Annotated in this window: 98 protein-coding genes and 1 pseudogene (1 of these 99 running past the window's edge); 68 read left to right on the top strand and 31 right to left on the bottom strand. The window is 61.6% G+C overall.

What is annotated here, in order from left to right:
* On the bottom strand, positions 1-1,132 hold the 5' portion of the coding sequence (locus ACFOEV_RS00495; protein WP_386770494.1) for an FAD-dependent monooxygenase. The gene continues 35 nt to the left of window position 1, outside the view; the window shows 1,132 of its 1,167 coding nt (coding positions 1-1,132); it begins with the start codon at positions 1,130-1,132; its stop codon lies beyond the left edge, outside the window.
* A 342-nt stretch (positions 1,133-1,474) separates the two neighbouring features.
* On the opposite strand from ACFOEV_RS00495, the gene ACFOEV_RS00490 reads away from it, so the two are divergent.
* From ACFOEV_RS00490 to ACFOEV_RS00470, 5 genes are all read left to right on the top strand, one after another.
* Positions 1,475-2,533 (top strand): 2,5-dihydroxypyridine 5,6-dioxygenase, encoded by a 1,059-nt coding sequence (locus ACFOEV_RS00490; protein WP_386770492.1) that lies wholly within the window; start codon positions 1,475-1,477, stop codon positions 2,531-2,533.
* A gap of 47 nt (positions 2,534-2,580) precedes the next feature.
* Entirely contained in the window at positions 2,581-3,063 is a 483-nt protein-coding gene (locus tag ACFOEV_RS00485; RefSeq protein ID WP_386770490.1) for a (2Fe-2S)-binding protein, read from the top strand.
* On the top strand, positions 3,060-6,083 hold the full coding sequence (locus ACFOEV_RS00480; protein ID WP_386770488.1) for a c-type cytochrome: 3,024 nt from the start codon (positions 3,060-3,062) through the stop codon (positions 6,081-6,083). Before ACFOEV_RS00485 ends, ACFOEV_RS00480 begins: the two co-directional genes overlap by 4 nt.
* Before the next feature lie 77 nt (positions 6,084-6,160).
* Positions 6,161-6,340: a hypothetical protein gene (locus ACFOEV_RS00475; protein ID WP_016417263.1), complete on the top strand. Its 180-nt coding sequence runs from the start codon at positions 6,161-6,163 to the stop codon at positions 6,338-6,340.
* A gap of 2 nt (positions 6,341-6,342) precedes the next feature.
* A complete protein-coding gene (locus tag ACFOEV_RS00470; RefSeq protein WP_386770486.1) occupies positions 6,343-7,863 on the top strand; it encodes a sodium:solute symporter family protein in 1,521 nt (506 codons plus the stop codon).
* Between the two features lie 1,693 nt (positions 7,864-9,556).
* Here ACFOEV_RS00470 and ACFOEV_RS00465 read toward each other — a convergent pair.
* Together ACFOEV_RS00465 and ACFOEV_RS00460 are read right to left on the bottom strand one after the other, a co-directional pair.
* Complete coding sequence (locus tag ACFOEV_RS00465) at positions 9,557-9,727, bottom strand: hypothetical protein (RefSeq protein WP_386770484.1); 171 nt, start codon at positions 9,725-9,727, stop codon at positions 9,557-9,559.
* A 606-nt stretch (positions 9,728-10,333) separates the two neighbouring features.
* Positions 10,334-10,606, bottom strand: coding sequence for an HU family DNA-binding protein (locus ACFOEV_RS00460; RefSeq protein ID WP_386770482.1), 273 nt, complete (start codon positions 10,604-10,606; stop codon positions 10,334-10,336).
* 357 nt (positions 10,607-10,963) lie between these two features.
* Between ACFOEV_RS00460 and ACFOEV_RS00455 the strand changes: the two genes are divergently transcribed.
* The 3 genes from ACFOEV_RS00455 (at position 10,964) to ACFOEV_RS00445 (ending at position 13,716) form a co-directional block, all read left to right on the top strand.
* Positions 10,964-12,232: a PQQ-dependent sugar dehydrogenase gene (locus ACFOEV_RS00455; protein WP_386770480.1), complete on the top strand. Its 1,269-nt coding sequence runs from the start codon at positions 10,964-10,966 to the stop codon at positions 12,230-12,232.
* A 260-nt stretch (positions 12,233-12,492) separates the two neighbouring features.
* Positions 12,493-13,374, top strand: coding sequence for a hypothetical protein (locus ACFOEV_RS00450; RefSeq protein ID WP_386770478.1), 882 nt, complete (start codon positions 12,493-12,495; stop codon positions 13,372-13,374).
* Between the two features lie 6 nt (positions 13,375-13,380).
* Positions 13,381-13,716 carry a hypothetical protein gene (locus ACFOEV_RS00445; protein WP_386770476.1) on the top strand — a complete coding sequence of 112 codons (336 nt, stop codon included), beginning with the start codon at positions 13,381-13,383 and terminating at the stop codon, positions 13,714-13,716.
* Here the strand turns inward: ACFOEV_RS00445 and ACFOEV_RS00440 are convergent.
* Complete coding sequence (locus ACFOEV_RS00440) at positions 13,702-14,733, bottom strand: zinc-dependent alcohol dehydrogenase family protein (protein ID WP_386770474.1); 1,032 nt, start codon at positions 14,731-14,733, stop codon at positions 13,702-13,704. The two genes, ACFOEV_RS00445 and ACFOEV_RS00440, sit on opposite strands and share 15 nt — an antisense overlap.
* A gap of 446 nt (positions 14,734-15,179) precedes the next feature.
* On the opposite strand from ACFOEV_RS00440, the gene ACFOEV_RS00435 reads away from it, so the two are divergent.
* Complete coding sequence (locus ACFOEV_RS00435) at positions 15,180-17,903, top strand: cation-transporting P-type ATPase (protein WP_386770472.1); 2,724 nt, start codon at positions 15,180-15,182, stop codon at positions 17,901-17,903.
* A 104-nt stretch (positions 17,904-18,007) separates the two neighbouring features.
* Here ACFOEV_RS00435 and ACFOEV_RS00430 read toward each other — a convergent pair whose 3' ends face one another.
* The 3 genes from ACFOEV_RS00430 to ytfE form a co-directional block, all read right to left on the bottom strand.
* Entirely contained in the window at positions 18,008-18,448 is a 441-nt protein-coding gene (locus ACFOEV_RS00430) for an RrF2 family transcriptional regulator (RefSeq protein ID WP_386770470.1), read from the bottom strand.
* 198 nt (positions 18,449-18,646) lie between these two features.
* Positions 18,647-20,938, bottom strand: a complete 2,292-nt coding sequence (locus ACFOEV_RS00425) for a nitric-oxide reductase large subunit (RefSeq protein ID WP_386770468.1) — start codon at positions 20,936-20,938, stop codon at positions 18,647-18,649.
* Complete coding sequence (ytfE, locus tag ACFOEV_RS00420) at positions 20,931-21,632, bottom strand: iron-sulfur cluster repair protein YtfE (RefSeq protein WP_386770466.1); 702 nt, start codon at positions 21,630-21,632, stop codon at positions 20,931-20,933. Before ytfE ends, ACFOEV_RS00425 begins: the two co-directional genes overlap by 8 nt.
* Before the next feature lie 151 nt (positions 21,633-21,783).
* Here ytfE and norR point away from each other — a divergent pair, with 151 nt between their 5' ends.
* Complete coding sequence (norR, locus tag ACFOEV_RS00415; protein ID WP_386770464.1) at positions 21,784-23,319, top strand: nitric oxide reductase transcriptional regulator NorR; 1,536 nt, start codon at positions 21,784-21,786, stop codon at positions 23,317-23,319.
* Positions 23,320-23,324: 5 nt separating this feature from the next.
* Here the strand turns inward: norR and ACFOEV_RS00410 are convergent, their stop codons facing one another.
* The 3 genes from ACFOEV_RS00410 to ACFOEV_RS00400 are packed head-to-tail and all read right to left on the bottom strand — an operon-like array spanning position 23,325 to position 26,049.
* Positions 23,325-24,047 carry an anaerobic ribonucleoside-triphosphate reductase activating protein gene (locus tag ACFOEV_RS00410; protein ID WP_386770462.1) on the bottom strand — a complete coding sequence of 241 codons (723 nt, stop codon included), beginning with the start codon at positions 24,045-24,047 and terminating at the stop codon, positions 23,325-23,327.
* Positions 24,048-24,103: 56 nt separating this feature from the next.
* Positions 24,104-24,274, bottom strand: coding sequence for an anaerobic ribonucleoside-triphosphate reductase (nrdD, locus tag ACFOEV_RS00405; protein WP_386770460.1), 171 nt, complete (start codon positions 24,272-24,274; stop codon positions 24,104-24,106).
* Positions 24,275-24,306: 32 nt separating this feature from the next.
* Positions 24,307-26,049 (bottom strand): ribonucleoside triphosphate reductase, encoded by a 1,743-nt coding sequence (locus tag ACFOEV_RS00400; protein ID WP_386770458.1) that lies wholly within the window; start codon positions 26,047-26,049, stop codon positions 24,307-24,309.
* A gap of 186 nt (positions 26,050-26,235) precedes the next feature.
* On the opposite strand from ACFOEV_RS00400, the gene ACFOEV_RS00395 reads away from it, so the two are divergent.
* From ACFOEV_RS00395 to ACFOEV_RS00345, 11 genes and pseudogenes are all read left to right on the top strand, one after another.
* Positions 26,236-26,667 (top strand): globin, encoded by a 432-nt coding sequence (locus tag ACFOEV_RS00395; protein WP_386770456.1) that lies wholly within the window; start codon positions 26,236-26,238, stop codon positions 26,665-26,667.
* 99 nt (positions 26,668-26,766) lie between these two features.
* On the top strand, positions 26,767-27,948 hold the full coding sequence (gene hmpA / locus ACFOEV_RS00390; protein ID WP_386770454.1) for an NO-inducible flavohemoprotein: 1,182 nt from the start codon (positions 26,767-26,769) through the stop codon (positions 27,946-27,948).
* 10 nt (positions 27,949-27,958) lie between these two features.
* Positions 27,959-29,170: an NnrS family protein gene (locus tag ACFOEV_RS00385; RefSeq protein WP_386770452.1), complete on the top strand. Its 1,212-nt coding sequence runs from the start codon at positions 27,959-27,961 to the stop codon at positions 29,168-29,170.
* A 29-nt stretch (positions 29,171-29,199) separates the two neighbouring features.
* Positions 29,200-29,595 (top strand): annotated as a pseudogene (locus tag ACFOEV_RS00380) (L-2-hydroxyglutarate oxidase); the annotation flags it as partial.
* A gap of 119 nt (positions 29,596-29,714) precedes the next feature.
* Entirely contained in the window at positions 29,715-29,930 is a 216-nt protein-coding gene (locus ACFOEV_RS00375) for a hypothetical protein (RefSeq protein ID WP_386770552.1), read from the top strand.
* A gap of 291 nt (positions 29,931-30,221) precedes the next feature.
* Positions 30,222-31,571: a purine-cytosine permease family protein gene (locus ACFOEV_RS00370; protein ID WP_386770450.1), complete on the top strand. Its 1,350-nt coding sequence runs from the start codon at positions 30,222-30,224 to the stop codon at positions 31,569-31,571.
* A gap of 243 nt (positions 31,572-31,814) precedes the next feature.
* A complete protein-coding gene (locus tag ACFOEV_RS00365) occupies positions 31,815-33,860 on the top strand; it encodes a hydantoinase/oxoprolinase family protein (protein WP_386770448.1) in 2,046 nt (681 codons plus the stop codon).
* The gene (locus tag ACFOEV_RS00360; protein WP_386770446.1) at positions 33,857-35,830 is read left to right on the top strand and encodes a hydantoinase B/oxoprolinase family protein; all 1,974 of its coding nucleotides are present in this window, start codon (positions 33,857-33,859) and stop codon (positions 35,828-35,830) included. The genes ACFOEV_RS00365 and ACFOEV_RS00360 overlap by 4 nt, the downstream gene beginning before the upstream one ends.
* Positions 35,831-35,925: 95 nt before the next feature.
* Positions 35,926-36,873 (top strand): AraC family transcriptional regulator, encoded by a 948-nt coding sequence (locus tag ACFOEV_RS00355; protein ID WP_386770444.1) that lies wholly within the window; start codon positions 35,926-35,928, stop codon positions 36,871-36,873.
* A 75-nt stretch (positions 36,874-36,948) separates the two neighbouring features.
* Positions 36,949-37,224, top strand: a complete 276-nt coding sequence (locus ACFOEV_RS00350) for a cupin (protein ID WP_386770442.1) — start codon at positions 36,949-36,951, stop codon at positions 37,222-37,224.
* A gap of 355 nt (positions 37,225-37,579) precedes the next feature.
* Complete coding sequence (locus ACFOEV_RS00345) at positions 37,580-38,953, top strand: aspartate aminotransferase family protein (RefSeq protein ID WP_386770440.1); 1,374 nt, start codon at positions 37,580-37,582, stop codon at positions 38,951-38,953.
* A 180-nt stretch (positions 38,954-39,133) separates the two neighbouring features.
* Here the strand turns inward: ACFOEV_RS00345 and csiR are convergent, their stop codons facing one another.
* Positions 39,134-39,820, bottom strand: a complete 687-nt coding sequence (gene csiR / locus ACFOEV_RS00340) for a DNA-binding transcriptional regulator CsiR (RefSeq protein ID WP_386770438.1) — start codon at positions 39,818-39,820, stop codon at positions 39,134-39,136.
* A gap of 175 nt (positions 39,821-39,995) precedes the next feature.
* On the opposite strand from csiR, the gene glaH reads away from it, so the two are divergent.
* The 6 genes from glaH to ACFOEV_RS00310 all read left to right on the top strand — a co-directional run bounded on the left by glaH (position 39,996) and on the right by ACFOEV_RS00310 (position 44,945).
* A complete protein-coding gene (gene glaH, locus ACFOEV_RS00335; RefSeq protein WP_386770436.1) occupies positions 39,996-40,976 on the top strand; it encodes a glutarate dioxygenase GlaH in 981 nt (326 codons plus the stop codon).
* Positions 40,977-41,077: 101 nt separating this feature from the next.
* On the top strand, positions 41,078-42,271 hold the full coding sequence (gene lhgO, locus ACFOEV_RS00330; protein WP_386770435.1) for an L-2-hydroxyglutarate oxidase: 1,194 nt from the start codon (positions 41,078-41,080) through the stop codon (positions 42,269-42,271).
* 259 nt (positions 42,272-42,530) lie between these two features.
* Positions 42,531-43,916, top strand: a complete 1,386-nt coding sequence (gene hemN, locus ACFOEV_RS00325; RefSeq protein ID WP_386770433.1) for an oxygen-independent coproporphyrinogen III oxidase — start codon at positions 42,531-42,533, stop codon at positions 43,914-43,916.
* Positions 43,917-43,962: 46 nt separating this feature from the next.
* Positions 43,963-44,196, top strand: a complete 234-nt coding sequence (locus ACFOEV_RS00320) for a hypothetical protein (RefSeq protein WP_386770431.1) — start codon at positions 43,963-43,965, stop codon at positions 44,194-44,196.
* Entirely contained in the window at positions 44,178-44,576 is a 399-nt protein-coding gene (locus ACFOEV_RS00315; protein WP_386770429.1) for a SirB2 family protein, read from the top strand. The genes ACFOEV_RS00320 and ACFOEV_RS00315 overlap by 19 nt, the downstream gene beginning before the upstream one ends.
* A gap of 48 nt (positions 44,577-44,624) precedes the next feature.
* Positions 44,625-44,945 carry a carboxymuconolactone decarboxylase family protein gene (locus tag ACFOEV_RS00310; RefSeq protein ID WP_386770427.1) on the top strand — a complete coding sequence of 107 codons (321 nt, stop codon included), beginning with the start codon at positions 44,625-44,627 and terminating at the stop codon, positions 44,943-44,945.
* Between the two features lie 73 nt (positions 44,946-45,018).
* Here ACFOEV_RS00310 and ACFOEV_RS00305 read toward each other — a convergent pair whose 3' ends face one another.
* The 4 genes from ACFOEV_RS00305 to ACFOEV_RS00290 all read right to left on the bottom strand — a co-directional run bounded on the left by ACFOEV_RS00305 (position 45,019) and on the right by ACFOEV_RS00290 (position 50,934).
* A complete protein-coding gene (locus ACFOEV_RS00305) occupies positions 45,019-46,302 on the bottom strand; it encodes an MFS transporter (protein ID WP_386770425.1) in 1,284 nt (427 codons plus the stop codon).
* A gap of 22 nt (positions 46,303-46,324) precedes the next feature.
* Positions 46,325-47,974 carry an MFS transporter gene (locus ACFOEV_RS00300; RefSeq protein WP_386770422.1) on the bottom strand — a complete coding sequence of 550 codons (1,650 nt, stop codon included), beginning with the start codon at positions 47,972-47,974 and terminating at the stop codon, positions 46,325-46,327.
* Positions 47,975-48,357: 383 nt separating this feature from the next.
* Entirely contained in the window at positions 48,358-49,023 is a 666-nt protein-coding gene (narL, locus tag ACFOEV_RS00295; RefSeq protein WP_386770420.1) for a two-component system response regulator NarL, read from the bottom strand.
* A gap of 3 nt (positions 49,024-49,026) precedes the next feature.
* Positions 49,027-50,934 carry a histidine kinase gene (locus tag ACFOEV_RS00290; RefSeq protein ID WP_386770418.1) on the bottom strand — a complete coding sequence of 636 codons (1,908 nt, stop codon included), beginning with the start codon at positions 50,932-50,934 and terminating at the stop codon, positions 49,027-49,029.
* A gap of 164 nt (positions 50,935-51,098) precedes the next feature.
* Between ACFOEV_RS00290 and ACFOEV_RS00285 the strand changes: the two genes are divergently transcribed.
* From ACFOEV_RS00285 to fnr, 11 genes are all read left to right on the top strand, one after another.
* Complete coding sequence (locus tag ACFOEV_RS00285; RefSeq protein ID WP_386770416.1) at positions 51,099-52,358, top strand: MFS transporter; 1,260 nt, start codon at positions 51,099-51,101, stop codon at positions 52,356-52,358.
* A 161-nt stretch (positions 52,359-52,519) separates the two neighbouring features.
* Entirely contained in the window at positions 52,520-56,296 is a 3,777-nt protein-coding gene (locus ACFOEV_RS00280) for a nitrate reductase subunit alpha (protein WP_386770414.1), read from the top strand.
* Positions 56,293-57,870, top strand: a complete 1,578-nt coding sequence (narH, locus tag ACFOEV_RS00275; RefSeq protein WP_386770412.1) for a nitrate reductase subunit beta — start codon at positions 56,293-56,295, stop codon at positions 57,868-57,870. The genes ACFOEV_RS00280 and narH overlap by 4 nt, the downstream gene beginning before the upstream one ends.
* A complete protein-coding gene (narJ, locus tag ACFOEV_RS00270) occupies positions 57,863-58,630 on the top strand; it encodes a nitrate reductase molybdenum cofactor assembly chaperone (RefSeq protein WP_386770410.1) in 768 nt (255 codons plus the stop codon). The genes narH and narJ overlap by 8 nt, the downstream gene beginning before the upstream one ends.
* A 13-nt stretch (positions 58,631-58,643) precedes the next feature.
* On the top strand, positions 58,644-59,321 hold the full coding sequence (gene narI, locus ACFOEV_RS00265) for a respiratory nitrate reductase subunit gamma (protein WP_386770408.1): 678 nt from the start codon (positions 58,644-58,646) through the stop codon (positions 59,319-59,321).
* A 155-nt stretch (positions 59,322-59,476) separates the two neighbouring features.
* Positions 59,477-60,289, top strand: a complete 813-nt coding sequence (locus ACFOEV_RS00260) for a peptidylprolyl isomerase (protein WP_386770406.1) — start codon at positions 59,477-59,479, stop codon at positions 60,287-60,289.
* Between the two features lie 9 nt (positions 60,290-60,298).
* Positions 60,299-60,877: a molybdenum cofactor biosynthesis protein B gene (gene moaB / locus ACFOEV_RS00255; RefSeq protein WP_386770404.1), complete on the top strand. Its 579-nt coding sequence runs from the start codon at positions 60,299-60,301 to the stop codon at positions 60,875-60,877.
* Positions 60,874-61,128 (top strand): hypothetical protein, encoded by a 255-nt coding sequence (locus ACFOEV_RS00250; RefSeq protein ID WP_386770400.1) that lies wholly within the window; start codon positions 60,874-60,876, stop codon positions 61,126-61,128. Before moaB ends, ACFOEV_RS00250 begins: the two co-directional genes overlap by 4 nt.
* A complete protein-coding gene (locus ACFOEV_RS00245; RefSeq protein WP_386770398.1) occupies positions 61,094-61,831 on the top strand; it encodes a Crp/Fnr family transcriptional regulator in 738 nt (245 codons plus the stop codon). The genes ACFOEV_RS00250 and ACFOEV_RS00245 overlap by 35 nt, the downstream gene beginning before the upstream one ends.
* The gene (locus ACFOEV_RS00240) at positions 61,761-62,087 is read left to right on the top strand and encodes a putative zinc-binding protein (RefSeq protein WP_386770396.1); all 327 of its coding nucleotides are present in this window, start codon (positions 61,761-61,763) and stop codon (positions 62,085-62,087) included. The genes ACFOEV_RS00245 and ACFOEV_RS00240 overlap by 71 nt, the downstream gene beginning before the upstream one ends.
* A 48-nt stretch (positions 62,088-62,135) precedes the next feature.
* Positions 62,136-62,927 (top strand): fumarate/nitrate reduction transcriptional regulator Fnr, encoded by a 792-nt coding sequence (gene fnr, locus ACFOEV_RS00235; RefSeq protein ID WP_386770394.1) that lies wholly within the window; start codon positions 62,136-62,138, stop codon positions 62,925-62,927.
* A gap of 278 nt (positions 62,928-63,205) precedes the next feature.
* On the opposite strand, the gene ACFOEV_RS00230 is transcribed toward fnr, so the two are convergent.
* A complete protein-coding gene (locus ACFOEV_RS00230; protein ID WP_386770392.1) occupies positions 63,206-65,098 on the bottom strand; it encodes a DUF3413 domain-containing protein in 1,893 nt (630 codons plus the stop codon).
* Between the two features lie 296 nt (positions 65,099-65,394).
* Here ACFOEV_RS00230 and ACFOEV_RS00225 point away from each other — a divergent pair, with 296 nt between their 5' ends.
* Positions 65,395-66,342 (top strand): TerC family protein, encoded by a 948-nt coding sequence (locus ACFOEV_RS00225; RefSeq protein WP_386770390.1) that lies wholly within the window; start codon positions 65,395-65,397, stop codon positions 66,340-66,342.
* Positions 66,343-66,389: 47 nt separating this feature from the next.
* Here the strand turns inward: ACFOEV_RS00225 and ACFOEV_RS00220 are convergent, their stop codons facing one another.
* Positions 66,390-67,292 (bottom strand): LysR family transcriptional regulator, encoded by a 903-nt coding sequence (locus ACFOEV_RS00220; protein ID WP_386770388.1) that lies wholly within the window; start codon positions 67,290-67,292, stop codon positions 66,390-66,392.
* Positions 67,293-67,397: 105 nt separating this feature from the next.
* Between ACFOEV_RS00220 and ACFOEV_RS00215 the strand changes: the two genes are divergently transcribed.
* The 17 genes from ACFOEV_RS00215 (at position 67,398) to ACFOEV_RS00135 (ending at position 83,157) form a co-directional block, all read left to right on the top strand.
* The gene (locus ACFOEV_RS00215) at positions 67,398-68,519 is read left to right on the top strand and encodes a muconate/chloromuconate family cycloisomerase (RefSeq protein ID WP_386770386.1); all 1,122 of its coding nucleotides are present in this window, start codon (positions 67,398-67,400) and stop codon (positions 68,517-68,519) included.
* A gap of 61 nt (positions 68,520-68,580) precedes the next feature.
* Positions 68,581-68,871 (top strand): muconolactone Delta-isomerase, encoded by a 291-nt coding sequence (gene catC, locus ACFOEV_RS00210; RefSeq protein WP_386770384.1) that lies wholly within the window; start codon positions 68,581-68,583, stop codon positions 68,869-68,871.
* 60 nt (positions 68,872-68,931) lie between these two features.
* Positions 68,932-69,891 (top strand): catechol 1,2-dioxygenase, encoded by a 960-nt coding sequence (catA, locus tag ACFOEV_RS00205; protein ID WP_386770382.1) that lies wholly within the window; start codon positions 68,932-68,934, stop codon positions 69,889-69,891.
* An 82-nt stretch (positions 69,892-69,973) separates the two neighbouring features.
* Positions 69,974-71,341 carry a Rieske 2Fe-2S domain-containing protein gene (locus ACFOEV_RS00200; RefSeq protein ID WP_386770380.1) on the top strand — a complete coding sequence of 456 codons (1,368 nt, stop codon included), beginning with the start codon at positions 69,974-69,976 and terminating at the stop codon, positions 71,339-71,341.
* Positions 71,342-71,377: 36 nt separating this feature from the next.
* Positions 71,378-71,869 (top strand): benzoate 1,2-dioxygenase small subunit, encoded by a 492-nt coding sequence (gene benB, locus ACFOEV_RS00195; protein ID WP_386770378.1) that lies wholly within the window; start codon positions 71,378-71,380, stop codon positions 71,867-71,869.
* 21 nt (positions 71,870-71,890) lie between these two features.
* Positions 71,891-72,931: a benzoate 1,2-dioxygenase electron transfer component BenC gene (gene benC / locus ACFOEV_RS00190; protein WP_386770376.1), complete on the top strand. Its 1,041-nt coding sequence runs from the start codon at positions 71,891-71,893 to the stop codon at positions 72,929-72,931.
* Entirely contained in the window at positions 72,928-73,701 is a 774-nt protein-coding gene (benD, locus tag ACFOEV_RS00185) for a benzoate diol dehydrogenase BenD (RefSeq protein WP_386770374.1), read from the top strand. The genes benC and benD overlap by 4 nt, the downstream gene beginning before the upstream one ends.
* A gap of 56 nt (positions 73,702-73,757) precedes the next feature.
* Complete coding sequence (locus ACFOEV_RS00180) at positions 73,758-75,005, top strand: benzoate/H(+) symporter BenE family transporter (protein ID WP_386770372.1); 1,248 nt, start codon at positions 73,758-73,760, stop codon at positions 75,003-75,005.
* A 168-nt stretch (positions 75,006-75,173) separates the two neighbouring features.
* On the top strand, positions 75,174-75,629 hold the full coding sequence (locus tag ACFOEV_RS00175; protein ID WP_386770370.1) for an aminoacyl-tRNA deacylase: 456 nt from the start codon (positions 75,174-75,176) through the stop codon (positions 75,627-75,629).
* A gap of 641 nt (positions 75,630-76,270) precedes the next feature.
* Positions 76,271-77,443 carry an ABC transporter substrate-binding protein gene (locus ACFOEV_RS00170; RefSeq protein ID WP_386770369.1) on the top strand — a complete coding sequence of 391 codons (1,173 nt, stop codon included), beginning with the start codon at positions 76,271-76,273 and terminating at the stop codon, positions 77,441-77,443.
* A 63-nt stretch (positions 77,444-77,506) separates the two neighbouring features.
* Positions 77,507-78,367: a branched-chain amino acid ABC transporter permease gene (locus tag ACFOEV_RS00165; protein WP_386770367.1), complete on the top strand. Its 861-nt coding sequence runs from the start codon at positions 77,507-77,509 to the stop codon at positions 78,365-78,367.
* A 10-nt stretch (positions 78,368-78,377) separates the two neighbouring features.
* The gene (locus ACFOEV_RS00160; protein WP_386770366.1) at positions 78,378-79,463 is read left to right on the top strand and encodes a branched-chain amino acid ABC transporter permease; all 1,086 of its coding nucleotides are present in this window, start codon (positions 78,378-78,380) and stop codon (positions 79,461-79,463) included.
* Positions 79,460-80,227 (top strand): ABC transporter ATP-binding protein, encoded by a 768-nt coding sequence (locus ACFOEV_RS00155; protein WP_386770364.1) that lies wholly within the window; start codon positions 79,460-79,462, stop codon positions 80,225-80,227. The genes ACFOEV_RS00160 and ACFOEV_RS00155 overlap by 4 nt, the downstream gene beginning before the upstream one ends.
* Positions 80,224-80,955 carry an ABC transporter ATP-binding protein gene (locus ACFOEV_RS00150; protein ID WP_386770362.1) on the top strand — a complete coding sequence of 244 codons (732 nt, stop codon included), beginning with the start codon at positions 80,224-80,226 and terminating at the stop codon, positions 80,953-80,955. The genes ACFOEV_RS00155 and ACFOEV_RS00150 overlap by 4 nt, the downstream gene beginning before the upstream one ends.
* A 65-nt stretch (positions 80,956-81,020) precedes the next feature.
* The gene (locus ACFOEV_RS00145; protein WP_386770360.1) at positions 81,021-82,226 is read left to right on the top strand and encodes a benzoate/H(+) symporter BenE family transporter; all 1,206 of its coding nucleotides are present in this window, start codon (positions 81,021-81,023) and stop codon (positions 82,224-82,226) included.
* Positions 82,227-82,234: 8 nt separating this feature from the next.
* The gene (locus tag ACFOEV_RS00140; protein WP_386770358.1) at positions 82,235-82,453 is read left to right on the top strand and encodes a hypothetical protein; all 219 of its coding nucleotides are present in this window, start codon (positions 82,235-82,237) and stop codon (positions 82,451-82,453) included.
* A 254-nt stretch (positions 82,454-82,707) separates the two neighbouring features.
* Complete coding sequence (locus tag ACFOEV_RS00135) at positions 82,708-83,157, top strand: GNAT family N-acetyltransferase (protein WP_386770356.1); 450 nt, start codon at positions 82,708-82,710, stop codon at positions 83,155-83,157.
* A gap of 71 nt (positions 83,158-83,228) precedes the next feature.
* Here ACFOEV_RS00135 and ACFOEV_RS00130 read toward each other — a convergent pair whose 3' ends face one another.
* The 5 genes from ACFOEV_RS00130 to ACFOEV_RS00110 all read right to left on the bottom strand — a co-directional run bounded on the left by ACFOEV_RS00130 (position 83,229) and on the right by ACFOEV_RS00110 (position 87,770).
* Positions 83,229-83,501, bottom strand: coding sequence for an HU family DNA-binding protein (locus tag ACFOEV_RS00130; RefSeq protein ID WP_386770355.1), 273 nt, complete (start codon positions 83,499-83,501; stop codon positions 83,229-83,231).
* A gap of 187 nt (positions 83,502-83,688) precedes the next feature.
* Complete coding sequence (locus ACFOEV_RS00125) at positions 83,689-84,882, bottom strand: glycosyltransferase (RefSeq protein ID WP_386770353.1); 1,194 nt, start codon at positions 84,880-84,882, stop codon at positions 83,689-83,691.
* 388 nt (positions 84,883-85,270) lie between these two features.
* Positions 85,271-86,512, bottom strand: a complete 1,242-nt coding sequence (locus ACFOEV_RS00120) for a threonine ammonia-lyase (RefSeq protein ID WP_386770351.1) — start codon at positions 86,510-86,512, stop codon at positions 85,271-85,273.
* 140 nt (positions 86,513-86,652) lie between these two features.
* Complete coding sequence (locus ACFOEV_RS00115; protein WP_386770349.1) at positions 86,653-87,195, bottom strand: chromate transporter; 543 nt, start codon at positions 87,193-87,195, stop codon at positions 86,653-86,655.
* Complete coding sequence (locus tag ACFOEV_RS00110) at positions 87,192-87,770, bottom strand: chromate transporter (protein ID WP_386770347.1); 579 nt, start codon at positions 87,768-87,770, stop codon at positions 87,192-87,194. The genes ACFOEV_RS00115 and ACFOEV_RS00110 overlap by 4 nt, the downstream gene beginning before the upstream one ends.
* A 168-nt stretch (positions 87,771-87,938) precedes the next feature.
* Between ACFOEV_RS00110 and ACFOEV_RS00105 the strand changes: the two genes are divergently transcribed.
* Together ACFOEV_RS00105 and ACFOEV_RS00100 are read left to right on the top strand one after the other, a co-directional pair.
* Complete coding sequence (locus tag ACFOEV_RS00105; RefSeq protein ID WP_386770345.1) at positions 87,939-89,525, top strand: gamma-glutamyltransferase family protein; 1,587 nt, start codon at positions 87,939-87,941, stop codon at positions 89,523-89,525.
* Between the two features lie 78 nt (positions 89,526-89,603).
* The gene (locus ACFOEV_RS00100; protein ID WP_386770343.1) at positions 89,604-90,560 is read left to right on the top strand and encodes a 5'-nucleotidase; all 957 of its coding nucleotides are present in this window, start codon (positions 89,604-89,606) and stop codon (positions 90,558-90,560) included.
* Positions 90,561-90,562: 2 nt separating this feature from the next.
* On the opposite strand, the gene ACFOEV_RS00095 is transcribed toward ACFOEV_RS00100, so the two are convergent.
* The gene (locus ACFOEV_RS00095; protein ID WP_386770341.1) at positions 90,563-91,291 is read right to left on the bottom strand and encodes a murein L,D-transpeptidase catalytic domain family protein; all 729 of its coding nucleotides are present in this window, start codon (positions 91,289-91,291) and stop codon (positions 90,563-90,565) included.
* Between the two features lie 160 nt (positions 91,292-91,451).
* On the opposite strand from ACFOEV_RS00095, the gene ACFOEV_RS00090 reads away from it, so the two are divergent.
* The 6 genes from ACFOEV_RS00090 (at position 91,452) to ACFOEV_RS00065 (ending at position 97,244) form a co-directional block, all read left to right on the top strand.
* Positions 91,452-93,128, top strand: a complete 1,677-nt coding sequence (locus ACFOEV_RS00090) for a L,D-transpeptidase family protein (RefSeq protein ID WP_386770339.1) — start codon at positions 91,452-91,454, stop codon at positions 93,126-93,128.
* A 172-nt stretch (positions 93,129-93,300) separates the two neighbouring features.
* Positions 93,301-93,507 (top strand): cold-shock protein, encoded by a 207-nt coding sequence (locus ACFOEV_RS00085; protein ID WP_386770337.1) that lies wholly within the window; start codon positions 93,301-93,303, stop codon positions 93,505-93,507.
* A 257-nt stretch (positions 93,508-93,764) separates the two neighbouring features.
* Positions 93,765-95,534 carry an SLC13 family permease gene (locus ACFOEV_RS00080; RefSeq protein WP_386770336.1) on the top strand — a complete coding sequence of 590 codons (1,770 nt, stop codon included), beginning with the start codon at positions 93,765-93,767 and terminating at the stop codon, positions 95,532-95,534.
* Positions 95,535-95,625: 91 nt separating this feature from the next.
* Positions 95,626-96,297, top strand: a complete 672-nt coding sequence (locus tag ACFOEV_RS00075) for an alpha/beta hydrolase (RefSeq protein ID WP_386770334.1) — start codon at positions 95,626-95,628, stop codon at positions 96,295-96,297.
* A 3-nt stretch (positions 96,298-96,300) separates the two neighbouring features.
* Positions 96,301-96,930 carry a DUF938 domain-containing protein gene (locus tag ACFOEV_RS00070; RefSeq protein ID WP_386770332.1) on the top strand — a complete coding sequence of 210 codons (630 nt, stop codon included), beginning with the start codon at positions 96,301-96,303 and terminating at the stop codon, positions 96,928-96,930.
* Positions 96,931-97,022: 92 nt separating this feature from the next.
* Positions 97,023-97,244 (top strand): hypothetical protein, encoded by a 222-nt coding sequence (locus tag ACFOEV_RS00065; protein WP_386770330.1) that lies wholly within the window; start codon positions 97,023-97,025, stop codon positions 97,242-97,244.
* A gap of 48 nt (positions 97,245-97,292) precedes the next feature.
* Here ACFOEV_RS00065 and ACFOEV_RS00060 read toward each other — a convergent pair whose 3' ends face one another.
* The gene (locus ACFOEV_RS00060; protein ID WP_386770328.1) at positions 97,293-98,705 is read right to left on the bottom strand and encodes a PhoH family protein; all 1,413 of its coding nucleotides are present in this window, start codon (positions 98,703-98,705) and stop codon (positions 97,293-97,295) included.
* A 452-nt stretch (positions 98,706-99,157) separates the two neighbouring features.
* Between ACFOEV_RS00060 and ACFOEV_RS00055 the strand changes: the two genes are divergently transcribed.
* Entirely contained in the window at positions 99,158-100,165 is a 1,008-nt protein-coding gene (locus ACFOEV_RS00055; RefSeq protein ID WP_386770326.1) for a TAXI family TRAP transporter solute-binding subunit, read from the top strand.
* An 84-nt stretch (positions 100,166-100,249) separates the two neighbouring features.
* On the top strand, positions 100,250-102,331 hold the full coding sequence (locus tag ACFOEV_RS00050; RefSeq protein ID WP_386770324.1) for a TRAP transporter permease: 2,082 nt from the start codon (positions 100,250-100,252) through the stop codon (positions 102,329-102,331).
* Between the two features lie 15 nt (positions 102,332-102,346).
* On the opposite strand, the gene nirD is transcribed toward ACFOEV_RS00050, so the two are convergent.
* The 5 genes from nirD to ACFOEV_RS00025 all read right to left on the bottom strand — a co-directional run bounded on the left by nirD (position 102,347) and on the right by ACFOEV_RS00025 (position 108,677).
* Positions 102,347-102,730, bottom strand: coding sequence for a nitrite reductase small subunit NirD (nirD, locus tag ACFOEV_RS00045; protein ID WP_386770322.1), 384 nt, complete (start codon positions 102,728-102,730; stop codon positions 102,347-102,349).
* A 252-nt stretch (positions 102,731-102,982) separates the two neighbouring features.
* Complete coding sequence (gene nirB / locus ACFOEV_RS00040; protein WP_386770320.1) at positions 102,983-105,502, bottom strand: nitrite reductase large subunit NirB; 2,520 nt, start codon at positions 105,500-105,502, stop codon at positions 102,983-102,985.
* Positions 105,499-106,806: an NAD(P)/FAD-dependent oxidoreductase gene (locus tag ACFOEV_RS00035; protein ID WP_386770318.1), complete on the bottom strand. Its 1,308-nt coding sequence runs from the start codon at positions 106,804-106,806 to the stop codon at positions 105,499-105,501. Before ACFOEV_RS00035 ends, nirB begins: the two co-directional genes overlap by 4 nt.
* A gap of 252 nt (positions 106,807-107,058) precedes the next feature.
* Positions 107,059-108,087: a CmpA/NrtA family ABC transporter substrate-binding protein gene (locus ACFOEV_RS00030; protein ID WP_386770316.1), complete on the bottom strand. Its 1,029-nt coding sequence runs from the start codon at positions 108,085-108,087 to the stop codon at positions 107,059-107,061.
* On the bottom strand, positions 108,084-108,677 hold the full coding sequence (locus tag ACFOEV_RS00025; RefSeq protein WP_386770314.1) for an ANTAR domain-containing response regulator: 594 nt from the start codon (positions 108,675-108,677) through the stop codon (positions 108,084-108,086). The genes ACFOEV_RS00030 and ACFOEV_RS00025 overlap by 4 nt, the downstream gene beginning before the upstream one ends.
* Positions 108,678-109,156: 479 nt before the next feature.
* On the opposite strand from ACFOEV_RS00025, the gene ACFOEV_RS00020 reads away from it, so the two are divergent.
* Entirely contained in the window at positions 109,157-111,901 is a 2,745-nt protein-coding gene (locus ACFOEV_RS00020) for a nitrate reductase (RefSeq protein WP_386770312.1), read from the top strand.
* Complete coding sequence (cobA, locus tag ACFOEV_RS00015) at positions 111,861-112,784, top strand: uroporphyrinogen-III C-methyltransferase (RefSeq protein ID WP_386770310.1); 924 nt, start codon at positions 111,861-111,863, stop codon at positions 112,782-112,784. The genes ACFOEV_RS00020 and cobA overlap by 41 nt, the downstream gene beginning before the upstream one ends.
* Positions 112,785-112,891: 107 nt before the next feature.
* Here cobA and ACFOEV_RS00010 read toward each other — a convergent pair whose 3' ends face one another.
* Positions 112,892-113,722 (bottom strand): alpha/beta fold hydrolase, encoded by an 831-nt coding sequence (locus ACFOEV_RS00010; protein ID WP_386770308.1) that lies wholly within the window; start codon positions 113,720-113,722, stop codon positions 112,892-112,894.
* A 165-nt stretch (positions 113,723-113,887) separates the two neighbouring features.
* Entirely contained in the window at positions 113,888-114,943 is a 1,056-nt protein-coding gene (locus ACFOEV_RS00005; protein ID WP_386770306.1) for an alpha/beta fold hydrolase, read from the bottom strand.
* Between the last annotated feature and the right edge of the window lie 400 nt (positions 114,944-115,343).

Here is a 115,343-nt window from a genome sequence, read left to right as displayed (position 1 = left end):
GCTTGAGAGGTTCCTCGAACACGTCGTAGCCGAATACCCATGACGGGTCTTCGTCATGGCGCAGCCAGGTGTTGTCATGGGAGACCTTCTGTACTCGCGAGGCGCGCTCGAAACGATTGGCCTTGTACAGTTCGAAGGCCTGCCGATAGCGGTCGGCACCGACTTCCTCCAGGCAACGCACCAGCATGGCGGCATCCTCGATGGCCATGGCCGCTCCCTGTGCCATGTGCGGCTTCATCGGATGACAGGCATCGCCCAACAGCACCAGGCGGTTGTCATGCCACAGTGGAAGGGGACTGCGCTCGAGCAGGGGCCACTTGGTCACCTTCTCGGTGCAATCGATCAAGGCCTGGACCACCGGGTGATAGCCCTTGAAGGCTTCGCGCATCTCCTCGCGCGAGCTGTCGATGAAGGAGGTGCCGTGGTTCCACTCCGGCTCGGGAACGCCAGTGACGTAATAGTACTCCTTCTCATCGCCGGTCACGAAGTAGACCATCATGTGCCGGTCTTCCGACCACCACTTCACGCAGGCTTCGAAATCCAGGTCGTAGGCGGCCAGTTTGTCGGCAGAGATGATTGCGCGGTGTGCCACCCAGCCGCTGTAGATGGGCGCCTCGGGGCCGAGCAGCTTTTCACGGATGCGGGAATTCACGCCATCGGCACCGATCACCAGGTCGGCTTTCTCGCTGGTACCGTCGGCGAAGCGCATGACCACCTTGTCACCGTTGTCGTCGACATCCACCAGGCGCTTGTCGAAATGAAGCCGCGCCGGATCGAGGGCATCGACCATCAGGGCATGCAGGTCGCCGCGGTGCACGGTGATGTAGGCGGCGCCGTACTCGCGGCGGGCGAATTCACCGAGCGGAATGCGTGACTGGTATTCGCCGGTCATGCCATCGCGGCTGAACCAGAAGTCGGGGTGGGAGCCCATGGCATTGAGTCGGTCTTCGATGCCGATGCGGCGCATCACCTTCATCACGTTGGGGCCGAGGTGGATGCCGGCACCCAGGCGCGAGAAGGCGGGAGCCTGTTCGAACACCTTGGTCGGATAGCCAGCCTGCTGCAGCAGGGCGCCGGCGGCGGCGCCGCCCAGGCCGGCGCCGATGACCGCGATCGTCGGTTTGTCGTTCATGGGAGGGGTCCTCTGTTGCTGTTGTTTGCAGGGTCCGCCATGCAGTCACGCCTGGATGGCGTGCCTCTTGCGTAAAAACAACGTATACACCATTTTGAAAAGGGTCAAGCACTGCTTTTTGACCCAGGTGATGCATGAGGATGTCTGGCTTGAAAATACGGAAGATCGCGACTAATACTGGGTATAAAGGTATTTTCACGAGGTTGGTTTCGTTCTTGCCAGTCCTTGGGAAAGGGTGCTATACCTTGTAGACACATCAAGTAATAAGCGTATACACCATAAATTACAAATCAAAGAGGACCTGCACCCTGCTGGTGCGGGACGGGAAGAAAAGGTGACAAGATGCCAGTCAGTCAGAGCGAATTGACCCAGCACTTCGAGCACGTGTTGAAGCTGTCACGGGTGGACGAGACCCAGAGTGTCGCGGTGCTCAAGAGCCACTACTCCAACCCGTTCATCGTCACGGCCGCCATGGAGGCGTCGTACCGGCTAGGAGCCAAGGCCTATGCCGTCGAGCTGCCGGCCTTCAACCACCGCACCGCCATGGGCAACGATCTGACGGCCTATGTCGGCCATACCGCCCTGACCGGCCATCCTGCGGCGCAGCAGGCGCTGATGGCAGCCGACCTGGTGGTCGATACCATGATGCTGCTGCACTCGCCGGAGCAGGAGGCGATCCTCAAGTCCGGCACCCGCATCCTGCTGGCCGTGGAGCCGCCGGAGATGCTGGCGCGCATGCTGCCGAGCCTGGAGGACAAGCGGCGGGTCGAGGCGGCGCGTCAGCCCTTCGAAGCGGCCGAGACCTTCAGGGTGACATCGGCAGCGGGAACTGACTTCCGCGCCAGGTTGGGCCAGTACCCGGTGGTGACCGAGTACGGTTTTGCCGACGAGCCGGGGCGCTGGGACCACTGGCCGAGCGGTTTTCTGTTCTCGTGGCCCAACGAGGGCAGCGCCGAGGGCAAGCTGGTGCTCGACATCGGCGATATCCTGTTGCCCTTCAAGACCTACGTGCGCGACAAGCCGGTCACGCTGGAGATCGAGGAAGGATTCATCCGTCGCATCCATGGCGGCTTCGATGCCGAGTACCTGCGCGAGTACATGGCCCACTTCAAGGATCCCGATGTGTATGCCATTTCGCACATCGGCTGGGGGCTGCAGCCCCGTGCGCAGTGGACGGCCCTGGGGTTGCATGACAAGAACGATGCCATTGGCATGGACGCGCGTGCCTTCCATGGCAACTTCCTGTTCTCCACCGGTCCCAATACCGAGGTCGGCGGGCCGCGCAACACGCCATGCCACATGGATATCCCCATGCGCCATTGCTCTGTCTACTTGGATGACATGGCGGTGGTGAAAGAAGGTGACGTGGTGGCGCCGGAGGCATCGCGTATCGAGACCTGACCCGCTCCCAGTGGGGAGCGAAAGCCAACAACAACGATCGAATCCCCATGACACGAACGCTGACCCTGACCGTCAATCGGCAGTCGCACCGTATCGCGGTGGCACCGGAAACGAACCTGCTGCATGTGCTGCGCAATGACCTGGCACTGAACGGCCCCAAGTACGGTTGCGGCCTGGGCGAGTGCGGCGCCTGCACCGTGCTCGTCGATGGCCTGGCGGCGCGCGCCTGCGTGCTGCCGGTGGCGGCCGTCATCGGTCATGAGGTGACGACGCTCGAGGGGTTGGCAACGCCTGATGGGCTGGACCCGGTGCAGACCGCGTTCATCGAGAAGCAAGCGGCGCAGTGCGGCTATTGTCTCAACGGCATGATCATGAGCGTGCGTGCGCTGCTCAACCGTGACCCTCACCCCTCCAAAGAGTCGATTCGGGCCGCTCTCGAGCACAACCTGTGCCGCTGCGGCACGCATGTCGAGATCCTCGAGGCTGCCTATCGGGCCGCTGGTCATGACGACGAGGAGGGATGCGCATGAACGCTTCCGCATCTCATCGCTCGACAGGCATCGATCGGCGGCCCGAGTCGCTTGGTGGCGAAGGGCGATTCGGGGTCGTGATCCGCCCACCCGCCTACCGTCTTGATGACGGCACTTTTGTCTGCTCTCGACTGCAGGGTGTGGATCACAAGAGCGTCGCGACACTACCAGGCAGGATCGAGGTCGTGGTCGAGGGCAACTTCGTGGGTGTCGTGGCCACCAGCTTGCAAGCGGCGCGCGAGGCGGCCCGGCGCTTGCGACTGGAGTGGCAGCCATTGGAGGTTGCGGAAAATGGCACCCAACAGGGGCGGGCGTTGCGAGTGGAGTCGTCGCATCAGGAGAACCCTGCCGAAGCGGACGCAACGCTAGGTCGGTATCTGACACGGCACTATGGCTGGCCAAGCCGGATGCGCTGGGGCGACGAGCCGGGCTGGGTCGTTGCCGACCATGGTCGTGATCGGCTCGATATCTGGGCGCCAACGACGACCCCGGTGCTGCTCGAGCGCGACCTGATGGCGCTCACCGGCCTGGCCGGGGAAGCCATCGAACTGCACGATGTGGCTTCAGGATCCGGCATCGGCAGGCACTGCGGCGACGATGCCGCCGCCGATGCGGCGCTGTTGTCCAGGGCGGTGGGGCGACCGGTCGCCGTGTGGTTGGATGCCAGCTATGCGCGCGATGTCGAAGCCCTGGGCCAGGCCCAGCGCATAGCCGTCAGTGTCGAATGGAATGCACAGGGCGGGATCGAGCGCTATCGCAATCGTCAGGAGCTTGTCGGCAGCGATACGCCGGTGGTGGCGCTGTGGCTGAGCGGCATGCTCGAAACACGCCGACACGACGACGATGTCGCGACCGGCGAGCCGGCGTCGCCGCCGTTCTCTCCCTATGTGTTCCGCGACCAGCGGTTGGCTGTCCCCGGTGAGGCGCGGGGAAGCCATGACGACGGTCGTGCGCTTGAATGGCAGCATGGCTTCGCTCGGGAATCCTTCCTCGATGAGGTGGCCAGGGAAAGCGGTCAGGACCCCGTGGCCTTGCGCCTGCGCCACCTCGACGACCCTCGCGGTGTGGAGCTGATCGAGTCGGTGACCCGGCGCGCCGGATGGTCCTGGCCGACCAAGGCCAGCGAGGAGGGATCGACGGCGGATGTGCGCCGTGGCCGCGGCTTCGCCTATGCACAATTGCCCGACCGGCATGGTCGTGTCGAGGAAGGCGTTCGTTCGGCGTGGGTTGCCGATATCGACGTCAACCGGGTTACCGGCGACGTGCGCCTGACCCGTCTGGTCGTCGGTCAGGACTCCGGTCCCTTGGTCGATACGGCGCAGTTGCAGAAGACATTGCAGCAGCGGGTGCTGGGGGTGGCCAGGCCATTGCTGGCCAGGGAGCCGAGTTTCGACGAATGGGGCGAGAATGGGGGCGGTAATCGCGATTCGTCATCCATGCAGGAGAGCCGACGCGGTCTGGTCGCCGAGGCCCGAAATGTCGCCGGGACATCTTGTTCCACCCCTATGACGCGCAGCGATGGCGAGCCGGTATCAGCCTTGTCGCCACTCGACGAAGCGGACCTTTCGCCCGGTGTCGCGGTGATCGCCAATGCGCTCTTCGATGCCACTGGTGTGCGTTTCCGCCAGCCCCCCTTTACCGCCAGCCGAGTACGCCAGACCTTGCAGGGTGAGTGCGGAGCAAGGGGTGGCGAGGCGGCAACCGGACGACGCGCAACGCGCTGGCGCTGGCTCACCGGCGCGGCGGTGGTGACGGCAGGAGCGGCTGCCATGTTGTGGCCCTGGAAATCGCCTATCGCACCGGTGGCCCGGCCAGCCGCCAATCTGTATTCGGTGGAGACCATCGAGCGTGGGCGGCTGGTCGCCGAGGTGGGCGATTGCGTCATTTGCCATACCGCCGAAGGCGGTATCGATAATGCCGGCGGCAGGGCCTTCGATACGCCCTTCGGCACGCTTTATAGCACCAACATCACGCCCGACGAGGCGACCGGCATCGGCAACTGGTCCTATGCCGCCTTCGAGCGGGCCATGCGTCACGGTATCAGCCGCGACGGTCGGCACCTGTATCCGGCCTTTCCCTACACGGCCTTCGCCAAGACCAGCGACGCCGACATGCAGGCACTCTACGCCTACCTGATGGCGCAGCCCGCGGTCAGTGCGGAGCCGCCGGCCAACGAACTGTCGTTTCCGTTCAACGTGCGCGCGCTGCTGGCCGGCTGGAACGCACTGTATCACGATGCCAGCCCTTTCCAGCCCGATCCGTCCCAAAGCGATCTGTACAATCGCGGCGCTTATCTCGCCGAGGGGCTGGGGCATTGCAGTGCCTGCCACTCGCCGCGCAATGCCTTGGGCGCCGAGCAGGGAGGTGAGCGCTACCTGGCCGGCGCCTTGGTGGAGGGGTGGGAGGCGCCGCCTCTCAATACCCTGTCCCGCTCGCCGATTCCCTGGAGCGAGGAGTCGCTATACCAGTACCTGCGCGGTGGCGAGTCCGAACTGCATGGCGTGGCATCGGGGCCAATGGCACCGGTGGTGGCCGGGCTTGGTGAGCTTCCGGAGTCCGATGTGCGCGCCATCGCCCATTATGTGGCGGCCCAGATGAACGCACCGGCAAGCGATGCCGACGATGTTCGCCTCGAGGCACAACAGCTAGTGGCCAGGGCGGCAACGAGTCCTGCTGGCCTGGAAGCTGGCGAGCGTCTCTTCGATGGCGCCTGCGCCTCCTGCCATGTCGACACCGGCCTGCCATCGTTCACTCAGGCCAAGGTGTCACTGGCACTCAATACCAACCTGTATAGCGAGCGCCCCGACAACGTCATCCAGTCGATTCTGGGCGGCGTGCACGCGACCAACGTTCCCGGTATCGGCGAGATGCCGGGTTTCGCCGACAGCTTCAGCGACTCGCAGGTAACGACCCTGGTCGAGTACCTCCGGGCCCGTTTCGCACCTGGGGAACCCGCCTGGTCGGGAATCACCGAACGCGTGTCGCAAATCCGCAAGGACGATAACAAGACGCACGGCTAAGTGCGTGACACCGATTTTCGCCACGACCCATGGCGAAAAACTCCCACTCTGACGCTACGAACAAGACGAGGTGGAACATGCAACGAAGTAAATGGGTATGGCTGGTATGGGCGGTGGTGCTGCTCTGCTACCTGGTCCCCTACACCCTGCTGACCGACGTGCAAGCGTGGTACGGAAGCTTCCTGTTCTGGACCGTCGCCGGTCTGGCCGTGATTGCGCTGAATGTCTTCATCACAAAAGACTTCGAGGGGAAATGATCATGACCGAGTCGCTTATCTGGTGGTCGGTGGCGATCTACCTGCTGGTTGCCATCGCCATTGCCATCCTGTCCCGCCAGGGCAAGTCGCAGGACATGTCGGGGTACTTCCTCGGCAACCGGCAAATGAATGGTTTCGTCTCCGCGCTGAGTTACAGTGCCACGACCTATAGCGCCTTCATGATGGTCGGGCTGGCCGGCCTGACCTATGCGGGCGGCGTCGGCGCGCTGGGCTTCGAGATCGTCTATTTCGCCGGCGTGTCGCTGGTGGCGATCTTCGGTCCGAAATTCTGGGCGGTGGGCAAGAAGTTCGGCTTCGTCACGCCCAGCGAGATGCTTGGCCACCGTTATAACAGCAAGCACGTCGCCATGGCGGTGTCGATCGCCAGTTGCGTGTTCCTGATTCCCTATGCCGCCGTGCAGCTCGCCGGGGTCGGCTATCTGCTCCAGGGCACCACGGGGGGCGCCATTCCCTTCACCACCGGCGTGATACTGGCTACCGCCATTGCGATCTTCTTCTCCTACGTGGCGGGTATTCGCTCGGTGATGTGGACCGATTCGCTACAGGCGATCATGATGGTAGTGGCCTCGACCCTCGTCGCTCTGCTGGTCATTCAGGGGCTGGGCGGCTTCGGTGCCTTGTTCGACACCCTGGCCACCGAGCATCCGCAGTCGCTGACGGTGCCAGGTAGCGGCCTGTTCAGTTTCGTCACCTTCCTGGGCCTGACCATTCCCTGGTTCTTCTTCAGCCTTTCCAACCCGCAGGTCAGCCAGCGCCTGTTCATGCCGGCATCGCTGCGCTCGATGCGCCAGATGCTGCTCGGCTTCCTGGTCTTCGGCTTCATCTATACCCTGGTCTCGGTGCTATGGGGCTTCTCGGCACTGGCGGCTTTCCCTGGGCTGGAAAGCGCCGACCTGGCCACCCCGACACTGCTCGGTTCCGTGCATGTCCCACCGCTTCTCGGCGTGATCGTGATGATCGGCATCATGGCTGCCGCGGTTTCCACCATCGATTCGATCATGCTTACGCTCTCCTCGATGCTGGCACGTGACGTCTATGCCAACGTCAAGCCCGGCACGAGCGAGAAACGCCAGCTGATCGTCGGCAAGGTGGTGATTCCGGTGATCGCCCTGATGGCGCTTGGCTTCGCCGAACTGCAACTCGACCTGATCGCCGTATTGTCGGTAGCCGCTTCTTCCGGTCTGGTGGCCGTGGTACCGGCGATCATCGGCGCCTTCTACTGGAAGCGCGGTACCGCTGCCGGTGCCCTGGTCAGTGTCATCGGTACCGGTACCTTCGTGCTCTTCGTCTATGCCATCGGCAACTCTTTCCTGGGCCTGCCGGCCGGCATTTGGGGCATCATCGTTTCCAGCGTGCTGTTCGTCGGCGTGAGCCTGTTGAGCAAGGCGCCGCAAGCGAGGGCTGACGAGTTCCTCGATGCGATAGCGAGCCAATTGCGGATTCGCAAGACTGCCGGTGTGGTATCCGAACCGCCACTTCAGCAGGCCAAGGCAGGCCACTGAGCCGACATCGTGGTCTGATTAAGAAGTAATGGTTCGTTGATGGATGAGTGCCGTGGCGGGAAGGTATCCCGCCACGGCACATGCCTTCAGCCATACCGTATAGAAATGCGCAGTTTGCGCTCCGTGGCCTTGGTCATATCTCAAGAATTCCTGCATCGATTCCTTCGCTGAGCCATGCACAAGCAGCGTATTGGTCAGCTTCATTAGCCAAGGGTAGGACTCACAATTCCTTGATCTCTGGTTCGAGTCCAATTGGGCCAACCATCCCTGCAAGTAATACTTTCCACCATATATTCTGATATTCATGAAACATGGAAGATGTCTGTCGCTCACCGGAGAAGTGATGGGGCATTGTCAGACTAAAGCCACCTTGTCGGACGCTGCCTCGACCTCGATCGATGACGACGCATGTTTTTGTATCTTCTTTACCCAACCTGAAAAAATAACAATAAGAAATGATTTATTACGAGCAGTTTCTGGCACGAATAAAAACGTTGATCCCATTATTCAGGAAGATCAATGTGTTGTGGTAGTCCTTCTTCTCAAATCCTATGCCGATCATGAGCGGACTTCCAACTGGATGCCTCTAATCTTTTGGCTCCTTAAAATAGTTATTTTGCCTTTTCCGCCACGAGCTATAATCAATTGGCCAAAGCCGGACGCCCACTTAAGGCGGTCAAAAAGGCTAAGCGCTAAGAACCTAGGCTTGCTCCGTTCAGTCAACCCATCTTCTTCCCGCGACTCCTCTTCCCCAAAATAATGTCGGGTATGGCTGTTGGCATGATTGGGTACATTGATCACAGCGTCGAATATCGGCGAGTGATTCGTGAGGCAACAATTTGTGCATGAGCACAATGAGGTATCCCATGAAATTCATGACGTTGGCCGCTACCTTCGTCGTTGGTATGCTTGCTGCAAACACTGTTATGGCATCGGATTCGTCATTCCTGGAACAGCGCAGTGCACGTTTTCATCAGGTGACTAACGAAGGTGGCATGAGGGAAGTTAATACAGTCGCTCCTGTGGCATTGGGTTCGTCATACTGGGAACAGCGCAGTGCATCCCTCCGCAATACGGCTAGCCAAGGAGTGGCTAACCAGCAGGAACATCATAGCCCCAGAGCGATAATGTCGTTAGGCGGCTCCGATCCTTGGTGGCACTGATACCGGCGTCTCTGTATGTCACCAGAGATCCCATTAGTAAAACCTGAATAGAGGAGAGCTATGGGTTTAAGATGATAACTGCACTCAACTGTTCGGCATGATTGTGTCCGACCCTGCTACGGATGTGGTTGCTATAGAGACGCACAGGGAGGCGATCAGCTGGAAATATTGAACGAGCCGAGGGTGAGTTGATTATGGAAGACGAGAGGGGCTGCGAACAAGCCTCCTGTCATAGAATGGAGTCAGTCATTTCTGAAATGCCAGGGCCAAGATATGACCCTGGCTTTTTTCAATTGATGTAAACCTGGCTGAGGTCGTTTTGCCTCCTTTCGCCTAACCGAATAAGGCATCAAAAGCTTCCCGTCACTAGGCTTTGTCCGAAAACTGCCTGCGCTCGACCATGCGGCGTTAAAAATCAGCTCAAAATGCTCATTTACACCCACGTAAACTCCGCTTTTTCGCTAATTTTTGCCTTGTCTGGCCATCGCTCGGCGACTTTTCGTACAAACCCTAGTTAACGTTTCTGCTTCTCAACGATGCACTTCATGTTCCTCCAGGTCGGCAGCTGCCGCATTGGCTTCATCGCGAGTCTTGTGCACCGACACGATGTCATTTCGATGTAAGTCCACGACCTCCCAATCCTGTGGGTGGGACTTGTCCGGATACGTGTAAACGGCGCGTACTTCATATCGCTGTTCCATGGCACCCTCCTGACGTTGGATGGGTATCTACCAGTTTAGCGTTACAACGCGATTCGTGGGGACATGGCGTGCTGATTCCGCTGATGCGGCAGCAGCCACGAAGGTGGAGAGTCGCGGAATCCGTCAATTCGCTGGTATCCCCCGCTACAGACCCCGGTCACGGAGGTGGTGACGGCCTCGAGTGCACGACCGGCTGGGCGCGATACGTTCGATCAGATCATTTTCAGGTTCTTCGGGACTTGCTTCGTGCTGCGTTGCAACAATTTTAGGCTATCCTGACTGTGTCGCCATTTCAGGAGTCGCGTTATGTTAACCATTCAATCGCAATCTCATCCGTGTGATGACGAGGTGCTGGAGTTCTGGATGAGACAAGCGCTGAGGCAGCGAACAGCCTCTGATGCCATAGCTGACCACCTTCGCTGAGTGTGGACTTCCCACGGTCGAGTAGACCTCGCCGGGCTATGCTTCGAGCTTAGGAGGGAGTCTTTGCCCACAACCAGCGCCATTCATTCGAATTCGAGGACGAAGCAATCCGTCAGGTGATGGGGCGTCCTCTTGCCAGGGCGAACGAAAGTTCGCCCTGGCCATGGAGCAAAATGTCTTAGCTCATTTCACCGCATCCTTCAGCCCTTTCCCCGCCTTGAACGTCGGGCTCTTTGACGCCGGGATGACGATTTCCGCCCCTGTCTGCGGATGACGTCCCCTGCGCGCAGCACGCTGACTCACCTGGAACGTTCCGAAACCGATCATGGACACTGCATTCCCCTGCTTCAGTACCTCGGTAACGGAGGCGGTGAAGGCGTCAAGTGCGTTGCCGGCCTGGGCTTTGCTCAACCCTGCCTCGCGTGCGATACATTCGATCAGATCCCCTTTGTTCATATCGTCATTTCCCTGAGTGATGGCTTTCGCCCCGTGAATCTAGCACACGATGATTAGTGTCGATATTATACTCCAACGTTTCTAGGACGAAGGTATGAGGTGGACACCAAAACTGGGCAAGCGCAAGCAGTGGGTTCCGAAGGGAAAGGTCACTGATGTCCGCCTGTCTTGCTGTATCGCCGCTGTGCCTATTTATGCTGACTACCGCTATGATTGACCGAGGGCAATAAGAGAATGAAAGGGGGCCCAAGGGTCAGCTACACTTGGGATGAAACGCTGCCGTTGTATGCAAGCCGAAGATGTCACCCGGAAGGTGGTCGTCCTATCCAGGACGACCCGATTCAAGAAGTCGAAATCATGTCCGTCAACTCCCTTCCCGCTTGCCGCTGGGGCCACCTTCGGTCCCTGCCCCGGCTCGGTATGTTGGCACTGGCGTTGGCCGTCTCCGGCAATTCCTTTGGCCAGGAGCGGAATGACGACCTGCAGACGATCGATGTTGCCGGTACCGATCAACAGCTCAGGGCGCCCAAAGGCGTCCAAGTGGAAAAAGTCGCCTCACTGGACTCGCCGCGAATGATCAGCATCGGCCTCGATGGCGAGATGTTCATCGGCAGCAGAAGCGGCAGCATCTACCGTTCGGTTCCCCCCTACGACCAAGCCACCTCTCTCGCCGAAATCGGAGACCTTCCAAACAGCGTGATACAACGCGGCAATCATCTCTATGTCGCCACCACCACGGCCTTGATGCGGGCCGATTACCAGGCCGGCGCGTCCCTCGCGGCCGATGACTTCGAGGAGGTCGCCAAGCTGCCGGGCGGCGACGGACACAATACCCGAACGCTGACGACTGGTCCCGATGGACGGATTTACCTATCCCTGGGCATTCAAGGCAATTGCTCGGATCAGTTCATCGGCGAGGGCTACGATTTTGCCGATCGCCGCGGTGGCATCATGGTGCTCGACGAAAGCGGCGACTCGCCACAATGGCGACCCTATGCCACCGGTCTACGCAACCCGGTCGGGCTGGCCTGGAATCACGAAGGCGTTCTCTTTGCCACCAACAACGGCCCGGATCATTGGGGTTACGAGCTGCCGCGAGAAGTGGTGGTGCGTACCGAGGAAGGCAGTTTCCACGGCATGCCCTGGTTCCAGTGGGTGGCGGGGGAATATCGTCGCGACGACTGCGTCGGCAGCGAACCACCGCAGTCGGCGGACGTCATTCCGCCCCCGGTTGCTACCCTTCCCGCACGCAGCGCGCCCCTAGGTCTGGCGTTTCTCCCCAAAGGCAATGGCCTGGCGCTGGATGCCATCGTCGCGGTACATGGCAGTTCGGCAACACAGCCGGACGGTCGTGTCTCTGGCGACCCGGCGACTCGTCGCAAACCGAGAATCGTGGGCATCACCTTCGATGAGCAAGGCCAGGGGCAGGTCAGCGAGCTGCTGAGCGGTTTCCAGAACGAACAGGGACGGCGTTGGGCACGTCCCGCCGGCATCGCCTTTGCGCCGGATGGTGCGCTCTATTTCACCTCCGATAGGGGAGAGGGCGGTCTGTATCGGGTGACCTTCGACGGCGAGCCGGTGGGAGCCGACACCACCCTCGACGAATCGGTCCAGAGCGACGAATAGCGAGTCAAGTGAATCGTCACCGGATAATGAATACCGCCAGTAGGAGCGCCAAGACTTCAGGTAAGTGAACGGCTTTAACTTCTCTCTCTTCTCTCCAGTCTTCTGCTTTCATGCCATACTATTGACGAAGATGGATTACTATCTGGCGAAACATCTTCCGGGCATGGGGGAGTGGCTTTTGTGCCTCGATTTTGTCTTCACATGTAGTATGAGCCATCACCTATTCAAGGCTATATTCATAGTCATTAGGCATTAAATATATGCGCCTGGTCACTATCAGTATTCTATCTGTTATGTTTTCCGCCTGCGCGGTGAGTCCGCAACAGGAGGTGGCTCTCCTCACCGATGCGTACCAGGAGGTGGATCAATCAGCCCGAGCGATCTATGCAAAGTTCAACGTGCGAGGAAAGGTCTCGGCGCTGGGAAACACCGGTGGGATCGAACGGTTCAGCCCCGCTTATATCCTGGTGCTTGACGATTACATCGACGAGGCCCCCGAAACCGAAGAGGTAGGTCTCTCCGAACGCTATGCAGCGCTGGATTCGATGCTTGCGTTCAATGACGCGATGTCCGGCCTGGCAGCCGGCCGGTGCCTTGAGGAGGTCAAGGCCTCGCTCGCGCCACTATCGACCGTCCTTGGCAGCGCATTTGAGCCGACTGGAGCGCTCTCCATCGAGGGGATCTCGCCTTTGATCGATGCGATCGAGCAGGCTCAAACGCGAGAGGATCTGATCGACGCCCTTCAGCAAGAGATCAGCGTCTCAGTTCCGGACAGGATAACCGGTCAGCCAAAGACTTATCGCGGTCATCCAACGCTAGTCCTCCTCAAGCTCCTGGAGGAGGATGTCCGTGATATGAAGCTCATAGTCCGGGCTCGAGCCGCACAGAAATTCACTGAGATGACCGATCAAATGCGGCAGAACCCGGATCCAGCCTCTCTTGCCGCACGCGCCACGGTGGTCGAAGATGCGAAGGCGTTTATGGAAACCCTTTCGGACTTTCGCGATCTGCTCACCGATACACAAGAATACTTCGCCTTGCTCCGCCACGCGGCCCTCAATCAGAATCAGATCCTGCAAACCACTGAGTTCATCAGCGTGGCACTCGACATGGCCGCTCAAGCCAAGGCACTTATCAAATAACTCTAAGTGGGAGACGCGATCACCGGACAATTTCAGCCCGGCACCGACACCCAAGTACTCTGGGAAGAAGTTGCCGGCACGCCCTGGCTGACGATCCGGTTCCACGCGATCGCCCTCGTAGGACCCGTCGTCTACCGCGGTCTCAAGCTTGGGTACGAGGTGATCCTGAAGTACACGATCCCGTTGCAGTTCGTCCTGCTGGACGGCTGGTGGATCCAGCAGACGGTCATCGTGTTCGCGCCGGACGCCTGGTTCAACCTCCCTCGAGCCGTTCAGCCTGATGACATTGCTGTCGCACAGGCTGAGATGAGAGCAGTGCTTTTCCTGCTATTCTGCGGTTAGTAGCATCTTGATGGCTTTTTCAGAAGCTGCTCGGGAGAACACGTCATAGGCTTGCTCGATGTCATTGAGCGTAAACCGATGGGTGACCAGGCTCTCGGCATCGATTCCGCCGGATTCGAGGAAGCGCATCAGCACAGGGATGGTATTGGTATTCACCAGTCCGGTACGAATGGTGACGTTCTTGATCCAAAGATCCTCGAGACGAAACTCGACACTGCGGCCATGGACACCGATGTTGGCGAGGCGGCCGCCGGGACGCAGGATACGCTGACACACATCGAAGGTCTCCGGAATACCCACCGCTTCCATGGCGACATCCACACCCTCGCCGTCTGTCATCCCCAGCACGGTTTCCACCGGGTCGCCAGCGATAGTGTCGGTGGCACCGAGCTGGCGTGCGACGGCCAGACGGTTCTCATCCGGGTCGACCATGATGATACGTGCCGGGGAATAGAAGCGAGAAGTGAGCAGGGCGGCTAGACCAATGGGGCCAGCCCCGACGATGGCGATGGTATCGCCCAGGTGGACCTCGCCATTGAGCGCGCCGATTTCATGTCCGGTGGGCAGGATGTCGCTCAACATGAGCGCTGCCGCGGGTTCAAGTCCAGACGGTAAGCGATAGAGGCTGTTGTCGGCATGGGGAATGCGAACATACTCGGCCTGCGTCCCATCGATCAGATGACCGAGGATCCAGCCGCCATGTCGGCAATGAGCATACATCGCCTGCTGGCAATAGTCGCAGTGACCGCAGGATGTGATACAGGAAATGAGAACCTGGTCACCTCTCTTGAGATTGGTCACTCCATCGCCTATCTCTTCGATCACGCCGATACCTTCATGCCCCAATGTCCTGCCGGGTTCCACGGCGGGTACATCCCCTTTTAGGATATGCAGGTCTGTACCGCAGATCGTTGTATGGGTAATCCGTACCACGGCATCCGTAGGGGCCTCGATGACCGGTTGGGGTTTGTCTATCCAGGCACGCTGGCCTACGCCTTCATATACAAGCGCTTTCATCGTTGTCGTACTCCACAAGTGCATCACTATGTAACAGGACCGTACAATGTTGGCTCGGCAGGCACAGAAGACTCCTGTCGCAGCCACGCCTCATGATAGGTAAAACAGTATGGAAGGTGGCCGCAGGCACAACTTGATCAAGATCAAGGTTCCGGTGACATGGAAGCGGGCTCCGGATTCATTCCCATGACATGGTGTCCTTGATCTGCGTCAATTTGCATTGGCTCTTTTCTGCTTATGGTGGACGTCAGTAGAGGCGCGTTTGACAGGACGACTTCGGCGGCGATGTGCGTGGGGGGATCGATGTCGATCTGCAATCTTGAGGCATTGTTTTCCTCCTCCAATTGCCCTGATCGGTGCCAGTCACCGCCCGGGATCGGTGGGTGCCGTGATTATGCTGGATCTTGCCGAATGGAAACGCGCTTAAGCGATGCTTTGGAGAAGGCATGGAGACACCGTCTGCCACACGACCTACCGGTCCCCCCACAGAGGCCCCGTCTGTGGGCGTACATGCCAGGCATGTCGAAGAGGTACTTTCGTCGCTGGAAAGTTCTCCCTCGGGGCTGACGCCAGACGAAGCGCTAAGGCGCCTGGACACGTATGGGCGCAACCAGCTTCCTCCGGTGGCAGGCCGCCACCCTCTGTTTCGCTTTCTGGCCCACTTCCATAATGCCCTGATCTATTTCCTTCTGGCTGCGGCTTTTGCCGCATCGCTGTTGGGTCATTTTATCGATGCGTCGGTCATCCTCGCTGTCGTGCTGGTCAATGCCATTGTCGGGTTCGTCCAGGAGGGCAAGGCGGAACGCGCGCTGAACGCGATCCGTAACCTGGTCGCACCGCATGCTCATCTCGTGAGGGAAGGGCGGCGCATCAAGGTGCCGGTCGAAGAGATCGTTCCCGGTGATATCGTCTCGCTGGAGGCAGGTGACCGGGTGCCCGCGGATCTGAGACTCATCCGTGCCAGTTCGTTGCGGGTCGAAGAGGCTATCCTGACCGGCGAGTCGGTTGCTGCCGAAAAGCAGGAAGCACCTGCCCCAGGCGAAGCGGTACTGGGTGACCGCCACTCCATGGCGTATTCGGGCACACTGGTGGCTACCGGGCAGGCCACGGGGGTGGTCGTCGCTACCGGTAGCGATACCGAGATGGGACGAATCAGCACCCTGTTGCGCGATGTCCAGCCATTGACGACACCACTTCTGCGCCAGATCAATCGCTTTGGCACACGATTTACCTGGATAACGCTCGGCATCACGGTAGCACTGTTCTTGTTCGCGGTGCTGGTGCGTGGCTATGCCTGGCCGGAAGCCTTGATTGCCGTGGTCGCCCTGGCGGTGGGCGCCATCCCGGAGGGATTGCCGGCCGTCATTACCATTACGCTGGCTATCGGTGTGCAGCGTATGGCACGTCGCAACGCTGCGGTCCGACAACTGCCTGCCGTGGAAACGCTGGGGGCCACCTCGGTCATCTGCTCCGACAAGACAGGTACGCTGACCCGCAACGAGATGATGGTACGGCGATTGGAAGTCGCCAGTGGCCGGCTCATGGTCACCGGCTCGGGCTATGGGACGGAGGGGCGGTTGGAGGCCGAACCCGCCGTTAACGGGCTGGAAAGTGAGTCGCTGATTCTGGCCGGGCTGTTGTGTAACGATGCGCAGCTGGATCAGGTCGGGGGGAACTGGCATGTCATCGGCGATCCCATGGAGGGTGCTCTCGTCGTGCTGGCCATCAAGGCCGGCCTGGCTCCGGAGCCCACCCGGGGTGACTGGCTGCGTATCGATGAAATTCCATTCGACGCCAAGCACCGCCTCATGGCGACACTCAACCAGAATACCGCTGGGGAGCGTTGCATTTTCGTCAAGGGTGCCCCGGATGAGTTGCTACATGTATGTACCGAACAGGTCGTCGGCGGCGGTACCGCACCGCTCGACCGGAATGACTGGACGGCGCGGATCGCCCAGGCGGCCGCGCAGGGCGAGCGTGTGCTGGGTTTTGCCGTAAAGAGGGCTCCGCCCGGGTGCGAGAGGCTGGCTTTCGCCGATCTGGAGCAGGGGCTGGTTTTTATTGGCTTGGCAGGCTTGATCGATCCACCCCGTGAAGAGGCCATCGCTGCCATCGAAGAGTGTCACTCCGCCGGGATCATGGTGAAGATGGTTACCGGCGATCATGGCGTGACCGCTGCGGCCATTGCCCGACAGCTGGGGCTTGGCGAGAATCCGCGCGTACTCACCGGGCATGAGCTCGACGACATCCCGGACAGCGACCTACCCGGCGTTGTCGCCGAGACGAGTGTATTCGCCCGGACCAACCCCGAACACAAGCTGCGCATCGTTCGGGCGCTGCAGTCGACCGGTGTCGTCGTGGCAATGACCGGAGATGGCGTCAATGATGCCCCGTCATTGAAGCAGGCTGATGTCGGCATCGGCATGGGACACAAGGGGACCGACGCGGCGAAGGAGGCGTCGCAGATGGTTTTGCTCGACGATAATTTCGCTTCCATCGTGGCCGCCGTGAATGAAGGCCGGGTGGTCTATGACAATATCCGCAAGGTGGTGGCGTGGACGCTGCCCACCAATGGCGGCGAAGTGCTGGCGGTTATTGTTGCGATTCTGTTCAATTTCGCCATGCCGATGTCGGCGGTCCAGATCCTATGGGTCAACCTCGTTACGGCGGCCACTCTCGGCCTGGCCCTGGCGTTCGAGCCGGCCGAACCGAATGTCATGCGTCGCCGGCCAAGGTCTGTCGAGCAGGGGCTGCTGACGCCGTTCCTGGTCTGGCGCGTGGTACTCGTCTCATTCCTGTTCCTGGCCGCGCTCCTGGGCATTTTCTTTTATTCGCTCAGCCGGGGCGACGAACTGGCCACAGCTCGTACCATGGTGGTCAACACGCTTGTGGTGCTGGAAATCTTCTACCTCTTCAACGTGCGCTATCTGCACATGACCTCCTTCAACTGGCGCGGCGTGCTGGGAACACCCGCCGTGCTGATTGCTGTCGCCGTGGTCGTTGTGGCCCAGCTTGCCTTCACCTATCTGCCGGTCATGCACGTGCTGTTTGATACCCGGCCGCTTGATGTAGCTGATGGGGTACTGATCATCAGCATCGGTATGGCGATCATGGTGGTTCTCGAGGTCGAGAAGGTTCTGATGCGCCGATCAGGCTGGTTAAGGCATTGAGTACGGCGTAGTCATCCAGTGACAGTCTTCACTGATACAAGCCCCACATCCTCCTGGCCTTAATTTCGCCCCCTTTGACCTGCGTCATCACGCCGCCCGGCGACCTAGCTTACTATTTTCAGTAGTCGCAGCAGTTGCGGGCGTTCGGCATCGCCTAGCAGGTCGGCGAGTGTATAGCCGTCGAGCACCTGGAAGAATGCTTCCAGGGCTTCGCCGAGCATGGGCTTGATGCGACAGGCCGGAGTGACGACGCACTGGTTGTGAGCGCCGAAGCATTCGACCAGTGCGAGGTCCTGTTCGGTATCGCGGACCAGGGCACCGATGTTGATGTCGTGAGGAGGGCGTTTGAGGCGCAGGCCCCCATGCTTGCCGCGGGTCGCTTCGAGGTAGCCCTTGTGGTTGAGCTCCTGCACGACCTTCATCAGGTGGTTGCGGGAGATGCCATAGCGTTCGGCGATCTCCCTGATGGTGGAGCGCTCTTCTCCCTTCAGGGCCACGAACAGCAGGACGCGCAGCGAATAGTCGGTATAGCGGGTGATATGCATGGCGGTGGCAGCCCGGGATGAGAAGCGGAGAGTGATGATATCAAGTGGGGCGCGCCGTGGCCCCGTTCGTGCTGACACGCCCCACGGCGCCAGAGCGATGCAGACATAGACGATTAAAATACATTTTATGTGAATGTTAATACGGATTGTCAAACTTCCGATCCCCGGCGCATGCGTCGGGGATCGAGGTGCTGACGACTATGTCGAGACTTCGCCCTCCTGTTCACCCTCCTGCTCCATGGCGGCCGCCGGTTCGCGTCCCGGCAGCAGCAGTGCGGAAACCACCTGCCAGGTCACCGCCAGGGCGCCGACGATGAACACCACGTCGCCGAAGGTGCGCACCCAGCGCAGCGTTTGCAGCAGGCCCTGCTGCAGGAAGCCTTCGCTTCTAGCGTACCACAGCCCTTCGCTGGCGCTGGCAACGAACTGGATGATGCCGACCGGCAGCAGGCTGGTGAACAGCATCAGCACCAAGCCACCGTTTAGCCACCAGAAGGCGGTCTTCATCAGCCGCTCATTGAACACCAGGTCGGGCTTGAGGTAGCGAAGCACCAGCAGGGTGAAGCCCAGGGCCAGGAAGCCGTAGACCCTGAACAGTGCCGCATGGGCATGGGTCGCCGTGGTGTTGAGTCCCTGAATATAATACAGCGCGATCGGCGGGTTGATCATGAAACCCAGCACCCCGGCGCCCAGCATGTTCCAGAACGCCACGGCGACGAAAAAGATCAACGGCCACTTGAGATTCTCCATCCACGGAGCGCGCTGCTTGAGGCGCCAGTTCTCCCACGCCTCGTAGCCGAGCACCACCAGCGGCACCACTTCCAGGGCACTGAAGGTTGCCCCCACCGCCATCACCGGCGTGGTGGTGCCGGAGAAGTAGAGGTGGTGGAAGGTGCCGGGAATGCCGCCGAGCATGAACAGCGAGGCGGAGGCCAGGCTGGCGCTGGTGGCCACGGTGCGCGACACCAGCCCCATGTTATAGAAGATGAAGGCCAGCGCGGTAGTGGCGAAGACCTCGAAGAAGCCTTCGACCCACAGGTGGACGATCCACCAGCGCCAGTACTCCATCACCGAGAGGTGGGTGCGCTCGCCGTAGAAGAAACCGGCACCGTAGAACAGCCCGATGCACACTACTGAGGCGGTGAACAGGGCCAGCAGGTTCTTGTCGCCGGGCTTGAACAGCGCCGGCACGATGCCGCGCAGCATCAGTGCCAGCCAGAACACGATGCCCAGGAACTTGCCGATCTGCCACAGGCGGCCCAGGTCGACGTACTCGTAGCCCTGATGACCCAGCCAGAAGCTCCAGTTGGCGGGCATGATCTGGTTGATCGCCAGGTAGTTGCCGACGAAGGAGCCGACCACCACGGCGACCAGTGCCCAGAACAGGATATCCACGCCCAGTTTCTGGAACTTGGGGTCCTTGCCGCCGTTGATGATCGGGGCCAGGAACAGGCCCGCGGCGAGGAAACCGGTGGCGATCCAGAACAGCGCGCTTTGGATGTGCCAGGTGCGCAGCAGCGAGTAGGGGAACCAGCGTGACAGTTCTATCCCGTAGAAGTGTTGGCCCTCCACGGTATAGTGCGCGGTCGCCCCGCCCAGGATGACCTGGAAGGTGAACAGGCCCACCACCAGCAGCAGATACTTGCCCAGCGCCTTCTGCGATGCGGTGAGCGGGAAACCGGTGAGCGGATCCTGCTTGGGCGCTGCTGGTTCCTCCTCTTCCTTGCGCAGGAAGGCCCAGGCCCACACCAACAGGCCGACGCCGGCGATCAACAGCACCACGCTGGCGATCGACCAGATGATGTTCTCCGCCGTCGGCCGGTTGTCGATCAGCGGCTCGTGCGGCCAGTTGTTGGTGTAGGTGGCACTGCTGTCGGGACGCTCAGTGGCAGCGGCCCAGGCGGTCCAGAAGAAGAAGTCGGTCATCTGCGCGCGACGCTCGGCGCTGGGCAGCGTGTCCTCCTTCATGGCATAGCTCTGGCGGGTGCCCTGCAGCTCCGGGGCGCCACCGAACAGCCGATCGTAGTAGTCGGCGGTGGCGGCGATGGCCTGGACACGTCGCTCGGAGATCACCACCCGATCGCGCACCTCATCGTAGGTATTGGTGCGGTATTCGGCCTTGAGTCGATTCTCGAGCACGCCCTGCTGTTCGCGATCGAGTTCGGCGTAGGGTTGGCCGTACTCCTCCTCGGCGGCCAGGTCGAGCCAGGCCAGCAGTTCGCGATGCAACCAGTCGGCGGTCCAGTCGGGTGCCTGGTAGGCACCGTGACCCCAGATCGAGCCGAGCTGCATGCCACCCACCGACTGCCAGGCGGTCTGGCCGTCGAGGATACTCTCCTCGCTCATCAGCAGTTGGCCCTGTTCGGTGACCACCTGATCGGGGATCGGCGGTGCCTGGCGATAGACCTCGCGGCCGAAGTAACCCAGGATGCCGAACGTGATCGCCAGGACGGCGATCAGCATCCACCAGAGTCGACGATACTCACCCATGTTGCACCTCCCCGACGCTAGGCGCTATGCGGTCTTCGAACAGGATGTTGTTCTCCAGGTGGATGTGTTCCATCAGGTCGTCGCGCAGCTCGCGCAGACCGGCATAGAGGGCGCGCCAGGTGGTGCAGGCGCCCTTGGGCGTGGTGATGTCGTGGGTCAGGGCCATCAGTCGCTCGAGCGCCGCGCCATGATCGTCGTGTTCGTGACGCATCACGGCGATGGGGCCCTGGGCCTGATCGACTAGGCCGCGCTTGAGCATGGGGAAGAGGATCTGTTCTTCCTTCTGCATGTGGCTTTCCATTTCCTGACGCATGGTGTCCAGGTGGTCGGCCAGGCCGTTGGGGCAGTCGAGTTTGTCGCCGTGCACCTGCTCGACGCGGCGGGCCAGGCGCAGCAGCTCGCTGAGCTGCTGACGATGCACCTGGTGATAGCGGACCAGGATATGATCGATCAGCTCGCTCGGCGTGGCCTGGCGCCAGTCGCGCTCATCATGCGACTGGGCCGGGAGCGCGGCCAGGGCCTCGATCAGCGCTTTGGCGTGGGGGCTGTCGTCTCCCAGTCCCTGCTCCGCGAGCGCCTGACGCAGGGTGGCACGACCGCCGCAGCAGAAGTCGATGTGGTAGTCATGAAAGACACGGGTGGCGCCGGGGAGGTCGCGCGCCAGGTGCCCGACGGGTTGGTCGAGTAGGTTCATGAAGGTCTCCTGAAGAAAAGACATGCCTCCTACCCATAGCAAGTGGTATGCCATGTTTTAATTGTCTGATATTAATGGGTTTTTATTTTTCGTGGTAAAAACCACCCGACTGGAGTAGGGTGGATATCACCTTCTTAGGGTAAAAATCACCATGCTCCAGGACACCCTGCTTGCCGATCTCACCACCGACCTGCCCAGTGCCGTGCGCCTGCAGCGGCTAGTGAATACGCTGCGCGAATATTTCCATTGCGGGGCGGTATGCCTGCTGCGCCTGCGCGACGAAGTACTGATCCCGGTGGCGGTGGACGGGTTGGTGCGCGAAGCCCTGGGACGGCGCTTCGTGATCGCCCAGCATCCCCGCCTGGCGGCGATCCTGGCCAGTCGCCAGACCGTGACCTTTCCCCCGGATTCGACCCTCCCCGACCCCTACGACGGCCTGATCGAGCAGCACTCCGGCGAGCCGCTGCATGTGCATGACTGCATGGGCATCAGCCTGCATGTGGAAGGGGATCCTTGGGGGGTGCTGACCCTCGATGCCTTGCAACCCGGGGTCTTCGCCCCCCAGGCACAGGACGATCTGCAGCGCTTCACCCTGCTGGTCGAGGCCGCGGTGCGCATGACGCGCCTGGAGCAGGATATCCGCGGCCTGCGCGTGGTGCGCCACGATGCCGGGGTGCCGGTCAGCCGCCATGACGACGGTGAGATCCTCGGCCACAGCACGCCGCTCAAGCGCCTGCTGGAAGAGCTGGACGTGGTCGCCGATTCCGAACTGCCGGTGCTGCTCAGTGGCGAGACCGGGGTGGGCAAGGAACTGTTCGCCCGCCGTCTGCATCAGTGTTCGCCGCGTCGCGATAAGCCGATGGTCCATGTCAACTGCGCGGCGCTGCCCGAGTCGCTGGCGGAAAGCGAGCTGTTCGGGCACGTGAAGGGCGCGTTCTCCGGGGCTGAGTCGGCACGACCCGGGCGCTTCGAGGCCGCCGACGGCGGCACCCTGTTCCTCGACGAGGTTGGCGAACTGCCGCTGGCGATCCAGGCCAAGCTGCTGCGTGCGTTGCAGAATGGCGAGGTGCAGCGCCTCGGCGAGGACACGCCGCGGCGGGTCAACGTGCGCATCATCGCCGCCACCAACCGGCGGCTGCGCGATAGCGTGCGCGATGGCCACTTCCGCGCCGACCTCTACCATCGGCTGTCGGTGTACCCGGTGCGCATCCCACCGCTGCGTGACCGGGGCAATGACGTGCTGGTGCTGGCTGGGCACTTCCTGGAACTCAATCGCGCCCGACTGGGGGTACGCAGCCTGCGCCTGGCGGCGGACGCCGAGGCGGCGCTCTGCGACTACCGCTGGCCGGGCAATGTACGCGAACTCGAGCACGTGATCAGCCGCGCGGCGATCAAGGCCTTGAGCCGCGGCGCGGCGCGCGGCGATATTATCACCCTGGAGGCGGCGCTGCTCGACCTGGCGCAGGAGAGCCTGGCACCGGCCTCACCATCGACCGACGACCGCCACGACCCAGCGGCCGATGCGGCCCCCGCGGAAGCCTTGCAGGACAGCGTGGACCGTGTGCAGCGCCAGGCCATCCAGCGCGCCCTGCAGCGCACCCACGGCAACTGGGCGGCGGCGGCGCGGCTGCTGAGCGTCGATCCCAGCAATCTGCATAAGCTGGCGCGGCGCCTGGGCATGAAGTGAGCAGCCTACTCCTGGCGTAGCGTCAGGCTCTCGAAGTGGGGCCGGAGCTGCCTGGCCAGTTGCTCGAGGGCCCACTGGGGCGGCGCCCCGGTGACGGCTTGGCAGTAGTCGGGGTCAAGGCATTGTGCCTGCCGAGCGACCTGCAGCGCATAGTGGCGCACGCCACAGTCGGCCAGGGTCAGTGCCAGGCGTTCCACATCGGTCAGAGCGAAGTCGCGCCAGTGGACGGTGGTGCGGCATTCGAAGTCGATGCCGCTTTCGAGCAGGACTTCCAGGCTCTGTGCATGACGCCGCCAGATCCCCGGTCGCCCGCTGATGCGATCGAAGTCGCGCCCCCGGCCCTTGACGTCCAGTCCCACCCAGTCCAGATCCGGCAGTAGCCTGGCCAGGTGCTGCGGATAGGGGCCGGCGGTGTGCAGCCCCACCGCAAAACCCATCGCCTTCGCCTCCGCGATGGCGGCCGGCAGGTCGACATGCAGAGTGGGTTCACCGCCGCTGAAGACGACCCCCTCCAGCAGGCCACGACGGCTTTCCAGAAAGCCTTTCACCTCCTGCCATTCGTGGGCCTCGCCACGGCGCGGGACGAGCATCTGGGGGTTGTGGCAGTAGCCACAGCGCAGTGGACATCCCTGGGTGAAGACCACGCAGGCCAGGCGACCGGGGAAGTCGAGCGTGGTCATGGGCGTCAGCCCGGCGATCGGCAGGCGGAGGGCGGCGGAATCGTTCATTGCGGTGTCCCGGGCCGGGGGTGGTAGCCCCCGGCAGCATGGTGTGACGTGGAAGGCTACAGGGCGGCGGCCCCTTCGGAGAAGTGGCGGCGCTCGCGGTGCTCGGCGCGCTTGCCGACATTGAACTGGCTCACCGGGCGATGATAGCCCATGACCCGGGTCCAGACCTCGCAACGTTGGCGTTGCTCGGAGGGCAGGCTGGCGCGCAGTTGAGACGGTGTATTCATGTCATGACTCCTTTCGTGGTGGGTAGATGGCATCAGTTCACCGCGGGGTGGGTGACCGAGGCGCGTTGTGCCAGCAAGGCGTCGTCGCAGTGCGGGCAGAACTCGTGTTCGCCGGCCAGATAACCGTGTACCGGGCAGATCGAGAAGGTCGGGGTGATGGTCAGGTAGGGCAGCCGGAAACGCGACAGCGCCCGCTGTACCAGGGTTCTGCATGCCGCGGCGCTGGACAGCTTCTCGTGCATATACAGGTGCAGCACGGTGCCGCCGGTATAGCGGGTCTGCAGCGGGTCCTGGTGGATCAGCGCGGCGAAGGGGTCGTCGGTATGGCCCACCGGCAACTGGCTGGAGTTGGTGTAATAGGGTGCCTCCGGGGTGCCGGCCTGGAGGATGCCGGGGAAGCGCCGGGCGTCTTCCTTGGCGAAGCGGTAGGTGGTGCCCTCCGCCGGAGTAGCCTCCAGGTTGTAGAGGTGGCCGGTCGACTCCTGGAACTCGCGCAGCCGCGCGCGCACGTGCTCGAGCAGCTCGAGGGCGATGTCGCGGCCTTCCTCGCTGGCGATATCCAGCCGGTCGCCGGTGACGTTGCGCACCATCTCGTTGAGGCCGTTGACCCCCAACGTCGAAAAGTGGTTGCGCAGCGTGCCCAGGTAGCGCTGGGTATAGGGATATAGGCCGGCATCCATCCACGCCTGGATGCGTTCGCGCTTGATCTCCAGGCTGTCACGACCCAGCGCCAGCAGTCGGTCCAGTTCGTGGTACAGCCCCGCCTCGTCGTTCCGGAAGCGATAGCCCAGGCGTGCGCAGTTGATCGTCACCACGCCCAGCGAGCCGGTCTGCTCGGCACTGCCGAACAGGCCGTTGCCACGCTTGAGCAGTTCGCTGACGTCGAGCTGCAGCCGGCAGCACATCGAGCGCACCATGTGCGGCTCGAGATCCGAATTGAGGAAGTTCTGGAAGTAGGGCAGGCCGTACTTGGCGGTCAGCGCGAACAGCCGCTCGGCGTTGGCGCTGTCCCAGTCGAAGTCGGCGGTGATGTTGTAGGTGGGGATGGGGAAGGTGAACACCCGCCCCTGGCAGTCGCCGGCTTCCATGACCTCCAGATAGTCGCGGTTGAGCAGGTCCATCTCGGGCTGCAGCTCGCCGTAGGTGAACGCTTGCTCCTCGCCGCCGATCCGTGGCACCTGGTCGCGTAGGTCGGCCGGACACACCCAGTCGAAGGTCAGATTGGTGAACGGCGTCTGGCTGCCCCAGCGCGAGGGCACATTGAGGTTGTAGATGAATTCCTGCAGGGCTTGCTTAATCTGTGGATAACTCAGCTCGTCGCGACGCACATAGGGCGCCAGGTAGGTATCGAAGGAGCTGAAGGCCTGGGCGCCGGCCCATTCGTTCTGCAGCGTGCCGAGGAAATTGACCATCTGCCCCAGGGCGCTGGAGAGGTGCCGTGGCGGCTCGCTCTCGGCGCGGCCGGGCACCCCATTGAAGCCCTCGTGCAGCAGGCTGCGCAGCGACCAGCCAGCGCAATAGCCGCATAGCATATCCAGGTCGTGGAGGTGCAGGTCACCCTGGCGATGGGCCTCACCGACCTCGATGGGGTAGACCTCGTCGAGCCAGTAGTTGGCGATCAGCTTGCCGGACACATTGAGGATCAGTCCACCCAGGGAGTAGCCCTGGTTGGCATTGGCATGCACGCGCCAGTCGGCACGCTGCAGATATTCCTCGACGGTGGCGGCCACCGCGAGGCGCCGGGCCGGCGCGGCCTGTGGAGCGGCAGAATCCATGATTTTCCCTATATATGCTGGTATTTCAGTTCGGATGCACCATATGTTGTAGTTGAGGCTAGTGAGTCTCGCTCGGCATCGCCTTGATTTATGTCATGTGATGCGCACGACGAAGTCGGTAATCGAGGCCGGAAGAGAGGACCTGGTCTAGGCTTTCTGCATACATGGCCGCCACACGGGTGTCCCATGGATGTCGAACAACTCTTCGATGCCAGTTTCGAGCGTGCACTGAGCCGCAAGATCGACGGGCAGGAATTCTTTGCGGCCTTCTATGAACGTTTCCTGGCGGCCTCACCGGAAGTCGCGGTGAAGTTTCGCCATACCGACATGCCGCGCCAGCAGGCCATGCTGAAGAAGGCCTTCTACCATCTGCTGGCCTTCTACGCTTCGAGCAACACCGACTATTACCTGGCACAGGTGGCGATCAGCCATAGCCGTGCGCATCTCGACATCCGCCCGGCACTCTATGATCTGTGGCTCGAGACCCTGATCGACACGGCACGCTGTTTCGATGAGCATTTCGACGCCGAGGTCGAGCTGGCCTGGCGCCTGGTGATGGCGCCGGGCATCGTCTACATGACGTTTCATTACGATCGGGGTGACGGCCGCGAGCCGTGACGTCGTGCGGCAAGGTGACGCAGCAGCGAGGGGTGGCAGATGGCGTGCCAAATTATAAGATGTATGTGTAACGCATCTTATAAGCCGCAAGGACCTCTCATGCTGACAAACGACCAGGAACGACTGATCGCCGCCACCGCGCCGCTGGTGGCCGACCACCTCGACGCCATCACCCAACGCTTTTACCCGCTGATGTTCCGGCGCTATCCGGACGTCAGGCCGTTGTTCAATGAGGCCCATCAGGTCGACGGTGGCCAGCCCCGGGCCCTGGCCAGCGCGGTGCTGGCCTATGTCCAGCTTCGCCAGGACCGTGCGCGGGCCAGAGAAGTACTGGCTACGGTGGTCAGCAAGCATGTATCGCTGGGTATCCGACCCGACCAGTATCCCATCGTCGGCGAGTGTCTGATGGCGGCTATCGGCGAGGTGTTGGGTGAGGCTGTGACGCCCGAGATCGCCGCGGCCTGGAGTGCGCTCTACGAGGAACTGGCCGGGCTCCTGATCGAGTTGGAGGATCAGCGCTACCACCAGTTTGCCAGTCGCGAGGGCGGCTGGCGCGGGACGCGCCGTTTCCGCATCGTCGAGACCCGTCAGGAAAGCGCGGTGATTCGCTCCTTCGTACTGGTCCCCGAGGATGGCGGGCCGGTGGCCGATTTCGAGCCCGGTCAGTACATCGGCGTGCGCCTTGAGGTCGACGGCGAGCCGGTCTATCGCCACTACAGCCTCTCGGCCCCACCCAACGGCCGTAGCTATCGCTTGTCGATCAAGCGTGAAGAAGGTGGGCGGGTCAGTCGTCACTTCCATGACCGGCTGGCGCGGGGCGATACCCTGGAGCTGCTGCCGCCCAGTGGCGATCTGACCCTGGTCGACGGCGATGAGCCACTGATGCTGCTCAGCGGCGGCGTCGGGCAGACGCCCATGCTGCCGCTGGCCAGGAAGGCACTGGAACAGGGTCGCCGGGTGGTCTATCTGCATGCCGCGCAGAGCCGTGAACATCACGCCTTCGGCGACGAAGTGGCGACGCTCGCCGACGAGTACCCCGAACGGCTGCAGACGGTGACGCTCTACGAGTCCGCCGTCGATGGCGAGCGTGTGACGCATGTCGGGCGCGTCGACCGCGAGTTGCTGGCGCTCTACCTGCCCGAAGGAGAGCCGCGCTGTTATTTCGTGGGACCGCAGGGGTTCATGGCCACCGTCAATCGGGCACTGGACTCTCTGGGGGTGGCGGCCGAGCGTCGTCACCATGAGCACTTTGGCCCATCGCGGCCGCTCGATATCGCCTGAGGAAGTCATCATGGCCAGCGAGAGCGTCATGTCACCGTTTTCCCTGCTGATCCGGGTCATGCCGTTGTGGCGGCTGGCCTTCCGCCCCTTCTTCCTGCTGGGGGCGCTATTCAGCCTGCTGGCCATGCTGGTGTGGGGAGCCTTCTGGCATGGCGACATCCTGCTGCGGCCGCATGGCGGCATGATCTGGTGGCATCAGCACGAGATGTTGTTCGGTTTCGGTGCGGCCATCGTGGCCGGGTTCCTGCTCACCGCGGTGCAGAACTGGACCGGGCAACGCAGCGTGCAGGGCCTGCCGCTGCTGGCGCTGGTGGGCGTCTGGCTGCTGGGCCGGGTGTTGATGGCCTATCCGTCGGGACTGTCGGCGACCTGGCTGGCGCTGGCGGATACCGCCTTCCTGCCGCTGACGGTGCTGGCATTGGCGATGCCGGTGGTACGTGTTCGCCAGTGGCACAACCTGATCTTCGTGCCGGTGCTGGGATTGCTGGCCCTGACCAATGCACTGATGCACTGGGGGGTGATGCAAGGCGATGGTCAGCTGATCCGCGCTGCCGCGCAGTTGGCCATCCTGCTGATTGCCTTGCTGATGGTGGTGCTGGGCGGGCGAGTGATCCCGTTCTTTACGTCGCGACGCCTCGGCCGGCCGCAGTCGGCACGGCTGAAGTGGCTGGAACTCGCCTCCATGGGCACGGTCATGGCGCTGGTGATCATGCAGCTGCTTAGCCTCGGCGTATACCTACCCAGCGGGGCATGGGCCGGCGTGGCGCTTCTGGCGGCGGCGGTCAACACCCTAAGGTTGAGTCGCTGGGAAGGCCTGTACTGCCTGCGCGAACCGCTGCTGTGGGGCTTGCATGCCAGTTACGCTTTTGTCTGTCTGGGACTGGCGATGTGGGGACTGGCGGCATTGGGGCTGGTCGCTGCCTCGCTGGCGCTTCACGCCATCACCGTGGGAGGCATCGGCACCATGATGCTGGCGATGATGGCGCGGGTGTCGCTGGGCCATACCGGCCGCCCCATTCTGACCCTGCCGGGGATCGGCCTCGCCCTGCGACTGATGCTGCTGGCGGCGGTGTTGCGCGCGCTGGTGCCGGTATTCTGGCCGCAGGTGTCGCACTGGACCCTGAGTCTCAGCATCCTGTGCTGGGTCCTGGCCTTCAGCATCTTTGTGTGGCACTACGCTAAGCCGTTGTCGACGGCTCGGGTCGATGGTCAAGAGGGCTGAGATCCCATTTAGGCTTGGATCTGGGGTGGCGCTCGGGCTACCGCAAGCGCGACGTGTCGCTTTCCGACCTGGCGCAGATGGCCACCAACCCGGGTATTTTCAAGGTGCTGGGCCGCAACCTTCGTCCGGGCCTGGTCGAGATGAAGAATTCGCTGAACAAGCGTAGCTATCTCGAGCTGGTGCGCAAATACTGCCCGATCCTGGCTCTCGAGGACCTGCTGCCTTATCCGGCTGGAGTGTATGCCCAGGCGGTGACTCGGAATGGGAAGCTGGTGGATGACTTCCTGTTCGTCAATACCCGGCGCACGGTCAACGCGGGCAACGCCCCGTCACCGGCGGCGACCTCTGCCATCCCCATCGGGGAGCATATCGTCGATCAGGTCCGGGCGCGGGGGGACAGCTGGGGCTCTAAAAGTGCTCGCTAGCTGTGTTCACTCGGCAGACGGTTCGTCCGGAACCAGAAGTTACTGAATGAAGGGCGGCTGCCCACTCTCCTTTGTCTAGCCTTTAGCCTCCCTTCAGTGTCGGTGGTGACTCACCGGATATTGTAGATACGTGCTACTCCATTGGTTCCATTCAGGTTTCAAGTGGTAACGAGCCGCTCATTCTGAACCGAGATGTGATGTCAGGGGGTGAGTACACGATGATCGATAATGTGACCAGTGCTGATATGGATACCGTTGGGGGGCAGCCGCATCAGAAGGTCTGGTTCGTGGCGAAGAGCCTTGCAGAAGCGCTTGAAGCGTGTGCGCACTATTAGTAGAGCCTGGAGCAGCAGCGCTGAATGCCGTGATGCGTCGGGCAAATCTGGTCATAGAGGCAGGCGGTGCGCGTGATGCAAATCGACAGTGCGCCGTATGCCAAACGCTTCTCTCACACACTGGCTATGGTGTGTAGGTACCGGCGAGTTCTCCGGCTGGGAAAATAAATCACATAATGTCGGTTCATCAGGGACTGCCTGTCTCTGATGGTGGTGAGTGGGCTTTCTTGGACGATCCGTTCTATAAAACGGCAGTCTTGAGAAGGTGAAACAACAAGAATGGAGAATACTATGACAGCTAACAACCAGAATGAGGCATCAGACCTCGACTTTTCCGAACGTCCTGTGCCTGCTGAAGGCAGAATGCCGCGTGTTAACCTGATGATGGCCTGGTGGGCGGTTTGTAGTGCGATCTTCTATATGGTAGTAGCCGCTGCCATGGCGCGCTCTTACGGTACAGCCAATGCCCTTATTGGCATTGTGTTAACGGTTATTGCCTATGGCGTGATTAACGGTGTTATCAGTCGCTATTCGATGAAAACAGGCCTAAACGTTGCACTGTTCTCAAAGGTGCTATTTGGCCATTTTGGGGCCGTAGTCGCCACACTAATCTTCTTTGCGACGGCGCTGTATTACGCGGTTTTTGAAGGATATGTGATGGCGCTAGTGCTCTCGGAGTGGAGTGGTAACCTGTCCATGTCTGCAGCCACAGCCATTGTGGTGATCTTTGGCGTAGCTCTTATATTTGGCAGTGTTCAGCATTGGCTGGACAAGTTTAATGGCGTGCTTCTGCCAGTGTATGTGATTGGTATGCTGATTGCCGTCGGCATGGCGGTTGCCGAATTTGGCTACCCTGCGGGCTGGCTTTCACGTGTTCCTGAGGGCGGCGCGTCACCTTGGAGCTGGTTGCATACCTTTGTCTACTATATGGGCGTCTGGGTATTGATGATGTTTACCTTCGATTACGCTCGCTTTGGCCATAAGAAGGATGCCAACTTCCATGCGCGTATCACCTTCGGGATCCCATTCTATGCGATGACCTTCCTGTTCAGTGGCATCGTCGGGATTCTGCTGGACTCCATGATTCCCACCGATGGCTTGTCGGAGGCCTCTATCGTGCTGGGGCTGCTCGAACTTATGGGTTTGGGCGGGCTGCTGCTGGTATGGGTGACCCAGAGTCGTATCAACACGGCCAACTTCTATCTTGCCACCGTCAACTTCGAGTCGTTCATCCACAAGGTCACGGGGGTGAAAATGTCCAAGATAGTTGCCGGCTGTTTAATTGGGGTGATCGCCTACGTGCTGATGATGGCAGATGTATTCTCATACATCCTGCAGGCATTGGCTTACCAAGGCGTCTTTGTAGTGGCTTGGGTTGGCGTTGCTCTTTGCCATGTTCTATCCAGAACCTACCAGAACCGCTTCAATGGTCATGTTGAACTGGATAATGCCTATATTCCAGCCTTTAACCCCTGTGGTTTGGTTGCGTGGTGTGGTGCTGCGTTAACTGGTGTAGTTACTATGAATATTCCTGATATTTCCGTCTTCTCGGCACCCGCAACCTTCCTGTGTGCCTATGTAGTTTATGAGTTGGGCCTTAGGGTTGCCAAGGACGAGTGGTATGTTGCCAGCCTTAAGTAATGGCCGCTACCTACATTACAGATAGGTGTAGTTTATTGTGAGTAGCAAGCAGTTAAACTGATATTTTTGCTAGATATTATTTTCTGGCTGATTCGTGAGAAGGTGGTTACCCACACTACTTTCATTTTAACAAATCAAACTATAAAAGCTGAATAAGTAGCGGAAGAGCTTCCGTTGCGTCAACCATGACACCGATTCCACGAGAGTAGGTGTTTCCGTAGTAAAAACAATAGAGGAATGAATATGCCTGATCTTCGAGTCGCCGTTGATGCTGGCGGAACCTTCACAGATGTTTGTATTTACAACACGTCTACCCAGGATTTCCGCGTCACCAAAGTGCCATCAACGCCAAATAATCCAATGCAAGCTGTGCTGAATGGCGTCAAGCGTGGAGAGATTGATCTGGCGGATGTCGAACTGTTTTTCCACGGCACCACCGTTGCTACCAATGCGCTGATCACGCGTCGATTTCCCGAGGCGGCCCTGGTCACCACGAAGGGCTTCCGCGATGTGATCGAGATCCGCGATGGTACCAAGGATAACCTGTGGGATGCCTACGCAGATGTCAGCGGTCCTTATATTAGGCGCCGTGATCGTTTCGAAGTGACCGAGCGCGTGGACTATGCCGGCCAGGTGGTGACCCCTCTTGACGAGCAGGAGGCCCGTGAGCTGGGGCGCAAGCTGAAGCGTCGGGGAGCCACGACGATTGCGGTGTGCTTCATCAACTCCTATGCCAACGTGCAGAATGAGCAGCGCATGCGTGAAATACTCGAGGAGGAGATTCCGGGCGCCAATGTGTCAACTTCATCGGAAATCCTTCCAGAAATCTTCGAGCATGATCGCTTCAATACAGCGGTGGCTAATACGGTGCTCGGGCCCCTGGTGTCGGACTACGTCAAACAGCTCGATGATGAGCTGAGTGCGGAGGGCTATGCCAACGATCTGCTGCTCCTGCATTCCGGTGGGGGTTCGATGACCCCTGCCATGGCCAAGCACTTCCCTGTGCGCCTGGCGGCGTCCGGTATCGCGGCGGGTGCGATTGCCGCTAAGCATATCGCCGAGCAGTGTGGTTATTCGAATGCGGTGGGCCTGGATATGGGTGGTACGTCCACTGATATCTCCCTGATCCACGATGGTGAGCTGCGTGTGACGAAGCAGTGGGGTGTGGAATACGGTCATCCCATTGTTTTCCCGAGCATTGAGGTACTGACCATTGGTGCCGGTGGTGGCTCGCTTGCCCATATTGATATTGCCGGTGCCTTGCGCAACGGGCCGCAATCGGCTGGTGCGGATCCGGGGCCAGCATGTTACGAGCGTGGAGGCACTGAACCGACTAATACCGATGCCAATCTGGCACTCAATCGTCTGGGTACCAGCTTGGCGGGCGGCGCGCTTGCCTTGAACAGAGAAAAGGCCATCCAGGCGATTGACGAAAAGGTGGGGCAGAGCCTGGCGTTAAGCACGGCGGAAGCGGCACAAGCCATTCTTAAGGTAGCTAACGCCAACATGGCCGATGCCGTGCGGCTGGTCTCAATCCGCCGCGGGCTCGATCCACGTGATTTCGCCCTGATTGCCTTCGGTGGTGCGGGGGCACTGCACGGTGCTGAAGTGGCCAAGGAGCTTGGCATTCCGGTGGTTATTGTGCCACCCAACCCGGGGGTGACGTCGGCGATGGGGTGCCTGCTTGTCGATATTCAGCACGATCTATCGATGATGTACACCGCCGGTGCCGCGAGCGCCGACATCGATGACCTCAACAGGCAATTCCGCTCCTTGGAAGATGAAGCCGCTCACCGCCTGCGTCACGAAGGCGTTGCCGACGAAGATGTGGTGCTTCAGCGTGGCATATCGATGCGCTACCAGGGCCAGTGGCGCTCGCTTCAGGTGCCGATGGGCAGCGGTAAGGAGTCACTGAAAGAGGCGATCGAGATGTTCCACCATGAGCATGAGCGGCAGTTCTCTTTCCGTCAGGATACTCAGCCTGTGGAAATCTATCAGCTGCATTTGCGTGCCGTGGGCAAAACACCCAAGCCTGCATTTGCGCCGTGTGAACCGGCGGCGAATACCCTGGCAGAATCCCATGCTCGTCGCGATGTCTTCTTTGACGGTAAATGGCATGATACCCCGATTTACGATCGGAGTACCTTGCCGGTCGGCTTTGAACTGGCGGGGCCTGCCATCATCGATCAGCTTGACTCCACCACCGTGGTTCCGCCCGATGCGGTGGCCTCTATCGATGAGTGGAAAAACATCAGGATTCGAATTGTTCAAGCAGGAGAGGAGGCATGAAAATGGTATATAACAAGAAGGATAGTACACTCGAACCGGTCACCTTCGAAGTCTTGAAAAATGCCTTCGCCACCAGCGTGGATCTGATGAGCGAGCAGATACTTCGTACCTGCTATTCGTTTGTCATCTACTCGCGTGATTTCTCATCGGCGTTGTGTGATGCGCAGGGCAACACGGTGATGCAGGGCAGCGGTGATATTGCGGTGCATGTTGGTACCCTGCATTTTCAGTGTAAAGCCGTGCTGGAGGAATTTGAGGGAGATATTCAACCGGGCGATGTGTTTGCCATCAATGATCCGTATCGGGGTGGTACGCATCTGAACGATGTCAGCTTCATTCGTCCTATCTTCGTCGATAATGACATCATCGGTTTTGCGCAGAATAAAGGTCACTGGGCTGATATTGGCGGTAATGTACCCGGCTCATTCGATGTGAATGCCAGCACCCACTTCAGTGAGGGACTGCGCATCACGCCAGTCCGGGTCTGGCGCTCGGGTGTCTTCCTGCATGATGTCGCACAGTTGCTGGTTTCCAACACGCGTGCGCCCAGCCAGGCCATGGGTGACCTGCAGGCTCAGGCGGAAGCAACGGCAGTCTGTGAGCGTGAAATTCTGCGGTTGGTCGACAAGTATTCAAAAGAGACCGTTGTGGCGGCCATGCAGGAAACGCAGGATTACGTCGAGCGGATTGTATTGAAGAGTCTGGCCGGCATGCCGCAAGGTGCATGGGAAACGGTCGATTACCTCGATGCTGACCCTGCGCTGGGCGAGGGCATGGTGCCCATTCGCATCAAGCTTAAGCTGGATGGCAACGGCATTCACTATGACCTGTCCGGCTCGGCACCAGCAGTATCCACCTTTCTGAACTCCGGGTATGGCACAACATACTCCGCCATTTATGCAGGCACCAAGACGTTCTTTCCCGATGTCCCGCTGAACTCTGGATTCTATCGCGCGGTGACGGCGAATATCGGTGAAGAGGGCAGCGTGGTGAATGCCGGGTGGCCCCATGCGGTAACGGGCTTCTGCTCCGGCCCTTATGAGAAGATCATGAACGGCATCTTCGAGCTCTGGAGTGGCATTATGCCCGAGCGTGCCATGGCCTGCGCCTTTAACTTGGAGTACCTGTTGATCGGCGGCAACGATGGGCGTACCGAGAACACGACCTATTTCATGTGGTACGACTGGATGGCCGGTGGCTGGGGTGGCCGCCAGACCAAGGATGGCTCGTCGGCGACTTCCCCGGTGTTTGGCACGGGCCTGGCGGTTCAGCCGGTGGAAGGCCAGGAGCGCTTGAACCCCGTGCTGACGATGTGCCACGAGATCAGCATGGATTCCGGCGGCCCAGGACGCTTCCGTGGAGGGTGCGGTGTTGAGAAAGGCGGGGTGCTCACCCAGGTCGACAAGACCGTCATGAGCTACTGCTGTGATCGCGGACGTTCGGTCACCTGGGGCGTCAATGGGGGGTTACCTTCCGTGCCCCATGGCGTGTGGATCAATAAGGGGACTTCGGATGAGAAGTACCTGGGTGCCTCTTTCTCGAATGTTTCGGTACGCTCGGGTGATACTTTTACCCGCCCCTCGGCTGGTGGAGGTGGCTTTGGTGATCCGCTTGAGCGTAGCGCGGAGGCCGTGCTGGAAGACGTGATTGACGGCTACGTCTCGGTTGCCCGTGCTGAGCGTGACTATGGTGTTATCATCAAGGTGAACGATCCGGACGTGGATGATTATGAAATCGACGACGAGCGTACGGCCCAGGCCCGAGAGTGGATCCGTGCCCATCGTCGTGAGTGGCTGGAAACGGCGCCCGAGCATATCGCTAAGCAGTACCGCGATGGCGAGCTGGGTGTGCTGGATGTGATTCGTCGCTATGGTGTGGTGCTTGATTGGGGAACGGGGGAGCTGTTGGAAAAGTCGACTCAGCAGTACCGTGAATCCCTGCGCAAGCGCTCATCGGATTACTGGTCATGATGGTTCGGTTAGTGTGATCGCGATGACCCTTGGAAAGAACATGCTTTGCAGGGGTCTCGCTACCACCATGATGCGATCAGAGTGAGGCAAACAACATGAACAATATCAAGTCGATGTTAACGTCAAATTCTCAGGATCGCTGGACGCAACTTGTTTCCCAGACATACTTTCCACTGACTTTGAGTTACGGTAATCACCAAGCGAAGTTTCAGGGCTCTCTGAAAGTGTGGAAGGCAGAGGGTAGTGACTATTCTTTGTCGCGCTTGTGCTCTGATAAGGCTGAATATTCACGCTGTCATTCGCAGATTGCTCAGGATAATCACGCCTCTTTTCTTGTTACGATTCCACTTCGGGCCAATGTGTTTTTTTCTCAGCATGGCCGGAGTCTGAACTGTCCACCAGGGCATTTTATCGTTGAGCAGGGTGAAGCTCCGTACCGTTTTGGCTATGAAGCACCGAACGATATGTGGGTCTTCAAGATTCCGAGCCAATCGATGAAGAGCCGCATTCGCCGCCCAGAGCGTTATTCGCAGCACTGCTTCTCTGCGGAAAAGGGGATTGGGTGCGCTTTTGTCGAGTTTCTGATGATCTGCTCGCAGCGTGTCAATGAGTGCAGTGTTGATGATCAGAATCGTCTGTTCGAGCAAGCACTTAGCATGCTATCCCTGGTGCTTGAGCAGGATGAGCGGGTGCTGAACAGCGACCAGTCGCATATGAAAACCGCTCACCTGATGCGTATCGAGCGTTATATCTCTGCTAATCTTGGTAATCCTGACCTGACACCTGCCCGAATCGCGGCGTTCTGCGGCATTTCTTTGCGCTACCTTCATAAGCTGTTTTCCGGCTCTGGGTATACGGTGCGCGAGTGGGTGCGTGTGCAGCGACTGGAGGCCGCGCATCGCGATCTCGAGGCCTCGCCGGATGGTATTAATATTGGTGAAATCGCTTATCGCTGGGGGTTTTCGGATCAGGCCCAGTTCTGTCGTGTGTTTCGGCAGCAGTTTGGTTATTCTGCGAGTGAGCTGCGCAGCAATTTCACATGATAAAAGCGCTTAAAAGAAATGCAATAATCATGTGTCGCAACTTGAGGCCGCCTTGCATTATCAAGGGGTACTTCTATGAAAAGATGTTCAGCTACCAGCTATCTACAGATTGATAACAGCCAGGTCATTTTACCCGCTCGGACTTTTTCTTCTGGCTTCGAAACCGGTTGGCACTGCCATGGATACAATTATGTCATTGTGCCAATCACTTATGGCAAGATGCGGCTGGAAACTTCAGAGGGGAAGCGTCAGGTCATGCTGGAAGCGGGTGTTTGTTACAACCGAGTGGAAGGCACAGAACATAATGTGATCAATGACGGCGATACACCCCTTCTCATTTGTGGACATTGAACTCAAGTAAAGAAATCAACCATAACGTCGATAATGCGTGCGATTAGTGCAATCACCACAACCGACTTTAGCGGAATTAATGGATAGCATTGAGCCAGGAGGGCTCGGCGCTATGGTTGCCGTCGAGCTGTTCGAAGATGGAGATGTGAGAAAACCGGCGAAGACGCTTGCGAGCCAAGTGGTTGCAAAGGCAAGGGAAAAAAATCTGATTATTTTGTCCTGTGGCACTCACGGAAACGTATTGTAGATATTGGTGCCCCCACACGGCCACAAACGAGCAGCTCAGTCGAGGCTTGGAAATTATCCGTCAATGCTTCGAAGGGCTTGATTGACCCTAACCCTTAAGGACCCAGCCATGAACAAGTATAATTCGGCTTTGGCCGGCAAAGACGTGCAATATCAATTGCATCCTTATACGGACGCCATACTGCACCAGGAAGTCGGCCCATTGATTATTGAGCGGGGCGAAGGCGTCTACGTTTTTGATGACCAGGGCAAGCGTTACATAGAAGCCATGTCAGGCTTGTGGAGCGTTGCGCTGGGGTTCAGCAACCAGCGATTGATCGAAGCTGCCGAACGGCAGCTTCGCACGCTTCCCTTTTATCATCTGTTCAGTCATAAGTCTCACAGTTCCAGTATCGAGCTGTCAGAAAAGTTAATCGAGTTGGCACCAGTTCCGATGAGTAAGGTTTTCCTGACGAACTCGGGCTCCGAAGCAAATGACACGGTCGTCAAGCTAATTTGGTATCGTAACAATGCGATAGGGAAGCCTGAGAAGAAAAAATTCATTAGTCGCCGGAACGCATATCACGGGATCACAGTTGCAAGCGCTAGCCTGACAGGACTACCTCCTAACCAGCGAGGCTTTGATGTTCCATTGCCAGGTTTTTATCACGTCAGCTGTCCACATCATTACCGCTATGCGCAGGATGGGGAAACTGAGGAGCAGTTCGCTGATCGTCTGGCCGATGAACTGGAAAGCGTCATACTCAGTGAAGGTCCTGAAACGATCGCGGCTTTCTACGGTGAGCCGTTGATGGGAGCAGGCGGGGTAATCGTTCCTCCTCGAACCTATTGGGAAAAGGTACAGGCGGTTTGCCGTAAGTACGATATCTTGATTGTTGCTGATGAAGTCATCTGCGGCTTCGGAAGGACAGGAAACATGTTCGGCTGTGAAACATTCGGCATAACCCCCGATGTTATGGTTGTGTCAAAACAACTGTCATCATCGTACCAGCCAATAGCCGCCGTCCTGGTCAATGATACTGTCTTTGAAGGCATCGCAGACCAGAGCCACGCCTTTGGCACGCTTGGCCATGGCTTCACCGGTACTGGGCATCCAGTTGCGTCTGCCGTCGCGTTGGAGAATTTGAAAATCATAGAGGAAGAGCGGCTGGTCGAGTATGCGGCCGAAATGGGGGACTTGATGCAGGCTGGTCTGGCCCGGTTCAAGAGCCATCCACTTGTAGGCGAGGTTCGTGGACATGGGCTGATTGCGGCAGTAGAACTGGTAGCCAATCGCAGTACGAAAGCCCCATTGGACGTAGCAGGCAAGCTGGGCAAGTTTCTGGCCGGCCGTGCCCAAGAGCACGGAATGATTACGCGAGCCATGGGTGATTCGATAGCGTTCTGCCCGCCTTTGATCTCAACCCAGGAGGAAATTCAACTGGTGCTAGATACCTTCGGTCGTGCGTTGGACGATACAGCTCGTTGGTCCGGCCTAGTGTGACTGACGAACCTTCCGATAGCGCACCAATGAACGCAACGACCAAGGTGAGGAGACCCTGATCGATATCGTTACAGCGTTCATAACGAATCCGTTGCCGGTACGGGGCCCTCCGCCCTTGGGAGGCTTCCGTACTGGTGGCAATAGGGTTCGATCTGGCGCAGATATCGAGCCGTCCCTGGGCTAGAGCAGACCGCGGGACTCCAGCTCCCTGGCGATGATTGGCACCGGGGTTATCAGGTGCTCGTGCATCAGGGCGCATGCTCGGTCGCTGTCCCGGGCGAGAATCGCCTCCACCAGGTCGGCATGCTCCTGGCGCTTGGTGGCCAGTGCCTGCTCGGAAAAGACCGTCTTGCGCAGCCACAGGTGGCGGTATCGTTCTGCCTGATCGAAGAGATGCTCCCGCACCCGCAGCAGATGGACCGAGCCGCAGCCAGCCATGATGGCCTGGTGGAAAGCCTTGTGGCGGGCATCCCAGATATCTAGCACCTCATCGGGGCCGCTCACCTCCACCACCTTGGAGAGGGTATGGGCGTGGGCGAGGATTTCCGCCTCCCATTCATCGTCGCCGCGTTCGATGGCCAGGCGCAGCAGCAGCCCCTCCAACTGGGAGCGGGCATCGTAGAGATCCTCCAACTCCTCCCGGGACATGGGGGCTACTCGAAAGCCCCGCTGGCTTATGGCGACCACCAGCCGCTCCCCCACCAGTTGCGATAGGGCCTCCCGCAGGGGAGCGGCTCCCAGCTTGTAGCGCGTTTTGAGATGGCTCATCAACAGCTTCTCCCCGGGCAGGAAGGTGCCTCGGATGATGTCGCGTTTGAGCCGGGTGTAGGCGCCGATGCCCTGATTTTGTCGAGGAAGGGGATCCATGCTTTTCTCCTTTTCTAATTGACATTTTACCTCATGTGCCACTGAAAGAGGAAATGGATATACAAATCGTTAATGGAATTCATAAACCAATAAATTTGACAAAATTAAATAATGTAGATATTTTTTGATTGTGTCATCAGAAAAAGATGCCTACCCAGCTACTCAGGAGCCCACCATGAACGCTATCAATCAGCTTTCCGACGCCGCCATGGCGCTGCCCAACGACATCCAGGGCTTCACCCTGGAGCCCAGCAGCCACTCGCCGCGTCTGCTCGACCTGACCTTTCCTCGCGAGGTGGTAGAGGCCTTCCTGGCGGCTGTGGCCGACTACCCGGTGCAGGCCCTGGAGTACAAGTCCATGCTGCGCTACCGGGTTGCAAAGATCCTCGACGATCTGTGCGGCAACACCCTACAGCCGATGTTGATCAATACCCTGGTGGATCGTGCTACCGGCGGCCTGCAGGTAACCCCGGAAGGACTCGACGATGTCGCCCAGGCCGAGGAGATGGTGAAGTTCGCCACCGCCGTGGCCCACCTGATGGGGCGATCCAACTACGACGCCATGAGCGGCGAGTACTACGCTCGCTTCGTTGTCAAGAACGTCGACGAATCCGACAGCTACCTGCGTCAGCCGCACCGGGTGATGGAACTGCACAACGACGGTACCTTCGTCGAGCAGGACACCGACTATGTGCTGATGATGAAGATCGATGAGCAGAACATGGAAGGCGGCAACTCCCTGTTGCTGCACCTGGACGACTGGGACGAGCTGGAGCGTTTCTACGGCCACCCTATGGCCCGTCGCGAGATGCGCTGGAGCGCGCCGCCCAGCAAGAAGGTGGTCAAGGATATCTACCACGCAGTCTTCGATGTGGATCGCGAAGGGCGCCCGATCATGGCCTATATCGACCAGTTCGTGCAGCCCAAGAACTTTGAAGAGGGCAACTGGCTCACCGACCTCTCCGACTCCCTGGAGAGCAGTCCGGCGATTCTCTCCGTGCCCAACCCGGTAGGCAGCTTCCTGTTGATCAACAACCACTTCTGGCTGCATGGTCGCGATCGCTTCACCCCGCATCCCGACCTGCGCCGCGAGCTGATGCGCCAGCGCGGCTACTTCACCTATGCCAAGACCCTGCGCAATCCGCGCCAGAAGTAAGCAATATCACCGGGGCCGCGCCATGCTTGGCGTGCCCCGGCATTCACGTCTCTTCCAGCACTGGGGGAGGCGTACCCCTTGACGAGACGACGAGGCCTGCGGTGTACGACTTTATTATCATCGGCGGTGGCATCATCGGCATGTCCACCGCCATGCAGCTGATCCGGACCTACCCTGATTGCAAGATGCTCCTGGTGGAGAAGGAGCCCGGCCCTGCTCACCACCAGACCGGCCACAACAGCGGCGTGATCCATGCAGGGGTTTACTATACCCCGGGCAGCCTCAAGGCACGCTTCTGTCTGGAGGGCAATCGTGCCACCAAGGCCTTCTGCGACACCCACGGCATCGCCTATGACGAGTGCGGCAAGCTGCTGGTAGCCACCAACGATCTGGAGATGAAGCGCATGCAGGCGTTGTGGGAGCGCACCGAGGCCAACGGCCTGGAGCGAGAGTGGCTCTCCGCCGTCGAGCTCAAGGAGCGCGAGCCCAATATCAACGGCGCTGGCGGCATCTTCGTGCCTTCCAGCGGGATCGTGAACTACGCCGAGGTGACTCAGGCCATGGCCGGCGAGTTTCAGCGCCTGGGCGGCGAGATTCGCTACGCCACCGAAGTCAACGGCCTCGAGGAGAGTGCCCAGGAGGTGGTGGTCAAGACCTCCCAGGGCGCGTTCACCAGCCGCTACCTACTCTCCTGCTCGGGGCTGATGGCCGATCGGGTGGTGCGTATGCTGGGGCTGGATCCCGGCTTCATTATCTGTCCCTTCCGCGGCGAGTACTACCTCTTGCCCGAGAAGCACAACCAGATCGTCAACCACCTGATCTACCCGATTCCCGATCCCGCCATGCCGTTTCTGGGTGTGCATTTGACCCGCATGATCGATGGCTCCGTCACCGTGGGCCCCAATGCGGTGTTGGCGCTGAAGCGCGAAGGCTATCGCAAGTCGGATATCTCGGTGGGAGACATGGCCAAGATGCTCACTAATCGGGGGATCCTCAAGGTTCTCAAGGCCAACCTGAAGCCTGGCCTACACGAGATGAAGAACTCCCTGTTCAAGGGCGGCTACCTAGAGGAAGTACGCAAGTATTGCCCCAGCCTCACCAAGGCGGATCTCGGTGCCTATCCGGCAGGGGTGAGGGCCCAGGCGGTTTCCAAGGATGGCAAGCTGGTAGACGACTTCCTGTTCGTCAATACCAAGCGCACCGTCAATGTCTGCAATGCGCCGTCGCCGGCGGCTACCTCGGCGATCCCCATCGGCGCGCATATCGTCGAGAAGGTACGGGCACAAGTGGCCTGACAACAGGGTTTGCGAGCCTTTGAGGATGATGCTTGTGCAGCTTGATGTCGATGTCCCTGCTCCCGGATGAGCTGATGAAGAAGTTCCTTGGTTGCTAGCAAAGGATGACTTCTATAGCCCAGTCGATCATCCGGAACCCTACATATAGGGACTACCTCTTAACGGGTAACGACTGGCGAGGGTGTGGATGGCATACTGGATGGCATGCGACGGCAATCCCGCGGGCATGCCGCCACCCGTTCAAGAGGCTGTTTTCGTCATGTCACACGATCCGCTATTCAACCGCCCCCTGGTAGAGAAGTACGACCGGCCGGGACCGCGCTATACGTCCTACCCCACCGCGCCACAGTTCAACACGGCTTTTGCCGAGGACGACTACCGCGCTGCCGCCGAACGCAGCAACCGGGCAGCGAACCCCAAGCCGCTGTCGGCCTATGTGCATATCCCGTTCTGCAAGAGCCTTTGCTACTACTGCGCCTGCCACAAGATCATCACCCACAACAGCGAGCGCGCCGCCGAGTATCTCGAATGGCTCAAGCGCGAGATTGAGGTGCAGGGCGCGCTGTTCGACGACACCCGGCGCATGACCCAGTTGCACCTGGGGGGAGGGACGCCCACCTACCTGAGCAATGCCCAGTTGGGGGAATTGATGGCGGCGCTGGACGCCGCCTTCCATTTCGCTCCGACTGAAGAACGCGAGTTCTCGCTGGAAGTCGATCCGCGCACCGTGATGCCGGAACAGATCCATGAACTACGAGGGCTGGGCTTCAACCGTCTGAGCTTTGGGGTGCAGGACTTCGATTCGGACGTGCAGCGTGCGGTCAATCGTGTACAGAGCGAGGAGCAGGTGGCGGCGCTGGTGGCGGCGGCTCGTGAGGCGGGTTTCCGGTCGGTCAGCGTCGACTTGATCTACGGCTTACCGCTGCAGACGGTGGCCAGCTTCGACGCCACCCTGGACAAGATCATTGCGCTGCGCCCGGATCGCATCGCCGCCTACAGCTATGCCCACCTGCCGGAGCTGTTCAAGGCTCAGCGCTTGATTCGCCCCGAGGACATGCCGCCGCCGGAACGCAAGTTGGAGCTGTTGGAACTGACCATCAGACGGCTTTCCGATGCCGGCTACGTCTATATCGGCATGGATCACTTCGCATTGCCCGACGACGAGCTCAGCCTGGCACGCGAGAACGGTACCCTGCAGCGCAACTTCCAGGGTTACTCCACGCATGCCGATTGCGACCTGATCGGACTCGGCATCACCGCCATCGGCAAGGTCGGCGACAGCTACAGCCAGAACGTCAAGGAGACGGCCCAGTACCAGGCGCGCCTGGAAAGCGGGCGTCTAGCGGTGATGCGGGGTTATCGGCTCAACGACGACGACCGCCTGCGTCGCGATGTGATCAATGAACTGATGTGCCATGGGCATATCGACTTCGCGACCATCGAAGCGCGTCATGGCATCGTCTTTCGCGACTATTTCGCCGCCGCGCTGGCCGAACTGGCCTCGCCCCGCGCCGACGGCCTGATCGAGCTCGATGACACCTCGCTTACTGTGCTGTCGGCCGGGCGCCTGATGATGCGCAACCTGGCGATGGCCTTCGATGCCTATCTGACGCCCAACCAGCAGCGCTTCTCGCGTACCGTCTGAGCCGCTATCCAGGCGACTGGTCATCGTCGATTCCGGGGTCACCGATATGCCGTTTCCTGCTTTGCCGCTTCCGCGTGTCCAGGCCCAGCTGATACGCTTCATCGATCCCCGGGTACCGCTGGCGCTCAAGCGGCGGCTGGTGGAGCCGATGCTCAACCGCACCTTCGCCGAACCGCTGTTGGAGGGGGAGGTAGACGGCGTCAGCGCCCTCGTTCACGGCACGCTTCAGGGACGACAGACGACGACAAGGAAGACCAAGGCATGGCCAGCTACTTTCTGATCAAGCATCTGCACATGACCGCCGCCGGCATGAGCCTGGCGCTGTTCGTGCTGCGTGCCTGGTGGTCGGTGCGCGAGTCGCCACACTTGCAGCATATGTGGGTGCGGGTAGTGCCGCACCTGATCGATACCGCGCTGTTGGTGCTCGGTGTGTGGTTGATGGTGATGCTGCGTTTCTGGCCGCATCAACACCCTTGGCTGGCTGCCAAGTTAATCGGACTAGTGGTCTACATCGTGGTGGGGACCGTGGCCATCAAGCGCGGTCGCACGCCCATGCAGCGAGCAGTGGCGGCCATCGCCGCCGTGCTGGTGTTCATATATATCATTGGCGCGGCGGTACAACACCATCCTCTCTCCTGGCTCTCACTTGGGCTAGCCTGAACAGGGCAGTCTTCCAGAAAGCTGATAACCCGATAGAGGAGACCGACGATGGCCAACCACGATCTGCCTTCCGGCGCCGGCAAGGTCGCCGAACGCTATCCCGAGGTCTGGGATGCCTATGCCGCTCTCGGCGAGGCCTGCGCCGAGGCCGGTCCGTTGGACGAGCGTACCCGGCGCCTGGTCAAGCTGGCGCTGGCCGTGGGTTCGCGTTCCGAAGGTGCGGTGCACTCGCATGTGCGACGTGCCCTGGAGGAGGGCATCGGTGCCGAGGAGCTCAAGCAGGTGGCGCTGTTGTCGATCCCCACCGCCGGCTTCCCGACCGCCGTCGCCGCGCTGACCTGGATCGAGGATATCACCGGCGCCGAGTGAAGCCAGGCTTGTCATCCTCAAATTCAAACAGCGCGCCCGTACCCACAGGCCGGGCGCGTTGCCATGTGGCGTGTCACGCCTGTTGCGGTGCCGGCGTGGCGATGACGGCAGGTTGGTGATAGCGGTCCCGGGTCAGCAACGGGACGCGACGTTCGGTCCACCACATCCAGACGATCGATACCAGGGTCACCCCGAAGCACAGCATCCACACGCTGGTCGCGATGCCGGTGACATCCACCAGGGCGCCGAACATGATCGGCAGCAGGAAACCGCCCATGCCGCCGGCCAGGCCGACGATCCCCGACACTAGCCCCAGGTTGCGGTCGTACTCGTTGGACAGGTACTTGAACACCGAGGCCTTGCCGATCCCCCAGGAGATACCGACCACGAACAGCGCGAACGTGAACAGCCAGATCGGCACCCCGAAGCTGAACTCCAGCCGCGAGCCGTCCACCGCCTGGATGGCGTAGTGGGTATGCGGATAGGACATCACGAACAACGCCATGAGACTGGCCCACATGCAGCTCCAGGTCACGGCATGGGCGCCGAAGCGATCGGAAAGCCAACCACCGAAGGCGCGGATCACCCCCGAGGGCAGCACGAAAATGGTGGCGACCAGCGCGGCCAGCTGGATGCCCATGCCATATTCCTGCATGTAATAGCGGGTCAGCCACAGCGACACTCCCACGTAGCCACCGAACATCACTGAGTAATACTGGCAGTACTTCCAGATCTTAGGGTCGTTGAGCACTCGAAGCTGATCGCGCAGGGCCGGGCGCTCCTGCTGGCGGTGCGTCGGGTTGGTGAAGGTGAAGAACCAGAAGATCAGCGCCGTGATCAGCATGATCGCGGCATACAGGTTGGGTACCGCCTGCCAGCCGAGCACGATGATCACCGTGGGGGCAATATACTTGGTGACCGCCGCCCCGGCGTTACCGGCGCCGAAGATACCCATCGCCAGGCCCTGGCGGTCGCGCTCGAACCACTTGGCGGTATAGGTGATGCCGACCGAGAACCCGCCGCCGGCCAGGCCGACGACGGTGCCCAGTGCCAGGAGTTGCCAGTACTGGGTGGCGAACTGCACGGCCCAGATGGCGGGGACGGTGGCCAGCATCAGCAGCATGAACACCGGGCGGCCACCATAGCGGTCGGTCAGGGCGCCCAACGGCAGTCGCACCAGCGAGCCGGTGAGGATCGGCAGCGCCGCCAGAACCCCAAACTGGGTATCGCTGAGACTCAGCTTCTCGGCGATGGGCACGCCGATCTCGCCGAACATCGTCCACACCATGAAACACATGGTGAAGGCGAAAGTGTTGGCGGTCAGCACCGAGTACTGCTTGAAACGAGAGGATGCCATGTTCAGTCGCTCCTTGCCGTTATCACGGATTCTTCACGTAGGCGCTCTTGCGCAGGTAGAACCACCAGTTGACGACCAGGCACACTGCGTAGAACACCGCGAAGCCGTACATGGCGAGTTCAGGGGTGCCGGCCTGGATCTGCTCACCCATCACCCGCGGGGCGATGAAGGCGCCATAGGCGGCGACTGCAGAGGTCCAGCCCAGCACCGGCCCTTTACGCTGTTGATCGAAGATCACGCCGATGCTGCGGAAGGTGGATCCGTTACCGATGCCGCTGGCGGCGAACAGCACGATGAACAGGCCAAGGAATGTCCAGAAATAGGCATTCGGATCACTGGAGTTGTAGGCCAGCATCATCACGTAGCCGACGCCGAGGGAGGCGGCGACCATGATCGCCGAAATGGTCTGGGTGACGATGGAGCCGCCGATCTTGTCGGAAATCCAGCCGCCGATCGGCCGGATCGCAGCACCCACGAACGGTCCCATCCATGCCCAGGTCATGGCACTGGGGGCATTGGGGTTGGCCACCCGCTCCAGGCTGCCGTCGGCGGCCACGTTCATCATCGAGCCGAAGATCACCTCGATGGAGAGCGGCAGGGCCGCCGAGAAGCCGATGAACGAGCCGAAGGTGGCGATGTACAGAACCGTCATCGACCAGGTGTGCTTGTCGTGGAAAATCGCGAACTGCTTCTGGATATTGGGCTTGATCTCGCCCGGAATCAGACGCATCAGTCCAAGGGTCAGCACGATGGTCAGCGGCAGGGCCAGCCACATGTTGAGTACGCCCAGGCCCACCGGAGGGGGCAGCATCAGATAGATGCCGACGGCCGAGGTGACCAGGCCCAGGTTGTAGAGTCCAAGGATCTTGCCGAAGGCCGCCAACGGGGAGCCGGGGTTGGGGGTAATGGTGCGCAGGTTGTTCATGCCGAACCAGGCCGCGGCGCACAGCGGTACCAGCACTACCACGCCGACCAGGGCCGGGTTGTGCAGCCAGGTTGGGGTGCCCTCTGAAATGCGGCCGATCAGGGTGCCGCTGGCGCGTACCAGCTCCATGGGATCGCCGGAGAACACGCCGAACACGGCGGCGGTCATCGACAGCGGAATCAGGATCTGCATACCGGTGACGCCGAGGTTACCGAGGCCGGCGTTCATGCCCAGTGCGTAGCCTTGCTGTCTCTTGGGGAAGAAGGTGCTGATGTTGCTCATCGAGCAGGCGAAGTTACCGCCGCCGACGCCGGAGACCAGCGCCAGGAGCTGAAAGACCCACAGTGGCGTGTGTTGACTCTGCAGGGCGAAATAGGCGCCAAGGCAGGGAATGATCATCAGCGCCGTGGTCAGGAAGATGGTGTTGCGCCCGCCGGCGATACGGATCATGAACGATGCCGGAATGCGCAGGGTGGCACCGGCAAGGCCAGCGATGCCGACCAGGGTGAAGAGCTCTGCCTCGGAAAAGGGAAAGCCGAGGTTGTTCATCTGCACCGTCAGCATGCCCCACATCTGCCAGTAGCCGAAGGCCACCAGCAGGCAGGGAATGGAGATCCACAGGTTGCGGGTGGCGATGCGCCTGCCCTGCTGTTGCCAGAATGTCTCGTTCTCGACGTCCCACACATGCAGGTCGCCATTGAGCCGAGGCTTGGCCAAGGCCTGTAAGTCGACATTGGTATTGGACATATCCGTCCCCTCGCTTGCGTGATTCCTCACCGCCAGCCGTGAATTTCACTGGCGCCAGATATCATTGACAAGAAGAAAGATATGCTGTGAAACCGAGCGAATAAACGTGGCGAAAATCGCCGAAAATGGTGGGAATACCTCTTTCTAGATACGAGGGGTATGACGTCAATCAATTGATTTGTAAAAAGTCTGTCTGGCAGATCAAGACGGGAAATCGATATGTCGATGCCGGGACTTTTTTGGAGGTATCCATAAAAAGTCCCGGGAGTATCGGTGGGGATATTACGGCTTGAGAGGTCGGAATCGGAATGGGCTTCGAATGGTTTAGCTGAGGCACCGCTATACCACAAGGAGAAAGGAACGCAGCAGGCCGTCGATATTTCCTACGTTTCCAGCCCTTCCTGAACCGCCCATACTGCCGCCTCGACCCGCGAGCGCAGGTTGAGCTTCTTGAGCAGGTGCTTGACGTGTACCTTGACGGTGCCTTCGCTGATATCGAGCTTGCGGGCGATCAGTTTGTTGGACAGCCCGGCTGCCAGTTCGCGCAAGATTTCTCGCTCGCGCTGGGTCAGGCTGTGGATGTCCGGCGTCGCGGGGGCCGAGCGTTGCTGGCGCAGGGCCGCGGCAAGCAGGGCAGTGAGGTTCTCGCTGATCACCATGCGGCCCAGGGCGGCCTGGCGCAGTTGGCGCACCATGTCCTCGGGCTCCATGTCCTTGAGCAGGTAGCCGTCGGCGCCGGCCTTCAGGGCGGCGATCACATCATCCTCGCTGTCGGAGACGGTGAATATCACGACGCGCCCGGCGAAATTCGCTTCGCGCAGCCGCTTGAGGGTCTCAATGCCGTTGAGCCCTGGCATGTTGAGATCCAGCAGTACCAGGTCGGGATCGAGCTCCGTAGCCAGACGGATGCCCTTTTCCGGCTCGCCGGCTTCACCGGCCAGCACCAGGTCATCCTCGAGTTCGAGCAACTGCTTGACGCCACGGCGCAGCAGCGGATGGTCGTCGATGATCAGGATGCTTGCCGGTGTGTCTTGCTCTGACTTGGCCATGGGTCAGGTCCTGTTCCCTTCGGTTATCGTGGCTAGCGCTTCTGACGACGTCGTTGGCTGTTGGGCGATCAGGCGCGCGGTCTGTGGCATGAACTCCAGCATGACCCGGGTACCCCCGGACTCGCGATTGCTTACCTGCAATTCGCCACCCAAGGTGTGGGCACGATCACGCATGATCACCAGGCCATAATGCTGTGGTGGAGAGTCGCCGCTGGCAAGTCCGATGCCGTCGTCTTCGATGCGAACCTGAAGCTTGGCATCGGCGAAACGTACCGTGACCCCTGTCCAGTGAGCCTGGGCATGCTTGTGGGTGTTGGCCAACGCCTCGCGGACGATCTGCAGCACGTGGATCTCTTCATTGGGGTTGAGCAGGTGTGGCGGCACGTCGTAATCGAGCTCCACGGGCGTCATCATGCGTTCGGCGAACTCATCGGTCGTTTGGCGCAGTGCCGCCTGCAGGCCAGGTGTCTCCAGCTTGAGGCGGAAGGTGGTCAACAGTTCGCGTAGCTGACGATAGGCGCTGTTGAGCCCGGTGCGCAGCTCATCGAGCACCTCGGCCTGGGTCTCGGGGGGGATCTGCTTGGCCTGCATGCGCTCGAGCCGTGCCACCTGCATCTTCAGGTAGGAAAGCGACTGCGCCAGGGAGTCGTGCAATTCGCGGGCGATGATGGTGCGCTCGTGCATCAATGAGACTTGCTGCTGCTCTTCGATGCGCCGTTGCAGATAGATCGCCGTGGCCAACTGGTCGGATAGCGCGTTGAGCAGGCGTCGTGTGCTGTCGCCGAGGCCTCTGGCCTTCGAGTAACTGATCTCCAGCGTGCCGAGCAATTCGTCACCGACACTCACCGGCAGCAGCAGGCATTCGGTGTCGGGGCCCTGTTCGACCTGAAGTGGCCGGGGATCGATCAGACAGGCATAACAATCGTGGTCACGACAGTATTCCGGACGGGTCGCCGAGTGGGTGGCGAGGATCGGAATCTGGCGCTCGTCCTGGGGGTCGTTGAGTGACAGCCGGATGGGGCCGATATCCAGCAGCGATTCCAGGTCGCGTAGCATGGGCGCCGCGCTGGCGCATAGATCGTTGCCGCCGCCATACAGGGTGCGGCTGCCGTCGTGGAGGATCTGCATCGCCCGGTTGCTGCGCTCGAGTTCCTGCTTCTTGCGCGACACGCGCTCTTCGAGCTCGGCATAGCTGGTGGCCAGTTCCTCGGCCATGGTGTCGAAGGTGCGCCCCAGCAGTGCCAGTTCGTCGCTGCCCTGCAGGCGGGTGCGATAACGGAAGTTGCGGTGTGCCGCCTCACGGGCCAGTACCACCAATTGCCGCAGTGGGGCGACCAGGTTGTGGCGAATATCGTAGAGCACGATGGCTATCACCACCGCGGTCAGCGCCAGGAACAGGATCTGCAGCAGACTGAGCAGGCGAATCTTCGATTCACTGTTCTGCTCGAGCAGGGTCACTAGTGTGTCGATATCGCCAACCAGGCTGTCCAGGGTGGTGTTGAGAGCCGCGGTCCGTACCTTGTCTCCCTTGATGGCTGCGTTGATTTGCGGTGCCAGTTCCTCGTCCCAGCGGCCATGAATCAGACGATATTGGCGTTGCAGGTCGTGATCGGCGGGTGCGGGAATGCTGCCGGTCAGCTCGGGGCTGTCGAGCCGCTGCGCGAAGCGCTCGGCCAGGTGTATGACCTGCTCGCGCGGTTCGGTCGTAGGTTGCTGTTCGTAACGTTGCAGGGCGACGATGATCTGGTAGGTATTCATGCGCAGCGAGCCGGCCATGTTGATGGCAGCGGCGCCGCCGCGACTACCACTGGCCACCATCATGGTGACCGCGATACTGATCAGCGCCATCACGCTGATGGCGAGCAGCGACGCAGTGATACGCGCGACCAGGGAGCGTTGCAGGAGGTTCATCGAGTCAGCAAGCCCCTCCGGGGGCGGGTATCTTGAAGCGTCTGACTATAGCCTAGGTCGTAAGTAGGGAATCTACCTCGAAAGTGATATCTCCGATGCTCTTTTGACGCCATTGGTCCCGCAATCGAAAATTTCTCGTAATTATCTCACGAGATCTTTTCGCCATGATACCCACCACGGGAGCCACTTTGCCCGCCCCTAGCCTTGGCTACCGGCCACTGGTGGTCATCCTGTTGTCGCCACTGGCGTTTGCCCTGGTGTTCGCCTGCTGGACCATTTTCGCCGTGCTTGGCGTCGAACTGCGTAGCACTCTGGGCCTCAGTGAACTGGCCTTCGCCGGGTTGCTGGCGAGCCCCATGCTTAGCGGTGCCGTGGTCAGCCTGCTGGCGGCACGGCTGGCCGAGCGTGTGGGCGGCCGACGGGTAATGATCGCCTGCCTGTGGCTGGTGTGCCCCTTCCTGTGGTGGATCGGTCAGGCACAGCATTACGTCGAGTTCCTGCTGGCGGGGGCTGGCCTGGGGGTAGGCGCCGGCACGCTGGTGGCGGGTCTGGTGCGGGTAGCGACATGGGGGCCATCGCGGCATGCCGGCCTGGCGCTGGGGTTGTATGGCGCCGGGATGCTGGGTGCGGGACTGAGCTACCTGCTGCTGCCTCTGGTCAGTCAGGCCTACGGCTGGCGTCTGGCGCCTTCCCTGTATCTCCTGCTGATCGTGCTCGTCGCACTTCTGCTGTGGTTGTTTGCCGACGATTCGGCATCCACAGTGTCGTCGCATGCGCCACGCCCTCGTTACCGAACATGGCTGCCGTATTGTTGGGCAGCCTGGCGGCTGGCGTTCTACTACAGCTTCTTCTTCGGTGCCTTCGTGGCGCTGGCACTGTGGCTACCGAGCTATCTATCCGCGCAATACCACCTGCCACTGGCCAGTGCCGCGCTTTGGTCGCTGGCCTTCACTCTGTCCAGTGGACTGGGTCAGATCGTCGGAGGCGCGCTGGCTGACTGGCGCGACTTCCGTAGCCTTCGTTGGTGGGTCGGTCTATGGGTGTTGGCTTGCCTGTTCTGGCTTTCCTATCCCAGCTTCTCGATCAATATCCAGGGCGTGAAGGGCGAGTTGGTCTTTAGCTTCCATATGCCGCTGTGGGGGTTCGTCGCGCTATTGGTCATCATGGGGTTGGCGATGGGCATCGGCAAGGGCAGCCTGATGCGCCTGATCCATCGCGATCACGGCGAGGACATGGCCCGCGTAGGAGGGCTGGCGCTGGCCTTGGGCGGGCTGTTCGCCGCCATGCCGCCGTTGATGTTCGCGCTCGGCGATACCTGGATCGGCATCCGTACCGCCGGCTTCATGTTCCTCTATGCCGTGCTTGGCGTGTGCATGCTGGTGATGCTGTGGGAGCAGCTTCATGCCCCACGGTTACAAGCCTGAACCAATGACGTAACCCGCATGACACGGGCCTCTATCCCCTTGTGGGTAGAACCCGGGTATATGGAGGTAACCGGGCAGTAATTCGCCGATCGATCTCCCAGAATCCTTATCAGGAGCCGCCTCGAGCGGTCGCCCATTGATGAGGAGCCTGGAGATCGACCATGAGTCATTTCATTGACCGGCTGAATTTCTTTCGCAAGACGCGCGAGCCCTTCGCCAACGACCATGGTGAGGTTCGCGACGAATCCCGCGCCTGGGAAGACGGTTATCGCGCCCGTTGGCAACACGACAAGATCGTGCGCAGCACCCACGGGGTGAACTGCACCGGCTCATGCAGCTGGAAGATCTATGTCAAGAACGGCCTGGTCACCTGGGAGACCCAGCAGACCGACTACCCGCGCACCCGCCCCGACCTGCCCAACCACGAGCCGCGCGGTTGTCCGCGGGGTGCCAGCTACTCCTGGTACCTGTACAGCGCCAACCGCTTGAAGCATCCGATGATCCGCAAGCCGCTGCTGGCGCTGTGGCGCGAGGCGAAGCGGGAGAAGGGCGATCCGGTCGAGGCTTGGGCGTCGATCGTCGAGGACCCGGCCAAGACCAAACAGTACAAGCGCGCCCGCGGCATGGGCGGCTTCGTGCGTGCCGACTGGGACGAGCTCAACGAGCTGATCGCCGCTTCCAACGTCTATACCGCCAAGCAGTACGGACCCGACCGCATCCTCGGTTTCTCGCCGATTCCGGCCATGTCGATGGTTTCCTACGCCGCGGGCAGCCGCTACCTGTCGCTGATCGGTGGCGTGTGCATGAGCTTCTACGACTGGTACTGCGACCTGCCGCCAGCCTCGCCGATGACCTGGGGCGAGCAGACCGACGTGCCCGAATCCGCCGACTGGTACAACTCCGGCTACATCATTGCCTGGGGCTCCAACGTGCCCCAGACCCGTACCCCCGACGCTCATTTCTTCACCGAGGTGCGCTACAAGGGCACCAAGACCGTGTCCATCACACCGGACTATGCCGAGGTCTCCAAACTGACCGACGAATGGCTCTCTGCCAAGCAGGGCACCGACGCCGCACTGGCCATGGCCATGGGCCATGTGATCCTCAAGCAGTTCCACCTCGACAAGCCCAGCGCCTACTTCACCGACTATGTGCGTCGCTACACCGACATGCCGTTCCTGGTCGAGCTCGAGAAGCGTGACGACGGCAGCTTCGTACCCGGCAAGCAGCTCCGTGCCAGCGACTTCGCCGCCAACCTGGGCCAGGACAACAACCCCGAGTGGAAGACCGTGGCGTGGGACGAATTGTCCGATCGACTCGTCGTGCCACGTGGCTCGATCGGTTTCCGTTGGGGTGAAAATAGCGGCGAGAAGGAGGGCAACCAGGGCAAGTGGAATCTCGAGTCGCGTGATGCCGACGGTGAGGAGATCAAGCCGCTGCTGAGCCTGGCCGACAAGAACGACGATGTGGCCAGGGTGGCGTTCCCCTACTTCGGTGGCATTGCCCACGAGCATTTCGATCATGTGGCGGGAGACGAGCTGCTGTACCACAGCCTGCCCGCCAAGCGCCTGCAGAAGGCCGACGGCAGCGATGTGCTGGCGGTCACCGTATTCGACCTGATGTGTGCCAACTACGGCATCGATCGAGGGTTTGGGAAAGAGGGCGAGGACGACGGTGCCACGACCTTCGATCAGATCAAGCCCTACACCCCGGCCTGGCAGGAGAAGATCACCGGCGTGCCCGCCGAGCAGTGTATCCGTATCGCTCGCGAGTTCGCCGACAACGCCGACAAGACCCGCGGCCGCAGCATGATCATCGTCGGTGCCGGCATGAACCACTGGTACCACATGGACATGAACTACCGTGGGCTGATCAACATGCTGGTGATGTGCGGCTGCATCGGTCAGAGCGGCGGCGGCTGGGCCCACTACGTGGGGCAGGAGAAACTGCGTCCGCAGACCGGCTGGCAACCGCTGGCGTTCGGCCTCGACTGGACGCGTCCGCCGCGCCACATGAACTCCACCTCGTTCTTCTACAACCATTCCAGCCAGTGGCGCTACGAGAAGCTCGACGTCAAGGAGATCCTCTCGCCGCTGGCCAATCCGGCCGACTATAGCGGTAGCCTGATCGACTTCAATGTGCGCTCCGAGCGCATGGGCTGGCTGCCCTCCGCGCCGCAGCTCGGTACCAACCCGCTGCGCCTGGCGGAAGAAGCCAAGGCCGCCGGCAAGTCCACCGTCGACTATGTCGTGGACCAACTGACTTGTAATCAGTTGGCTTTTGCTGCGGAAGATCCGGACGACCCGCGGAACTTCCCGCGCAACATGTTCATCTGGCGTTCCAACCTGCTGGGCAGCTCCGGCAAGGGCCACGAGTACATGCTCAAGTACCTGCTGGGCACCCGTCACGGTATCCAGGGCAAGGATCTGGGCGTCGAAGGTCGCAGTAAGCCAGAAGAGGTGATGTGGCACGACGAGGCCCCCGAGGGCAAGCTCGACCTGCTGGTGACGTTGGACTTCCGCATGTCCACCACCTGCCTCTACTCGGATATCGTGCTGCCGACGGCGACCTGGTACGAGAAGGACGACCTCAACACGTCCGACATGCACCCCTTCATCCACCCGCTGACCGCGGCCACCGATCCGGCGTGGGAGTCGCGCAGCGACTGGGAGATCTACAAGGGCATCGCCAAGGCCTTCTCCCAGGTCTGCGTGGGGCACCTGGGCGAGGAGACCGACCTGGTCACCCTGCCACACCAGCACGACTCGCCCGCCGAGCTTTCCCAGCCCGAGGTCAAGGACTGGAAGAAAGGCGAGTGCGCGCCGATCCCCGGCAAGACCATGCCGGCATTGATCGAGGTCAAGCGCGACTATCCGGCCACCTACGAGCGCTTCACCTCGCTCGGCCCGGCGCTGGGCAAGCTCGGCAACGGCGGCAAGGGCATCAGCTGGAACACCGACAGCGAGATCGAGCTGCTCGGCAAGCTCAACTACGTCAAGCAGGAAGGGCCGGCCAAGGGCCGCCCGAAGATCGAGACGGCGATCGACGCCGCCGAGGTGATCCTGTCGCTGGCGCCGGAAACCAACGGCCAGGTAGCGGTCAAGGCCTGGGGCGCGCTGTCGAAGATCACCGGCCGCGACCATACCCATCTGGCGGTGAACAAGGAAGAGGAGAAGATCCGTTTCCGCGACGTGGTCGCCCAGCCGCGCAAGATCATCTCCAGCCCGACCTGGTCCGGCCTCGAGGACGAGCATGTCTCCTACAACGCCGGCTACACCAACGTCCACGAGTTGATTCCATGGCGCACGGTGAGTGGCCGCCAGCAGTTCTATCAGGACCACCCCTGGATGCGTGCCTTCGGCGAAAGCCTGCTGGTCTACCGCCCGCCCATCGACACCAAGGCGGTCAAGGGCTTCACGCTGCCGGCCGATAACGGTTTCCCGAGCAAGGCGCTGAACTTCATCACCCCGCACCAGAAGTGGGGGATCCACTCCACCTACAGCGACAACCTGCTGATGCTGACGCTCAACCGTGGCGGCCCGGTGGTATGGCTCTCCGAGGACGATGCCTTGGATATCGGCGTCGAGGACAACGACTGGATCGAGGTCTACAACGCCAACGGTTCGATCGCCGCGCGGGCGGTGGTCAGCCAGCGGGTCAAGAACGGCATGGTGATGATGTACCACGCCCAGGAGCGCAACGTGAACGTGCCGGGTTCCGAGGTCACCGGCACTCGCGGCGGCATCCATAACTCGGTGACGCGCGTGTGTCCCAAGCCAACCCACATGATCGGCGGCTACGCGCAGCTCTCCTATAGCTTCAACTACTACGGAACGGTCGGCTCCAACCGCGACGAGTTCGTCATGGTGCGCAAGATGGGGCGTGTCGACTGGTTGGACGGTGAGGGCAATGACTACGTACAGGAGGCCGTGAAATGAAGATCCGTTCACAGGTAGGCATGGTCCTCAACCTCGACAAGTGCATCGGCTGTCACACCTGCTCGGTGACCTGCAAGAACGTCTGGACCAGTCGCGAGGGCGTGGAGTACGCCTGGTTCAACAACGTCGAGACCAAGCCCGGGATCGGGTATCCCAAGGAGTGGGAGAACCAGCAGAAGTGGAAGGGCGGCTGGCTGCGTCGCAAGGACGGCAGGATCGAACCGCGTATCGGCGGCAAGTGGCGGGTGCTGGCGAACATCTTCGCCAACCCCGACCTGCCCGAGATCGATGACTACTACGAGCCGTTCGATTTCGACTACCAGCACCTGCACACCGCCAAGCAAAGCGATCATCAGCCGGTGGCGCGCCCGCGTTCGCTGATTTCCGGCGAGCGCATGAACAAGATCGAATGGGGCCCGAACTGGGAGGAGATCCTCGGTACCGAGTTCGCCAAGCGCCGCAAGGATGCCAACTTCGAACAGGTCCAGGCCGATATCTACGGCCAGTTCGAGAACACCTTCATGATGTACCTGCCCCGGCTGTGCGAGCACTGCCTCAACCCGACGTGCGTGGCGTCGTGCCCGAGTGGCGCGATCTACAAGCGTGAGGAAGACGGCATCGTGCTGATCGACCAGGACAAGTGTCGCGGCTGGCGGATGTGCATCTCCGGCTGCCCGTACAAGAAGATCTACTACAACTGGAAGACCGGCAAATCCGAGAAGTGCATCTTCTGCTACCCGCGTATCGAGGCCGGTCAACCGACCGTGTGCTCCGAGACCTGCGTGGGCCGCATCCGCTATCTCGGCGTGCTGCTCTACGATGCCGACCGTATCGAGGAAGTGGCCAGCTCCGCCGACGAGCGTGATCTCTACCACCGCCAGTGCGAGATCTTCCTCGATCCGCACGACCCGAAGGTGGTCGCCCAAGCGAAGCAGGACGGCATCCCCGACAGCGTGATCAAGGCTGCCCAGGCGTCGCCGGTCTACAAGCTGGCCATCGACTGGGGGCTGGCGCTGCCGCTGCATCCCGAATACCGCACCCTGCCGATGGTCTGGTACGTGCCGCCGCTGTCGCCGATCCAGTCCGCGGCGGAAGCTGGTCACGTCGAATACGACGGCGTGCTGCCCAGGATCGAATCGCTGCGTATCCCGGTGAAGTACCTGGCCAACCTGCTTGCCGCCGGCGAGGAGGAGCCCGTGGTGCTGGCCCTCAAGCGCTTGATGGCGATGCGCGTCTACATGCGCGGCAAGCATGTCGAAGGCCAGGCCGATGCCAGTGTGCTGGAGGCCGTGGACCTGACCGAAGCCCAGGTGGAGGAGATGTACCGCTATCTCGCCATCGCGAATTACGAGGACCGCTTCGTGGTGCCGACCAGCCATCGCGAGATGGCTACCGAAGCCTTCCCCGAGCGCGGCGGCTGCGGCTTCAGCTTCGGCAATGGCTGCCATGGCGGCGACAGCGAGGCGAGCCTGTTTGGCGGCCGCAAGCAGACCACCAAGCTGGTGCAGCCGGTCGACGTCTACGATCCGCAGGCCCAGAGCGATGACAAGAGTGAGGAGGTGAGTCATGGCTGAGGCGGCACTGCAAATCGAGCCCGTCGGCATGCGCAGCCTGCGTGTGCTGGCCCGCCTGCTCGACTACCCGACGCCCGAGCTGCAGGAAGCGGCGGGGGACATGATCGAGATCCTCGGCGCCGAGCGTCGCTGGTCCGCGGTACTGCGCACCGAGCTGATGGCCTGGTGCCAGCGCATCGCCGACACCGATCTGCTCGAACTGCAGGCCACGTACGTGGCCCAGTTCGACAAGGGGCGCGCGACCTCGCTGCTGCTGTTCGAGCACGTGCACGGCGAATCGCGCGACCGCGGCCAGGCCATGGTCGACCTGCTGGCCGAGTACGAGGCCGCCGGTTTCGAGCTCGACGCTCGCGAACTGCCGGATTACCTGCCGCTGTTCCTCGAGTACCTGTCCACACGCTCGGAGGCCGAGATCGCCCGCTGGCTGGGCGAGATCCGCCACATCCTGGCGTTGCTCGCTGCGCGGCTGGAAGAGCGTGATGCCGAACACGCCCGGGTACCGCTGGCGCTTCTGGCACTGATCGGTGCCGAAGCCGACGTCGATCGCTACCGCTCCAAGGTGTGCGAGGAGGAGCGCGACGATACGCCCCAGGCGCTGGACGCAGTGTGGGAGGAGGAGGCGGTGCGCTTCTCCGCCGCGTCCGACCAGGACTGCGCGCTGCAATCCGCCGAGGGGCGACGGCTGGCCGAGCGCAAGCGGGCGACCCAGGGCGAGGCGGTGCGCATTCTCGAGCCCGCCAGCTCCGCCCAGAAACGATAACCGGAGACCTGTCATGAATTATCTCGACTCATTACTGTTCGGGCTCTACCCCTACCTGGCCGGCAGTGTCTTCCTGATTGGCAGCCTGCTGCGCTTCGATCACGGCCAGTACGGTTGGAAGACCGGTTCCAGCCAGATGTTGTCGTCGAAGCATATGCGCCTGGCCAGCAACCTGTTCCATATCGGCATCATCACGATCTTTTTCGGCCACTTGGTCGGCTTGCTGACCCCGCACTGGGTCTACGCACCGTTCATGAGCGCCGGTACCAAGCAGGTGATCGCGATCGTGGTCGGTGGCATCGCCGGGGTGATGTGCCTGGTCGGCGGCGCCATGCTGTTCCATCGCCGCCTGACCAACGCCCGCGTGCGGGCCTCGTCCAGTCCCATGGACACGCTGATCATCGGTTTGCTGGTGGTGCAGGTGACGCTGGGCCTCGCGACTATCATTCCGGCGCTCGGCCATCTCGATGGCGGCGTGATGATCCGGCTCGCCCACTGGGCCCAGTCCATCGTGTTCTTCCAGGGCGGCGCTGCCGCGCATCTGGAAGGCATTGGCCTGATCTACAAGCTGCACATCCTGGTCGGCCTGACCATTGTGCTGGTATTCCCGTTCACACGTCTGGTGCATGTGTGGAGTGTACCGCTCGGGTATGTAACGCGGCGGTATCAGATTGTTCGCCGCCGGGCCTGAAAACTGGCTGTGCTCGGCCATACGTTGTTGGGGATCAGTTTAAAAATGCTCATTTACAAACTCGTAAACTCCGCTTTTTTCACTGATCCCCGCCTAGTCTGGCCTTCGCTCGCTCAGTTTTTCGAGATTGTTTCGAACTAATAAGGGACAACACCATGCAGATGATCGAGATCGAACAACTGCCGGGGAGCGTCATTCCCCCGCCCATCCAGGTCGGCGAGGCCACGATCAGTGAAGAGGCCATCGCCCGCGAGATGCAGTACCACCCGGCGGACAACGCCGGCAGCGCCCAGCTCAAGGCGGTCCGTGCCTTAGTGGTGCGCGAATTGCTGCGCCAGCGTGCCGCGGAACTCGGCCTGGACGTGACGGGAGAGGAGGAAACCGACCTGGTGATCGCCACACTGCTCGAAGAGGAGCTTGACGTCCCCGAGCCCAGCGATGACGACTGCCGCCGTTTCTATGCCGCAGCGCCGACCCGTTTCAGCGAACCTGGTCGGGTACGCGTGCGCCATGTGTTGCTGGCCGCCGCTCCTGACGACGCCGAGGCTCGCGATGCCCAGTACCGGCTCGGTCAGGAACTGATCGAGGCGCTTACGGCGGCACCCGGGCGTTTCACCGAATTCGCCCAGCGTCATAGCGCGTGCCCGTCGAGAGATGAGGGCGGTGAGCTGGGCTGGCTGGCGCCGGGCCAGACCGTCGCCGAACTCGACCGTGCCCTGCAGCACCTGCCCGAAGGCCTGCACGAGCGGCCGCTGGCCTCGCGCTACGGTTGGCACGTGGTCGTGATCGACGAACGTCGCGAGGGTCATGCGTTGCCCTTCGAGCGAGTCGCCGAGCGGGTCCGCCACACGCTGCGTGAACAGGCCACTCGCCGCGTCCTGCGCCATTATCTGCTGGCGCTCGAGTCGCGGACCGGTGTCGACGGTATCGCTCTCGATGATGAATCCGATAGCAGCCTGATGCAATAGGAGAGCTTGATGGCCCATGTTTCTGCAGACGCACCCTTCGTGCCGCTTGGCATCGCCGTGCTCACCGTCTCCGACACCCGTGGCTTCGCCGAGGATGGCAGCGGTGACCTGCTCGAAGCACGGCTGACCGAGACCGGGCATGACTTGATCGAGCGCCGCATCGTGCCCGATGACATCTACCAGATTCGTGCCGCGGTCTCGCAGTGGGTCGCCCGCGACGACGTCCAGGCGATCCTGGTCAACGGTGGTACCGGCTTCACCGCGCGTGACACCACACCGGAAGCGCTGACGCCATTGTTCGACAAGGCCATCGACGGCTACGGCGAGCTGTTCCGTCAGCTCTCGTTCGCCAGCATCGGCGCCTCGACGATCCAATCGCGGGCCGTGGCGGGCGTCGCCAACCGTACCCTGGTCTTCGCCATGCCCGGCTCGCCTAGGGCTTGTGCCATGGCCTGGAACGGCATTCTTGTCTCGCAGCTCGACGCGCGCACCCGACCGTGCAATTTCGTCGCCATGGTGCTGCCCGAGGCCGAGCACTGTGCCAGCCGTCAACCGGGCAGCAGTGCGACAGCCAAGGAGGGCGTATGAGTTGCGCCGAGCTCGGCACCGGTCTGCTCGACCTGGAGAGCGCCCGGGCACGCCTGATCGCAGCCGCGACCCCATCCGGCCTACGTGAATCCTGTCGTCTGGAAAATGCCCTGGACCGGGTGCTGGCCGAAGACCTGCACGGTAACCCGGTGGCCTCGCTGGTGGGCTGGCAACTGCTGGTGGCGGCCAACGACAGCGTCGAGGAGGGTCGCGACTATGCGTTCCTGCCCATTTCACAATTCACCGATTGATATCCTGGTCAAGCGCCGCTACCTGCGCGAGCTGGTGGCCGAGGTGCCCTGGCTGGGGCACCTCGATGAGCCCACCGCGGAAGACTTGCTGGACAGCGCCCAGGTGCAGGTCGCCGCTCAGCGTGAGTGGCTGTTTCGTCAGCAGGAGTCCGCCCACTGGCTGTATGTGGTGATCAGCGGCGGGGTACGCCTGGTCAGGATGGCCGGTGATGGACGCCTGGCCACCATCCGTTGCGTGGAACGCGGTGGCACCCTGGGCGAGTTGAGCATGGTATCCCGCGAGGGGGCCTACCTGTATTCCGCCGAGGCGCTGCAACGTACCCATGTGCTGGCGATTCCCACCGCGCACTGCCGCGAGATCCTGGAGAATGCCCCGGCCTGTCGTGCGGAATACATGAGCCGCCTGGCCCTGGAACTGACCGAACGGCTCGAGGATCTGGCGCTGCTGACCCAGGCCGATGCCATGGCGCGCCTGGTCAGTTACCTTCTGCGTCAGCTGTCGTCGGGTCGGTCGAAGGACCCCCAGGTGGTGCGCCTGACCATCCCCAAGTACTGGCTGGCCGCGCAACTGGCGATGACCCCGGAAACCCTGTCGCGGCTGCTGGGCCGGTTGCGCGATCTCGGGCTCATCCGTGTCGAGCGCCAGCAACTGGTCGTGCTCGACGATCGGCGACTGCGCGACCTGGCCATGCAAGATCATTGACCATACTCACCGCAGGAGGCTCGATGGTCCGCTCCGACTCCCGCTCCCGCCGGCACTGATCTATTCCTGTTCGGGCTGCTCCGACGTGGCTCAGTTGGCCAACGAGGTGGCCCTGCGCCTCGATCATGCCGGCGTCGCCGAGATGTCCTGTATCGCCGGGGTGACGTCCACCGAACACGTTGCCGAGCCGTTTACCCCACAATATCACCCCAGCTACCTCCAAAGGGTTATCGCGGCAGCCCTCAGCTCTATCTAGCATAGGTAGATAATGAGCGGGGAGCCCCGGACTGAGGAGAAACATGCCATGATCCGTATTGCCACACTGAGCGACGCGAAAAACAACTGCCGAAACTGTCGCCTGAGCTCCCTGTGCCTACCAGAGAACCTGGCCCAGTCTGACGTCAACAAGCTGGAAGGCATCGTTCAACGCCGCAAGCCGGTGGCACGGGGCACGTACCTGTTCCGGGTGGGGCAGCGTTTCAACTCGATATTCGCGGTGCGTACCGGGTCGGTGAAGACCACGAACCTACTGGCTAACGGTGACGAGCATATCTCGGGCTTCCACCTGCCAGGTGAAGTCATCGGGCTCGACGCAATCCTGACCCGCAGTCATCCCTCAACTGCCGTGGCCCTGGAGTCGACCAGTGTGTGCGAGATTCCTTTCAATGATCTGGAAACCCTGGGTGACCAGACCCCGGCACTGCAGCACCAGCTGGTCCGTATCATGAGCCGCGGGCTGCTCTCCGAGCAGAGCACTGCCCACCTATTGACACGCCGCTCGGCCGAGCAGCGCCTGACCGTGATGCTGCTCAAGTTCTCGGAGCACTTCGCCAACCGGGGCCTGTCCGCTAGCCGCTTCCGGCTGCCGATGTCGCGTCTCGATCTTGCCAATTACCTTGGCCTGGTCCCCGAGACCATGAGCCGTACTTTCCGTCGCCTGGAAGCCCAAGGCTTGGTGAGCATCACTGGCAAGGAAATCGAGATCATCGACTTCTACGGTATGAAGGAGTTGTCTTTCGGAGCCGGTGCCGATACGGCCAATGCCGCCACACCTGACCGAACTATCCATTTCAAATCATCTGGCATGTATCGCTGACCGATACAGTTTGCCAAAAACTGGCACGCCGGCATTGGCCGTCAAGCGCTGATGTCGATCCTGATGCTGCACCTCAAGAGTTCGTCAAAAACGCCTAGGCTTCGCCAGTCCGTCATGCTGTGGGGCTTGATGAAGGTAAATCCTAACAAACCGATATTAGCCAAAATACTCAGTTATCACCGGACACTGCCGGTCAATTTACCCATTTGTGTCACTGATCCGGGCCTGGAAAAGGGGCCTGAGGGTTGGTTTGGACGGGGCCTGGAGAGGCTCAATATTTACTTGTTCCTATGATTGTAAAATCTTGATAAGGCCTTCTGGGAGTCTCTAAGCATGGTTTCTGGAGGAAAATTTGTTTTGGAGGGGTTTAGTGATTTGTCCATGATCTCATATTGCCCAGTAGGGTAAGTGACGAACAAGTGCTTTTTGGTGACAATTGCATGATCTATGTAGCTGCCAGCAATCATCCACTCCTTATCATCCGGTATAAATAGATTGCTTCCAATGGAATAGGCTCTCGCTGGGGTCCGTGGGCATCCCAGTGCGGATTGCATTAGCGTTGAAGGTATATCGGTATGGGAAGTGCGGCGCGTAATTTTGGAAGGTGGTTTGCCAGGCCAGTATAAGACCATTGGCACTTTTAATTGAGCATCGCTGTAATTGCTGCCGTGACCCCAATAGTTTTTGCCGTTGTCGTTAAACTCCTCGCCGTGGTCGGAGGTCAGTATGACGATGGTGTTTTTAAGTAACTTGCGTTGTTTGAGATCATTCAGTACTCGACCAATGAGCTGGTCGACATAGCGAGTCGCGGTCTTGTAACGATTGAAGTAGGGGGTGGGATCGAAGTCCTGGTCGAGTGCAAGGTGGTTGATGGTTTCCCAGTAGGGCTCGATCCTGGGAAAGTCAGGCGGCACGCTGTAACCGTGGACAGACATATAAAACAGAAAACCGAAGAACGGTTCGGCATCGGCCCCACGCTGAGCGGTAAAATTCAGCCAGTCGTCAGTGATAAGCTGGTCTCGTTGCCAGGCTTCCTCACCGGGGGGAGTGAGGCGAATCCCGTCGATGCTGGCAAAAGCGGTACGGTGAAGTGCAGGGCTGATCAGCGTGCCGGCGGAGAGGATCTTGATTTCGTAGTTAAGTTCTTGCAGCCGCGCGATCCATGCTGGAGGCGTTTGTGTCGTCTCGAAGATATCCCAATAGGTGGGGGGAAGCCCATAAAACAGACTGAAGCCGCCCGCCTTGGTTGAATTCCCCCCACTATAATGGTTGGTAAATATTTGACTTGTCTCATCGGCAAATTCTGAGACGTTCGGCATCCAGCGTGGATCGAGCATGTCGGCTCGCAATGTATCCACAGCAATCATCAACACGTTGGGGCGGGTTTGAGGTGGCTGACACGCCAAAGGCCGGGTAGGGTAGTTGAGCCCGTCACTGGCGCGGAAGCTCGTCAACTCGCGAACCCGGCTCTCCTTGCGTGAGGCTTGTGCTCTTACCCATCCTTGGCCATGCAAAAACCGATTCGCCGTTACGGGGTAATATAACGGCACATGCCGGGTCAGTGATGTGATGCGGATATCGTAGGTGGCATCGGCCCAGGCATGCCAGCTGTGGGCGGCCAGTTGTGTCGAGAAAAATGCAACGAATGCAGCCCCTAACCAGCACACCCTGGGGCGTTTACGCGTTAGGCCGATGGCGATTGCGGCTTCTATCAATAACAGCGTGAATAGGGTTAGCGCGGCTGTCAGCCAGATCTGCCATGAAAATTCGAAGGTATGATCTCCGGCCTTGATGAGTGCTTCAAACATGAACCCCGATAAGTGGTACCGATACAAGCTATAGAACAGCGTGTCGGTAATCAGCAAACCCTGCGCCAGAGTGGCAACGATAATACATATTAGAATCAGACAGCTTCGCGGTACTATCAGTGCCAGAGACAGCAGAAATAACCCGGGCAACCATGCCAACAAGGTAAACTGTGCGATATAGACCAATCCCAGGTATAAGCCAGTCATGACGTCGGGAACGGACATCCAGCTTAAAAAGCGAATGGCGATTAGCCAGGCGATAGGCACATTGGCAAAGACAAACCAGGCGGCCCATCCCAGGCGTCGCCTTGTGGTGTCGGGTTCTGTTGCCCTGAACCGAGACAACGGCTTGATGACTCTCACGATAGGTCCTTCCCTAGGCTGGCATCTTCGGTAGTGATCCATAGCGCTTTATAGATGCCAATTATCTATGACAGCGGCATCGGCCCGGTGTTGCGGTGGGAACGATACCGCGCCGAGCAAGCTCAACCGCCGCGGGAAGTGATGGATGGACACTCTTGCATTGCAGAACACAAAACCTGGGCGAGGAATGAAACCGGCTGGGCAGGATCGATGTCGCTCGGTAGAGGGTCGTCGCGCTCATCGCGCGACGGCATGCTATGGGAAGCCGTTCGACGGGGAGGCTCGCAGGAATGAACATGGGCGAGAGTTGGTGGCTGTGGGGAGTCTTCGCACTACTCGTGCTGGCCATGCTGGGCGTGGACCTGCTAATGCGGGGTGACACCCACAAGGTGTCGATGAAGGAGGCCGCTGCCTGGTCGACCGTGTGGGTGCTGGTGTCGCTGCTGTTCGGTGCCGGGCTGTGGGCCTACCTGTACACCACCCAGGACATCACGATGGCCAACAGCAAGGCCACCGAGTTTCTCACCGGCTATCTGATCGAGAAGTCCCTGTCCGTCGATAACGTCTTTGTCTGGCTGACGCTGTTCAGCTTTTTCGGGATCTCCCCGGAACTCCAGCGTCGGGTGTTGATCTACGGCGTGCTCGGTGCCGTGGTGCTGCGCATCGTCATCATTCTGATCGGGGCCTGGCTGGTCAGAAACTTCGAATGGGTCCTCTATGTGTTCGGTGCCTTCCTGGTCTTCACCGGGGTGAAGATGGCCTGGGGCGCGAACAAGCAGTCGAATGTGGAGAACAATCGTTTGCTGCGCTGGATGCGTGGCCATCTTCGTATCACCCGGTCCCTGCACGGCAACCGATTTACCATCAAGGAGCAGGGCAAGCGCTGGGCAACTCCCTTGCTGGTGGTGCTGATCATGGTGGAAATCTCCGACATCATTTTCGCGGTGGACAGCATTCCGGCGATCTTCGCCATCACCCGCGACACCTTCATCGTGTTGACATCCAACATCTTCGCGGTCTTGGGGCTGCGCGCCATGTACTTCCTGTTCGCCGGTCTGGCTGAGCGCTTTTCCTTGCTGGATTACGGTCTGGCGCTGGTGTTGGTGTTCATCGGCATCAAGTTGCTGATCGAGCACTGGTACACCATTCCCATCGGATGGTCGCTGGCCGTGGTTGCGGTGGTGGTCTCGGGGACCATGGCGTTCAGCTGGTACTGGACCGACCGCCACGCCACCTCGTCGTGAGGGCGTTGTGCTGGAGGGCGGGCATGAATCGCCCGGACAGGAAAGCCTCAGGGATAGCGCCCGCTTCTGCGGTTCTCCACCAGGACCTCGAGGATGGCGTTGGCGTCCTGCATGATGGGGGAGGGAACCTCGCCCTTGCGTCGGCTGCAGATCACCGGCGAAGTGAAGCTCTTGTCGGCGAGATAAACGTAGACGATGCCGTCGCGCTGCACGCGTTTGACCTGTTCCGGCACCAGGGTGATGCCGATATCGGAGGCCACGAGTCCCAGCGCGGTCTGCAACTCGTTGGCCTCCTGCATCACGTTGACTTTCAAGCCGTGGCGGCGAAACAGCCCGAGGATGTTATCGGCCATGCTGGGGCGAGGCTTGGCAGGAAACAGGACCAGTGGGTAGCGGGCCAGATCTTCCAGCGTTGGCGTAGTTCCCTCCAAGGGGTGGCCGACCGGTAGCGCGGCCATGAGCGGTTCGTCGAACAGCACTTCCTGCTCCACGTCGGGATCGTCGATTCTCAGGCGGCCGAAGCCCAGGTCGATGCGTCCTGCCTTGAGTGCCTGGATCTGCTGGACCGTGGTTAGCTCCGCGAGGGTCAGCTCAACATTATCCTTTTGTCGCAATCCCCTTACCAGCAACGGTAACTGGCCGTAGAACACCGATGGCACGAAGCCGATGCCGAACATCATGCGCTTGCTGCGCGCCATGCGCCGCGTGGCCTCGAGGGTGGCATCGACTTTTTCGAGAATCTGCAGGGCATGCTGCTGGAAGAACTGTCCCGTGGCGGTCAGGCGCAGTCCCCGGGGTCCCCGTTCAAACAGGTCGGCACCGACTTCCGTCTCCAATTGTTTGATTTGTCGGGATAAAGGGGGCTGCGACATGTGCAGTCTCTCGGCTGCGCAGGTCAGGTTCAGCTCCTCGGCGACGACGCAGAAGTACCGCAGGTGTCGCAGCTCCATGATACCTCCAGGGTATGGCTGGGCACTCAAACAATATTGGTTCCGTCTTCTCGCTGCAATCAAACTGCCACTCACATCACCCGATTGGCGAAATTCGGAGCCCGCATGTCATCCGTGATCGAAACCATCCAGACGCTGCTGGTCGACCTGCCGACCATCCGTCCACACAAGCTCTCCATGACCACCATGGCGCGCCAGACCCTGGTCATCGTGCGTATGCGCCATAGCGACGGTATCGAGGGCTTGGGCGAAGGCACCACCATCGGTGGGCTGAGCTATGGCCCCGAAAGCCCGGAAAGCATCAAGCGCAACATCGACACCTATTTGGCGCCGCTGCTGATCGGTCAGCCTTCGGGCAATCTCAATGCGCTGCGCGCTCGGCTGGAGCGCCATGCGCGGGGTAACAGCATCGCCAAGTCGGCATTGGAAACCGCACTGCTCGACGCTCAGGGAAAGCGCCTGGGACTGTCGGTGGCCGAGCTGCTGGGTGGGGCGCGTCATGACCACCTGCCGGTGCTGTGGACGCTGGCCAGCGGCGATACCCGCAAGGACATCGACGAAGCCTTCCAGCGACTCGAGGATCGCCGTCACTGCGACTTCAAGCTCAAGATCGGTGCCAACGCCGTGGACCATGACGTGCGCCACGTGGCCGATATCAAGGCCGCGCTCGGCGACCGGGCCAGCGTGCGGGTCGACGTCAACCAGGCCTGGGACGAGGCCACCGCCGTGCGTGGCATCGCCGCACTGCAGGATGCCGGCATCGACCTGGTCGAGCAGGCCATCCCCGCTCGCGAACACGCCGGTCTGGTGCGTCTCTCGCAGCGTTTCCTGGTGCCCATGCTGGCCGACGAGGCGGTGCAGGACGCCCGCGATGGCCTGACGCTGGCGGCACGCGGCTTCAGTGGCGCCTATGCGCTGAAGATCGCCAAGTCCGGCGGGCTGCAGGGGGTTCTCGAACTGGCTCATGTGGCCCAGGCCGCAGGCATTGGTCTCTACGGCGGCACCCTGCTGGAGGGCACCATCGGTACCGCCGCTTCGCTGCATGCCTGGGCGACGCTGGGCGATATGGCTTGGGGCACCGAGATGTTCGGCCCGCTATTGCTCAAGGACGACATCGTCGTCGAGCCGCTGACCTACCACGATTTCGGCGTCGACCTGCCGCAAGGGCCAGGGCTTGGCATCACCCTGGATGAAGACAAGTTGGCTCACTATGCACGCAAAAACTGAGCACGCAAAAAACTGAGTCGCGCAAATAACGAGTCGCGCAGAGACTGAGGAGGAGAGACACATGCTGTTTCAGGTGGAAATGACCGTCAAGCTGCCGCCGGACATGCCGGCCGAGCAGGCCGCCGAGATCAAGGCAACCGAGAAGGCTTATTCGCAGGAACTCCAGCGTACCGGCAAGTGGCGTCATCTGTGGCGGGTGGCGGGAAGCTACGCCAACGTCAGCATCTTCGACGTCGAGGACAACGCCGAGCTGCAGGAGATCGTCAGCAAGCTGCCGCTCTTCCCCTACATGGAAATCAGCGTCAAGCCGCTGTGTCGCCATCCGTCTTCCATCCGCGACGGCGATCGCTGACTCCAACGACACGCCAGCCCCACGGTGAGTGGGCATAACGACAACGATGAGGGTAACACCATGAGCGTCAAGATCTTCGATACCCCTGAAGTGCAGGACTTCCTGAAGACCGTGGCCGGTTTCGACCAGGACGGCGGCAGCGAGCGCGGCAAGCAGATCATGCACCGCCTACTGTCCGATCTGTACCGGTTGGTCGACGACTACGACGTCACCCCCGAGGAGTTCTGGTCCTCGGTGAGCGTGCTCAACGCTTTGGGCGAGGGCACCCAGTTCGGCCTCCTGGCCCCGGGCCTGGGCTTCGACCACTACCTGGACATGCGCATGGACGCCGAGGACAAGCAGCGTGGCCTGAGCGGCGGTACTCCGCGCACCATCGAAGGCCCACTGTATGTCGCTGGCGCTCCGGAGGCCGAGGGCTTCGCACGCATGGACGACGGCACCGATAGTGACGCCGAGGTAATGTGGCTGACCGGCCAGGTACGTGATGTCGACGGCCAGCCGGTCGCCGGCGCCAAGGTCGAGATCTGGCACGCCGACTCCAAGGGCGGCTACTCCTTCTTCGACCCGTCGCAGTCCGAGTACAACCTGCGCCGCACCATCATCACCGACAGCGAAGGTCGCTACACCGCGCGCAGCATCATCCCCTCCGGTTACGGCGTGCCGGAAGGCTGCGCCACCGACCAGGTGCTCAAGCTGCTCGGTCGTCATGGTCAACGTCCGGCGCATATCCACTACTTCATCTCCGCGCCGGGTCACAAGCACCTGACGACCCAGATCAACCTGGCCGACGACCCCTACACCTTCGACGACTTCGCCTTCGCCACCCGAGAGGAGCTGGTGATCGAGGGCAAGCGCATCGAGGACCCCGCCGAGGCCGACAAGCGCGGCCTGGAAGGGCCTTTCACCGAGGTGGTGTTCGACGTCGAGCTGGCCAGGACCGACGCCCCCGAGCTGCAGCACCGCCACAAGCGCCCGCGCGCCTTGGAAAGCGAGGAAGCGGCGAGCCAGGCCAAGGTCTGAGACGTTCCGCTTTATCGATGCCCCTGACTGCCAGGGCCGGCATGAGTGGGGCCACCACGACAACAACCGAGGAGTTTGGATCATGACCGCACAGCTTGATCGACTCGAACAACGCGTCCGCGGTGCCGTCGTCGACGACCCCGAGAACGGCATCTTCCGCTGCCACCGCAGCATGTTCACCGACCCGGCTTTCTTCGAGCTGGAAATGAAGCACATCTTCGAGGGCAACTGGCTGTTCCTGGCCCACGAAAGCCAGGTGGCCGAGCCGGGCGATTACATGACCGTGACCCTGGGGCGCCAGCCTGTCATCATCACCCGCGACAAGCAGGGTGAATTGCACGCCCTGATCAACGCCTGCGCCCATCGCGGCGCCACCCTGTGTCGCAAGAAGCGCGGCAACAAAGGTACCTTCACCTGCCCGTTCCACGGCTGGTCGTTCAAGAACGACGGCAAGCTGCTCAAGGCCAAGAACGAGAAGACCGGGGCCTACCCCGACGGCTTCAAGCAGGACGGCTCTCATGACCTGAAGCGTCTTGCCCGCTTCGAGAACTACCGTGGTTTCCTGTTCGGCAGCCTGAGCGCCGATGTCGCCTCACTCGAGGAGTACCTGGGCGAGACCACCAAGGTCATCGACAACATCGTCGAACAGGCGCCGGAAGGCCTCGAAATCCTGCGCGGCACGTCATCGTATACGTTCAACGGCAACTGGAAGTTGGGTGCCGAGAACGGGGCCGACGGCTACCACGTCAGCACGGTGCACTGGAATTACGCCTCGACCATGGAGCGCCGCAACTACGATGCCGGTGGCACCAAGGCGGTGGACGCCAACGGCTGGTCGAAGAGCCTGGGCGGTTTCTACTCGTATGAGAACGGCCACATGATGCTGTGGACGCGCTTGCTCAACCCCGAGGTGCGCCCCGTCTATGCCCAGAAGGACTGGCTCGAGCAGGAATTGGGCGAGGCGCGGGCCGACTCCATCGTCAACCAGACCCGCAATCTGTGTCTCTACCCCAACGTCTACCTGATGGATCAGTTCTCTACACAGATCCGTGTGATTCGCCCCATCGCCGTGGACAAGAGCGAGGTCACCATCTACTGCTTCGCCCCCAAGGGTGAGTCGGAAGAAAGCCGCGCGCTGCGTATCCGCCAGTACGAAGACTTCTTCAACGTCAGTGGCATGGGCACCCCGGACGACCTGGAAGAGTTCCGCGCCTGCCAGAACGGCTACGCCGGCCTGGATGCTGAATGGAACGATCTCTCGCGCGGCGCCAAGCAATGGATCGAGGGGCCCGACGACAACGCCCGCGCCATCGACATGAACCCCTTGCTCAGCGGTGCCTCACCCGAGGACGAAGGCCTCTACGTGATGCATCACAAGCATTGGGTCGCGGAGATGCTGCGTGCCATCGACAAGGAACGCCGCCAGTTCATCGCCACTGCGTCCGCCTAAGCGTCACCGCGACTGTATTCAAGGGGAGAGCCCATCATGAGCATGAACTATCTCGACATTCAGGCCTTCGTCTATCGTGAAGCCCGCCTGCTCGACGACCGCGAGTGGGACGCGTGGCTCGAGTGTTACCGCAAGGACGTCACCTTCTGGATGCCGGCGTGGGATGACGACGATCGTCTGACCGAGGATCCGCAGCGCGAGATCTCACTGATCTACTACCCCAGCCGCGAGGGACTGGAGGACCGGGTCTACCGCATCAAGACCGAGCGCTCCGGGGCGACCAGCATCCCCGAGCCGCGCACCACGCACCAGGTCTCGAACCTGGAAGTGCTCTCCCAGGAGGGCGATACGGTGACGCTCCGCTTCAACTGGCACACCCTGAGCCACCGCTACCAGCAGACCAATGCCTATTTCGGCACATCCTTCTACACCCTGGACGTGTCCGGCGACGCGCCGCTGATCACTTACAAGAAGGTGGTGCTGAATAACGACTATATCCACCAGGTCATCGACGTCTACCACGTCTGATCCGGGGGGAGGAGAACGACCATGAGCTACACTATTGCCCTCAACTTCGAGGACGGCGTCACCCGCTTCATCGGCTGCAAGGCAGGGGAGACGGTGCTCGATGCCGCTTACCGGCAGAAGGTCAATCTGCCGATGGACTGCTCCGACGGTGTCTGCGGCACTTGCAAGGGACACTGCGAACAGGGCGCCTTCGACATGGGGGACGAGTACCTGGAGGAGGCGCTCTCCGACGAGGAAGCCGCCGAAGGGCAGGTGCTGACCTGCCAGATGGTGCCGTCCTCGGACTGCGTCATCCAGGTGCCGGTGGCTTCCACCCTGTGCAAGACCGCGGTGGGCAAGATTGAGGGCACCGTGGCCATGGTCGAGCAACTCTCCGAGGACAGCATCGAGCTGGCCGTGGACCTGGACGACGATGATGGCCTGGCCTTCCTGCCCGGCCAGTACATCCACATCGACGTGCCGGGTGCCGGGGCGCACCGCTCCTACTCCTTCAGCTCGCTGCCGGGGGAGAAGCGTGCCACCTTCCTGATCCGCAACATCCCGAACGGGGTCATGAGCGGCTACCTGACCGAGCGGGCCGCCGTGGGCGATCGCCTGACCCTGACCGGGCCCCTCGGTAGCTTCTACCTGCGCGAGGTGAAACGCCCGGTGCTGATGCTGGCCGGTGGCACCGGGCTGGCGCCCTTCCTCTCCATGCTCGAGCAACTGGTCCAGAAACGGGAAGAAGGGAAGGGCTGCGACGTCCCGATCCACATGATCTACGGCGTCAACAAGGACGATCACCTGGTCAAGACCGACGCCCTGGACGCCTTCGCCGAACGGCTGCCGGGCTTCACGTACACCACGGTGGTGGTGGATGAGGGAAGCCGGAATCCGCGCAAGGGCTATGTGACCCACCACATGGACGCCGCGGTGATGCACGACGGTGACGTGGACGTCTATCTGTGCGGGCCGCCTCCCATGGTCGACGCCGTGCTCAAGCACTTCGACGCCGAGGGCATCGTGCCGCAGAGCTTCCACTACGAGAAGTTCACACCGAACCAGGTGGGGGAGGCCGCATGAACCGCTTCACGGACAAGGTGATGGTGATCACCGGCGCCGCCCAGGGCATCGGGCAGCGGGTCGCCGAGCGGGCCGGCGCCGAGGGCGCCCGCCTGGTGCTGGTGGACCGTGCCGACTACGTCCAGGAGGTGGTCGCCGAACTCGAGGCGCAGGGCATGGAGGCCATCGCCCTGCAGGCCGACCTGGAGACCTGGGAAGGCGCAGAGAGCGTGATGACCCGGGCCCGCGAGCGCTTCGGTCGCATCGACGTGGTGATCAACAACGTGGGCGGCACCATCTGGGCCCAGCCCTACGAACACTACACGCCCGAGCAGATCGAGGCCGAGGTGCGGCGCTCACTGTTCCCGACCTTGTGGTGCTGCCGCGCGGCACTGCCGCACCTGCTGGAGAGCAAGGGCAATATCGTCAATGTCTCCTCGGTGGCCACCCGTGGCCTGATGCGTGTGCCCTATGCCGCAGCCAAGGGTGGGGTCAATGCCATGACCGTGGCGCTGGCCTTCGAGTACGCCGAGCACGGCATCCGCGTCAATGCCACGGCGCCGGGCGGCACCGAGGCACCGTCGCGCAAGACGCCTCGCAACGCCTCCGAACAGACTGAGCAGGAGAAGGCCTGGTACCAGACCCTGATCGACCAGACCAAGGCCACCAGTTTCATGGGGCGCTACGGCACCCTGGACGAGCAGGTCGGCCCGATCCTGTTCCTGGCCTCCGACGACGCCAGCTACGTCACCGGGACCGTGGTGCCGGTGGCGGGCGGCGACCTGGGCTAGAAGCCTGTCGGACCGAACACCCTGATTCCAAAGACAACAATCCCCTGGAGCACACCGTGAAGCATATAGAACAGGGCGTCGGGCTCATGTCCGCGCCCCGCGACTTCATCAGAGACCTCAACGCCGACAACTTCAGTGCCGGTCTAGTAGCCGGTATCTTCGGCCTCAGCGCCGGCATCATCCATATCAGTGCCGGTCTCGCCGCTGGGCTCTCTCAGGAATTCACCCTGATCTGGGTCATCAGCTATCTGATGATCAATGGTCTGTTCGGACTGTTCATGCCCGCCTACTATCGGCTGCCCCTGCCGATGGCCAACTCCATTCCCGGCGCCCTGCTGTTCGCGGCGATCATCCCGGTCGTGGGGCTCGAGGCCGCCCTGGGGGCGACGCTGATCGCCGGGGCCATCTCGCTGGTCGTCGGCCTGGCCGGGTGGATGGGCATCGTCATGCGGCTGATCCCGATGCCCATCGTCATGGGCATGGTCGCGGGTGTCCTGCTCAAGTTCGGCACCAACATGGTGATGCCGCTGCAGGACGCCATGCTACCGGCCGTCATCATGATCCTGGCCTTCTTCTTCTCGGCACGCTTCCTGCGCCGGGTGCCGCCACTGGTGGTCGCCCTGCTGGTGGGTATCGGCTACATGGGCTTCTCCGGGGCCGACTTCTCAGGCGTGGAGTTCTCGGTGAAGTTCCCCGAGGTCATCATGCCCACTTTCACCCTCGAAGCCTTCCTGGCCTACGGGCTGCCCCTGGCGCTGATCCTGGTGGGCATGGAGACGCCGGCCGGCGTGGGTCTGGTCAAGGGCATGGGCTTCAAGAGTGCGCCGGCCAACGCCATCACCGCCGTGGGTGGGCTTGGCACCATGGTCTCGGCCTTCTTCAACCTGCACAGCACCTGCATCGCGGCGCCGATGACCGGTATCTGTTCCGGGCCGGAAGCCGGCAGCCACGACAAGCGCTGGGTGGCGGCCGTCATCGTCGGCATCATCTTCGTCGTGGCGGCTCCCTTCTATGGTTTCGTGTTCAGCCTGATCGAGGCCATGCCGTCCTACTTCATCGCCATTATCGCCGGTTTGGCACTGCTGCGCGTGATCGGCTCGGCGATGCACATGACCTTCTCCGGCAAGCATGAGGTGGGCGCGATGTTCTCCTTCCTGATCGCTGTCTCCGGCTTGCAGATTCTCGGGATAGGCGCCTCCTTCTGGGCACTGGTACTGGGGGCGGGGATCTCCATGCTCGTCGAGTTCAGGGACTTCGACTTCTCCAGCAAGAAGGAAGCAACCAAGGAAGTGAAGACCGCCTGAAGGGGCAGCCGATTCCTCCTAATCCTCCTTGGCCCGTGTCTTGCCTACGCAGCACGGGCTTTTTTTCGTTCACCTAAAAGGCGTGGGAAGCGCAGCCTCCCCATCGTCGGCGACGTTGTCTAGGCTTATCGATAGGCCCCTCGAACGACCCTTGGGAGGGTGATTCCCATGTCCATGGAGCGCGTCAAACGCTTTCTCGACGATAACGGCGTGAAATACGTCATACAGCAGCATTCTCCGGCCTATACCGCCCAGGAGGTCGCCGAGGCGGCCCATGTGCCCGGTCGGCATTTCGCCAAGTGCGTTATGGTCGAGATCGATGGTCGTCTCGCCCTGACGGTCCTGCCGGCCACTGATCGCATCGACCTGCAGCGGCTGGCCCGTGCCGTCGGTGCCCAGTCCGTCGAACTGGCAAAGGAGGCGGACTTCCAGGACCGTTTCCCCGATTGCGAGCCCGGGGCGATGCCGCCCTTCGGCAATCTCTTCGATCTGGAAGTCTTCGTCTCGCCACACCTGGCCGAGGCCGACCTCATCTCCTTCAATGCCGGCAGCCATCGTGAGGTCATGCAGCTCGCCTACAGCGCGTTCCACCGGCTCGTGAACCCGGCGGAAGTGGCGATGTAAGACAGACTCATCCCTTATGCTTTTGTCGCAATTTAGCGCGCTAACAGTGATTGTCTGGCGTGTAAAAACGGGCGCCGGACAGTCGAGCGTGATGCCGACAGGCCGGGTATATCGGCGTTATCGGAAGACACAAGCCGACCTATCACTGGTAGCGGTCCGCATGAGCCTGCGTATCTGCATGATTGCATTGAAGAAAGCGGCGGCTTGCTGAGGGAGGGTGGGGTCGCAAGCCCACTCGGGGAAATGGCGTGAGCCGAGGGGGCGATGATACCTCTCGGGTATGGTGGCGAACTCAAACGATATTGGTGGCGGCTTGCCTCGGCCGCCAGAATCATCTGCAGAGACGGAAACGTATCGTCCACGACCCGCACTCAGGACGAGCCCCTGCCACTCCTTCCAAGGGGTTGATGCAGGTATAACGACAACGATGAGGCAATGAGCATGACCGTCAACCAGTACCTCGAACCCCCAGACATCCAGGCTGTTTCCCACGCCGGTACAGGTGGCGATCCGCATCTCGATGATCCGCTGGATGCCGAGACCTGATCGCACCGGTTTCGTAAAGCATTCCCGACCCGACACAAGCCATATTCCCTCGCTGCCCTAGGCGCGAGAGGTTACGCTCAACCCTGGTGACTCATATGAACAATATCTTCAAGAAAACCGCAGTCGCTTCTCTGGTCGGTGCCGGTGTCCTGGCGGCCAGTATCGCCAATGCCGATGAACACCCCGTCAAGCTCGGCCTGTTGCTGCCCTATTCCGGCACCTATACCGCCTTGGGCGAGGCCATCACCAATGGCCTGAAACTGGCCGTTGAACAGCAGGACGGTAAGCTCGGCGGGCGTGATGTCGAATACGTGGAACTGGACTCCGAGGCCAACCCCTCCAAGGCGCCCCAGAACATGAGTCGCCTGGTGAAGGGCGACAACGTCGATTTCGTGATCGGACCGGTGCACTCCGGCGTGGCCATGGGCATGCTGCGGGTGGCCAAGCAGACCGGTGCCATCACTATCATTCCCAACGCCGGGCTGGGAGCCGCCACCAACGAGCTGTGCATGTCCAATGTCTTCCGCACCTCGTTCAGCATGTGGCAGAACAGCTACCCGATGGGCAAGGTCGCCTACGATCAGGGGCACCGCAAGGTCGTGACCATCACCTGGGACTATGCGGGTGGCAAGGAGGATATCGCCGGCTTCGAGCAAGCCTTCACCGAGGCGGGCGGCGATATCGTCGAAGAGATTCTGGTGCCCTTCCCGAGCACCGAATTCCAGAGCTACCTGGCGCAGATCGCCAGCTTGAAACCGGATGCCGTCTATACCTTCTTCGCGGGTGGCGGCGGCGTCAGCTTCGTGCGTGACTATGCGGCCTCGGGCCTCAAGGAGAGTATCCCGCTGCTGGGTTCGGGCTTCCTCACGGAAGGCAACGCCAAGGCCCTCGATGGGGCCGGCGAGGGCGTTCAGACCACCCTGCACTATGCCGAGACCATCGAGAGCGAGGCCAACCGCAACTTCGTGGAGGCATACCGCAACGCTTATGGCGAGCTACCCGATACCTATGCCGTACAAGGTTATGACACCGGCATGATGCTGGCTCAGGCCATGTACGCCGTCGATGGCAACACCGAGGACAAGGAAGCCCTGATCGAGGCGCTCTCGAGGGTGCACTTGAACAGTCCGCGTGGCCCCATGACATTCTCCGACTCCCACCACCCCATCCAGAACGTCTACCTGCGTGAAATCCGCGACGGCAAGCATGACGTCGTCGATGTCGCCTACGAGCAACTCGAGGTGCCGGACGGCGCCTGCCGTATGTGATTCGGTGAACCCCTGACTTCCGGGGCAGGGCGGCCTGCCCCGAGCATCGCGGAGGAGATCGTCATGGATCTCGCATTTTTCGGCGTGCAGCTCCTCAACGGGCTGCAGTACGGACTGCTGCTGTTCCTGATTGCCAGCGGCCTGACCCTGATCTTCGGCATCATGGGCATCATCAACCTGGCGCATGGTGCCATGTACATGATCGGCGCCTACCTGGTCTACGACCTGACCCTGCGCTTGGGCAACTTCTGGCTGGCGATCGTCATCGCCATCCCCATTGCCATCGTGCTCGGCCTGATCATCGAGCGCCTGTTCCTCGACACGCTCTACAAGCGCGACCACCTCTATCAGGTACTGCTGACCTTCGGTCTGATCCTGGTCCTCAACGAGGCGCAGCGCATCATCTGGGGCGGCGACGTGCACAGCGTGCCTGTACCGGCACCCTTCGACGCCAGCCTGCAGCTCACCGACAACCTGCAGTACTCCGTCTACCGCCTGTTCGTTATGGGCGTCTGCCTGGCCCTGGCCGGGGCCATCTACTGGGTGATCCGCCGTACCCGGGTGGGGATCATCATCCGTGCCGGTGCGGTGAACCGCGACATGGTCGAGGGGCTAGGCATCAACGTGCGCACCCTGTTCACGCTGATCTTCAGCGTCGGCGTGGCGCTGACCGCCTTCGCCGGCATGATCGCGGCACCGCTGACCTCCATTGCACCGGGCATGGGCGACAGCATCCTGATCACCTGTTTCGTGGTGGTGGTCATTGGCGGCATCGGCTCGATCAAGGGGGCCTTCTGGGGCGCGATCCTGATCGGCCTGGCCGAGACCTTCGGTTCGGTGCTGATTCCCAGCCTTGCCAGCATGGTGATCTACCTGATCATGGCCGCCGTGCTGCTGGTCAAGCCACGCGGGCTGTTCGCCTGAGGAGGCAGTCATGTTGCACAGTTATCCCAAGCGCGTCACTTTCATCATGCTGGGGCTGACGGCGATCGTCGCGACCTTTCCCCTGTGGGGCGCGAGCGTGTTCGGCGGCCAGTCCGACTTCATCCTCGAAAAGCTTACCCTGATGCTGATCCTGGCGCTGTTCGCCATGAGCCTCGACCTGCTGGTCGGAATCGTCGGCTTGGTGAGCCTGGGTCATGCACTGTTCTTCGGCCTCGGCGCCTACACCCTGGCGTTGGCCAGCCCTGACTTCAGCCCCGCCTCGCTGTGGTGGATGTTGCCGCTGGTCGTGTTGGTGGCCGCCGTGGCGGCGTTGGTGGTGGGAGTGCTGGTGATCCGCACCAAGGGCATCTTCTTCATCATGACCACCCTGGCCTTTGGGCAGATGCTTTTCTACCTGATCAGTACCTCGTCCTTCACCGGCAGCACGGACGGCATCTTCATCATGTTCCGGCCGAGCCTGACGGTGGGCGAGACGGCGCTGCTCAACCTCGACGATCCGCCTACCTTCTTCTACTTCTGCCTGGGTATGCTGGTGGCCGGCTACCTGTTCCTGCGCTGGTTGACCCGCTCCTATTTCGGCCAGGTGCTCGACGGTATCCATGACAACGAGCACCGCATGCAGGCGCTGGGCTATGCCACCGGCGGCTACAAGCTGATCGCCTTCGTCATCGCCGGGGTCATGGCCGCCATCGCCGGCATGCTGGCCGCCATGCAGTACGGCTTCGCCAATCCCGCCCAGCTCGGTTGGCACACCTCCGGCGAGGTGTTGATGATGCTGATCCTGGGCGGAATGGGCACCATCTTCGGTCCGATCCTCGGCGCCTTCGCCTACGAGATCCTGCTGTTCGTCTTCGAGCATCTCACCACCCACTGGCCGATCCTGATGGGCCTGACCATCATCATCGCGGTCCTGGTGCTGCCACGCGGGATCGCCGGCCTGATCATCGCGCCGCCAGGCAAGGCGGAGCTGCTGAAGGTCCCGCTGCTGCGCCGGTTGGCGAAGGGAGGCCGCAAGCCCCGGGCCGAAGTCCACCCCCACCAAGCCGTCATGCCGAAAGGGAGGGCCGAGTCATGAACCACGAACCGATCCTGGCGACCCATGGCCTGACCCGCCGTTTCGGTGGCCTGGTGGCGGTCAACCAGGTCGACTTCGACGTCAAGCCCAACGAGATCCACGCCATTCTGGGGCCCAACGGCGCCGGCAAGAGTACCCTGATCAACCTGCTCTCGGGGGAGATTCCTCCCTCCGCAGGCGAGGTGCGCTATCGCGGCAGGCCCATCCAGGGCAAGAGCGTGCGGCATATCGCTCGCATGGGCATCGGCCGCAGCCACCAGAAGACCAATATCTTCCCGCGGCTCAACTGCCTGCAGAACTGCCAGTTGGCGGCGCGCATCCACCTGGGCGGTGTCTTTGCCAGTTGGCGTTCCCGCCAGCGGGCACGGGAAGTCAGCGAGCGGGCCCTCGAGGTGCTGGAGACCTGCCAGCTGGTGCATCGGGCCTACACGCCCGCCGCGGACATGAGTTACGGCGAACAGCGCCAGCTACAGATCGCCATGGTGCTGGCGACGGCTCCCTCGCTGATGCTGCTCGACGAACCCATGGCGGGCATGGGGCGCGAGGAGACTGCCCAGGTCACCGAGCTGCTCGCGAGCCTGAGCGACCGCTACACCCTGGTGCTGATCGAGCATGACATGGACAGCGTCTTCCGCTTGGCCGACCGCATCACCGTGATGGTGGATGGCTGCGTGCTGGAGAGCGGCCCCACCGACCAGATCCGCTGCAGTGAAAAGGTGCGTGACGTCTATCTCGGACGGCACCACGAGGAGGTAACGGCATGACGGCAGCAGCGCACATCATCCCGTTGATCGATGCCAAGGGGTTGCACACTTTCTACGGCGAGAGCCATGTCCTGCACGGGGTCGACCTGACCCTGATGCCCGGCGAGACGTTGAGCCTGTTGGGGCGCAACGGCATGGGCAAGACCACCACCTTGAAGTCGATCCTCGGTTTCGTGCCGCCGCGGGAGGGCAAAGTTCGCATCAAGGGGGAGTCGACCGCCAGGCGTCGCCCGTGGCAACTGATCCGCCAGGGCATCGGTTATGTACCGGAAGGGCGGGGCATCTTCCCCGGCATCAGCGTGCGCGAACACCTGGTAATGGCCGCCCGGCCCAACGAGCGGGGCGAGACGCCCTGGACCCTGGAGCGGGTGCTGGACACTTTCCCGCGGCTCGGTCAGCGCATCAATCACGACGGCTCGTTCCTCTCCGGAGGCGAGCAGCAGATGCTGTCCATCGGTCGCGCGCTGACCACCAACCCCGACCTGATCATCCTCGATGAGGCCACCGAGGGTCTGGCACCGCTGATCCGTGACGAGATCTGGAAGATTATCCGCGAGATCAAGGCCTCCGGCATCGCCTGCATCATCGTCGACAAGAACATCGACAATCTGTTGGAGGTGGCGGAGAAGCACATCCTGCTGGTCAAGGGCGAGGTGATCTACAGCGGCGGCGCCCAGGGCCTCAAGGACGATCCCTCCATCCTCGATATGCACCTCGGCGTCGCTTGACGGCGCCGGTCGCCCCGGGTTCGACGGGGCGTTCCCGATTCCATTGACAGTAACGGAGACTCTGCATGCGACTCCACAAGGACTGGTCGATACCCGCGGTCACCGCCGGCTTCGTGGCGGTGCTGGTATCCTACTCCGGCCCCTTGGCGATCTTCTTCCAGGCTGCCCAGGGCGCCGAGATCTCGAGTGCCATGATGACCTCCTGGGTGTGGGCGATCTCGCTGGGTGCGGCCGTCTCGGGCATCCTGCTCAGCCTGTGGCTCAAGGTACCGGTGGTCACGGCCTGGTCGGCGCCGGGCACGGCGCTGCTGGTCACGCTGTTTCCCGACCTATCGCTGGGCGAGGCGGTGGGAGCCTATCTCACCGCGGCGGCGGTGATCTTCGTGATCGGCGTGACCGGTTCCTTCGACCGCATCATCCAGATGATCCCGCCGGGCATTGCCAGCGCCATGATGGCGGGAATCCTGTTCCAGTTCGGTGTCGGGGTATTCGTATCGCTCGAGTCGGTGCCGGCGCTGGCCATCGGCATGATCAGCGCCTACCTGCTCTTCAAGCGTTTGAGCCCACGCTATTGCCTGGTGCTGCTGCTGATCGTCGGGGTCGGTCTGGCCGTATGGCTGGAGGGGGCCAGTCTGAAGGGCGTGACGCTGCAACTGGCCGAGCCACAGTTCATTAGCCCCGAATGGAGCTGGAATGCCACCCTCAGCCTGGCCATTCCGCTGGTGCTGGTCAGCCTCACAGGACAGTTCCTCCCGGGCATGGCGATCCTGCGCGGCTCCGGCTACGACACGCCGGCCAGGCCGGTCATCACCGTGACCAGCCTGACTTCCTTCGTGACGGCATTTTTCGGTGGCATCACCACGGTGGTGGCGGCCATCACCGCCGCGATCTGCACCAGCAAGGAGGCCCACGAGGATCCGGGCAAGCGCTACGTGGCCGGGGTGGCCAATGGCGTCTTCTACCTGGTGGGGGCCTGCTTCGCCGGCACCATCGTGGCGCTGTTCACCTCGTTGCCCGGCGAATTCGTCGCGGTGTTGGCGGGACTGGCACTGATCGGCGCGATTGCCAGCAACGTCAGCGCCTTCGCTGCCCACAAGGATCACCTGGAAGCCTCGGTCATCACCTTCATTGCCACGGCTTCCGGTGTCAGCTTCCTGGGACTGGGGTCGGCCTTCTGGGGCGTGGTGATCGGGGCGATTGCCTATAACGCGTTGCATCGACGTTTCGCCCTGCGGCGCGAGACAACGGAGGCAACCGAAGGCGGGCGTTGAGCTTTCCAATGATGCGTCGTTCGCGCGCCTGTCGGGTGCAGATCACTTCGCGTGAGGCTGGTGAGGTCTACGAGTACTGCGGCGAGGGCATCGGCAGCGATGAAGAGAAACTGGCCGATGACCTGAAGCACCGTTTCGAGTGGATCTGGGATTACGACCCGCGCACAGCGGTGAAAGAGGCGTTGGCGTCACTAGGCTGGCAGAAGGCGGTTTCACACGCATCGTGACGTCGAGTAGGTGACACGGGACTCCGAGCCCGTTGCCTGCCCTCGCCGGTGAAGCGCTTTGGGCTGAAGCGACGTTGGTGTATGGTCACGTCACGGAATGACGGAGAAGCAAGGTGCTGAAATTCATCCTGAGAGCATGGAGGCAAGGACGTGGTAGACGACTCGGTAACCCGAGAGGCAATCGACGTGCAGCGCTGGTAGCACCGCAAGGAAGAAAAGCGGGGTACAAGTTACAGCGATTGCCCAGGATCACGATGTCCCGGGTCGCTAGCTACTGGAAATCCCCCGTCTCCCCGAACCCGGACTTCAAGGTCGAAGTCTTCAATGACAGTGGCACATCGGTGGGAATAGCGTCTTATGGTGTCTCCCCGATCTTCGATCGTGTCTACGTGTTTGGCCTGGATATCGATCCTGAGTTTCGGCGCCAAGGGTATGGCTTGGCGTTTCTCTGGCACCTTGCCTGCAGACACCGGCTTCCCATTTCTCCCGTCAAGGAGCTGCAGCCCGCCAAACAGTTCTGGAACGCGGCGCGCCGCATGGGCGAGGCGGGGCTGGTGGTCTTGCCGGAAAGCGACATGGATGATGAGAAGGAGCGTTGGCTGCATCTGCAGCCGGAAATCGACCAGCTCGAGTGCCAGATCTCGGCGCGGCTCGACAGGAACGAACCCTGGAGCGAAGCGGTGGGTCGTGGCCTGGATGCCTGATGGAGGAGGCTTGCGGCTTTATACCAGGGCGAACTTCCGCTCGCCCTGAGCAGGGAACCAAACGGCTCAGATCACTTCACCGCGTCCTTCAGTCCTTTTCCTGCCTTGAAGGTCGGATGATTGGATGCAGGAATAACGAGACTCGCCCCTGTCTGAGGATTGCGACCTGTTCGTGGGGCCCGTTGATTGACTTGGAATGTCCCGAAACCGATCAAGGATACCGTATCTCCCTGCTGCAACGCCTTGGTGACGGTGGAGGTGACAGCATCGAGCGCACGGCCAGCCTGAGCCTTGCTCAGTCCCGCTTTCATTGCCACGCTGTCGATCAGGTCGCTCTTCTTCATATCGTCAATTTCCCGAGTGATGGTGGCAACGCTCTGCAGCTATCATGCTGAATGGTTGCCGCCGGCATAATGGGTGATCAATATCAGCCTATAAGACTAGTCAGCTGGTGTAGGAATGCAAAGTGACACCAAGGGAATCGATCCCAATCGTGCTCGTCGACACCCGCGTGGCCCATGTGGTGAACGATCACCTGTCGGGTTGGTCATCCCTTGGGGCGTGCCCATGGATCTCACGCTCGCATACCTGCCGATACCACCCAGCCAGTTGGCGGGCTTTGGCATCCTCGTGCCATTGTCCCGCATAGTCCACCGCACGTTGCGACAACCGGGATTTCAGTGACGTGTCGTCCAACAGGCGGTTGACCTTGCTGGCAAAGTCGTTCGCATCATCCTCGGCAATCAGGCAGCCCACGTCGTCACGGAGCACGTCCAGGGTTCCCATCACCGCCGTCGACACGACCGGCGTGCCAAGCGCCATCGACTCCAGCAGTACCAGTCCTTGGGTCTCGGTGCGGGAGGCGAAGACAAACACATCGGCCGCCCGGTACATCGACTGAAGGGGGCCGTCTCGTCGCACGTAACCCACGAATCGCACCGATGCCTCGACGCCGGCTTGCTGCGCCCGGTGAACAAGGGCCTCTTGTGCCGGCCCTTCACCGGCGATCACCAGTAGCGCCGAGGGGTGGCGCGCCAACACCCTCGGCAGCATGTCGATCAAGAAGGCGATATTCTTTTCGTGGGCCGCTCGGCCGACAAACAGCAGCAGCGGTGCCTCGGGCGGCAGGCGATAGCGTTGCCGGAAATCGCCATCCACGGCTTGGCAGAACGACTCCAGCGGAAGGCCGGTCGCGATCACGGTAATCGGGCACCGGACGCCGTGGCGCTCCAGCGTGGCGCGCATGGGGGACGAGGGAGCCACCAGCGCGTCCACTGCCCGGCACTGGCGAACCGCAACGCGCTGTGCCGCCCAGCGCAGCAAGCGTTTGGGCAGCCAAGTGATATAGTGGTGGAGGTATTCCTCGAAGAGGGTGTGGCAGGTTTCCACGATCGGCAGCCCCATGCGCTGGGCCAGCGTCACCCCCGCATAGTGGGCCACGAAAGGCGTATGGACATGGATCAGGTCGAAGCACTTCTTGGCCAGAGTGGGCGTCAGTTCGGTCACCCGCCGGTAGTGCATCATGCGATCCTCCGGGTCAGCGAGTACGCCGCGCGATGGAATTCGCAGGATGTCCGGGTCGTCCTCATGGCCAACCGGGTAGGCCGGGCATATCAGCGTCACTGAATGCCCATGACGAGCCAGCGCCTGCCGGAAGCTCTCGATCGAAGTGGAGACGCCGTTGACCCTCGGGAAGTAGACGTCCGAAATCATCAGGATATTCATTCGACAGGAGGCTTCTTCCGGGCACAGGATTTTGTACACACTATGCCGGTGCCGTGACAGTCGCGTGACGTGCCCCGCTTGCCTGGTTTCAGCCTGACCGGTGAGCGGCGATGCCTCCACCGATTGCACTCGAGCCGGCATGCAACGCCTCATTGGGCAGAACCAGTAAGATTCGACTATCCTTGTAGAGGTGGCGCCCAACAACCTAGTTGTTATAAGCGTGCCTTCATCACGCCAAAACTTGCGTCACCATGCATGCATTCGCCCCGGTCTCGCTCCGCGAGATCGGGGCTTTTCGTTGGCGTCGGGGCTAGAGTCGTACCACTGGCAGCTCTTCCAACATGGCGTCCGGCATGTGGTTTCAGGAGTACAGCACTGGATTCCACGGCTAGTCGCCGGCCCAGCGTTCCTCCGGATGCTCATCGTGGATGGGCATCACCGGGTCGTAACCTTCTGCGCGCAGCGCTTCCAGCACTTCACGATTGTGCTCTCTGCCCAGGGTTTCCAGCGTGGCTTCCACCTCGGTAGCGCGCAGCGAGAGATCGGTGAAGGTCCGCTGGTGGGCGATCTGGATGATATTGGCGCGGTGCTCGGCGAGCAGGCGGGTGAGCTCGGCAAGCGAACCGGGCACGTCGGAAATGCCGACCCGCACGCGCACGATGCGTCCCGAACGCACCAGCCCGCGCTGGATGACCGAGGACAATGCCAGCATATCGATGTTGCCACCGCTGAGCACCAGTCCCACGCGGCGACCGCGATAGCGTTCCGGTGCCGTCAGCAGGGCGGCGAGTCCGGCAGCGCCCGCGCCTTCGACCACGGTCTTCTCGATCTCGAGCAGCATCAGGATCGCACGTTCGATCTCGGGTTCGTCTACCAGCGCAATGTCGCTCACCAATTCTCGCACGATCGGCAAGGTGAGCCTCCCGGGCTGTTTGACGGCGATGCCTTCCGCCAGGGTCGCCAGGCTACAGTGTACCGGCTCGCCAGCGAGGGCTTGCTGCATGGCTGGGAACCGCAGGGTCTGTACACCGATCACTTCCAGGTCCGGGTGCAGCGTCTTGGCCGCCACGGCATTGCCGGAAATTAGCCCACCACCGCCGATGGGAATCACCAGGCTGTCGAGATCGGGCACGTCCTCGAGCATTTCCAGCGCTACCGTGCCCTGGCCGGCGATCACCAACTCGTCATCGTAAGGGTGGACGAAGACATGGCCATTTTCCCGGCTCAGTCGGTAGGCGTAGTCGCCCGCCTCGTCGATGCCGTCACCAACCAGGTGCACCTCCGCACCGAGGGCACGGGTATTGCGAACTTTCATATTGGGCGTGTGACGCGGCATCACGATGATGGCGTGGATACCCAGGCGCGCGGCATGATAGGCCACTGCCTGGGCATGGTTGCCTGCGGACATGGCGATGACGCCCCGCCGGCGCTCGTCATCGGTAAGGGCGAGCAGGCGGTTCAGGGCCCCGCGCTCCTTGAACGAGGCGGTGAACTGATGGTTCTCGAACTTGAGGAAGAGTTCACAGCCGGCCAGTTTCGAGAGGGTGTGCGAGCGAACACAGGGGGTGCGCACCAGGCTGCCGGCAATATGGCTCGCCGCCGCACGCACATCGTTGATAGTGATGGTCATGGCGTTCCTTTCGGCCTTGATTGCATACTTCCAGTATCGGCCGAAAACGCAGAAGGTGCCGAGCCCGCCTAAATCGCGACAGCTCGCCTCGACAACCAGGATGGCACACCGTTCAACGCCGATGGCCCGCTGGTGAGGGGCTAGGAACTGACGCCACCCAGGAACACGGCGCCGTATGCCAGGCCTCCCAGCACCACCAGCGCCGGGTGCACACGGAAGCGCAGCAATGCCAGCGCTGCCACCACGGCGATCACCAAGGTGTGGAGCAGGCCGGCGCCGTCGATGCCTGTCTGCAGGAAGTCGAGTGCCAGCCAGGCCATCATCATGGCGATCACTGGCCGTACCCATTGGCTCATGCGCTTGACCCGGGGGGACTCCCGATGGCGATAGAGCACGCCCATGGCCACCAGCATCAGCAGCAGGGAGGGCACCGCCGTGGCCAACGTCGCGACCAGCGCGCCTCCCCAGCCTGCCACCTGGAAGCCTATGTAGCCGGCCATCTTGGTGGCGATCGGGCTCGGAAGAGAGTTGCCGAGAGCCAGGGTCTCAGCGAAGGCCTGTGCCGACATCCAGCCGTGGCGCCCGACCACTTCCGCTTCGATCAGCGGAATGATGGCCGGCCCTCCGCCATAGCCGATGATGTTGGGAATGAAGAAGGCCATGAACAGCTGCCAGTAGATCATCGGCTCGCCTCCTGGCGGCTGGCGCGCGGGGGAGTGAGCAACGCCGTCACCAGCAGGCCGCCGATGACCCAGCCCGGATGCACGCCGAGCCAATAGATTACGCCTCCAGCGACCGTTGCCATGGCCAGGCTGACCCACCAGCCCAGCGACAGTCGCGACTTGTTCCAGAAGTCCATTGTCAGTTGAATCATCATCACCATGACCACCGGGATGACGCCTTGGCTCATTCCCTGGATCCAGGCGATGTCACGGTAGCGGCTGAAGACACCGAGCATGGCGATCATGGCCACGATCATGGGGACGATCACCGCCACCACGGCGATGACGCAGCCGCTCACGCCGGCGACCCGATAGCCGATGAACCCCGGCATCTTGGTGGCGATGGGGCCGGGCAGGGTATTGGCGATGGCCAGCACATCGCCGAAGGCATCCTCGTCCATCCAGCCGTGACGCTTGACGACCTCCTGCTGAATCAGCGGAATCATCGAGGGGCCGCCTCCGAACCCCAGCAACCCGATGCGCAGAAAGGCCCAGAACAAGGGCAGCAGAAGGGGCTTGCCAGAGGGGCTCGTCATGAGTGGAACTCCTGGATCGAGAAGCGGTTTGTGATCTCTTTATTGAAAATCGATAGTACAATGAAAAATCGATTATTTTAGGCCGGCGAGAAGGTCGCCATCAACGCCCTGGATCGAGATATCAAGGCGGGTAGAGGCTTGGAATTCGACCGACACGAAGGAAACCCGATGATCCATACACGACGCGGTTACGGCGGCATGTGCGTGGCGCCCCATCACCTGGCTGCCGAGGTCGGTCGCGATGTCCTCAAGGAGGGAGGCAACGCGGTGGAAGCCATGGTCGCCGCGGCCGCCACCATCGCCGTGGCCTACCCCCACATGAACGCCATCGGTGGCGACGGCTTCTGGTTGATTCATGAGCCCGGCAGGCGACCGGTGGCGATCGATGCCTGTGGCCCGGCCGCCGGTTTGGCTGATTTGAGTTTCTATGCCGGGCACTCGAGCATTCCCGAACGCGGTCCGCTTGCGGCCTTGACCATGGCCGGCACGGTGGACGGCTGGCGTGAGGCACTCAAAGTCTCCGACGCCTGGGGAGGAACGTTGCCATTGGCGCGTCTGCTGGGTGACGCGATCCATCATGCCCGCCGGGGAGTGGCGGTTTCCCGCAGTCAGGCGGTACTCACGGCCAAGCATCAGGCCTCCCTTTCTCGCAGCCCGGGGTTTGCAGAGACCTTCCTTGGCGATGGCTCGGCCCCTCGCGAGGGAACCAGGCTTTGCCAGCCACGCCTGGCCAACACCTTGGAACAACTGGGCTGGGCGGGGCTCGAGGACTTCTATCGAGGGGAACTGGCCGCCAGCATGGCCAGGGACCTGGAGGCGCTGGGTAGTCCACTGCGTCGTGAGGACTTTGCCGCCTATCGAGCACGGCGGGTGGCAGCGCTCGAGATGCCGTTGAAGGATGCCACCCTCTACAACCTCCCGGCGCCGACCCAAGGAGTTGCCTCACTGATGATCCTCGGACTGTTCGAGCGCCTGAACGTGACCGAGGGGAATGGCCGGGCGCACCTGCATGGCTTGGTCGAGTCCACCAAGCGAGCCTTCCTGCTGCGGGACCGTTACCTCACCGACCCGCAGCGCCTGGCGGTCGAGTTGCAGACCCTGCTCGACGATGCAGCGCTGGACCGTGAAGCAAGCCACATCAGCATGGAAAGGGCACTACCCTGGCCCCATGAGCCAGCGCCGGGCGATACCATCTGGATGGGCGCTGTCGACGACCAGGGACGTGCCGTCAGCTTCATCCAGAGCATCTACTGGGAGTTCGGCAGTGGGGTCGTGCTGCCGGAAAGCGGCGTGCTCTGGCAGAATCGAGGCATCAGCTTCTCACTGGACGAGCAGGCGCTGCGTGCGCTCGGCCCCGGGCGAAAGCCATTCCATACCCTCAATCCCGCCCTGGCCCGTTTCGATGATGGTCGTACCCTGGTCTATGGCACCATGGGAGGGGAAGGGCAGCCGCAGACTCAGGCTGCGGTCTACTCACGGTATGCGCGGTTCGGCATGTCGCTGCAAGAAGCGGTCAGTGCCCCCCGTTGGCTGCTGGGGCGAACCTGGGGGGAGTCGAGCACCAACCTCAAGCTCGAGTCACGCTTTCCCGAGCCGCTGGTTCAGGCACTGCGTGAGGCCGGTCACGACGTGGAAGTACTGGACGAGGCTTTCAGCGATGCCATGGGGCACGCTGGCGGGATCGTTCACCACCCGGATGGGCTCATCGAAGGTGCCCATGACCCCCGCAGCGATGGCGGTGCCGCCGGCTACTGAGGTGCCGTCACTTGCTTCTCTGCTGGCGCTGGGCCATGGTCTGATGACTCCACCACAGCACCGGTGCCAGGGAACATCATGCCATACGATCTCAGCGACCGCCTGGTGATCGGGCTCGCTTCCAGCGCGCTCTTCGATCTTGCCGAATCCGACCGGGTCTTTCGCGAGCAGGGCGAAGCGGCCTACCGGACCTATCAGCGCGACAACGAGAATGTGCCGCTGGCAGTCGGCGTGGCGTTTCCTTTCATCAAGCGGCTGCTGTCGCTGAATACGCTCAGCCCCGACAACCCGCCCATCGAGGTGGTGCTGCTGTCGCGCAATGACCCGGAGACGGGGCTGCGGGTGATGAAGTCGATCGAGCATCACGGACTGGGCATCACCCGGGCGATTTTCCTGCAGGGCCGCTACCCCCACCGCTTCATCCCGGCGCTGAATATCAGCCTGTTCCTGTCGGCCAACCGTCAGGACGTCGATCAGGCGATACTCGCCGGGCATCCGGCCGGCCAGGTCCTGTCGTCGAGCGATTTCGACCTGACGGATGAGGAAGAACTGCGTATCGCATTCGACTTCGATGGCGTACTGGTCACCGACGAGTCGGAAACCATCTACCAGCAGCAGGGCATCGAGGCGTTTCGCGAGTACGAACGTACGAATGCGCAAGTCCCCGCCGAATCGGGCTTGCTGGCCGATTTCCTGCGCAAGCTGGCCCGCATCCAGGCGCTGGAGAAGCAGCGTGCCCAGGAGACGGATGGCCAGTATCGGCCGAAGGTGCGGGTGTCCATCGTCACCGCCCGCAATGCGCCGGCGCACGAGCGCGTCATCCACACCATGCGCAGTTGGGGCGTGACCGTCAACGAAGCCTATTTCCTGGGCGGCGTCGCCAAGGAACACGTGTTGGGCATCATCAAGCCGCATATCTTCTTCGACGATCAAGCCTCCCACCTCTCGCCGACCAGCGATATCCTGCCTTCCGTGCATGTGCCATTCGGCCAGTTGAATCAGGGGGCGAAAGAGCGGCCCGAGTCATCCAAGTGAGACTAGCGCACTGCCTGCATTGCCACGGAATCATTCCGGGCATCGATGCTGTTGGCCAGGTTGACGTTGCGGCCGCAGTCGAGGAAATGTGATTGTGAGAGCCACCGCTGGTCGGGATAGTAGGCGAACAGGTACTGCTCTTCCTTCAGGCTGTCGATCAGCGGCTGGGCGATTTCCTGGCGCACGGCGGGGCAACCGTGGCTGCGCCCCAGGCGTCCATACTCGGCGATGAAATCTTCGCTGACGTAGTCGGCGCCATGAATGACGATGGCGCGTTCGTAGGCCAGGTCGTTGACGCCGGGCTCGAGTCCCTCCAGGCGCAGCGAATAGCCGTTGCTACCGTAGTAGCTGTTCAGGGTGCGAAACAGCCCCAGGCTCGATTGGTGGCTCTCGGGGGTGTTCGAGAACCAGAGCGCCCGTTCGTCGCCGGAGCCCCGGCCATGGGAGACCAGCTCTTCGAACAGCAGCCGCTGTCGTTCCAGATCGAAGACCCACAGGCGTGGCTCATTGGCGGAACGCGAGAAGTCGATTACCGCCAGGTGCTCGGCATCGGGTTGGGCGCAGTTCAGGGCGCTGGCGGCCAGGCGCAGGACGCGGGCATCGGCACCGGGGGCCAAACGTTGCAGGATATCGGCCAGGGAGGCGGCGGTAGCGGGAGAGGCGAGAAACAGCAGGCTGGCTAGAGACAGGGCACGGAAGCGCTCGAGGCAGGCAAGCGGGCGTGTCGTCATTATGGTGAGCTCCCTCTCGACTGGTCCATCAATGCATAATTTAACTAAGGTGAATACAAGCAGGGGTCGGTACGATGACCTCAGCTTGGGTAGGATTCATTATGACCGCAGAGGCCAGGACGGCCAACTCGTTGAAACGTTGAAAAGAGGCAGGAAGCCCATGCTCCCGTATCGATTGACTCAGGTGCTGCTCGTGTCGCTGTTTGCCACGTTATGGGTAGCGGAGGCTGCCTGGGGACAAACGGAGACATCGAATGGCGCGTCGCCCGATGAGGTGTCGGCCCGTCTGCAGGCCTTGGTGCAAGATGGCCCGCGTGACAATGTCTTGAATCGGCATGTTCATGACTTCTATGCGGCACGAGACTTTCAACCGGTCTGGAATGACGACCGGCACATCTCTGCCCTGGTGGCGGCGCTTCACGGGCTGGATGACGATGGTCTGATACCCGCCGACTATCGCCCCGACGCCTTGGCGCAAGCATGGCAGCGAATCCAGGACAGGAATAGCGACGCACTGGCCCGGGTCGATCTGGGCGCCACGCGCCGTTTTCTGCGGGCCTTGCGATATCTGCACCTGGGCAAGGTGGATCCCACCGCCGTCGACAGCGACTGGGAAATCCCCAGGCCAGGTTTTGCACCGGATATGGCGGCGCTGTCGCGTGCCGTGGAGGCGGGCGATATCGAAGGAGCCTTCGACCGGGCGAGGCCGGATTACCCTCCTTACCAACGGCTGCGCGAGGGCCTGGGGCGCTACCGCGCCATCGAAGCGGCCGGTGGCTGGCCGCAAGTGCCGGCTCGCGAGGCCCCCCTGCGGCCCGGCGACCGTCATCCGGACGTGGCCTTGCTGCGCGAGCGGCTGGGCGTACTCGGGCAACCCGAATTGCTGGTGGCGGATGCCGACTACTATCGTGAGGAGCATGCTGGCCTCATCCTCGACGTGCCCGAGGCCAAGCGCTACGACGCAGCGCTGGCGGATGCCGTACGGCGGTTCCAGCGTCGCCACCTGCTGGAGGACGACGGCGTCGTCGGGCCTCAGACCCGCGCGGCTCTCAATGTCGGCGTGAGCCGGCGCATCGACCAGATTCGTGTCAATCTGGAGCGGGCCCGCTGGATGCTGCACGATTTACCGGATTCCTTCGTGCTGGTGGATATCGCCGGCTACGAGCTGCGCTATTTCCTGCCCGGCGACGACGTCTGGCAAACCCGAATCGTGGTCGGCCAGCCTTACCGCACGACACCGACGTTACGCTCCGAGATCACCCGTCTGACGTTCAATCCCACCTGGACGGTGCCGCCGACGATCTTCCGTGAAGACAAGCTGCCGAAGATTCGTGAGGACCTGGAGTACCTGAAGCGGAAGAATCTTGCTGTCATCGACATGCAGGGCCGGCATCTCGATCCACAGGAGGTCGACTGGCAGAACCCCGGGGCGATCATGCTGCGCCAGGCGGCGGGAGGGCAGAATCCCCTGGGGAGGGTGGTGATCCGTTTCCCCAACCGCCACTCGGTGTATCTGCACGATACGCCGTCACAGCACCTCTTCGACAACCCGCAACGCGCAGTGAGCTCGGGGTGCATTCGCGTCGAGAACGCCATGCAGTTCGTTCGCCTGCTGCTCGACGACAATCGGCGTTGGGATGCGGCGGCTCTCCAGCAGGCCGTGGCCAGCGGCGAGACGCGCACCGTCGACCTCAGCCAGCGGGTACCCGTGATTCTGCATTACTGGACCGTGGATACGGCCGAAAACGGCTCGTTGGCGTTTCGGCCGGACATCTATCGGCGCGACAGCGACCTGTTGCTGGCCCTGAATCGCCCCTCGACTGAAAATTATGATTGACGTGGCGAGATTCTGCGCGCATGCTGCGCGCAGTTGGTTAGCAAGTCGAATATCGTCAGTTGTACTCGAAAGTTGTCACAAAGCTTCGGTAGCCTGGTGTATATCCCCTTGTTTTACCCACTTACCTCGGGTAATTCCCGGTTTTAACATCTGCTATTTGAGGAATTGGAAAATGGCAACTGGTACAGTCAAGTGGTTCAACGACACCAAAGGCTTCGGCTTCATCTCTCCGGAAGACAACGGCGACGACCTGTTCGCGCACTTCTCCGAGATTCAGTCTGACGGCTTCAAGACCCTGCAGGACGGCCAGAAGGTTTCCTTCGACGTCACCCAGGGCAAGAAAGGCCTCCAGGCTTCCAACATCAAGGTCATCGGCTAAGCGCTGATCGAACGAGATGCTCGCTACCGCCCGGTAGCGATCCACAAGGCCCGCTTCGGCGGGCCTTGTGCGTTCCGGACGCTTCCTCCAGGCTCTGCCTTCCTTCTTCCTTCTTCCTTCTTCCTTCTTCCTTCTTCCTTCTTCCTTCTTCCTTCTCTTATATATTTTTCTTCTAGATAAATTTCTACAAATAACTTTAGGGTATAATTCGTGGCGTTCACAATGAGGCCTTTCGTCTCATAGCCAATGGATTGCTCATGCCGCTCGATGCCTGGTTGGCCCTTGCCGTCGTCATCGCTGTCTTCCCGCTAATGGCCTTCACTCGTATCGGTGCCGACATGATCCTGCTCGGTGCCGTGATCCTGTTGCTCACACTGGGGGTGATCGATCCACAGCAGGCGCTGGCCGGGTTCTCCAACAGTGGCCTGTTCACCGTGGCTTTCATGTATGTGCTGGTGGCGAGCATTCGGGAGACCGGCGGCATCGACCTGATCATCCGCTATGTGCTGGGGCGCCCGAGGACCGAAGGGCGTGCCTTGCTGCGCCTGCTGCTGCCGGTGGCCAGCATGAGCGGTTTTCTCAACAACACCCCCGTGGTGGCGACTTATATCCCGGCGGTGTTGAGCTGGAGCCGGCGAATGGCGTTCCCCGCGCATCGCTTCTTGATGCCGCTGAGCTTCGCCTCGATCCTCGGCGGCACCATCACCTTGTTCGGCACCAGTACCAATCTGGTGGTCAATGGCATGCTGGCCAATCGTTACCCCGAACTGGCGATGGGGTTGTTCGATATCGCCTGGGTGGGAGTGCCGGTGGCCGTGGTCGGGGTCCTCTATCTGCTGCTGGTGGGGCATCGGCTGTTGCCCAAACGGCGTGGTGCCGATCAGGCCTTCGAGAACCCGCGTGAATTCACCATCGAGATGGAGGTCGATCGGCAGGGACCGCTGGTCGACAAGACGGTGGAAGGGGCGGGCCTGCGTCATCTGCAGGAACTGTTCCTGGTCGAGATCGAGCGTGATGGCAACGTGGTCAGCGTGGTCGGCCCCGGGGAGAAGCTCAAGGGGGGCGACCGGCTGGTGTTCGCCGGTACCTCGGCGGCGGCGGTGGAGCTGCAACAGGTGCGGGGGCTGAGGCCTTCCCATGATGGCGAGTCGAGCCTGGAGAAGGAATTCAAGGAGCGGCGGCTGGTCGAAGCGGTGGTGTCGGATCAATGCCAGTTCGTTGGTCAGCGCATCCGCGAGGGGCACTTCCGCACCCTCTATGGCGCCGCGGTGCTGGCGGTATGCCGCAGTGGCGAGCGCGTGGCCGGCAATCTGGGGCAGATTCGCCTGCAGCCCGCCGATGTGCTGCTGCTCGAAGCGCGCCCGCCGTTCATCGAACGCCATCGCCAGTCGCGTGATTTCCTGCTGATCAGCCAGGTCAACGGTGCGGCGCGCCCCATCCACGAGAAGGCCTGGCTGGCGTGGAGCATCCTGATCGGAGTGATCGCCCTGGCGACATTCGGCGTGCTGAGCCTGCTCAATGCCGCGATGTTCGGGGCGGCGCTGGCGGTGCTCACCGGCTGCTGCACCATCGGTGCTGCCAAGCGTAGCCTGGACGTGCAGGTGTTGTTGACCATCGCTGCGTCGTTCGGGCTCGGCTCCGCTCTGGAGAACTCCGGTATGGCGCAGGCCCTGGCGTCCACGACATTGGGCATGGCCGATGGCAATCCCTGGCTGCTGCTGTTCGTGGTCTACGCTGTCGTGGCGCTGCTGACCGCGCTGATCACCAACAATGCCGCAGCGGTGATCACCTTTCCCATCGTCGTCGCCAGTGCCGAAAGCCTGGGCGTGAGCCCCATGCCCTTCGTGGTGGCGGTGATGTTCGCGGCGTCGGCGAGTTTCATCACCCCGATCGGTTACCAGACCAATCTGATGGTGTATGGTCCGGGAGGCTATCGCTTCGGCGACTACCTGCGGATGGGTGGGCTGCTCAACATGCTCGTCGCGCTGGTGGCGTTGCCGCTGATCCCGCTGATCTGGCCGTTCTGACAGGAAGCCGGGCGGTATCGATGCCAGCTTGGGCTCGTCGTGGGCACGGGCTTGCGTTAGGGTAACGAAAATCTTTCAAGGAGTGCCTGAGATGAGTCGTCCTTCCGAGCTGGTCATCGAGCCCCACAACGGCCAACCTGCCGATAGCTGTGTCATCCTGCTGCATGGCCTGGGCGCCGACGGTCACGACTTCGAGCCGCTGGTGCCGGCGCTGAACCTGCCCAGCGATCTCGCGGTGCGCTTCGTGTTACCCCATGCGCCGACACTGCCGGTGACCATCAATGGCGGCATGATGATGCCGGCCTGGTACGACATCCTGGAAATGAACCTGGGACGGCGGATCGACGAGGCTCAACTCAAGGCGTCGGCGAAGCGGATACACGCCTTGATCGACGCGCAGATTGCCAAGGGCATCGATAGCCGGCGAATCGTCATCGCCGGCTTCTCCCAAGGCGGGGCGGTGGCCTACCAGGCGGCGCTGACTTATCCGCAGCCATTGGCCGGGCTGCTGGTCCTGTCCGGCTATTTCGCCACCGCGGACAGCATCGAACCGCACGAGGCCAACCGTGGTCTGGTGATCGAGGCCCATCATGGCAGCTTCGATCCGGTGGTGCCGGAGGACCTGGGGCAAGCGGGTGCCGAACGCGCCCGCGAGATGGGCTATGAGGTCACCTACCGCCGCTACCCCATGCAGCATTCGTTGTGCCCGCAGCAGGTCGCCGATATCGCTCCCTGGCTGGCCCAACGCTTGGCGAAGGAGTGAATCATGGACACCCCGGGTCCCGCATCCGAGCCCGATGCACGCCTGTCGAGCCCGGCCGCCGCGCGTAATCGCGAGCCGATACTCGAGGTGCTGCGCGAGTGGCTGCCTGCCCATGGCACGGTGCTGGAGATCGCCAGTGGCAGTGGCGAGCATGCCCTGCACTTTGCCCGGGGCTTGCCGGCACTCGTCTGGCAGCCCAGTGATCCGGCCTCCCGGGCACGGACGTCTATCGCCGCCTGGCGTGAGCATGCCGGCCTGCCCAATTTGCGTCCGCCAGTGGCATTGGATGTGACCCGTATTCCTTGGCCGGTTGTCGCGTTCGATGCGCTGGTATGCATCAATATGCTGCATATCTCGTCTTGGGAGGCCACACAGGCCCTGATGGCCCAGGCCGGGCAGCGACTGCCCGAGCGAGGCGTGCTGTATCTCTATGGTCCCTTCCGGCGTGGTGGAGAACACACCGCGCCAAGCAATGCCGCCTTCGATGCCGATCTGCGGGCGCGCGATTCCCGCTGGGGAATTCGCGACCTGGACGCCGTGGTCGAGCTGGCGGGGCAGCATGGCCTGGTGCTGGAGACGGTGGTGGAGATGCCGGCCAACAACCTCAGCGTGGTGCTGCGTCGCCTCGCCTGACGACCGGCAGGTGCTTGTGGGGCGCAGGGCCGCTTGAAGTTTCGGCCCAAGTCCCAAAGACTGAAAGGACCACGTCAAGGAGATAAGGGCGCATGCATGATTTGTCCGAAGAATTCCGCTTGCCGGTAGGGTGCCCCAATTGCGGCAGCCATCTGATGCGGGTTTCCCAGGTCCACAATCCTGACGACAAGGTGTTCTGCGCTTCCTGCAACACCCATGTTTGCCTGTATGCGGATGCCATGAAGATTCTCGAGAAAGGGCCGGGAAGCGAAAGCGAGGCGCTGCTGGAAGAAGCCGTCAACCGTCACAAGTGATATGCATGCGCCCGCCATTCGGCGGGCGCATGGGGTGGCGGGAAATGCTCAGAGCAGTTCTTCGGCCGCCAGTGCCAGGCGTGAGCGTTCGACGCTACGCAAGGTGATATGGCCGGCATGCGGCCAGTTGCGGAAGCGTTCGACCACCGCTGCCATGCCACAGGTGTTGGCGGTGAGATAGGGCGTGTCGATCTGGCCGACGTTACCCAGGCACACGATCTTGGTATTGCGGCCGGCACGGGTGACCAGCGACTTGAGTTGCTTGGGCGTGAAGTTCTGGGCCTCGTCAATGATCAGGAAGGTATCGTTCAGTGTCCGTCCACGCATGAAGGTCGGTGAACGGATCTGTACGCGTGAGCCGATCAGCGACCGGGTGGCACCATCGCTCCAGCTCGAGCTGCCGTCCTTCTCGTCACGTAGCAGGTTGTCCATGTTGTCGTGGAAGGCGCCCATCCACGGCGACATCTTCTCCTCCTCGGTGCCGGGCAGGAAGCCGATGTCCTCCCCCATGGGGATCGGTGCCCGGGTGAAGACGATGCGCTCGAAGCGCTTGATATCCAGCGTTTGTTGAAACGCCGCCGCCAGCGTCATGAAGGTCTTGCCGGTGCCGGCACTGCCGGCGATGGTGATCAGGTCGATTTCCGGGTCCATTAGCAGGTTCAGGGCGAAGTTCTGGCGGCTGTCGTGCGCGTGCACGCTCCATACCCCGGCATGATGGCGGTAGTTGGTCAGCAATTGCAGGCAGGCGGTGGTCGGCGTCAGCTCGCGCACGATGGCCTCGAAGTCGGCGCCGTTCTCGCTATCGGATACCAGCATGCCGACGTGCCAGTCGGTCGGTAGCTCGCCCCTGAGCTGATAGAAGATGTCATGGTTGACCCGCTCGACCTTGACCTCGACGTTCAGCGATTCCCACAATCCGGCGCCCTCCGGGCCGACGCCGGCATAGACCTTGGCGCCTTCGATCATGGCGTCGTTGTCGGAGAACACGCGGTCGTTGAGATAGTCTTCCACCGGCACCTTGAGCGCCGAGGCCTTGACACGCAGGTTGATGTCCTTGGTGACCAGGATCACCGAGGCATCGGGGCGATCGTCGCGCAGGCGACAGGTTTCCGCCAGTAGGCGGTTGTCGGGGCTGTCCTCCATGTTGTCCAGGGGCACGAGATCCTGGTAGCACAGGAAGCGCAGGCGGCCAGTGGGGCCGACCGAGCCAGGGATGGGAATCCCTGCTTGGATCTCGTCGAAGCTGACTTGGCTGGTCAGGTCGGAGAGGGTACGGCTGATCTGCCGGGCGGTGCGAGCGATCTCGCGAATGCCGTTCTTGTGCTTGTCGAGTTCTTCGAGCACGGTCATCGGAATGACCACGTCGTGCTCCTCGAACTGGTAGAGAGCTGCAGGGTCGTGAATCAGAACGTTGGTATCCAACACGTAGAGCCGGGTGGCTTTCTTTTCGAGTCGTACCATCGGCTTGAGCACTCCTTGGATTGACGGCTTAGTCGACACTGGCACTGACACCTTACGGTCATATGACAGCCTGTCATGCAGGGGCGTCGGTTGCTGCGCAGTATCGGTTCCCTGGTCTTTGCGTGGTCGTCGGTAGGCTCCTCTCATAGAACATATGACATCAAGATGACCATCTAGCTCCGATTATGCCAGCGTCATACTTCCACGTTAATTCTGCTCAATTGGATGAACACCGCCTCGAATGTGCGGACGTGTGGCGGGGACATCGGGGGAGCGGGGCGCTTGGTCGGGCTAAGCATGGCGGCGCGGCTGGTGGTAGGGCCAGTGACCAGACCGGTAACTGAGCTCATTTGCGTTTCCCCCTGTCGCCCATTAGCTTTAAAAAAGAAGTGCTATATCCACGTTATACACCCTGAAATAGCCATATTCAGGCAACCACGGGGAGTAGAACAATGAATCTAAAACTTGGCAAACGATTCTTGGTGGCGGCCTTCGGCCTGATCCTGACAACGACCATGGCTTGGGCTCAATCGGCCACCTTCATCACCATCGGCTCCGGCTCCACGTCTGGCTTGTATTACCCCACCGCCGTTGGCATGGCAAAGATCATCAGCGAAGCGGATGTCGGACTGCGCGCCAACGCGCGCTCCACCGGCGCGTCGGTATTCAATGCCAATGCGATCGGCGAGGGCTCCCTGCAGATGGGGCTGATGCAGAACAACATTGCCTATTACGCCTACAACGGGGAGGGGGTTAAAGCTTTTGAAAACAACAAGATAGAGAATCTACGTGGCATGATCGGCCTGTACCCCGAGGCCATCCATATCCTGGCTCGGGAAGATGCCGATATCGACAGTGTCGACGACCTGGCCGGCAAGCGCGTCTATGTCGGTGATGTGGGGTCGGGTACCGAGCAGGATGCCATGAATATCATGGGCGTTTTCGGTGTTTCCATCGACGATCTGCAAGCGGCGGTACGCGGCAGCTCAGGCGATGCAGTGGGCCTGTTACGCGATAACCAGATCGCCGCCATGTTCTATACCGTTGGTCTGGGGTCGGCGGCGATCGTCGAGGCGGCACAGACGGCACCGATCACCGTCTTATCGATCTCGGGCGATCAACTTACCCAGCTTCAGGAAGAGTATGGCTTCTATACCCCCTTCACGATTCCCGGTGGCACCTATCCCGGTGTCGATGAGGACGTGCAGACGGTGACCTTGACGGCCATGCTGGGTGCTGCGGCAGAGCTCTCCGAAGACGACGTCTACAATTTCATGAACACGGTGTTCAACGAGCATCTGGATACCTTCTACAGCGACGTTCAGAATCCCAACCTGGACAAGTTCTTCACCGTCGAGAAGGGAATCGAGGGGATGCCCATTCCCTTGCATCCCGGGGCGGTCAAGTTCTACGAGGAGCAGGGTGTCGAGGTACCTGACGACCTGATACCGTCCGAATAACACTGGGCCTGGCGAACCCCGTAGGAAGCGGGGTTCGCCGGTTGCAGCGAACGGCTCGGAACGGGCTCGGGGGAGCAGGGCACGATGGCCGAACAGCCAGCCCATGGGACTACCGACAAGGAACGTGCCGAGGCTCAGCGTATTGTTCAGGCGAGCGAGTTCGGTGCGCGAGTGCCCCAGCGGCCATGGCTGCGCTGGTTGCTGGTCCTGATTGCGGTCGGTTGGAGCCTCTTTCAACTTTACGCCACCTACTTCGGTGCGCTCGGCCAGCAGAAGCTGGGAGCCGTTCACCTGGCGTTTGGCTTCGCGCTGGCCTTCCTGGCCTATCCGACCAAGAAGGGGCCCGCCGAGCGCATTCCCTGGAGTGACTGGCTCCTGGCGATTGCCGGGGTCGTCACGTCGTTATATATCGTCGTCAACTACTATAATCTGATCGCGGTCCAGGGCGGGCTGCCAACCACCCGCGATGTATGGGCAGGATCGGTCCTGTTGATCGTCCTGGCGCTCGCGGCGTCACGCCTTGTCGGCATCGCCCTGCTGATCATCGCCGGGATCGCCATCCTGTATGGTGTTACCGGTCCCGCCGGCATCATCCCGGTGACCCCGCCCGACGTGATATTTCTGCACAACGGCTACGATTGGCGGCAGATCATCCAGCAGCTCTACATTACCACCGAGGGTATCTGGGGCACGCCCATCCAGGTGTCGGCATCCTTCGTGTTTCTGTTCGTGCTGTTCGGGGCGCTGCTGGATCGGGCCGGTGCCGGGCAGTATTTCGTGGACCTGGCCTACAGCGGCCTGGGTACCTTCCGCGGCGGTCCTGCCAAGGCGGCGGTCGTGGCGAGCCTGCTGACCGGTATCATCTCCGGCTCGTCCACCGCCAATACGGTGACCACGGGTACCTTTACCATCCCGCTGATGAAGAAGATCGGCTATCCGGCAGTCAAGGCCGGCGCCACCGAGTGCGCGGCCTCGACCAATGGCCAGTTGATGCCGCCGATCATGGGGGCCGCGGCCTTCATCATGGCCACCTTTCTCAACATTCCCTATTCCCAACTCATCCTTTATGCCATCGTCCCCGCGCTGCTGTCGTATATCGGCCTCTTGTTCACCGTGCACCTGGAAGCACTCAAGCTGAACCTGGCCGGGATGCCCAGGACCGAGCTGCCACCGTTCTGGCCGACGTTCATCAAAGGCGTTCATTATCTGATACCGGTGGCATTTCTGCTCTATGAACTCATGTGGGTCCAACTCACGCCGGCGCGCAGCGCACTCAATGCGCTGGCCATGCTGATCGTCCTGATCCTGATTCAGGAGACCTGGCGCGGTATACGTAGCAGAGAGGGGGTGGCAGCGGGACTGTGGCAGGGCGTCAAGGCGGTCTTCCAGGGGCTCGAGATGGGTGCTCGCAACATGACGACCATTGCCATTGCCACCGCGGCCGCCGGCATTATCGTCGGCATGGTCACCATGACCAACCTGGGCTACGGTCTGACGCAGGTCATTGGCGTGCTCTCCATGGGCAATATCTGGCTGGTGCTGATTTTGGCGGCGGTGACGTCATTGATACTGGGCATCGGGTTACCGACCACCGCTAATTACATCGTGATGGCGGCGTTGGTGGCGCCGGTGATTGCCAACCTGGCCGGTGAAGTCGGCATCGCCGTGCCGATGGTGGCCATTCATCTGTTCGTTTTCTACTTTGGCATCCTGGCCGATGACACGCCACCGGTGGGCCTGGCGGCCTATGCGGCTTCGGCCATTTCTCGGGCCGATCCGATACGTACCGGCGTTCAGGGGTTCACCTATGACCTGCGCACGGCAATCCTGCCGTTCATGTTCTTCTTCAATCCGGAGTTGCTACTGTATGAGGTGGAGAACTGGTACCGGGGCGTGTGGGTGATCTTCACGGCGATGACCGGTATGTTGGCCTTCGTTTCAACGATACAGGGGTACATGGTGACTTGGGTGCGTTGGTACGAACGCCTGTTGGTGCTGGGCTGTGCCCTGCTGATGATCAAACCAGGATTGGCCACCGATATTCCCGGTCTCATTCTGCTGGTACTGGTTTTCGTCTACCACCGACATCGCTCCATCGCCGACGGTGGACCATCGGCACTGTTCGGCAAGGGCAGCTACCCGGCCAAGCAAAGGTCGGCCGGATAGTGCCGGAAAGGGGCATTACAGTGCTTCGATGGCGATCATTACCCGATCGCCGTCGAAGTGTACCGGCCAGGTGCGCAGTCGCTGGTTCTCATCCTCCAGACACTGACCATCCTCGAGCCGAAAGTGCTGCTTGTAGATCGGTGAGGCGACGACGGGATTACCCTTGAGATCGCCGACGATGCCGCGTGCGATCACATTGGCCGCGGCGAAGGGGTCGTGATGGTCCAGTGCGTAAAGCTCGGGATCGTGGCCAGGGAGGTAGAACAGGGCGACCTGCGCTGGCCCCTCGGGCGTTTCGATCCATGCAGCGACGCCGGAAAAGGCCACCAGATCGGCCTTGGTACATAGCGGTTGCCAGGTCACGTCGGCCTCGGTCTGGAGTGCGGTTGCGGTACTCATCGGGGTTCTCCTCGTCTTGTTCGGTTGCTTGTCGTGTAGGAGCGGCTTCAGTCCGGGCGGCGTTCCGACGATGGCAGAACCGGGCATCGCGACTGAAGTCGCTCCTACATTAGCCGTGTGCCGATTTCCACCACATGTCGCTATGGCGGGGTTCGTAGGAGCGGCTTCAGCCGCGATCCGGCCGTAAGGTCGGCTTTGTATGCCAAGTCCCCGTCACAGCTCATCGCAGCTGAAGCCGCCCCCCTGGATCTATCAAGCTGGGCGCAACTGGCCGCGCTCTTCGGTGACGATAATGTCCGGGTCGGGGCGGGCATCGTTGACGAAGCTGCGGAAGCGCTTGAGCTTTTCCGGATCCTTGATGGCATTGGCCCATTCGCACTCGTAGCTGTCGATCACGCTCCGCATCTGGGCCTCGAGTTCGTCGCCCAGTCCCAGGCTGTCGTCGAGGATCACTTCCTTGAGGTAGTCCAGGCCGCCTTCGAGGTTCTCGCGCCATACCGAGGTGCGCTGCAGACGATCGGCGGTGCGCACGTAGAACATCAGGAAGCGGTCGATGTATTTCACCAGGGTCTCGTCATCGAGGTCGGTGGCCAACAGCTCGGCATGACGTGGACGCATGCCGCCGTTGCCGCACACATAGAGGTTCCAGCCGTTCTCGGTGGCGATCACGCCGACGTCCTTGCTCTGGGCCTCGGCGCATTCGCGGGTGCAACCGGAGACGGCGAACTTGATCTTGTGCGGTGAACGCAGCCCCTTGTAGCGATTCTCGAGGTGGATCGCCATGCCCACGCTGTCCTGCACGCCGTAGCGGCACCAGGTGCTGCCGACGCAGGATTTCACGGTGCGCAGCGACTTGCCGTAGGCATGGCCGGTCTCGAAACCGGCGTCGATCAGCTCGCTCCAGATATCGGGCAGGTCCTCGAGCCGAGCACCGAACAGGTCGATGCGCTGGCCGCCGGTGATCTTGGTATACAGGTGGTACTTCTGGGCCACCTGGCCGAGCACCACCAGCTTGTCGGAGGTGATCTCGCCGCCGGGGATGCGTGGCACCACCGAGTAGGTGCCGTTCTTCTGCATATTGGCCATGAAGGTGTCATTGGTGTCCTGCAACGGCACATGCGCGGCGTCGGTGATCGGCTCGTTGAAGCATGAGGCGAGGATCGAGGCCACCGCCGGCTTGCAGATATCGCAGCCCAGGCCCCGGGTATCGGGAGAACCGTGCTTCTCGATCAGTTCACTGAAGGTCCGGATGCCCTCGACGCGGACGATGGAATAGAGCGCCTGGCGGGTATGGGCGAAGTGTTCGCAGATCGACTTGTCGACCTCTACCCCACGCGCTTCCAACTCGTGATCGACCACGCTCTTGAGCAGTGCCGCACAGCCACCGCAGCCGGTACTGGCCTTGGTCTCGGCCTTGACCGCGCCCAGGTCGCTGGCGCCGGCGTCGATGGCCGCGCAGACGGCGCCCTTGGTGACGTTGTGGCACGAGCAGAGGGTCGCGGTATCGGGCAGGGCATCGGCCCCCAGGGTTGGCGTGCCCCCCTCACTGGCGGGCAGAATCAGGCACTCCGGCTGGTCGGGCAGCGCGAGGCCATTATCGTAGTACTGCATCAGCGTGTCGTAATAGCTGTTGTCACCCACCAGCATGGCGCCGAGCAGCTTCTTGCCATCGCTGGAGACGACCATCTTGCGGTATTGCTGCTTGATCTGGTCCAGGTAGCGAAACACCCGGGCGCCGGGCGTGCGGTCGCCGTGGGCATCACCGATCGAGCCCACATCCACACCCATCAGCTTGAGCTTGGTGCTCATGTCGGCCCCCTGGAAGGTCAGCTCACCCTCCGTCAGGGTGGCGGCAGCGGCCTTGGCCATCTGATAGCCGGGACCGACCAGGCCGAAGACGCTGTTGTTCCACACCGCCACTTCGCCGACGGCCAGGATGGCCGGGTCACTGGTCAGGCAGTGGTCGTCGACCACCACGCCGCCACGCTCGCCCATTTCCAGTCCGCAGTCGCGGGCCAATTCATCCCGTGGGCGGATCCCGGCAGAGAACACGATCAGGTCGGTTTCCAGCACCTTGTCGTCCTGGAACACCATGCGGTGAAAACTCGCCTGCCCATCCTCGATATGCTGGGTGGCACGGCCGGTCAGCACCTGCACCCCGAGGGCTTCGATCTTCTCGCGCAGCAGCTCGCCACCTTCCGTATCGACCTGCATGGGCATCAGCCGGGGAGCGAACTCCACCACGGCGGTTTCCAGGTTCAGTCCGCGCAGGGCATTGGCCGCTTCCAGCCCCAGCAGGCCACCGCCGACCACCACGCCGGTGTTGGCGTGTTCCGCGGCGGCACGAATGGCATCCAGGTCGTCCAACGTGCGGTAGACCAGGCAGTTGGGGCGGTCATTGCCGGGAATCGGCGGCACGAACGGGTAGGAGCCGGTGGCCAGCACCAGGCGGTCGTAGGCGTAGCGGCCCTGTGGTGTGACGACTTCGCCCTTGTCGCGGTCGATGCCGGTCACCGCCTCGTGGAGGCACAGCTCGATGCCGTGCTCGGCGTAGTAGTCGGCAGTGGACAAGGCCAGTGAGGCGGCGTCGCGGCCGGCAAAGTACTCGGAAAGATGTACCCGGTCATAGGCCGGATGGCGTTCTTCGCCGAACACGGTGATGCGGTACGACCCGGTCGCACCGGATTCGACGAGCTGTTCGACCAGATGGTGGCCGACCATGCCGTTACCGATGATGATCAACCGTGATTTGTCGGAATTGGGCTTGTTCATGCGGCCTCCTCCTCTAGGGGGATGTCCGAGCGACGGATCGGGGTGGCGAGAAGCGGTTTGGCGTCGCCGGCGCCGAACAGCAGCGCTTGGCGGCAGGCCTGCACGTTGCTGCCGGCCAGGGATTGTTCGAAATACCAGGGGCCGGCGGCGGTATCGCCATAGAGCACGGCGCCCACGATGCGGTCGTCACGCAGCAGCAGACGGCGGTAGTCGCCATGCTGGGGATCGTGATAGGTCAGCACCTCATGCCCGTCGTCGGCTTCGATGGGACCGAAGGCGTACAGCGAGACACCGCTGACCTTGAGCTTGGTGGCGGTGGGCGCCTCGATGTAACCCTCGACCGGCTCGCCGGCCAGCCACGCGGCCAGTACCTCGACCTGGCGCCAGATGGGTTCCACCAGGCCATAGGTCTGGCCCTGGAACTCGCAGCACTCGCCCAGGGCATGGATCGCCGGGTCGGAACTGGTCAGGTGGGCATCGACGATCACGGCGCGGTTGATCTCGAGCCCGCAGCTGCGGCCGAGTTCGGCATTGGGCGTGATGCCGATGGCCACCACCACGCAGTCGGCGGCGAGAAAGCGGCCATCCTCCAGCCAGGCGCCACGGACATGGCCCTGGCCATCGTCCTCCAGGCGGGACAGCCGCCCGTTGGTCACGATCTTGAGGCCCCGGGAACGCAACTCGCCTTCGAGCAACTCGGCGGCGGTGATGTCGAGCTGGCGATTCATCAACCGGTCGTCGCGCTGAATGATGCTCACGCTCATGCCACGCTTGCGCAGTCCCTCGGCGGCTTCCAGGCCCAGCAGCCCGCCGCCGATCACCACCGCCCGGCCACCCCGTTCGGCGGCGCGGGTGAGGGCGGCGGCATCGTCGAGGTTGCGAAAGCCGTGGACGCCGGCCAGCTCTAGACCGGGAATCGGCGGCATGGCCGGGCGCGAGCCGGTGGCCAGCACCAGGCGGTCATAGTCGAACTCGCGACCGCTGGCGGTGGTTACCTGGTGGGCCTGGCGGTCGATGCTCTCGACATGCTCACCGAGGACCAGCTCGACGCCCTGCTCGGCGTACCAGTCGGCGTCGTGGAGGGTCAGCGCCTGACGCTCCATCTCGCCGGCCAACAGCGGCGAGAGCAGGATGCGGTTGTAGGCCGGGGCCCGCTCGGCACCGATCACGGTGATATGCGCCGGCCGCTGCGGTTTCTTGAGCAGGGTCTCCAGCAGTCGGTGACCCGCCATGCCGTTGCCGATGATCAGCAGGCGCTCATCCCGCGGCAATTGCTGGTGATAGGTGGAGTGTCGATGGATCATGTCGGGTTGCCTTTCACAAGAAATGGCTCGCCAAAAAAAGACGCCTCGACACTTCCCCAATCGAGTGGATGGGAGTGTGGAGACGTCTTCGCCGTGTCTTGGTGAGGCGATCGCCGTTGATCGCCATGATGTTCTACGTTCAGCAAGGAGCCGGCCATGTGCCGCTATTTTTTACTTTTTCCTTTTACTTTCAATTATGTGTGAATGGCGCGGCATTTGCCGATGGCCCCGGTTGGGAAGAGAGGCTGCACACTAGTGGTGCGAGGCAGCATCGAAATGCACGGGGCTGTAGCACTCGTTCAGGGTGTCGCGATCGAGGCGGCGTCCCAGCGTCCGCATATGCTGGTCCACCTGCTCGGCGAAGTGGCCAGCGGAGGCAGCATCGGGGCGTAGCACGTCCCTTCCGAACATGCGTTGCGCGAGTCGCGGCTCATCCAGCGGCAGGTATTCGAGATGGCAGACCGACCGATCGAGGTAGGGCGGCAGGGCCAGCCAGTCGCGTGCCTGGTAGCGGTGCTGGGGGGCGCTTTGCAACCACTGGCTGGCCTCGACCAAGGCGCGAATCAGGCGTATCAGGGTGGCCGGATAGCGTTTCGCCCAGGAGCGCGTCACGCCGAGGACCTTCTCGGGAGAACCGGGCCAGAGTTGGACGCCAGTGGCGACGATGCGCCCAACCTCGCGGTACTCCGCCAACGTGCCCCAGGGTTCGCCGACGCAGAAGCCATCGATCTTGCCCGCCTGCATGGCCTCGACCATGCGGGGCGGCGGCAGCGCCACCAGATCGATGTCCCGGTCGGCATCGATCCCTCCCAGTTCCAGCCACTGTCGCAACTGATAGTGTTGGCAGGAGTGCGGATAGACCATGGCCAGGCAGGGACGCCGTGCGGGAGTCTGGTGGCGTAGATAGGCGCCCAGCGCCTGTGCACTCTCGGCCGGTTCGTCCTGGAAGTGCGCGCCGCTGGCCTCCGCCAGCACCCGGGACAGGGTGATGGAATTGCCGTTGCGGCTGAGAATGATCGGCGCCAGGGTGTCGCAGGGTGCGCGTCCCAGGCCCAGGCTCATGGCCAGCGGCAGGGGGGCCAGCATCTGACCGCCATCCAGCAGGCCGGCGGCGACCTTGTCACGCAGCGTCGACCAGGCGTTCTGGCGTGACAATGCCACATCCAGCCCCTGCGCGGCGAAGAAGCCCCGTTCACGCGCGACCACCAGCAGGGCGCAGTCCAGCAGCGGCACGAAGCCCAGTTGCAGACGCTCCAATTCCGCCGTTTGCAGCGTATTCATAGGCCTTTCTCCAGACGTTCGAGAATATCGATGACGCTATTGGCCACCTCGGCGATACGTTGACCGCGGTCCATGGCGATCTTACGCAGCATGCGATAGGCCTGCTCTTCATCGCAGCTCTGGTGCTTCATCAGCAGGCCCTTGGCGCGCTCGATGCGCTTGCGTTCGCTGAGCTGGTTGCGAGCCTTGTCGAGTTCGCTGCGCAGCGACTGGAAGGCATCGAAACGGGCGATGGCAACCTCGATGATGGTCTTGACCCGACTCTGCACCAGGCCGTCGACCACATAGGCGCTGACCCCGGCCTTGAGCGCCGCTTGCATGGTGTCGGGATCATGCTGGTCGGCGAAGAACACCACCGGACGTGGGTTCTCGCGGTTGAGCAGCGACATGCTGTCCAGGGTGTCGCGGTCGGGGGACTCCATGTCGATGATCACCACGTCCGGCTGATGGCGGGCGACCATCTCGTTGAGGCTCGCGGGGTGCTTCAAGTGACAGATCACCTGATGGCCTTCGCTCATCAGGGCTTCCTCGACCATGGCGGCGCGCACGACCTCATCGTCGACCAACAGAACTTTCAATGGTGGTGGCATGGCGTTGGCTCACGGTTATCGGTTTAGCGACTGCCTTGGCCCTTGCAAGGAATGTTCCATTTGGCGGCACCGGCTGGTGGTTTTGCACTAAAAGTGGGCATTTGGCGCGCCTCAGAGGGTGGCATGACCATCCTTCGGTCAAGTGCCGATCGGCCGGAAGGCTGCATCAGCGTGGTGCGTGATGTGCCTCTCTGCCATGTCATGGTGCGATTGTCGTGGGGCAAGGGGGAGATTCAGGGCCTGCCTGACGGCCGCACTTGGCTTGTACCCGCCTGTCGTTACGGGCTTGCCGAGCCATTGGAAGGAAACCTGGCATACCGCTTGCTAGCCATATGACATAGCAGGGTCACCAAGGAGCCAGCGTAGGCTCCGCGACCCTGGAAAGACGACGACGTCCAGTTTCGGCCCTGAGTGGTGCCGAAGGTGGGCGTTTTTTGTTTCCCGTTCGCTTTTTTATTCTTGAAAGTTAGGAGCCCGCCATGCACCAGGCCCGAACGACTTGTCCCTACTGTGGCGTCGGCTGTGGCGTGATGGCGTCGGTGGAAGGCGATACCCTGACCGCCGTGGCCGGCGATAGCGACCACCCAGCCAACTACGGTCGGCTGTGCGTCAAGGGTTCGGCGCTGCACGAGACCCTAGGCCGCCAGGGGCGCCTGACACGCCCGCGGGTCGATGGTGTCGAGGTCGACTGGGACACGGCGCTGGACGCCGTGGCCACACGCCTCGCTCGGACGCGCCAGGCCCATGGCGATGCGTCGGTGGCGGCCTATCTGTCCGGCCAGTTGCTCACCGAGGACTATTACGTCGCCAACAAGCTGTTCAAGGGTTTCCTCGGCACGCCGCATCTGGACACCAACTCGCGGCTGTGCATGGCCTCGGCGGTAGCCGCCTACAAGCGCTCCTTCGGTGCCGATGCCGTGCCCTGCAGCTACGAGGACCTGGAAGAGGCTGAACTGGTGGTGCTGGTGGGATCCAACCTGGCCTGGAACCACCCGGTGCTCTACCAGCGCCTGCGCACGGCCAAGCAGCGCAATCCGCTGATGCGCGTGGTGGTCATCGACCCGCGCGTCACCGACAGCTGCGAGATCGCCGATCTGTACCTTGGCGTGCGGCCGGGCAGCGACGCGCGCCTGTTCAACGGGCTGCTGGCGTGGATGGCGGCCAAGGGACGCCTGGACCGGGTCTATCTCGATGGCCATACCCAGGGGCTGGACGAAGCCCTGGCCGCGGCCCGCGAGGACGATACCCATATCGAAGCGATCGCCGCCGCCTGTGACGTCGACCCCGAGCGCCTGGAAACCTTCTATTACTGGTTCGCCAGCCAACTGCATGTGGTGACGCTCTACTCGCAGGGCATCAACCAGTCCAGCAGCGGCACCGACAAGTGCAATGCGATCATCAATTGCCACCTGGCCGGCGGCAAGATCGGCCTGCCCGGTGCCGGGCCGTTCTCCATCACCGGCCAGCCCAATGCCATGGGCGGCCGCGAGGTCGGCGGCCTGGCCAATCAACTCGCGGCGCACATGGATTACCATACCCCGGGTGCCATCGACCGGATGACGCGCTTCTGGACCACCGACAGCCTGACGCCGCGTTTGCCGCCAGGCCCCGGCCACACGGCCGTGGACCTGTTCGAGGCCATCGAGCGCGGCGAGGTCAGGGCGCTGTGGGTGATGGCCACCAATCCGGCGGTCAGTCTGCCCGACGCCAATCGGGTACGCGCCGCGCTTGCGAAGTGCCCGCTGGTGATCGTCTCCGAGTGCGTCGCCGACACCGACCTGCTGCCCTATGCCGATATCGTGCTGCCGGCCTCGAGCTGGTCGGAAAAGGACGGCACCGTGACCAACTCCGAGCGGCGCATCTCTCGCCAGCGTGGCCTGCTGCCGCCGCCCGGCGAGGCGCGCCACGATTGGTGGATCATGACCCAGGTCGCCCGGCGCCTCGGCTATGGCGAGGCCTTCGAGTACGCCGAGCCGTGCGAGATCTTCGACGAACACGCGCGGCTCTCCGGTTTCGAGAATTCTCTCGACCCCTCCCTCGACAATCGGGGCGAGGGCTTTCGGCTGTTCAATATCGCCGGCCTTGCGGGACTCGACCGCACCGCCTACGACGCTTTGACACCGATTCAGTGGCCGGTGACGGCGCAGACGCCGGGGGGCACCGCCCGGCTGTTCGGGGATGGCCACTTTGCGACCGCGGACGGGCGTGCGCGGCTGGTCGCGGTGCGTCCGCAGGAGCCGGCCCAGGCCCTGAGCGAGGCCCGTCCGTTGCGTCTCAATACCGGGCGGGTGCGCGATCAGTGGCACACCATGACGCGTACCGGTCGGGCCCCGCGCTTGATGAACCACCGCGCCGAACCCTTTATCGAAGTGCATCCCGACGATGCCGTGGCCTTCAACGTTGGTGATCAGCAGCTCGCGAGACTGACCAGTCCCAACGGCGAATACCGGGCTCGAGTGCGCCTCTCCACGGGCCAGCGCCGTGGCGAAGTCTTCGTGCCGATGCACTGGACCGACCGCTTCAGTGGTCAGGCACGCATGGGGAGCCTGCTCGAGGTGCACCTCGACCCGCTTTCCGGGCAGCCCGAATCCAAGCACGGCGCCGTCTCGCTGGCTGCGCTCGACATCGGCTGGGAAGCCACCCTGCTGGTGGCGGCGGACCTGCCGAGCGACCGCGGCTGGCGCGAGGAAGCCGAGTATTGGACACGGATACCGCTGGCCAACTGCCAGCGTTGGCAACTGGGTGGCGGCCAGCCCGGCGACGACTCCCACGACTGGCTGGCCTGGGTCCAGCAATGGCTGCCGGTGGCACCGACACTCTGGTGCGACGACCCGGCCAGTGGCCGGCTACGCGCCGCCGGCATCGAGAACGGCCGCCTGCGTTGGTGGCTGATGGTGGCGCCTCCCGCCGAGCTGCCCGGCCTGGCCTGGCTCGACGAGCGTTTCGCCGAGGCGAGCCTGGGTAACGGGATACGCCGCCGTCTGCTGGCCGGCTGCGATTCCGGCGAAGCCGATAGTGGCCCGCTAGTGTGCAGCTGCCACCAGGTGAGCGAGAAGGCTATCGTCGAGGCCATCCGCGGCGGCGATACCAGCGTCGAGGCGCTGGGCGCCCGGCTTGCCTGTGGCACCCAGTGCGGCTCCTGCATCCCCGAATTGAAATCACTGCTCGAAGAGGAAGGTCGCCATGCGCGCTCCGACAAGAAGCTGGAAACCGAGGTTGCCTGAAACGCTGGTCAGCCTGAGCGGGGCGCTGGCTCGCCTGAGTGCGGGCGCTGCCCGCTATCTTGCTAGCCTCAAGGGCAACGATGATCTCGCGGATGGCGGCGCCCGGCTGCCACGGCGCGGCGACTGCCGCCCCGGCAACGTCTATCTGGTCGGCGCCGGCAGCGGCGATGTGGAACTGCTGACCCTCAAGGCCGCGCGGCTGCTGCAGCAAGCCGATGCCGTGGTCTACGATCGTCTGGTCGGCGATGAGGTGCTGGCGCTGATTCCCGCCGGGCGCGAGCGCTACTACGTGGGCAAAGCCCGCGGCCATCACAGCGTGCCCCAGGCCGAAATCGGTGCCCTGCTGGTCGAACTGGCGGGGCAGGGCAAGTCGGTGGTGCGACTCAAGGGCGGCGACCCCGGCGTCTTCGGGCGCATGGGCGAAGAACTCGCCGCGCTGGCGGAAGCCGGTGTACCGGCGCATATCGTTCCGGGTATCACCGCGGCCTCGGCCGCCACCGCCTCCATGGGGATCCCGCTCACCGACCGCGCCCACGCCCAGCAGCTACGCTTCATCACCGCCCAGCTGTGCCGCGACGGCGGCGAACCCGACTGGGCATCGCTGGCCCGTCAGGATGAGACCCTGGTGTTCTACATGGGCCTCTCCAAGGTCGATGCCATCTGCGCCGGCCTGCGCCGCGCCGGGCTCCCCAGCGACTGGCCGATGATGCTCGTCGCCAATGCCAGCCTGCCCGAGCAGCAGTCGCTCACCGGCACCCTGGCGGATATGCCGGGAAAGCTGGCCGCGCAACCACTGCCGTCGCCCTGTCTGATCGTGGTCGGCAGCGTGGTGCGGATGGTCGAGAGCAGCCCCGTGGCGGAACGTCAACTATTCTGCGAATAGTCGCCGACCCGTGGCATAGGCCATGGCTAGGCGCGAATTGATCGGCCAAGTTACTCTTGCATGACGACGCGATCATTTCTCCTGCAGGCTGCCATCGCGTCGGATCGTTATTGTGCGCCGTGTGCGAATTCCGCCAGTTCTGTATTGAACCGTTCAGGACTCTCCATGAACGGCATGTGAGCAACCGCTTCATACCAAGAAGCCGTCGCGGTTGGACAAACCCGCAGGATGTGCTCTGCCATGGCGGGTAAGACGTGCTGATCTTCTTCACCCTGTGTCACGAGTACAGGCACCTTCATGTCCAGGAGCACATCGTCGGAATCGATCTCTCGTGCCAGTAGGGCCGCTCGCACCTCGGCGGGAACGATCATGTTGAACGCCAGTGCATATTCAAAGTCCTCTTCCGTCATGGGGCTGGCGACTAATTCCCGCACGAATTGTCGCATTGCCTCGATGTTGGTCGGCAAGTCCGGCTGTGTCGCTCCTTCCACATGTCTTAGAAAACCGGGTCCGAAAAGTGTACTCAAAACTGATTCATTGAATATCACTCCACCACCGACATAATTCACTCCGGAAATGGCAGAATGCCCATAAGCGCGCAAATAATCACCAATGACGAAGCCACCGTATGACCATCCAACCAATATTGGCCGATCGAGATTCAGTTCTTCGATGATGGCAGCAATGTCATCCGCCCAGAGTTGGGCATCGCAATAGTGTTGAGCCTCCTGCGGAGCATCGGACATTCCATGGCCGCGTAAATCCAACGCCACGAGCCGAAACTCGTCGGCGAGCGGGCTTTCATACTGGTACCTCCAGACCAAATGGTTTCCAGACCACCCATGAATGAAAAGAATCGGGATACCGGCAGCATTGCCCCATTCGCGCACATGGAGGCGTAGATTGCCCCCTCCTGCAATTGAGTGCGTCGTTGCCATTGTCGACCTCCACTCCCCGTTACAGCAGGAAAGTCACTCTTTATTTGCTTTGCTACCTTATTGGGAACCTATCCCGATATCTTGGCTCGCAAAGTGGTACTGCGAAATAGGAAAAGTGCCCTTTTTTATCCTCTTTCCAGGCTAGACTTGGGACATTTGTCCCGGTCAGTCGTAAAACCCTTGATCGTGTGCCAGAACGATAGCCTGGGCACGGCTTCGGACACCGAGCTTGTCGAATAGATGGGATACGTGGTTGCGAACGGTCTTTTCGCTGATATGCAAGCGTTCAGCAATCTGGGCATTGGTCAGGCCTGCAGTGATCCCATCGAAGATTTCACGTTCGCGACGAGATAGGTCAGTGAGCGGGGGAGTGTGGCCGTGTCTCAGGCCGGTGAACTCGAGCACTCTGTCCTGGAAAGTCTGCCATGCTGGTTCATGCTCGAGGAGAATATGGTTGGGAGAGTCGAGTTCGACAAAAGATGCGTCGGGAATCTCAGAGGCGATCAGCCGTCCCTCCTCAACTGGCACCACGTCGTCTTCACGTGCATGGAGTACCAGCGTCGGCACTCGGATCATCGGAAGCAGCCCCGTGACAGCCATCCCACCTCGAGCTTCCAGCAGCTTCACAGCGATTTCCGCACTGGTAGTTCGGCGACAGAGGTCATTGAACCAGCCGAGCTGTACCTCGCTGGCGCCAGGAATGAAACGCGAGGTAAAGACCTGACGGAACACTGGATTGTCACTGCTCCATCCGTGGCGCATCAGCTCCAACATCGCGCGGTAAAATTGTTCCGTGTCCGGGTTGCCTCGCTGTGCCCAGCCGCGAGCATAGCCGCCGTACAAGATCAGTTGTGAAACGCGCTCGGGGTGACTGGCAGCATAGCTGATGGCGGTGCCTGCCCCCTGGGATATGCCTAGCAGAATCAGAGGTGCTCGGACACCAGCCTCGTCGATCACGGATGTGAGATCTTCCAGCCAGCGTGCCGGAGACAGGTCGCCGATATGCCAGTCCGACATCCCGCTGCCACGCTCGTCGTAGCGGATGAAGCGGAAATGTTCTCCGAGAAAGCTCATCCAGTGCCGCCAGACAGGACTTTCCCAATCGTATTCGAGATGAGTCAACCAGTTTGAAGGCTTGACGAGCGTCGGCCCGCTGCCAGTCTCCGCCCAGGCCAGATGGACACGGTCCGAAGTCGTCAGGTAACGGACCCGCTGGCGCATTGTCATGTCCTGGTAGAGTGCCAAGGAAGCTCATACCAGAGTGTAGCAAGGCGGCCTTTGCTGATAGTTCCGAGTCACACTGCGACCAAGTCATCACCCCATGGCAGAGGGCTTGGGCGCATGCCCTTTGTGCGGCTTGTTGCGGGTGGCAATGACGACGCCATTAGCAGCCCGGCGGCGGTGCTTGGCCGGGTAGAGCGCTGAGCGAAGCCACCCGTGCAGGAGAGGCTTCATCTGCGATTCAATGGCCAGTGATCGGCTGAACAAAGCCTCTCTGGCAGGAACGAAGCCACCGGGTAGATACTCCGTTTCGACTCAAGCGTTCATATGCTCATCGCTGAAGAGCAACGAGGAATCGAATGGGGTTTGGCTCTGCATGCAGGCCCACAGGCCGGTGAGG

Origin of the sequence: Litchfieldella rifensis (assembly GCF_042646605.1) — a bacterium.
Taxonomy (GTDB): Bacteria; Pseudomonadota; Gammaproteobacteria; order Pseudomonadales; family Halomonadaceae; genus Litchfieldella; species Litchfieldella rifensis.
This window is presented reverse-complemented; position numbering and strand designations above follow the sequence as displayed.

Bases quoted from the DNA above. Each gene is read 5' to 3' on its own strand.
- ACFOEV_RS00315 (WP_386770429.1), top strand. From the start codon at position 44,178: ATGGCCAGCTACTTTCTGATCAAGCATCTGCACATGACCGCCGCCGGC.
- nrdD (WP_386770460.1), bottom strand. From the start codon at position 24,274: ATGAATACACCGTCTCAACTGCGCGCCAGCCTGCCCTCCGAGCAACGC.
- ACFOEV_RS00085 (WP_386770337.1), top strand. From the start codon at position 93,301: ATGGCAACTGGTACAGTCAAGTGGTTCAACGACACCAAAGGCTTCGGC.
- glaH (WP_386770436.1), top strand. From the start codon at position 39,996: ATGAACGCTATCAATCAGCTTTCCGACGCCGCCATGGCGCTGCCCAAC.
- ACFOEV_RS00305 (WP_386770425.1), bottom strand. From the start codon at position 46,302: ATGGCATCCTCTCGTTTCAAGCAGTACTCGGTGCTGACCGCCAACACT.
- narH (WP_386770412.1), top strand. From the start codon at position 56,293: ATGAAGATCCGTTCACAGGTAGGCATGGTCCTCAACCTCGACAAGTGC.
- ACFOEV_RS00465 (WP_386770484.1), bottom strand. From the start codon at position 9,727: ATGGAACAGCGATATGAAGTACGCGCCGTTTACACGTATCCGGACAAG.
- ACFOEV_RS00010 (WP_386770308.1), bottom strand. From the start codon at position 113,722: ATGGCAACGACGCACTCAATTGCAGGAGGGGGCAATCTACGCCTCCAT.
- ACFOEV_RS00425 (WP_386770468.1), bottom strand. From the start codon at position 20,938: ATGGGTGAGTATCGTCGACTCTGGTGGATGCTGATCGCCGTCCTGGCG.
- ACFOEV_RS00400 (WP_386770458.1), bottom strand. From the start codon at position 26,049: ATGGATTCTGCCGCTCCACAGGCCGCGCCGGCCCGGCGCCTCGCGGTG.
- ACFOEV_RS00200 (WP_386770380.1), top strand. From the start codon at position 69,974: ATGACCGCACAGCTTGATCGACTCGAACAACGCGTCCGCGGTGCCGTC.
- narL (WP_386770420.1), bottom strand. From the start codon at position 49,023: ATGGCCAAGTCAGAGCAAGACACACCGGCAAGCATCCTGATCATCGAC.
- ACFOEV_RS00395 (WP_386770456.1), top strand. From the start codon at position 26,236: ATGGATGTCGAACAACTCTTCGATGCCAGTTTCGAGCGTGCACTGAGC.
- ACFOEV_RS00150 (WP_386770362.1), top strand. From the start codon at position 80,224: ATGACGGCAGCAGCGCACATCATCCCGTTGATCGATGCCAAGGGGTTG.
- ACFOEV_RS00115 (WP_386770349.1), bottom strand. From the start codon at position 87,195: ATGATCTACTGGCAGCTGTTCATGGCCTTCTTCATTCCCAACATCATC.
- cobA (WP_386770310.1), top strand. From the start codon at position 111,861: ATGCGCGCTCCGACAAGAAGCTGGAAACCGAGGTTGCCTGAAACGCTG.
- ACFOEV_RS00355 (WP_386770444.1), top strand. From the start codon at position 35,926: ATGAACAATATCAAGTCGATGTTAACGTCAAATTCTCAGGATCGCTGG.
- ACFOEV_RS00360 (WP_386770446.1), top strand. From the start codon at position 33,857: ATGAAAATGGTATATAACAAGAAGGATAGTACACTCGAACCGGTCACC.
- ACFOEV_RS00300 (WP_386770422.1), bottom strand. From the start codon at position 47,974: ATGTCCAATACCAATGTCGACTTACAGGCCTTGGCCAAGCCTCGGCTC.
- ACFOEV_RS00070 (WP_386770332.1), top strand. From the start codon at position 96,301: ATGGACACCCCGGGTCCCGCATCCGAGCCCGATGCACGCCTGTCGAGC.
- moaB (WP_386770404.1), top strand. From the start codon at position 60,299: ATGGCCCATGTTTCTGCAGACGCACCCTTCGTGCCGCTTGGCATCGCC.
- ACFOEV_RS00020 (WP_386770312.1), top strand. From the start codon at position 109,157: ATGCACCAGGCCCGAACGACTTGTCCCTACTGTGGCGTCGGCTGTGGC.
- benD (WP_386770374.1), top strand. From the start codon at position 72,928: ATGAACCGCTTCACGGACAAGGTGATGGTGATCACCGGCGCCGCCCAG.
- ACFOEV_RS00140 (WP_386770358.1), top strand. From the start codon at position 82,235: ATGATGCGTCGTTCGCGCGCCTGTCGGGTGCAGATCACTTCGCGTGAG.
- ACFOEV_RS00175 (WP_386770370.1), top strand. From the start codon at position 75,174: ATGTCCATGGAGCGCGTCAAACGCTTTCTCGACGATAACGGCGTGAAA.
- ACFOEV_RS00480 (WP_386770488.1), top strand. From the start codon at position 3,060: ATGAACGCTTCCGCATCTCATCGCTCGACAGGCATCGATCGGCGGCCC.
- ACFOEV_RS00090 (WP_386770339.1), top strand. From the start codon at position 91,452: ATGCTCCCGTATCGATTGACTCAGGTGCTGCTCGTGTCGCTGTTTGCC.
- ACFOEV_RS00285 (WP_386770416.1), top strand. From the start codon at position 51,099: ATGATACCCACCACGGGAGCCACTTTGCCCGCCCCTAGCCTTGGCTAC.
- ACFOEV_RS00170 (WP_386770369.1), top strand. From the start codon at position 76,271: ATGAACAATATCTTCAAGAAAACCGCAGTCGCTTCTCTGGTCGGTGCC.
- ACFOEV_RS00430 (WP_386770470.1), bottom strand. From the start codon at position 18,448: ATGCATATCACCCGCTATACCGACTATTCGCTGCGCGTCCTGCTGTTC.
- ACFOEV_RS00310 (WP_386770427.1), top strand. From the start codon at position 44,625: ATGGCCAACCACGATCTGCCTTCCGGCGCCGGCAAGGTCGCCGAACGC.
- ACFOEV_RS00155 (WP_386770364.1), top strand. From the start codon at position 79,460: ATGAACCACGAACCGATCCTGGCGACCCATGGCCTGACCCGCCGTTTC.
- ACFOEV_RS00280 (WP_386770414.1), top strand. From the start codon at position 52,520: ATGAGTCATTTCATTGACCGGCTGAATTTCTTTCGCAAGACGCGCGAG.
- ACFOEV_RS00225 (WP_386770390.1), top strand. From the start codon at position 65,395: ATGGGCGAGAGTTGGTGGCTGTGGGGAGTCTTCGCACTACTCGTGCTG.
- ACFOEV_RS00125 (WP_386770353.1), bottom strand. From the start codon at position 84,882: ATGAATATCCTGATGATTTCGGACGTCTACTTCCCGAGGGTCAACGGC.
- ACFOEV_RS00105 (WP_386770345.1), top strand. From the start codon at position 87,939: ATGATCCATACACGACGCGGTTACGGCGGCATGTGCGTGGCGCCCCAT.
- ACFOEV_RS00370 (WP_386770450.1), top strand. From the start codon at position 30,222: ATGACAGCTAACAACCAGAATGAGGCATCAGACCTCGACTTTTCCGAA.
- ACFOEV_RS00410 (WP_386770462.1), bottom strand. From the start codon at position 24,047: ATGAACGATTCCGCCGCCCTCCGCCTGCCGATCGCCGGGCTGACGCCC.
- hmpA (WP_386770454.1), top strand. From the start codon at position 26,767: ATGCTGACAAACGACCAGGAACGACTGATCGCCGCCACCGCGCCGCTG.
- ACFOEV_RS00135 (WP_386770356.1), top strand. From the start codon at position 82,708: ATGTCCCGGGTCGCTAGCTACTGGAAATCCCCCGTCTCCCCGAACCCG.
- ACFOEV_RS00475 (WP_016417263.1), top strand. From the start codon at position 6,161: ATGCAACGAAGTAAATGGGTATGGCTGGTATGGGCGGTGGTGCTGCTC.
- ACFOEV_RS00450 (WP_386770478.1), top strand. From the start codon at position 12,493: ATGCGCCTGGTCACTATCAGTATTCTATCTGTTATGTTTTCCGCCTGC.
- benB (WP_386770378.1), top strand. From the start codon at position 71,378: ATGAGCATGAACTATCTCGACATTCAGGCCTTCGTCTATCGTGAAGCC.
- ACFOEV_RS00290 (WP_386770418.1), bottom strand. From the start codon at position 50,934: ATGAACCTCCTGCAACGCTCCCTGGTCGCGCGTATCACTGCGTCGCTG.
- ACFOEV_RS00110 (WP_386770347.1), bottom strand. From the start codon at position 87,770: ATGACGAGCCCCTCTGGCAAGCCCCTTCTGCTGCCCTTGTTCTGGGCC.
- ACFOEV_RS00485 (WP_386770490.1), top strand. From the start codon at position 2,581: ATGACACGAACGCTGACCCTGACCGTCAATCGGCAGTCGCACCGTATC.
- ACFOEV_RS00245 (WP_386770398.1), top strand. From the start codon at position 61,094: ATGCGTTCCTGCCCATTTCACAATTCACCGATTGATATCCTGGTCAAG.
- fnr (WP_386770394.1), top strand. From the start codon at position 62,136: ATGATCCGTATTGCCACACTGAGCGACGCGAAAAACAACTGCCGAAAC.
- hemN (WP_386770433.1), top strand. From the start codon at position 42,531: ATGTCACACGATCCGCTATTCAACCGCCCCCTGGTAGAGAAGTACGAC.
- ACFOEV_RS00030 (WP_386770316.1), bottom strand. From the start codon at position 108,087: ATGAATACGCTGCAAACGGCGGAATTGGAGCGTCTGCAACTGGGCTTC.
- nirB (WP_386770320.1), bottom strand. From the start codon at position 105,502: ATGAACAAGCCCAATTCCGACAAATCACGGTTGATCATCATCGGTAAC.
- ACFOEV_RS00120 (WP_386770351.1), bottom strand. From the start codon at position 86,512: ATGACCATCACTATCAACGATGTGCGTGCGGCGGCGAGCCATATTGCC.
- ACFOEV_RS00160 (WP_386770366.1), top strand. From the start codon at position 78,378: ATGTTGCACAGTTATCCCAAGCGCGTCACTTTCATCATGCTGGGGCTG.
- ACFOEV_RS00440 (WP_386770474.1), bottom strand. From the start codon at position 14,733: ATGAAAGCGCTTGTATATGAAGGCGTAGGCCAGCGTGCCTGGATAGAC.
- norR (WP_386770464.1), top strand. From the start codon at position 21,784: ATGCTCCAGGACACCCTGCTTGCCGATCTCACCACCGACCTGCCCAGT.
- ACFOEV_RS00025 (WP_386770314.1), bottom strand. From the start codon at position 108,677: ATGCCACCACCATTGAAAGTTCTGTTGGTCGACGATGAGGTCGTGCGC.
- ACFOEV_RS00145 (WP_386770360.1), top strand. From the start codon at position 81,021: ATGCGACTCCACAAGGACTGGTCGATACCCGCGGTCACCGCCGGCTTC.
- ACFOEV_RS00165 (WP_386770367.1), top strand. From the start codon at position 77,507: ATGGATCTCGCATTTTTCGGCGTGCAGCTCCTCAACGGGCTGCAGTAC.
- ACFOEV_RS00060 (WP_386770328.1), bottom strand. From the start codon at position 98,705: ATGGTACGACTCGAAAAGAAAGCCACCCGGCTCTACGTGTTGGATACC.
- ACFOEV_RS00250 (WP_386770400.1), top strand. From the start codon at position 60,874: ATGAGTTGCGCCGAGCTCGGCACCGGTCTGCTCGACCTGGAGAGCGCC.
- catC (WP_386770384.1), top strand. From the start codon at position 68,581: ATGCTGTTTCAGGTGGAAATGACCGTCAAGCTGCCGCCGGACATGCCG.
- catA (WP_386770382.1), top strand. From the start codon at position 68,932: ATGAGCGTCAAGATCTTCGATACCCCTGAAGTGCAGGACTTCCTGAAG.
- ACFOEV_RS00095 (WP_386770341.1), bottom strand. From the start codon at position 91,291: ATGACGACACGCCCGCTTGCCTGCCTCGAGCGCTTCCGTGCCCTGTCT.
- ACFOEV_RS00215 (WP_386770386.1), top strand. From the start codon at position 67,398: ATGTCATCCGTGATCGAAACCATCCAGACGCTGCTGGTCGACCTGCCG.
- ACFOEV_RS00365 (WP_386770448.1), top strand. From the start codon at position 31,815: ATGCCTGATCTTCGAGTCGCCGTTGATGCTGGCGGAACCTTCACAGAT.
- ytfE (WP_386770466.1), bottom strand. From the start codon at position 21,632: ATGAACCTACTCGACCAACCCGTCGGGCACCTGGCGCGCGACCTCCCC.
- ACFOEV_RS00005 (WP_386770306.1), bottom strand. From the start codon at position 114,943: ATGCGCCAGCGGGTCCGTTACCTGACGACTTCGGACCGTGTCCATCTG.
- narJ (WP_386770410.1), top strand. From the start codon at position 57,863: ATGGCTGAGGCGGCACTGCAAATCGAGCCCGTCGGCATGCGCAGCCTG.
- ACFOEV_RS00035 (WP_386770318.1), bottom strand. From the start codon at position 106,806: ATGATCCATCGACACTCCACCTATCACCAGCAATTGCCGCGGGATGAG.
- narI (WP_386770408.1), top strand. From the start codon at position 58,644: ATGAATTATCTCGACTCATTACTGTTCGGGCTCTACCCCTACCTGGCC.
- ACFOEV_RS00350 (WP_386770442.1), top strand. From the start codon at position 36,949: ATGAAAAGATGTTCAGCTACCAGCTATCTACAGATTGATAACAGCCAG.
- ACFOEV_RS00220 (WP_386770388.1), bottom strand. From the start codon at position 67,292: ATGGAGCTGCGACACCTGCGGTACTTCTGCGTCGTCGCCGAGGAGCTG.
- ACFOEV_RS00075 (WP_386770334.1), top strand. From the start codon at position 95,626: ATGAGTCGTCCTTCCGAGCTGGTCATCGAGCCCCACAACGGCCAACCT.
- benC (WP_386770376.1), top strand. From the start codon at position 71,891: ATGAGCTACACTATTGCCCTCAACTTCGAGGACGGCGTCACCCGCTTC.
- ACFOEV_RS00100 (WP_386770343.1), top strand. From the start codon at position 89,604: ATGCCATACGATCTCAGCGACCGCCTGGTGATCGGGCTCGCTTCCAGC.
- ACFOEV_RS00050 (WP_386770324.1), top strand. From the start codon at position 100,250: ATGGCCGAACAGCCAGCCCATGGGACTACCGACAAGGAACGTGCCGAG.
- ACFOEV_RS00065 (WP_386770330.1), top strand. From the start codon at position 97,023: ATGCATGATTTGTCCGAAGAATTCCGCTTGCCGGTAGGGTGCCCCAAT.
- ACFOEV_RS00345 (WP_386770440.1), top strand. From the start codon at position 37,580: ATGAACAAGTATAATTCGGCTTTGGCCGGCAAAGACGTGCAATATCAA.
- ACFOEV_RS00080 (WP_386770336.1), top strand. From the start codon at position 93,765: ATGCCGCTCGATGCCTGGTTGGCCCTTGCCGTCGTCATCGCTGTCTTC.
- ACFOEV_RS00260 (WP_386770406.1), top strand. From the start codon at position 59,477: ATGCAGATGATCGAGATCGAACAACTGCCGGGGAGCGTCATTCCCCCG.
- nirD (WP_386770322.1), bottom strand. From the start codon at position 102,730: ATGAGTACCGCAACCGCACTCCAGACCGAGGCCGACGTGACCTGGCAA.
- ACFOEV_RS00470 (WP_386770486.1), top strand. From the start codon at position 6,343: ATGACCGAGTCGCTTATCTGGTGGTCGGTGGCGATCTACCTGCTGGTT.
- csiR (WP_386770438.1), bottom strand. From the start codon at position 39,820: ATGGATCCCCTTCCTCGACAAAATCAGGGCATCGGCGCCTACACCCGG.
- ACFOEV_RS00490 (WP_386770492.1), top strand. From the start codon at position 1,475: ATGCCAGTCAGTCAGAGCGAATTGACCCAGCACTTCGAGCACGTGTTG.
- ACFOEV_RS00455 (WP_386770480.1), top strand. From the start codon at position 10,964: ATGTCCGTCAACTCCCTTCCCGCTTGCCGCTGGGGCCACCTTCGGTCC.
- ACFOEV_RS00055 (WP_386770326.1), top strand. From the start codon at position 99,158: ATGAATCTAAAACTTGGCAAACGATTCTTGGTGGCGGCCTTCGGCCTG.
- ACFOEV_RS00460 (WP_386770482.1), bottom strand. From the start codon at position 10,606: ATGAACAAAGGGGATCTGATCGAATGTATCGCACGCGAGGCAGGGTTG.
- ACFOEV_RS00435 (WP_386770472.1), top strand. From the start codon at position 15,180: ATGGAGACACCGTCTGCCACACGACCTACCGGTCCCCCCACAGAGGCC.
- ACFOEV_RS00385 (WP_386770452.1), top strand. From the start codon at position 27,959: ATGGCCAGCGAGAGCGTCATGTCACCGTTTTCCCTGCTGATCCGGGTC.
- ACFOEV_RS00130 (WP_386770355.1), bottom strand. From the start codon at position 83,501: ATGAAGAAGAGCGACCTGATCGACAGCGTGGCAATGAAAGCGGGACTG.
- ACFOEV_RS00320 (WP_386770431.1), top strand. From the start codon at position 43,963: ATGCCGTTTCCTGCTTTGCCGCTTCCGCGTGTCCAGGCCCAGCTGATA.